Origin of the sequence: Paraburkholderia sp. GAS41 (genome assembly GCF_050436545.1) — a bacterium.
In the GTDB taxonomy this organism is placed as follows: Bacteria; Pseudomonadota; Gammaproteobacteria; order Burkholderiales; family Burkholderiaceae; genus Paraburkholderia.
Window position 1 is genome coordinate 1 of record NZ_JBNDMK010000021.1, and the last position, 114,067, is coordinate 114,067.

A 114,067-nucleotide genomic window follows, 5' to 3' on the forward strand; every position below is an offset into this window, starting at 1 on the left:
TCCGCTTCGGTGAGCGGACAGTTGCCGCCGCGCCGGCCTTCGTACTCAGGACCGCGACCCGCGGCGAGATCGATCAGCACGGAGCCCGGTTTCATCGCCTGCACGGTTTCGACGGAGATCAGCGTGGGCGCGGGACGTCCCGGAATCAGCGCGGTCGAGATGACGATATCGGCCTGTCTGGCGCGTTCGTGAACCAGCGCCGACTGGCGCGCAAGCCAGGAAGGCGGCATGGGCCGCGCGTAGCCGCCCACACCTTGCGCGGCTTCGCGCTCTTCATCGGTTTCGTAAGGCACGTCGAGAAACTTGGCGCCGAGCGATTCGATCTGCTCTTTCACGGCTGGCCGCACGTCCGACGCTTCGATCACCGCGCCGAGGCGCTTGGCGGTCGCAATCGCCTGCAAACCGGCCACGCCCGCGCCGAGAATCAGCACGCGGGCCGCCTTGACGGTGCCGGCTGCCGTCATCAGCATCGGCATGAAGCGGGGGTAGAGGTCGGCGGCGAGCAGCACGGCCTTGTAGCCGGCAATGTTGGCTTGGGAGGAGAGCACGTCGAGGCTCTGCGCGCGAGTCGTGCGCGGCGCCGCCTCCAAAGCGAAAGCGGTCACACCGGCAGAGGCGAGCTTTGCTGCGTTGTCGGCGTTGAAGGGATCGAGCATGCCGACCAGCACTGCGCCGCGCTTGAGTTGCGGCAGTTCGGCTTCGGTCGGGGACTGCACCTTGAGAACGAGATCGGCGCCGAATGCGGTGGCCGCATCGACGATTTCCGCGCCGACCGCGCTGAAAGCTTCGTCAGGAAAACTGGCGCCGGTTCCGGCACCGCTCTGGATCGTGACCCGGTGGCCCTGCGATACGTATTTCTTGACCGTCTCGGGGGTGGCGGCAACGCGTGATTCGTGCGCTCGCGTCTCGGCTGGCACTCCGATGTGCATCTTTGACTCCTCCTCGGCCTTCCTGTTATTACGACAGAGCTGCCGACGAGGCACGCCGGCTTGCAAGTGCAACGGCTACGACGCCACTTTAACCGAAACCGGGGGGCGCACCGAAATCAGGGACAATCCGGGGGGACCGCCGGCCCGATTGGGCCGAGGCAACGCCTGTGCAGCCCGCTTCCCGGCAGCTCGCCGCCATAGACGGTAAAATACCGCCCCATGAATCCCGAAACCTGGGCTGCGCACGTCACCGTGGCCGCCATCGTCGAGCGCGACGGACGCTTTCTTCTCGTCGAGGAACACACCGACGACGGGCTGCGTCTGAATCAGCCCGCCGGCCATCTGGAGGCGGGTGAGACGCTCGCCGAGGCGGTCGTGCGAGAAACGCTCGAAGAATCCGCGCACCGGTTCACACCCGAGGCGCTGGTGGGCGTCTACATGGCGCATTTCGAGCGGCCGGCCAGTGCAGGCGTCACCTATTTGCGCTTCACGTATTGCGGCACCGCCGGCGAGGCCGAGGCCCACCGCGCGCTCGATCCGGATATCGTCCGCACGCTGTGGATGAGCGCCGACGAGCTGCGCGCCTGCCCCGAACGGCACCGCACGCCGCTCGTGATGCGCTGTATCGACGACTACCTCGCAGGCCGGCGTTTCCCGCTCGACTTCGTGCATACGCATTCGGTCGGGCCCACCCGATCAAGCAAGTCAGGCAACCCATGAGCAAGAAGAAAGTCGTAGTAGGCATGTCGGGTGGCGTCGATTCGTCGGTCACCGCATGGCTGCTCAAAGAGCAAGGTTACGATGTCGTCGGCCTTTTCATGAAGAACTGGGAAGACGACGACGACGGCGAGTACTGTTCGACAAGGCAGGACTGGATCGACGTCGTTTCGGTGGCGGACCTGATCGGCATCGATGTCGAAGCGGTCAACTTCGCCGCCGAATACAAAGATCGTGTGTTCGCCGAATTCCTGCGCGAATACTCGGCCGGCCGCACGCCGAATCCGGACGTGCTCTGTAACGCCGAAATCAAGTTCAAGGCCTTCCTCGACCACGCCATGTCGCTCGGGGCAGAAACCATCGCGACCGGCCACTATGCGCGCGTACGCGAGGTTGAAGGCCGCTTCGAACTGCTGAAGGCGCTGGACCACACGAAGGACCAGTCGTACTTCCTGCACCGCCTCAATCAGGCGCAGTTGTCGAAGACCATGTTTCCGCTTGGCGAGATCCCCAAGACGAAGGTGCGCGAAATCGCCGAACAGATCGGCCTGCCGAACGCCAAAAAGAAGGATTCCACCGGCATCTGCTTCATCGGCGAACGGCCGTTCCGCGATTTTCTGAATCGCTATCTGCCGACCAAGCCGGGCCCGATGAAAACGACCGACGGCAAAGTGGTCGGCGAACATATCGGCCTCGCGTTCTATACCTTCGGCCAGCGCAAGGGTATTGGCCTCGGCGGCAGCCGCTCAGGCAGCGGCGAGCCGTGGTTCGTAGCCGGCAAGGATATTCCGTCGAACACGCTGTATGTCGCGCAGGGCCATGACCACGCCTGGCTGCTGAGCCACACGCTGAGCGCGGGCAATACGAGCTGGGTGGCCGGTCACCCGCCCACGGAAGACTTCGGGTGCGGGGCAAAAACGCGTTACCGGCAAGCCGACGCCGCTTGCACGTTCAGCACGGCGGGGCAAGCAGACGGCCACTTCGAGCTCAATTTCGACGACGCGCAATGGGCTGTCACACCGGGGCAATCGGCTGTGCTCTACGATGGCGAGATCTGTCTGGGTGGCGGCATTATCGAACACGCGGTGACCGCACAACCTGCTGTGCAGCAGCCGCAGACCGCTGCGCTCCTCAGCGCACGGTAAGCCGCGCAGCAGCAGGTCGCGCGGCAGGTCGCGCAACGAGCAATACGATGGGCAGCGCAGTAACATAACAATCAGCGGTTAACCGCTCTCTGCAACGGAGTCCCCATGTTTTCTCGACGTTATCTGGCCATGTGGTGTGCGGTTGCGCTGCTTGCCGCCTGTGCAGCGCTTGCCGCGACGCATCATCTGTCGTGGTTCTGGATCATCGTTCCCGTCCTGCTCGTCGGCCTCGGTCTGTTCGATCTGACCCAGGAACGCCATGCGATCCTGCGCAACTACCCGTTGTGGGGCCATCTCCGTTTCATGTTCGAATTCATCCGGCCGGAGATCCGCCAGTATTTCGTCGAGGACGATACGGACGAAAAGCCGTTCTCGCGTGCCCAGCGCAGCATCGTCTATCAGCGCGCGAAGAACGATGTGGACAGCCGGCCCTACGGCACCGAACTCGACGTCAAAGCCGTGGCGCACGAGTGGATCAGCCACTCGCTCGCGCCGACCAAGCTCGACGGTCACGACTTCCGTGTCGTGGTCGGCCCGGACCGGGCCCAGCCTTACTCGATGTCGATTTTCAACGTGTCGGCAATGAGCTTCGGCTCGCTCTCGGCCAACGCCATCATGGCCCTCAACCTCGGCGCGAAGAAAGGTAACTTCGCGCACGATACAGGCGAAGGGTCGATGTCGAAATACCACCGCGAGCATGGCGGCGACATCATCTGGGAAATTGCTTCGGGCTACTTCGGTTGCCGTAATGACGACGGTTCGTTCAACGCCGACAAGTTCGCCACGCAGGCGCGCGAACCGCAAGTGAAAATGATCGAGGTGAAGCTCTCGCAGGGAGCGAAGCCAGGTCACGGCGGCGTGCTGCCGGCCGCCAAGATCACCCCGGAAATCGCCGAGACACGCGGTGTCCCGATGGGCCGCGATTGCATCTCGCCCGCTACGCATTCCGAATTTTCGACTCCGCGTGGCCTGCTCGAATTCGTAGATCGGCTGCGCACGCTGTCCGGCGGCAAGCCCACGGGCTTCAAGCTGTGCATCGGTCATCCCTGGGAATTTTTCGGCATTGCCAAAGCGATGCTGGAGACCGGCATCCTGCCGGACTTTATCGTCGTGGACGGTGCGGAAGGCGGCACGGGCGCAGCGCCCCTCGAATTCACCGATCATGTCGGCGTTCCGCTGCAGGAAGGACTGCTGCTGGTGCACAACACGCTCGTCGGTATCGGCCTGCGGCAGCGGATTCGCATTGGCGCCAGCGGCAAAATGATCACCGCGTTCGATATCACCAAAACGTTGGCGATCGGCGCGGACTGGGTCAACGCGGCACGCGGCTTCATGTTCGCGGTGGGCTGCATCCAGGCGCAGACCTGCCATACGGGCCGCTGCCCGACCGGTGTCGCGACCCAGGATCCGATTCGTCAACGCGCGCTGGTCGTGCTGGACAAATCCGACCGGGTCTTCAACTTCCATCACAACACGCTGCATGCGCTAAAGGAAATCGTCCAGGCCGCGGGTCTCAAGCATCCGGCCGAATTGCGCGCGCATCACATCGTGCGGCGGGTCTCGTCGCATGAGGTCAGCCTGATGTCGGATCTGCTGAAATATCTGGAACCAAACGACCTGTTGAACGGCAACTATCGCTACAAGCTGTTCGAAAGATGGTGGCCGATCGCGAGCGCCGAGACGTTCGCACCCAAGGTGGAACTCGCGGCGACCTGATCTCAGCGCAACCTCGATACAACCTCACCACAACCTCACTGCGGGGATGCCGCTCACTGTCAGGCGGCGGCATCCGCCTGACACCCGTCTTAGCGTGCAGCACCTGTTGCACTAGAACATAAGACTCCTTAAGAATTCGTCTTATATACAGCGAACGCGCCAGATCGTACATTCCGGGGTTATCTTACCCACGCTCAACGATATGGTTACGTCGCCTCCCCCCGCTCTTTCTCTGGCTGACCACGCTCAGCTCGTCCAGACCCGCCATGGCTGGATGCTTGCCAATCCTAACGATTTCTATCTCGGCCGCGCGTTGCTGGAGTACGGCGAGTGCAGCGAACTGGAGTCCGCCGTGTTACGGCAGCTTCTGGTTCAACCGGGCGTGGTCGTCGAAGTCGGCGCGAACATCGGCGTGCATACCGTGGTGCTCGGGCGGGAGGCACAGCAGCGGCGCCAGGTGCTGGTCGCCTTCGAACCGCAACCGGTGATCTTCCAGAACCTGTGCGCCAACCTCGCGGCCAACGGTCTCACCAACGTGCTCGCCTGGCCGTACGCATGCGGCAGCGACGCCGGCACGCTCCATTTCAAGCGGCCGGATTACGCTGCATTCGGCAATTTCGGCGGGGTGGAAATGCAGCAAAAGCCGGTGCCGGGACGATTCCCGTACCGTGCGTGCGCATGGACGACGTGCTGCACACGCATAGCGTGAGTCTGATCAAGATCGACGTGGAAGGATTCGAACTGGCCGCGCTGCAAGGCGCGCAGGAAACGCTCGCACGCTGCCGTCCGACGCTCTACGTCGAGAACGACCGGCTAGAGCGTTCGCAGGCGCTGATCGAATGGCTGTGGTCGAAAGACTACCGGATGTGGTGGCATCTGCCGCCGCTCTTCAATCCAGGCAAATTTCTTCGGTCGTGCAGACAACATCTACGGCGGACTGTTGTCGTGCAACATGCTTGCGCTGCCCCGCGAGCTCGAGCTCGACATCAGCGGCTTCACCGAAGTGACCGATTCGACCACGCACGCGCTGATGAATCTGGTGAACTGAGCGGCCAGCCGCCGGACGCCAATCCGGCAGCAGGCGTGATGCTCGTGCGGCGCGTGGTCAGTCGGACGGAAAGCTGTCCACGAACGACTGCCGCTGCGACAGCTTCTGGAAGTGCTTGTCGAGATTCGGATACGGCTCGCGCCAGTTCAGCTCCGGCGTGCGGAAATCCAGGTATCCGAGCGCACAGCCCATGGCGATATCCGCCAGCGTGTAGCGGTTGCCCGCGCACCATGTCTTGCCGCCGAGCCCTTGCGACATCGCCACGAGGCTGTCGTCGATCTTGCGTTGCTGGCGCGCGAGCCACGCGTCCGAGCGCTGCTCGGCCGGCCGCAGCACGCCTTCGAGACGAATCAGCACCGCCGCGTCGAGGATGCCGTCGGCGAGCGCTTCCCAGCAACGCACCTCGACCCGCTCGCGACCCGACGGCGGAATCAGCTTGCCGACCGGCGACAGCGTATCGACGTATTCACAGATGACGCGCGAATCGAACACCGCCTCGCCGTCCTCCATCACGAGACACGGCACCTTGCCGATCGGATTGAAGGTATGGATGGCGCTGTCCGCCGCCCAGACGTTTTCAAGCACCAGCTTGTAGTCGATCTTCTTTTCGGCGAACACGATCCGCGCCTTGCGGACGAACGGACTGGCCAGCGAACCGATGAGTTTCAGCATCACAATTGCCTTTTCTGAATTTGGGCGGAAGTATACGTTGGATGACGGCCCTCCTGAACGCCGCACACTATCTTCCGGGGCAACGCCCGCCGGACCTGTGGACGGATTGCAACATTGCGGCTTCCGGCGCCGCCCGTCCACCTGGCCGGATGGCCAGGGTGCCGAAACCGGATGCCGATTGGGCGCTACAATCGCACCATGAACCAGCCGAACGAACCCACTCTCGCCATCGACGTTTACCGCAAGCGCCGCGAGCGCGTGCTAGCTGCGCTGCGCGCGGCAGGCGGTGGCGTCGCCATCGTCCCCACCGCACCGGAAGTGCTGCGTAACCGGGACGCCGATTACCCCTACCGGCACGACAGCTATTTCTATTACCTGACAGGCTTTACCGAGCCCGAAGGTTTGCTCGTGCTGGACGCTAGCGCGGGCGAGAACGCTCCGGCTTCGATCCTGTTCTGCCGCGCAAAGAACGCCGAACGTGAAATCTGGGAAGGCTTCCGCTTCGGTCCCGAGGCGGCCCGTGAAGCGTTCGGCTTCGACGCGGCATATGCGGTTGACGAAACCGAAAGCCAGCTGCCGCTGATCCTCGCGGACAAGCCCGCGTTGCACTACGCGCTCGGCAGTTCGGCCGGGCTCGACGAAAACGTGCGCCGCTGGCTCGACGCGGTGCGCGCCAAAGGCCGCAGTGGCGTCGCCGCGCCGGCTGCCGCGCACGACCTGCTGCCCATCCTCGACGAGATGCGTCTCTTCAAGGACAGTCACGAACTGGCCATCATGCGTCGCGCGGGTGAAATCTCGGCCCTCGCGCATCGCCGTGCCATGGGCGCGTCTCGCGCCGGTGTGCGCGAGTACGAACTGGAAGCGGAATTGTTGTACACGTTCCGCAAGCATGGCGCACAAGGGCCGGCGTATGGCTCGATCGTCGCCGCAGGCGCCAATGCCTGTGTGCTGCACTACGCGGCAGGCAACACCATTGCGCGGGACGGCGACCTGATCCTGATCGATGCGGCCTGTGAACTGGACGGTTACGCCTCCGACATCACGCGCACGTTCCCGGCCAACGGCCGCTTCACGCCGGCGCAGCGCGAGCTGTACGACATCGTGCTCGCCTCGCAGGAAGCCGCGATTGCGGCCACCCGCGCGGGCGCCAGTTTCGACGACCCGCATAACGCGGCCTTGCGCGTGCTGTCGCAGGGGCTGCTGGATACCGGCATCATCGAAGCGGGACTTTATTCTTCGGTCGACGACGTGATCGAGGAACGCGCGTATGCACCGTTCTACATGCACCGCACCAGTCACTGGATCGGCATGGACGTGCACGACTGCGGCGACTACCGCGAACGTGGCGCGCCGCGAGATGCGCAAGGCGCGCTGCCTTCCCGGATCCTGCAGCCGTCGATGGCGCTGACGATCGAACCGGGTCTTTACATTCGCCCGGCAGACAATGTCCCCGAAAAGTACTGGCATATCGGCATCCGCATCGAAGACGACGCTGTCGTCACGCCCGAGGGTTGCGAACTGCTTACGCGCGGCGTGCCGGTCAAGGCCGCTGAGATCGAAGCGCTGATGCAGGAAGCCCAAGCCGCTGCTGCGCGCGGCGCGTGACGCGTGAAGCTACGGAACTCATAGCCCATGAACGACGTCTCTGAACCGGCCGCTGCGCCGCAGCCAGGCTCGCCTGACAGGCCCGATGCGCCCGGCGCACCGTTCGACTTCGACGTGACGATCGTCGGCGCCGGGCCGGTCGGGCTGGCGCTGGCCGGCTGGCTCGCGCGGCGCAGCGCGACCCAGGCGCTGTCGATTGCGCTGATCGACGCCCGCAAGCCGGAAGACGCGCTCGGCGATCCGCGCGCGATTGCCGTTTCGCAAGGCAGCCGGATGATTCTCGAGCCGCTGCGCTGGCCCGCGGATGCCACCGCGATTCATCGCATTCATGTGTCGCAGCGCGGCCATTTCGGCCGCACGCTGATCGACCATACCGAACACGGCCTGCCCGCGCTCGGTTATGTGCTGCGCTATGGATCGATCGTGCAGGCGCTGGCCGAGGCCGTGCGGCCGACTTCCGTCAACTGGCTGCAGTCCACTGCCGCGCTAGCGCCGGTTCAGGAACACGACGGCGTAACGCTGCCGGTCGAAACCGCACAAGGCACGCGCCATCTGCGCACCCGGATTCTCGTGAATGCCGAAGGCGGTCTGTTCCATGAGCAGCAGAAAAGCGATGGCGCCGGCGGCACGCGCGACTATGGCCAAACGGCGCTGGTCGGTACGGTGAGCGTGTCGGCGCCGCGCCCGCATGTCGCCTGGGAGCGCTTCGCGGAACAAGGGCCGATTGCGCTCTTGCCCACGGGCGGCGCCCGGGACGGCGACTACGCGCTGGTCTGGTGCTGCTCACCGGAGGAAGCAGCCCGCCGGGCCCAGTTGCCAGACGACGCGTTCCTGCGCGAACTGGGCGAGGCGTTCGGCGACCGGATGGGACGCTTCACGCAGATCAAGGGCCGCGCCTCGTTCCCGCTCGGTCTGAACGCGCTCGATACGCTCGTCAAAGGACAGATCGCGGCGATCGGCAATGCGGCGCAGACGTTGCACCCGGTCGCGGGACAAGGGCTGAATCTGGGTCTGCGCGACGCGCATGCGCTCGCCGACGCACTCTCGCAGCACGGCGCGACGCCGCTCGCGCTGGCCGCGTTCGCGCAACGCCGTGCGCTCGACCGCCGTCTGACAATCCGCTCAACCGATACGCTCGCGCGCCTCTTCACAGTGGACTTCCCTGCCTTGGGCGCGCTGCGCGGACTCGCGCTGACCGCGCTCGAATTTGTGCCGCCGGTCAAAACGGCACTGGCCCGGCAGATGATGTTCGGGCAACGCCGCTAGGCATTCGCGCTTCGCGGCTCTATGAATCTGGCGACTTTCATAGAAGATTTAACGGGTTACGACAGCCTTGAGCCCGATGCCGACTAGCCGTTAACGCTAAAATAGCGGTTTTCCTTCGTATTTCGCGCCCGTCCCCATCACTCCGATGGCAGGCGGCTGCGTCCTTGCCATGCCCACTCTCGGCTCCCACAATCTGCGCAACAACCTGTTTGTCGCCCCCATGGCGGGTGTGACCGACCGGCCGTTCCGACAGCTCTGCAAGCGGTTGGGCGCGGGTTATGCCGTGTCGGAAATGGTCGCGTCGAACGCGCAGTTGTGGAAAAGCGAGAAGACCATGCGGCGCGCCAACCACGCGGGCGAGGTCGAGCCGATCGCCGTGCAGATCGCCGGCGCCGACCCGGCCATGATGGCCGAAGCCGCGCGCTACAACGTCGCCAACGGCGCGCAGATCATCGACATCAACATGGGCTGTCCCGCCAAAAAGGTGTGCAATGTGGCCGCCGGCTCCGCCCTGCTGCAGAACGAGCCGCTGGTGCAGCGTATTGTCGAGGCGGTGGTAGGCGCGGTGGGCGTGGGGCCGGATGCGGTGCCCGTCACGCTGAAAATCCGCACCGGCTGGAACCGCGACAACAAAAACGCTTTGAGCGTGGCCCACCTGGCTGAAGACGCCGGCATTTCGATGCTGACCGTGCATGGCCGCACCCGCGCCGACCTCTATCACGGCGACGCCGAATACGAGACCATCGCCGCGGTAAAGGCAGCGGTGCGCATTCCGGTGGTCGCCAATGGCGACATCACCTCGCCGCGCAAGGCGCGCGAGGTGCTCGCCGCCACCGGCGCCGACGCGATCATGATCGGCCGCGCGGCGCAGGGGCGCCCGTGGCTGTTCCGCGAGATCGAGCATTTCCTGCAAACGGGCGAGTTGCTGCCGCCGCCGCGGATCGACGAAATCCAGCAGGTCATGAACGAGCATCTGGAAGATCACTACGCGTTCTACGGCGAATTTACGGGCGTGCGCACTGCGCGCAAGCACATCGGCTGGTACACTCGCGGCCTTTCTGGCGCCAATGTGTTCCGGCACCGCATGAACACCCTGGACACGACGCGCGAACAACTTCTCGCCGTCAACGAGTTCTTCGACGCCCAAAAGGCGCTCTCCGACCGCCTCGTCTACGTGGAAGAGGATGTCGACCCGAACGGCGAGCCAGACCACTCCGACCGACTAGCAGCATGAGCAAGAACAATATCGAACAATCAGTCCGCGATAGCCTGGGCGTATATTTCCAGGATCTCGACGGCTCCAATCCGCACGACGTTTACGACATGGTTATTTCATGTGTCGAAAAGCCGTTGCTCGAAGTGGTGCTCGAGCAGGCCGGCGGCAATCAGTCGCTGGCTGCCGAGTATCTCGGCATCAACCGCAACACGCTGCGCAAGAAGCTGCAACAGCACGGTTTGCTGTAGCTCATTGTAGTTTCCTGGCGCCCCTGCCACGTTCCTTCGGCTTCTCATTCTTCATCATGATCAAGCAAGCGCTCATCTCCGTTTCCGACAAGTCCGGCATCGTCGATTTCGCCAAATCGCTGTCGGACCTCGGCGTCAAGATCCTGTCCACCGGCGGCACCGCGAAACTGCTCGCAGACGCGGGCCTCGCCGTCACGGAAGTCGCGGACTACACGGGCTTCCCGGAAATGCTCGACGGGCGCGTCAAAACGCTGCATCCGAAGGTACACGGCGGCATCCTCGCGCGCCGCGATCTGCCGGAACACATGGCAGCGCTTGCAAAGCACGACATTCCGACCATCGACCTGCTGGTCGTGAATCTGTATCCGTTCGTGCAGACCGTGGCGAAAGAAGAGTGCTCGCTGGAAGACGCGATCGAGAATATCGACATCGGCGGCCCGACCATGCTGCGCTCCGCGGCGAAGAATCATCGTGACGTGACGGTGGTGGTCGACCCGTCGGACTACGCGGTGGTGCTCGAAGAGATGCGCGCAAGCAGCAACGCCGTGTCGTACAAGACCAACTTCCGTCTGGCCACCAAAGTGTTCGCGCACACCGCGCAGTACGACGGCGCGATCACGAACTACCTGACCAGCCTGACCGAAGAACTGCAGCATTCGTCGCGCAACACGTACCCGGCCACCTTCAACCTCGCGTTCGACAAGGTGCAGGACCTGCGCTACGGCGAAAACCCGCATCAGAGCGCCGCGTTCTACCGCGACCTCGCGGTGCCGGCCGGCGCGCTGGCGAACTACGGGCAGTTGCAAGGCAAAGAACTGTCGTACAACAACATCGCCGATTCCGATGCGGCATGGGAATGCGTGAAGACGTTCGACGTGCCGGCCTGCGTGATCGTCAAGCACGCGAATCCGTGCGGCGTGGCGGTGGGCGCGGACGCGCACGAAGCCTACGCGAAGGCGTTGCAAACGGATCCGACCTCGGCATTCGGCGGCATCATCGCGTTTAACCGCGAAGTGGACGAAGCAGCGGCACACGCCGTGGCCAAGCAGTTCGTCGAAGTGCTGATTGCGCCTTCGTTCAGCGCGGCAGCGCGGCAGGTATTCGAAGCGAAGAAGAATGTGCGCCTGCTGGAAATCGCGCTGGGCGACGGTCATAACGCCTTCGACCTGAAGCGCGTGGGCGGCGGCCTGCTGGTGCAATCGCTCGATTCGCACAACGTGCAGTCGCATGAATTGCGCGTCGTCACCAAGCGTCATCCGACGCCCAAGGAAATGGACGATCTGCTGTTTGCGTGGCGCGTGGCGAAGTATGTGAAATCGAACGCCATCGTGTTCTGCGGCAACGGCATGACGCTGGGTGTCGGCGCGGGCCAGATGAGCCGTGTGGACTCGGCGCGGATTGCCAGCATCAAGGCGCAGAACGCGGGTCTGACGCTGAGCGGCTCGGCCGTGGCGTCGGATGCGTTCTTCCCGTTCCGCGACGGTCTCGACGTGGTAGTCGCAGCAGGCGCGACCTGCGTGATCCAGCCGGGCGGCTCGATGCGCGACGATGAAGTCGTGGCCGCGGCCGATGAACACAACATCGCCATGGTGCTGACGGGCGTGCGTCACTTCCGGCATTGATTCTTGACCGTCGGGCGGCGCTTCGCAGCTTCTGCTGAGCCGACGTCCCGACTGGCGGCCTGAACGAAATGGCCCGGCGGATTTTTCTGCCGGGCCATTTTGCTTTTGCCCGCAGCCTTTAGCGTGCGGCGTTCGGTTCCCCGCAGTTTTACAGGTTGCGGCCCCCGCTCAATCGTGGGGGTCTTTCCTGGCGTAACCGGCGCTCACCTCGGGATGAGTGCTGATGTATGTGCTCAAACCCTGCCCGCGCAGAGCCAAGCGGCTCAGCTCCGCGACCTGATCAGCGCCTGCACTCGCATCTGTGTACCAATAGGTCACACCCGAACTGAAGCGAACCGCCACGCAGCCGTCGCCAAGCGCGTACGCCTCGACGCCTGAGTCACCGCTTAGATTTCGATAGCGTTCCATGCATGCCTCCTCGGCTGCTTTAGGGGTGCTTTCCGGTTGCTCCAACTATTCCATGCGCTCGTTTCATCTGACCGCGGCAAACCCGCGAGCCTTTATTCGTGACTCGGTGGCTCGCACACGCCGCCGCGTGTTCCGTTCGTTGTAGTATCGCAGGCACTTGGTTCGTAGCGCATCTTATGAGAATTCTAGGCATTGACCCCGGCTTGCGTGTGACCGGCTTCGGCGTAATCGACCAGAACGGTCATCACCTCTCCTACGTGGCAAGCGGTGTGATCAAGACCGCCGACGCCGACTTGCCGTCGCGCCTCGGCACGATCTTCGAAGGCATTTCGACGCTGATCCGCCAGCACGCGCCCGATCAGTCCGCGATCGAAAAGGTGTTCGTCAACGTCAATCCGCAATCCACCCTTCTGCTTGGCCAGGCGCGCGGCGCGGCGATCTGCGGTCTGGTGGCCGGTGGCGTGCCGGTCGCCGAATACACCGCGCTGCAGTTGAAGCAGGCGGTAGTGGGTTATGGCCGCGCCACCAAGGAGCAGATGCAGCAGATGGTGGTGCGTCTGTTGAACCTCTCCGGTGTGCCCGGCACCGACGCCGCCGACGCGCTCGGCATGGCGATCTGTCATGCTCACGGCGGCAGCACGCTCAGCACGCTCAGCGGTATTGCGCCATCGCTCGCCAGGAAAGGTCTGCGGGTACGCCGCGGGCGCCTCGTCGGTTAGCTCGTGGCCCGGCCGCACACCAACGCGCTGCGCTACACTCGCCCTTTCTCTCACGATTGAATCCGCCATGATCGGTCGCATTGCCGGCGTCCTGCTGGAAAAGAATCCGCCCCACCTGCTCGTCGATTGCAACGGCGTGGGCTACGAAGTCGACGTGCCCATGAGCACGTTCTACAACCTGCCCTCGACCGGCGAACGGGTGGTTCTGCTCACCCAGATGATCGTGCGTGAAGACGCCCATCTGCTGTTCGGCTTCGGCACGCCCGAGGAACGCGCCACCTTCCGCGAATTGCTGAAGATCAGCGGCATTGGCGCACGCATGGCGCTCGGCGTGCTCTCCGGCATGAGCGTGCATGAACTGGCGCAAACCGTCACGATGCAGGATGCCGCGCGTTTGACACGCGTGCCGGGCATCGGCAAGAAGACGGCGGAGCGCCTGCTGCTCGAACTGAAGGGCAAGATTGGCGCCGACCTCGGCGCGATGGCGGGCACGGTCTCGGCGTCCAACCATGCCTCCGATATCCTGAACGCACTGCTCGCATTGGGTTACTCCGAAAAAGAAGCCTTGGCAGCCGTCAAGAACGTGCCGGCGGGCACGGGTGTGTCCGAAGGCATCAAGCTCGCACTGAAGGCGCTCTCCAAGGCTTGATGTGTTGGCCTCAGTGGGGCGGCGCTGCTCGACGCGGCGACGCACTGCCCCGTAGAGGCTGATTCGCGGCATCAAAACGCCCGGCGCGCGATGGGTTAAAGGATCCCACGCCGCGCTCTCAAGCGCACCCTGGCCGTTCGGCCAGCTTCGGCGGCGAGCACCACGCGGTACAATGCATCCATGATCGAAACCGACAAACTCGCCGCTGAGCGCATCATCGCCGCCACGCCCGTATCGCCGAACGAAGAGGCATTCGAGCGTGCGTTGCGACCGCGTCAGCTCGACGAATACGTCGGGCAGGAAAAGGTCCGCGGCCAGCTTGAAATCTTCATCGAGGCCGCCAAGCGTCGCTCCGAATCGCTCGACCACGTGCTGCTGTTCGGGCCGCCGGGTCTCGGCAAGACCACGCTCGCGCACATCATCGCGCGGGAAATGGGTGTCAATCTGCGGCAGACATCCGGGCCCGTGCTCGAACGCGCTGGCGATCTCGCCGCGCTGCTGACCAACCTCGAAAAGAACGACGTGCTGTTCATCGACGAAATCCACCGGCTCTCACCGGTCGTCGAAGAAATCCTGTACCCCGCGCTCGAGGACTATCAGATCGACATCATGATCGGCGAAGGCCCCGCAGCACGCAGCGTCAAGCTCGATCTGCAGCCGTTCACGCTGGTGGGTGCTACCACGCGCGCCGGCATGCTGACCAATCCGCTGCGCGATCGCTTCGGTATCGTCTCGCGGCTCGAGTTCTACAACGCGGAAGAACTGGCGCGCATTGTTACGCGCTCCGCGTCGCTGCTTCACGCACAGATTCATCCGGACGGCGCGTTCGAAATCGCCAAGCGCGCCCGCGGTACGCCGCGGATCGCCAACAGGCTGCTGCGTCGCGTGCGCGACTTCGCCGAGGTCAAGGCAGACGGCAACATCACCGCGCAAGTAGCCGACGCGGCGCTGAGGATGCTGGATGTGGACCCGGTCGGCTTCGACCTGATGGACCGCAAACTGCTCGAGGCGATCCTGCATAAGTTCGACGGCGGCCCGGTCGGCGTGGACAACCTCGCGGCGGCCATCGGCGAAGAGCGCGACACCATCGAAGACGTGCTCGAACCGTATCTGATCCAGCAGGGTTTTCTGCAACGCACGCCGCGCGGCCGCGTCGCGACGCTGCTGACCTATCGGCACTTCGGCCTCGCCGCACCAGACTCGTCCAGCCCGGTCCGCGACCTGTGGGAGTCGGGCGCACCCTGACTCGCCCTGATTTGCCATGAATCACGCCAGTAGCAACGAGAAAGCCTGCAAAGTCCAGAGAGCCCGCGATGTCCGACCAAGCCAGCTATCCAGATGAACGCGCCGGCATGGCGCAACGACTCGCGCAGCGCGTGCGCTCGAAGGTGGCAAGCGGCGTCACTCATCTGACGACCGGCAGCGGTCCGACGCTCGATTACTCCTCTCCTCCCGGCGACCCCGGCCTCTTCGGTCCGGAAGCAGTCTGCTGGAAAGTCCACGCGGATTTCACCGCCATGATGACCGGCGGCATCAGCGCCCTGCTGTTACAGGCACTGCATCCGCTGGCGCTGGCCGGCGTCTGGGACCACTCATCGTTCCGCACCGATATTCTCGGTCGCCTGCGCCGCACCGCCACCTTCATTGCCGGCACCACTTACGGCAACCGCCGCGACGCCCTGGCGCTCGTCGAGCGGGTCAAGCGGGTTCACCTTGGAGTAACGGGCACCGCGCCGGATGGACGCCCCTACCGGGCAAGCGATCCCACGTTGCTGACGTGGGTCCACGTCGCCGAGGTATCGAGCTTCCTGAGCGCCCATTTGCGCTATGTGAATCCCGCGTTACCGCTCGCCGAGCAGGATCAGTACTTCGCCGAAACCGCGCGCATTGCAGAGATGCTCGGCGCGGTCGATATCCCACGCTCACGGGCCGCGATCGATGCCTATCTGCTCGCCATGCAGCAGGAACTGGAGGTAAGCGCACGCACGCGCGAGGTGGTGAGCATCTTGATGAGTGCGCGGCCGCCACGTCCGTCGCTGCGGCCCGCTGGCGCGTTGATGCTCAATGCCGGCGTCGATCTGTTGCCGCCGTGGGCGCAGGACATGCTCGGCTTCGACGCCTTTGCCGGCGTACGTCAGAGGCTTGTGCGGCCTGGCGTGAAGCTGGTCGCGCCCGTCATCCGCTGGGGACTGACGAACGGCATAGCGAAGCGCGCGCGGCGCCGGGTGGCCGCGCAGAAGTCTTGAAAAGTCGCCGGAATCGACTGGCTCAACGGCCCCGTTCGGGCATCCGCCGTAACGTGTCGTCGTCGCTCGGCGCGTCCAGATGCGAAATGTCCGCCCACGACATGACCCGCGCTTTCCCGCCGTCAAAATCCACCACGTTGATGCTGGTATTGAGCAACGCGTAGTCGCGTGGCACCTCGAGCGTCAGGTCACGCGCAAACCGGTACACGCAGTCGAGCACGCCACCATGCGCAACGCACGCAATCCGTCCACCCGGATGCGCCGCCACGATTGGCGTGACGGTGTCCATGACACGGTGATAGAAAGCACGCATCGATTCGCCGTCCGGCGGCGCAAAGCCGCCGTCCCGCGTTTGCCAGTGCTCGAATTCGTCCGGATAGCGCTCGGCGATCTGATCGCGGTCATAGCCTTCGAACGCTCCGTATGACCGCTCACGCAAACCCTCGCGCAAGTGCAACGGCAAACCGAGCGCAGTAGCAATGGGCTGGGCCGTTTGCCGGGCGCGCTGGAGGTCGCTCGAGTAGATGGCATCGAGCCGCATGCCTTGCGCGGCTTCGTCAGCGACGCGCTGGGCGAGGCGCCGGGCTTGCTCGACACCGGTCGTCGCGAGAGGAATGTCAATGTGCCCCTGGATGCGCTTGATGCGGTTCCAGTCGGTCTCGCCGTGCCGGATAAAGAGGATCTGCGTGGACATAGATGTGAGGAGCAGTGTGGCGGGTTGACGTGACCCGTCAGGGTCGCAAAACGGCTTGGGACGTTACGGGTTCGTCTGCAACCAGAACGTCACCGGCCCGTCGTTCACGAGCGACACCTGCATGTCGGCGCCAAATTCGCCAGTCTCGACAACCGGATGCTTCGCGCGGGCCGCCGCGACGAAGTAATCGAACAGGCGCTTGCCCTCGTCAGGCGGTGCCGCCGGCGTGAAGCTCGGGCGCAGGCCGCTGTTCGTATCCGCGGCCAGCGTGAACTGCGAGACCAGCAGCAGGCCGCCAGCGCGCCCTGCTCCATCGAGGTTCTGCACCGGGAGGTTCATCTTGCCCGCGGCGTCGCTAAACACGCGGTAGCCGAGCACCTTGGCCAGCAGCCGGTCGGCGGCGGCTTCCGTATCGCCGCGTTCGGCGCACACCAGCGCGAGCAGGCCCGCTTCGATGGCGCCCGTGACGCGTTCACCGACGCGCACTTCCGCGCGCCGCACGCGCTGGATCAGCGCGATCACGCCGTCAGCGTCACGCGCGCAAACCGGCGCTTGCCGACCTGCACGACGTACTCGCCTGCTTCGACCTTCAGACCTTTGTCCGACACGGTCGCACCGTCGATCTTCACGCCACCCTGCTCGATGTTGCGCAGCGCCTCGCTAGTCGACGGCACCAGGTTCGCCTGCTTCAGCAATTGACCGATCGCGAGCGGTGCCCCCGCCAGCGTGACCGCGGCAATATCGTCTGGCACCCCGCCCTTGGCGCGGTGATTGAAGTCTTCGAGCGCGCGCTCGGCGTCAGCCGGCGAATGGAAACGCGCGACGATCTCCTGACCGAGCATCACCTTGAAGTCGCGCGGATTGCGACCGTCTTCGATGGCTTTCCTAAAGCCGGCGATCTCGTCCATCGGGCGGAACGAGAGCAGTTCGAAGTAACGCCACATCAGATCGTCGGAGATGCTCATCAGCTTGCCGAACATATCCGTCGGCTTTTCGCTGATACCGATGTAGTTGTTCTTCGACTTGGACATCTTCTCGACGCCGTCGAGCCCCTCGAGCAGCGGCATGGTCAGGATGCACTGCTGTTCCTGACCGTACTGCTTCTGCAGTTCGCGGCCCACCAGCAGGTTGAACTTCTGGTCGGTGCCGCCGAGTTCGAGATCGGCATTGAGCGCGACCGAGTCGTAGCCCTGCATCAGCGGGTACAGGAACTCGTGAATCGAGATTGGCAGACCGCCCTGATAGCGCTTGGTGAAATCTTCGCGCTCCAGAATCCGCGCCACCGTGTAGCGCGACGCCAGCTTGATCATGCCGTCGGCGCCGAGCGGCATCGACCATTCGCTGTTGTAGCGAATTTCGGTCTTCTCGCGATCGAGCACCAGCGCGGCCTGCTCGAAGTAGGTCTTGGCGTTCGATTCGATCTGTTCGCGCGTGAGCGGCGGGCGCGTCGCGTTACGGCCGGACGGGTCGCCGATCAGCGAGGTGAAGTCGCCAATCAGGAAAATCACCGTATGGCCGAGATCCTGCAACTGGCGCATCTTGTTCAGCACGACGGTATGGCCGATATGGATGTCGGGCGCCGTCGGATCGAGCCCGAGCTTGATGCGCAGCGGTACGCCGGTGGCTGCGCTTTTCGCGAGCTTTTGGGCAAACTCCTCTTCGATCAGCAGCTCGTCGACGCCACGTTTGGTAACGGCGAGCGCGTGACGGACTTCGTCGGTGATCGGAAAGGCGGGACTGGGCTTGGACGTGGACTCGGTGCTCATGCTGGAACGTGATGTCGCAAAAAGAGAGATTGTCCCATAGTTGCGCGCCCCCGCGTCCGCAGACGATGGCGACGGCCGTCTGATAATCTGCGAACATGGTTCACAACGATCAACTGACAGGAGCAGCAACGTGGCGCAAGACAGCACGGCAGAGGGTGTCTACCTTGGATTGATGTCGGGCACCAGCATGGACGGCGTGGATGGCGTCGCCGTTCAGTTCGCCAGGGGCCGCGCGCCCGTCGTACTCGCGGAGGCCTTTGTCGGCTTTGCCGAGGGCCTGCGCGAGGCCCTGTTCGCTCTGCAGCACCCCGGCGAGAACGAGATCGAGCGCGAGGCGCAGGCGGCCAATGCGCTCGCCACGCGCTATACCGTGTGTTGTCATGAACTGCTGCGGGCAGGCAATCTGTCCGCTGCCAACGTCCGGGCAATCGGCGTACACGGCCAGACCATCCGGCACCGTCCGGAGAAGTGCTATACGCGTCAGACCAACAACCCGGCGCTGCTGGCGGAAATGACCCACATCGACGTCATTGCGGACTTCCGCAGCCGCGATGTCGCAGCGGGCGGCCAGGGCGCGCCATTGGTGCCGGCCTTTCATGCGACCGTGTTCGGGAAGCCGGGTGAGACGCGCGTGGTCTGCAACCTGGGCGGAATCAGCAACATCACGATTCTGAACGCCACCGGCAGCGTGCGCGGCTTCGACTGCGGGCCGGCCAACGCACTGCTCGACGAGTGGGCGCACCGCCACCTCGGCAAGCCTTACGACCAGAACGGCCACTTTGCAGCGGCTGGCCAGGTGCATCGACCGTTACTGAACGCCTTGCTCGACGAGCCGTTTTTCACGCAGCAGCCCCCCAAAAGCACCGGCCGCGACCTGTTCAATCCGGCCTGGCTCGACGCCAAACTGCAGCCGTTTGCCGGCTTGGCGCCTGCCGACGTGCAGGCGACGCTGGTCGCGCTGACGGCGATTACAGTCGCACGGGAGATCGAGCGTCACGCGTCGGATGCACGCGCGGTCTACGTTTGCGGCGGTGGCGCGCGCAATCCGGTCCTGATGAAGGCGATCAAGGCCGCGCTCGAAGAAAGCGGCGTGAGCGGCGTGCCAGTGCTCACTACCGAAGCGCTCGGTGTGCCGCCCCAACAGGTCGAGCCGCTGGCGTTCGCGTGGCTGGCGATGCGCTGCGTGGCGCGTGAGCCGGGCAACCTCGCAGCCGTCACCGGCGCCGCGGGCGAGCGGGTGCTCGGCGCGATCTATCCGCGTTGAGCGTGTTGAGCGTATTGACGGGAAATCGGGCGCGCCAATGAAAAACGGGGCCATGGCCCCGTTTGCTTGTACTGCCGGTCCAGCGTTCGACCGCTGCGCCTGAACTTAAACCGAGAACGACGAGCCGCAACCACACGTGGTGGTGGCGTTCGGATTCTTGATCACAAACTGGGCGCCGTTGATATCGTCCTTGTAGTCGATCTCAGCGCCCACCAGGTATTGGTAGCTCATGGAATCGATCAGCAGCTGAACGCCGCTCTTGTTCATCACGGTATCGTCTTCGTTGACCGCTTCGTCGAAGGTAAAACCGTATTGAAAGCCCGAGCAGCCTCCGCCCTGCACGAATACGCGCAGTTTCAACTCCGGGTTGCCTTCTTCGTCGATCAGTTGCTTGACCTTGTCAGCCGCTGCCTCGGTAAAAACGAAGGGGCTAGGCATCTCGGTCACGGGGGTGTCGGTGACTGCGTTCATTCGAACTCTCCAAAAAAGCTTCTAACCGCTATTGTAGGGCTGATCTCAATATCGTGCCGAAGCCCACAAAATCAATGGGTTCTCTTTGGACACGAGCCTACGCACGGCAGCCCAATATGAAAAAAGCCGCCAACGCAGATACGCTGGCGGCTTTTGCAGTGGCCTGGCCCGAGAGCCAGAGCGCACCGAAGCGATTAACGCTTCGAGAATTGCTTCCTGCGACGTGCCTTGTGGAAGCCGACCTTCTTACGTTCGACTTCACGAGCATCACGCGTAACGAAGCCGGCCTTCGACAGTTCCGGCTTCAGCGTTGCGTCATAGTCCATCAGCGCGCGGGTGATGCCGTGGCGAACCGCACCGGCTTGACCCGTTTCACCGCCACCGTTCACGTTGACTTTGATGTCGAACGTGACGCCGTGGTTCGTGAGTTCCAGCGGCTGACGCACGATCATCAGCGACGTTTCGCGCGAGAAGTAATCGGCGATAGGCTTGCCGTTCACAATGATCTCGCCCTTGCCTGCCTTGATGAACACGCGTGCGACGGCGCTCTTGCGGCGGCCCGTGCCGTAATTCCAGTTACCGATCATGTGGGCTCCCCTTAGATCTCGAGCGCTTTCGGCTGTTGTGCCGAATGCGGATGCGTTGCTTCAGCGTAGACCTTCAGCTTCTTGATCATCGCGTAGCCGAGCGGGCCCTTCGGCAGCATGCCTTTGACCGCTTTCTCGAGCGCGCGGCCCGGGAAGCGTTCTTGCATCTTGCCAAACGTCGTCTCATAGATACCGCCCGGATAACCCGAGTGGCGATAGTACTTCTTGTCCGTGGACTTGTTGCCCGTCACACGGAGCTTGCCGGCGTTGATAACGATGATGAAATCACCGGTGTCGACGTGCGGAGTGAATTCAGGCTTGTGTTTGCCGCGAAGACGGTGTGCCACTTCGCTGGCGACACGCCCGAGAACCTTATCCGTCGCGTCAATCACGTACCATTCGCGCGTAACCTCATGGGCCTTTGCGGAAAATGTCTTCATGATCGATCCAAAAATAATTGCTGCGCCCTGTGTTTTTTCCTGCTTGTAATGTGCGCATCGAGGCGCGTGCAGGCTCTCCCTGTTCTTCCTCCGCGGGCACGAATGCGGAAAAGCTCTGAATTATAAAGGAAATTCCCGACACTCGTCAAAACTTGCGTCGCCCACCGATGCTGAGCGCTCGTGCAACGGACCGAAAGCAGGATTTTCAGCCGCCAGGCGGGGGCACGGCAGGCGAAAAAAAACCCGAACGAGCGGTTCGGGTTTAATCCACCAAAGGAGGAGGGTGGAGGAGACATGCGGAGGTTGCCGGACAGCGACAACCAATGAGGACGATTATATGAGGCGACCTTGTGCGACGCAAGAATATTTGCATTGCGAAATTCAATTTCATAATGTGACAATGCGTCATGAAAGTAATGGAAATCATAAATTCATTTAATATCAACCACATAAGTGCGATACGGGGCGATTTTCCCCTGCCAGATCTAGAGCAAAACCCCTAACCGCATCAGGGCAATCCCGCACATTCCAAATCATGCCGCACCGCAACACGCAAGACCCTAACGAGCATAATGTCGCGCCGGCGTGCCCTCGGACGAATACCCAGGCCTCGGGCTACAATGGCATTTCGAATACAAGTTATGCGAGCTGGGGTACAGGCATGGAATGCAAAGTTAGCTGGATGGGTCAGGACGGCATGGCGTTTGCCGCCGAAACAGGCAGTGGCCACCTCGTTACGATGGACGGCGCGCCGGAAGGCGGCGGCCGCAATCTGGCCCCGCGGCCCATGGAAATGGTTCTGCTCGGCACCGGTGGCTGCACCGCGTACGACGTCGTGATGATCTTGAAGAAAAGCCGTCAGGAGATTGCCGGCTGCTCGGTGACGCTGAAGGCCGAACGGGCCAGCGAAGATCCGAAAGTGTTCACGAAGATCCACTTCCATTTCACCGTGACCGGCAAGAATCTGAACCCGGCTACTGTCGAGCGCGCCATTAATCTGTCGCACGACAAGTACTGCTCGGCGTCAATCATGATCGCCAAGACCGCAGAACTGTCTCACTCGTTCGATATCGTCGCGGGCTGATCGCCATGGCGCGGCGCTCCAGCTAAGGCCCATCCGCGCACGGGCGGCACGCAAAGTCGAGCGGCACAAAAGGAAATGCCGGCATCCTCACGGATGCCGGCATTTTTCTATTCAGCGGCAAAGCAGGTCGATAAGCCGGATTCTGTGCACACGCCGCGCCGAAGCGCCGCGCGCGTGGCAGCCATTCCTCTAGGCGCGCCATTACTGACGCGCTCAAGCTTCCTACCCGCAGACGTGACGGGGGCCCCATCCTGCATCTCGAAGATGCTAGCCTGCCTACTTGGAATTGCTCCGGGTGGAGGTTACCGTGCCGGTCTGCCTCGCAGCAGCCGCGGTGCGCTCTTACCGCACCGTTTCACCCTTACCTGATCCCGGCTTGCGCCGGGCCATCGGCGGTTTGCTTTCTGTTGCCCTGTTCCGCGTGTTGCCACGGATGGCCGTTAGCCATCACCCTGCCCTGTGGAGTCCGGACTTTCCTCGCCCTCTTTGGCCGAAGCCGCAGAGGCCGCGACTGCCTGACCTGCTTTGCTGGCGGCGATTTTAACACCTGCGGGCCGGCGGAGGCCGCATGCACGGTCAAAACGCAATGTTGAAGACGCAGCCGGCTAACCGCGACCGCCCTTCGCCGCGTCCGCGCTCAGCGGGAGCGCAGGCGTCCCGCGCGAAATACCGCGGGGTCGTCGTAGAACGAGGTTGCCTGGTTGGCGGGCCACCAGCCTGGAATGCCGAGCACCGGAAGCGGCGCGAACATGCGGGTGGTCAACTCCTGCGCGCAGGACAGTTCACCGCTGACCGCTTTGTCGAGCCATGCATCGCGGCTTGCCTGCGGCCACGCGAAGTACTCGCCCGGCACGTCGACGATCCACGCATGTCCCGTGCACGCCTTAAACGGTGCGATCAGCTTTTCAAGCAGCGCGTGACCGAAGCAGCGCACCTCGCATCGTTCGCCCCACGCGGCGCGATTTGCGATGAACAACGTCATCCAGTCGAAAGCGCGTAGTGCGCGGCTGAGTTCAGGGTCGGCGCACGCGAACAGCAACGCATTCTCATCGAAGACGGTCAAGGCGTCCCGCGCGCCGCCGCGCGTCGGACCGACGCCCAGTTCGTCGATGGCCGCCGACTGACGTGCATTCAGCGCCGCCTTGACGCGCGGGAACGCAAACCAGACCGACGCGTTGAAGAAGTCATGCAGGTTGTGACGAGTGGGCACGCAACCGGTCGACGCGATGTGCGCCTCATAGGCGGCCCCTGCCGGCAAATCATCCTGCGCGATGAAGCCAAGGCGCTGGCCGCGGCCGGTGGTTTGCTGCGACGCCTGCGCGTCGGCGTTCATTTCGCTCAGCAGCGCCGCGTAACTGTCTTGCGCGGCCCGCTGCCAGCGGATGCCGCGCGCGCTGAACTGCGCGAACCAGGGCAGCGACCAGTCGATGTCCGCGAACCCCGAGCCCGAACCCATCGCGCCCTCTTGCCCCGCCACGCGCTGGCTCAGACCATCCGCCAGCCGATCGGCTCGCCACCGCGCAACGGCACGACCGGCGTATCGCCGACCGGCAGCTCGGCCGGCAGCGTCCACTGCTCGCGGCGCAGCGTGACCTGCTCGCTGCTGCGCGGCAAACCATAGAAGTCCGCGCCGAAGAAGCTCGCAAACCCTTCGAGCTTATCCAGTGCGCCAGCCTGATCGAAGGCTTCCGCATACAGTTCGAGCGCATGCAGTGCCGTATAGCAACCCGCGCAACCGCACGCATGCTCCTTCAACCCCTTCGGATGCGGCGCGCTGTCGGTGCCGAGGAAGAAGCGCGGATTGCCCGAAGTCGCCGCCTCGACCAGCGCCACGCGATGCGTTTCGCGCTTGAGCACCGGCAGACAGTAGTAATGCGGACGAATGCCGCCCTGGAAGATGGCGTTGCGGTTGTACAGCAGATGGTGCGCCGTGATGGTCGCGCCGAGCAGCCCCGGCGCCACACCGGCTTCGCGAATGTAGTCCACCGCGTCCTTGGTCGTGATGTGCTCGAACACCACCTTCAGCGCCGGAAACGCGCGGCGCAGCGGCGTCATCACGCGGTCGATGAACACCTTCTCGCGGTCGAACAGGTCGATGGACGAATCCGTCACTTCGCCGTGAATCAGCAGCGGCATGCCGGTTTCCTGCATGACCTCAAGCGTCTTCGCGCACTTCATGATGTCCGTCACGCCCGCGTCTGAATTGGTCGTGGCGCCCGCCGGATAGAGCTTCACACCATGCACGAAGCCACTTTCGCGCGCGCGGCGAATCTCGTCGGGCGGCGTGTTGTCGGTCAGGTACAGCGTCATCAGCGGCTCGAACTTCACGCCGGCCGGGATCGCCGCGACGATGCGTTCGCGGTACGCCTGCGCCATTGCCGTGGTCGTGACCGGCGGCTTCAGGTTCGGCATGATGATCGCGCGGCCGAACTGGCGCGCGGTGTCCGGCAGCACTGCCGCCAGCATGGCGCCGTCGCGCACGTGCAGATGCCAGTCGTCAGGGCGGGCAAATGTCAGGGAATCGATAGAAGCAGTGGAAGCAGTCATGGCGAGAATTTGACAAACCCGGTGCGCCGGCAATATTGACACGAGCAAACCGCGACGTTGCGGCATATACATAGGTCAATTTAGCTATTTGACGCGCCTGGCTCGGTGATATGCTTGGAAAATCATCATTGTAACGGGTCACCCTGTTAAGACGCTCCGCATCAGCAACATGTGCCAACTTCTCGGAATGAACTGCGCCGCGCCAACGGACGTCACGTTCTCGTTTACCGGCTTTGCGGCGCGCGGCGGCGTCACCGATCACCATGCAGACGGCTGGGGTATCGCCTTCTTCGAAGACAAGGCCTGCCGCCTCTTCATCGACCATCAGTCGTCCGCGACCTCGCCGATCGCCGAAATGGTCAAGCGCTACCCGATCAAGTCGAAGAACACGATCGCGCATATTCGCAAGGCCACGCAAGGGCATATCCAGCTGGAGAACTGCCATCCGTTCATGCGCGAACTGTGGGGCCGTCACTGGATTTTCGCGCACAACGGCGATCTTAAGGACTATTCACCGTTCCTGACCGGCGTCTACCAGCCGGTCGGCACCACGGATAGCGAACTCGCGTTCTGCGCCTTGCTGCAAGGTCTGCGTAAGGCCTTCCCCACCACGCAGCCGCCGCTCGAAGAACTGTTCGCTGTACTCGGCACGCTCACGCGCGAGATCACGCAGTTCGGCGTGTTCAACTTTTTGATGTCGAATGGCCAGGCGCTGTTCGCGCATTGCTCGACCAACCTGCACTACATCGTGCGCCGCTGGCCGTTTTCGACTGCGCATCTGGTCGACGCCGACGTGTCGATCGATTTCGCCAAGTACACCACGCCCGAAGACCGCGTCGCGGTCATCGCCACCCAGCCGTTGACCGACAACGAAGTGTGGACCGCGTTCCAGCCCGGCGACCTGCTGATGTTCCAGCACGGCGACGTAGCAGGCCGCGTGAACGTGCCGGTGCCGCCGTGCGTGCTCGCGAAACTCCGCAACCCGGCAACGGATGTGTCCGCGTCAGCTTCCACATCGCTGCCGCTCGCAAGCGTGGTCGCGGCCAGTCGCAATCCCACCGTGCAAGAATCCGACATGCTCGATGTCGAAGCAGCGGATGACGCAGCCGCGTTCGAATCCTGACGCAAACGGCCAGCACCGCCTAACGCTCGCTGCAAACGAAAACGCCGCTCTGAAGTTCATTGAGCGGCGTTTTGCGTTTTCAGGTCCAGGCGCCGTTCATCACGCACGGCACACCGCAGCGGCGACTGTCCTCAGTGCAGAATCTTCGCCAGGAAATCCTTCGCCCGATCCGACTTCGGATTGGCAAAGAAGTCTTCCTTGCGGTCGTCTTCGACGATCAGCCCCTTGTCCATGAAAATCACCCGGTGCGCGACCTTCTTCGCGAAGCCCATTTCGTGCGTGACGCACATCATGGTCATGCCTTCCTGCGCCAGTTCGACCATCACGTCGAGCACTTCGTTGATCATCTCCGGATCGAGCGCCGAGGTAGGTTCGTCGAACAGCATGGCGATCGGATCCATGGACAGCGCGCGGGCAATCGCCACACGCTGCTGCTGACCGCCCGATAGCTGGCCCGGAAACTTGTCCGCATGGGCACGCAGGCCGACGCGATCCAGCAGCTTCAATGCCTTCGCCGCCGCTTCGTCCTTCGAGCGGCTCAGCACCTTGATTTGCGCCAGCGTCAGATTTTCCGTGATCGAGAGATGCGGGAACAGTTCGAAGTGCTGGAACACCATGCCGACTTTCGCTCGCAACTTCGACAGGTTGGTCTTCTTGTCGCCCACCGATTGACCGTCAATGGTGATCTCGCCTTTCTGGAACGGTTCGAGACCGTTGACCGTCTTGATGAGCGTGGACTTGCCCGAACCCGACGGGCCGCACACCACCACGACTTCACCCTTTTTGACTTCCGTCGTGCAGTCGGTCAGCACCTGAAACTGACCGTACCACTTCGAAACGTTCTTGATAGAAATCATCTTGCGACCTTTTTCTGAAGACCTTTAACGAGGCTCGATGTGTTTGCCGGGACCACGAACCCATCCGTGCCCGCGAACAGTACCATTCCGGCGCTCCCGCCGTCACGATCGCCATTATTCGCCAGGGCGCCGCGCCCGGCTAGTCGATCGGTTTGTCGTTCGGGTTCTTGAACAGCGCCTTGATGGCGTCGCTTTCCGGAAAATTCAGGTTCAGGCCGTTAGGAGGAATCGGCGATTGAAACCATTTCTGATAGATCTGATCGGCTTCACCCGAGGTTTCTATCTTCGCGATGGCAACGTCGACCACTTTCTTGAACTCCGGGTCGTTCTTGCGCATCATGCAGCCGTACGCTTCTTCCGACTGCGGCGTCCCGACGATCACGAACTGACTGGGATTGCCCCATTTCGCGCGTTCGCCGGCGAGCAGCGCATCGTCCATCATGAAGGCCGCCGCGCGCCCTTCGGCGAGCGTCTCGAACGCCGCGCCGTGATCCTTCGCGCTGATGATGTTCATGCCCATGCCCTTCTCCTGGTTCATCCTGCGCAGGAGACGCTCCGAGGTGGTCCCGGCGGTCGTCACCACCGTCTTGCCCTTGAGATCCGGCCAGCTTCGGATGCCCGAATCCCTGCGCGTCATCAGCCGGGTGCCGATCACGAAGATCGTGTTGGAAAACGTGACCTGCTGCGCGCGCTCGGCGTTGTTCGTGGTGGAACCGCATTCGAGGTCGACGGTGCCGTTCTGCACCAGCGGAATACGGTTTTGCGGCGTGACGGGATTCAGCCGGATCTTCAGATCAGGCGTGTTGAGCTTCAGCTTGACTGCCTCGACGATCTTCACCATGAAGTCGTGCGAGTAACCGATGATGTTCTGCTGGTTGTCGTAATACGAAAACGGAATCGAGGACTCGCGATAGCCGAGGGAAATGACGCCCGTATCCTTGATCTTTTTTAGTGTACCGGCGTCCTGCGCCTGCGCGCTCGCGGCAAACAGCCCGAGCGTCGCGACTAAAAGCGCAGCTTTCCTAACCTTCATACGTGATCTCCTGTCGGCGCGAGTTGGCGCTTTAGCGCCTTACTCGAGCCCCATGCAAAGCGGTCGACCAGAGTTGGCGCTTTAGCGCCTTACTCTGGGCCCAGACCAAGCCTCGCAAAGCGCCCATTATCTTCCAGAGGCTGTAATTGAATTGAAAACCACTGCAACCGCTTAAGTGCTGACAGGTTACCTTGCCGGGACCCTTGCGCCCACCGGTCCGTGCACGAATCCAACGCGCGCATAAAAAAAAACGGACAACATCGTAGCGATGCCGTCCGTCGAGGAGACCCGCGGTCTGTTCGACCGCGATAACCACAAGGGAAACTGAAAGAAAACTAAACCTGGCCGATCACGGATACAGGCCGCGCAGTTCGCGCGCTTCGAGAATGCGCTTGCAGGCGACGATAAACGCGGCCGTACGCACCGATACCTTCTGTTCGCTCGACACTTGCCACACCGCGGCAAACGCTTCGCGCATCACGCGCTCGAGACGCTGGTTGATCTCGTCTTCAGTCCAGAAGAAGCTCGAGAAGTCCTGCACCCATTCGAAGTACGACACCGTCACGCCACCGGCATTCGCCACCACGTCGGGAATCACGAGGATGCCCTTGTCGTGCAGGATGTCGTCCGCCGCGGTCGTGGTCGGACCGTTCGCGCCTTCCACGACGATCTTCGTCTTGATCTTGCTGGCGTTCTTTTCGGTGATCTGATTTTCCAGTGCAGCCGGGATCAGGATGTCCGATTCGACGGTCCAGAAATCGTCCGCCGCGATGGCGTCCGCTTCCGGGAACCCGCCCACGCCGCCAGTCTTCGCCACGTGCGCCAGCAGCGCGACGGCGTCGATACCCGAGGACTTGTGAATCGTGCCCGTGTGGTCCTGTACTGCAACCAGCTTCGAGCCGGCTTCCTGGAACAGGCGTGCGGCGATGCCGCCCACGTTACCGAAACCTTGCACGGCGATGCGTGCGCCTTCGATGTCGACGCCAATGCGACGCGCGGCTTCCGCGGCCACCACGAACACGCCGCGACCGGTTGCTTCCTTACGACCCAGCGAACCGCCCAGCGTGATCGGCTTACCCGTCACTACGCCCGTCGCCGTTTGGCCCTGGTTCATGGAGTACGTGTCCATCATCCACGCCATGATCTGCTCGTTCGTGTTCACGTCCGGCGCGGGAATATCGGTGTTCGGTCCGATGATGATGCCGATTTCGCTGGTGTAGCGGCGCGTGACGCGCTCGAGCTCACCCCGCGAAAGCGTACGCGGATCGACGCGAATCCCACCCTTGGCACCGCCGTACGGCACGTTCACGGCCGCGTTCTTGACCGACATCCATGCTGACAGCGCCATCACTTCCGACAGCGTCACGTCCTGGTGATAACGCACACCGCCCTTGCCCGGACCGCGCGAAACGTTGTGCTGCACGCGATAGCCTTCGAAGTGCGCGACCGTGCCGTTATCGAGTTCGATAGGCACGTCGACGATGAGAATACGCTTCGGACGCTTGAGGGTTTCGAGCCAGCGCGACAGCGAGCCGAGATACGGCGCGACGCGGTCGACCTGACGCAGGTAGTTGCCCCAGGGGCCGAGGTTGTCGCTATTCAGATAGGACGGGACGGATTGCAACGACGATGCGGACTGCGGTTGGGATGACATGAACGCTCCAAGCGTTTTGACCGAATGACGTCATTGTCGAAAATCGCCCTTTTGAAATCCAATGCCGTTTGATCATCCCGTTATGTCTTTTGTGCATAACGTTGAAAATCCGCAAAAAGCCGTCGCATCGGGCATAACAATGCAGTCGTGCGGTGCTAGGCCGCGCACACGGTGCGTGATGTCAGCCAGCGCTTCCCGCGAGCTTACGCCGCGCTTTGGGCCAGCTCTCCGCTCACCGCGTCCCACAGTTGCCGTACCAGCACGTGGCGCGCATCCTCGCCTTGCGCCGCCAGCTTGTCGCGATACAGACGGATCTCCATGGTCAGCGTGAACTGCCCTTCCGGCGTCCCGCGCATCGCGCGGTCGAGGCGGATCAGCTTGCCTTCCGCAACCGCGTCTTCCACTGCGCTATGCGGCAGGAATGCAATGCCGTGACCGGCCAGCGCCATCGCTTTCAGACCCTCGGCCATGTCGGTCTCGTAGAGCTGATCGAGATACAGCCGGCCCGGCGCATTCGCAATGATGACCTCGGTCATGCGGCCCAGATACGCGTTCGGTGTGTACGACAGATACGGCGCCGGTTCGTCCGGCGTACCCGGCAGCGTGTAGCGCGCGCGGCCGGCGCGGGCCGGTGCGGAGAACGGACTGATCGGCTCAATGCCGAGCGTCAGCATGTCGTAGCGAGCCGGATCGAGCGCCACCGGATGACTGGGATGGTGATAACCCATCACCAGATCGCAGCCGCCTTCCACCAGCGAAAGCACCGCGTCATGGACGTTTAGTGCGCGCAAACGGGTATGCACCGGTCCGAGCTGCGCCTCGATGCGTTGCAGCCAGCGTGGAAAATACGTCAACGAAAGCGTGTGCGGCACCGCGAACTCGATGGTCGCCGCGGGCGTTGCCATGTGGCCGCGCAGTAACGTGCGCGCCTCGTGGAACTGCGAGAGCATGGCGAGCGCCTGCTCGTAGAAGATCTGCCCTGCCGCCGTGAGACGCGTCGGATAAACCGAACGGTCGATCAGTTCCGTGCCGAGCCACGCTTCCAGCGCCTGAATACGGCGCGAAAACGCCGGCTGGGTGACGTGCCGCAACTCCGCGGACCGGCTAAAACTGCGCGTTTCCGCGAGCGAAACGAAGTCTTCGAGCCATTTCAGTTCCATGCGGACCCTGCGACGAGCGGGAAAGAAGAAGTCAGCATTCTAGCCGGGCGAGTCGTCTGCGAAGCCAGCCGAATCAGGAGCGCGCCCCGTGCGGTGGTAAAATTCGCGGTTCCCTCCGTTTCCGATCTGCTCACCGAGCTGTCACGCCCCCATCATGTCCGACACCCGCCCCGATACCCTGTTCGCGCTCACCGCGCTCTCCCCTCTCGACGGCCGCTATGCGTCGAAAACCGAAGCCCTGCGCGACTGGCTCTCGGAAGCCGCATTCATGCGCCATCGCGTGACGGTTGAAATCCATTGGCTGATCGCGCTCTCGCAGGCCGGCTTCGCCGAAGTGCCACGCTTTTCCGAAGCGTCCGAACAATTCCTGCTGCAACTGGCCGAGCGCTTCACCGCGCACGACGCCGCACGCATCAAGGAAATCGAGCGCGTCACGAACCATGACGTGAAGGCGGTCGAATACTGGCTCAAGGAATCGGTGAAGGGTCAGCCGGAACTGGAACGCGCGAGCGAATTCATTCACTTCGCGTGCACCTCGGAAGACATCAACAATACTTCGCACGGTCTGATGCTGGCCGGCGCGCGTGAGCACGTCATCGTGCCGGCGCTGCGTTCGGTGCATGCACGGCTTGTCGCCCTCGCTCACGCACAAGCCGCGCAGCCGATGCTCTCGCGCACGCATGGTCAGCCGGCCAGCCCGACCACGCTCGGCAAGGAAATCGCCAACGTCGCGGCGCGTCTCGCGCGAGCGATCGAGCGGATCGAAAAGGTCGAACTGCTCGGCAAGATGAACGGCGCGGTGGGCAACTTCAACGCGCATCTGTCGGCGTATCCCGAGTTCGATTGGGAAGCGTTTTCGCGCGAAGTGGTCGAGAAGCGTCTGAAGCTCAAGTTCAACCCGTACACGATCCAGATCGAACCGCACGATTACATGGCCGAGCTGTTCGACGCCGTGTCGCGCGCCAATACCATCCTGCTCGATCTGGACCGCGACGTGTGGGGCTACATCTCGCTCGGCTACTTCAAGCAACGTCTGAAGGCCGGTGAGATCGGTTCGTCGACCATGCCGCACAAGGTCAATCCGATCGACTTCGAAAACTCGGAAGGCAACCTCGGCCTCGCCAATGCGACGCTGCGCCACCTCGCCGAGAAGCTGCCTGTCTCGCGCTGGCAGCGCGATCTGACCGACTCGACGGTGCTGCGCAATATCGGCGTCGCGTTGGGCTACTCGCTGCTTTCCTACGACGCGCTGATTCGCGGTCTCGACAAGCTCGAAGTGAACCCGGCACGTCTGAACGAAGATCTGGATAACTGCTGGGAAGTACTGGCCGAGCCGGTGCAGACCGTGATGCGCCGGTATGGCATCGAAAATCCGTATGAGCAACTGAAGGAACTCACGCGCGGCAAGGGCATTACCCGTGAGGCGCTGCAGACGTTCATTGGCGGCTTGAATATTCCCGCCGACGCAAAGGAGCGCCTGCTCGTCATGACGCCGGCATCGTATGTGGGCAAGGCCATCGAACTGGCGAAGCGGATTGCATAAGCAGCGCTAACACGCTACGCGCCAGCACGGCGGGCAGAGACAAAAATGGCGCTCCAAGGAGCGCCATTTTTTTAGCTTTTCAAAAGCCGCGTGACTGTGTGACTGCGTGACTCAGCGCGCCTTCATCTGCACCAACACCTCGTCCACGATCGCATCCGGCGATAGTTCGATACTCACCGTAATCGCCTCGTCCGTACCCGGCTCTTCGAGCGTATCCAGCTGACTCTGCAGCAGCGACGGATCGAAGAAGTGACCAGTACGCGTCCCCAGGCGCTCATGCAGCACTTCGTACGAGCCCTTCAGATAGACGAACACCACGTCCCTGTTGCCGCCGCGCAGGATGTCGCGATATGAACGCTTCAGCGACGAACACGTAAAAACCGCATCCTCCTGCGCACGCTGCTTTTCCTCAATCGCCGCCCGAATGGTCTTGAGCCACGGCCAGCGGTCCTCGTCGGTCAGTGGAATGCCTTTGTGCATCTTCTCCTTGTTGGCCGCGCTGTGAAACGCGTCACCATCCGTGAAGGCGCATTGCATGCGCTCCGCCAGCATTTCGCCAATCCGCGTCTTGCCGGCGCCCGAGACGCCCATTGCGATCAGAATCATTCGCTACTCCTTACAGAACCGTCGACAGTGCGAAGGTCAAACCCAAACCCATCAACGAAATGATCGTTTCGAGCAGCGACCACGTCTTGAACGTCTGCCCCACCGTCATTCCAAAATACTCCTTGATCAGCCAGAAGCCACCGTCGTTGACGTGTGAAAAAATCAGCGAGCCCGAGCCCGTTGCCAACACCAGCAACTCCGGACGCACCTGGACACCGCCTGCCGCGGCGATGGGTGCGACGATGCCGCAAGCGGTCGTCATGGCAACCGTCGCTGAGCCGGTCGCCAGACGAATCAGCGCAGCAACGGCCCATGCGAACAGCAGCGGCGACAGATGCGCGGCCGTAGCCGCGTTGACGATTTCCTTCGAAATGCCGCTGTCCATCAGCACGCGTCCGAAGCCGCCGCCTGCGCCCACGATGAGCGTAATGCCGGCAATCGGCGCCAGACATTCGCCGCAGAATTTCTGGATCTGCTCGCGGTTGAAGCCGCGCTTCGCACCGAAGGTCCAGAAGCTGACCAGCACTGCGATCAGCAACGCCACGTCCGAATTGCCCACGAAATGGAGCAGGTCGTTCGGCAAGGTGTTCGGTGTGAACACGAGGTCCGCCCAACTGCCGATCAACATCAGAATCACCGGCAGCAGAATCGTGAACAGCGTTACGCCAAAGCTCGGCAATTCACGCTTCGTCTGCTTCTCCTTGTCTTCCGAGGCCGAGCCGAGAAACTGCGCAGCAAGCGGATTGTTCTCGGGCAGCTTGATATAACGGCTGACCAGCAATGCAAACAGCGGCCCCGCGACGATCGCGCAAGGCACACCGACAATCAGGCCATACGCAATCGTCTTGCCGATATCCGCGTGATAGGCCTGCACCGCGAGCATGGCCGCAGGGTGCGGCGGAATCAGGCCGTGCACGACAGACAGACCGGCGATCATCGGCAGACCGATCAGCAGCAACGACTTGCCGGTGCGCTTGGCGACGTTGAATGCGATCGGAATCAGCAGCACGAAACCCACTTCGAAGAACACCGGCAAGCCGACGATGATCGCCACCACCATCATCGCCCAGTGAATATGCTTTTCGCCGAATTTGTCGATCAGGGTCGTGGCGACTCTTTCCGCTCCGCCGGACTCGGCCATCATCTTGCCGAGCATGGTGCCGAGGCCGACGACGATCGCAATGTGGCCGAGCGTGTTGCCATTGCCGGTTTCGAACGACTTGACGATGGTGCCCATCGGCATGCCGGCCACGAGTCCGAGCAGCAGCGAAACGATGATGAGGACGAGGAATGGATAAACCTTGTAGCGCGTGATCAGCAGGATCAGCGCGGCGATGGCGATCACCGCGTAAATCAGCAGCAAGCTGCCATGGCTAGCTCCCATGGAGCTCCTCCTTTTGAATTGTTGGTTATGAGCGCAGAGGTCTGGGGTGGCCTCTGTCGCGCTGCGTCTCTCGATGCCTCACGCGCAACCGCGGTATTCCGGGCAACCGCATGGACTTTTGATTCTACTGTCTGTTTGCGCAGGGAGCGCGCGAAAAGCCCCAGGCAGATAAAAAAGAGCCTCGCTGCTGCAGCCGGACAGGCTGCATCGGCGAGGCTCCCTGTGCTTTCGCACTGACCTTGACGTGGTTGATCGGGTTCATGAGCCCGTTACGCTGACGCCTGCCGCGTTACCGCAGGCGTCGCCAGACTCAGGTCAACCTTGACTCAATGCGCCGGCGCGGCCAATTGGCTCGCCGCACGCGCGAGACGCGTGACTTCATCCCAGTTCTGCGCCGTCACCGCAGACTTCGGCGTCAGCCAGGAACCGCCCACGCACACCACGTTCGGAAGTGCGAGGAAATTGGGAGCGGTTTCAGCGGTGATGCCACCGGTCGGGCAGAACTTCAGTGTCGGGAACGGGCCATGAAAAGCTTGCAGCATCGGCACGCCGCCGGCTTGCTGCGCCGGGAAGAACTTGACGATCTCGTAGCCGAGTTCGAGCGCGGTGATGATGTCGCTCGGTGTCATCACACCCGGCAGCAGCGGCAGACCGGCGTCCTGCGCGGCCTTGTGCATATCCTTGGTGAGACCCGGTGAGACGCCGAACCGGGCGCCCGCCTTCTTCGCCTGCGCACAATGCTCCGGCTTCGTAATCGTGCCCACGCCGACGACGATGTCTTCCGCCAGTTGGCTCGCGCGTTCGATCGCTTCGAGACCCGCTGCCGTGCGCAAGGTGATTTCCAGCACCTTCACGCCACCCGCATGCAGCGCACGCGACACGTTCTCGCCCTGCTCCGCCGAGTCGAATGCCAACACGGGAATCACCGGGCCGAGGCGCACGATGTCGCTTACTTTTATTGCCGTCATAGTCAGACTCCTTGTTTCTGCAGCGCGTGGCTTGCGTGAACTTCACCCACCATCGGGCCAAATACCGAGGCGCCCAGTTCCGCGGGCGCAGCCGCCGCACGGAAGACGCCAAACAGTTCCCGGCCGAAGCCGACCTCGTTTTCCGCCTGATGCTGCGGCACGGCTTCCGGCCGCGCCGCCCATTCGGCCGCGTCGATCTCGACGTCGAGCACGCCGGCTTCCGCATCGATCACCAGCATGTCGCCCGTGACCACCTTGCCGATCGGCCCTTGCAGCAACGCTTCCGGCGAAACGTGGATCACCGCAGGGACCTTGCCCGAGGCGCCCGACATGCGTCCGTCCGTGACGAGCGCAACGTGGAAACCTTGATCCTGCAACACGCCGAGCAACGGCGTCAAACGGTGCAGTTCAGGCATGCCGTTTGCGCGTGCGCCCTGGAAGCGCACCACCGCCACGAAATCGCGCTTCAGCTCGCCCTTGTCGAACGCTTCCTGCACGGCTTCCTGCGAATCGAACACAATGGCCGGCGCCTTCACCTTACGATGTTGCGCTGCAACCGCCGAAATCTTGATGACGCCGCGTCCCAGCTTGCCCTGCATCAGGCGCAAGCCGCCGTCCGGCTGGAACGGCTCCTTGATACTGCGCAGCACGGCGGTTTCATGGCTCTCGGTGGCACCCGCCACCCACGTCAGCTTGCCGTCGAGCAGCTTGGGCTCTTCGGTGTAGTGATGCAGACCTCGCCCTGCCACCGTGTTGACGTCCTCATGCAGCAAGCCGCCTTCCAGCAGATTGCGAACCAGGAAAGCGACCCCGCCCGCGGCGTGGAAGTGGTTCACATCGGCCTTGCCGTTCGGATAGATCTTCGCGAGCAGCGGCACGCTTTGCGACAAGTGGTCGAAGTCGTCCCAGTCGATCACGATGCCCGCAGCGCGCGCAATCGCCACCAGATGCAGCGTGTGATTGGTCGAACCGCCCGTCGCCAGCAGCGCGACGATGCCGTTGATGATGGCCTTCTCGTCGACCACATGGCCGATCGGCGTGTAGTTGCCGCGCTCCACCGTCAGGTCGAGCACGCGGCGCGCGGCTTGCGCGGTGAGCGCGTCGCGCAGCGGCGTGTGCGGATGCACGAAGGCCGAGCCCGGCAGATGCAGGCCCATCACTTCCATCAGCATCTGGTTGCTGTTGGCGGTGCCGTAGAAGGTGCAGGTGCCGTGGCTGTGATACGCGGCAGCTTCCGCTTCGAGCAGCGCGCCGCGGTCGCAATGGCCGGTGGCGAACTGCTGGCGGACTTTCGCCTTGTCGTCGTTGCCAAGACCGCTGGTCATTGGGCCGGCCGGCACAAAGATGGTCGGAATGTGGCCGAATTGCAGCGCGCCAATCAGAAGGCCCGGCACGATCTTGTCGCAGATACCGAGGCACAGGGCGGCGTCGAACATGTTGTGCGTGAGTGCGACCGCCGTGCTCATGGCGATGACTTCACGCGAAAACAGCGACAGTTCCATACCCGCATTGCCTTGCGTCACGCCGTCGCACATGGCCGGCACGCCGCCCGCGAACTGCGCCACGCCGCCGTTTTCACGGGCGGCCTGCTTGATGATGTCGGGATAATTCTTGAACGGCGCGTGCGCGGACAGCATCTCGTTGTACGAGGACACGATGCCGATATTCGGCTCGCGGATCTGTTTGATCACCAGCTTGTCGTTGCCTTCGAGGCCAGCAAAGCCGTGGGCGAGGTTCGCGCACGACAGCGCGCCGCGTACCGGAAACTTGCCTTGGGCCTTGTCGATGCGGGCCAGATAGGCGTCGCGAGTGGGCTTGCTGCGTTCGATCACGCGTTGCGTGACCTTGAGCAATTGCGAATGCGGGGAAACCATCGAAGCTCCTTCGTCGCTGGCGGTGGCGAACAGGCGCGCAGGGCCAGGTGGGGTCGCGGGGACGTCGGATCAAGCCGACCACCAGAGTTTAGTAGAAAAACTACACGATCGCAATGTCGATAATCCCAATCCTTGCATCGCCCCTCGTTCGCCGCAACGCACCATCTGGCGCCGCTTAAGCCTAAAGCGGACTGTACCTAGGGAATACACCTACTGCGCGAAATGTAGTTTTTGTACATCTTTGGCAATCAGCTATAGTCCACGCATTCTTCAGCATAGTGCGAGTTTTCCAATGATGCTGTCCCAGGTGGAAGAGATGCGAGACCAGTTGCGCCCCTCCGAGCGCAAGCTGGCCGACTACGTGATCGAGGCGCCGCGCGAGGTACTCGATCTGTCGATGAACGAGATGGCTGCGCGTGCCGGCGTGAGCCAGCCGACCATTGCGCGCTTTTGCCATGCGCTTGGCTTTTCCGGCTTTCGCGAGTTCAAGATCCGGCTGGCGCAGGGCATTGCTGCCGAGGTTCCGGCCGTCTATCGCGACGTGCGTCCCGACGAGCCAACGCCTGGCGTGGCCGCCAAGGTGCTCGACCGGACCATCGGGGCGCTGATCCAGGTACGCAACAATCTGTCGTCGGACAGTGTGGCCGCTGCTATTACGCTGCTCACGCATGCACGGCGGATCGAGTTCTACGGCGCGGGCGGTTCCGGCATTGCCGCGCTCGACGTGCAGCACAAGTTCTTTCGCCTCGGCATGCCGAGCGTTGCGTATTCGGACCCGCATACGTTTCTGATGTCGGCGACGCTGCTAGGTGAAGGCGACGTGGTGGTGGCGATATCGAACACGGGGCGCACGCGCGACATCATCGATGCGGTGAAGTCCGCGCTTGCTACGGGCGCCAAAGTGATCGCCATCACCCACGGCAATTCGCCGCTGGCGCGGCTCGCAACCGTGGGCCTGTTTGCCAACGTGGATGAGGATACGGATATCTTTTCGCCGATGACGTCGCGCGTCTCGCATCTGGCGATCGGCGATATTCTCGCGGTAGGCGTCGCGTTGAGCCGAGGACCGGAGCTGGTCGAAAAGCTGGCGCAGGCGAAAGAAGTGTTGAACCGGCGACGGATCGATCCGCGGGCGTAATACATCGTGTCTCGTACTACGCGTCGCGCAGCTCTGCCGCTACGAATTTGCGTCGAGTTGAGGCAACCGTTTGCTAGACGCGACCATAAAAAAGGCAGTTTACCGAACCGGCAAACTGCCCTTTTCAATTCGAAGTCTGCAACAACCTACACGCAGCCGAATATCCGAGAAGGTTTTAAAAAGGCTTGATCACCACCAACGCCACGGCCGCCAGCATCCCCAGCACAGGCAGTTCATTGAACATGCGATACCACTGATGCGAGCGACGGTTTTCGCCTCGCTCGAAGGTCGCGAGTAGCCGGCCACAATAAAAGTGATAGACGATCAGCAATGCCACGACGCCCAGCTTCGCATGCATCCAGCCCTGCCCGCGTCCAATACCGATCACGAGCCACAACCACAACCCACAGGCGAGCGCCGGGAAGGCGATAAACGTCATGAAGCGGTACAGCTTCCTCGCCATGACAAGCAGCCGTGCCGTAGCGGCAGGTTCCGTTTCCATTGCCAGATTGACGAAGATGCGCGGCAGATAGAACAGGCCGGCAAACCAGGAAGCAATCAGAATGATGTGAAACGTTTTTACCCAGAGCATCGGCAGTCCTGACACGGCGTGTTGATCTTGTGGTTGGCTGTCATATGAGACGCACGGACAAAGAGGCTTACTGCCGACCCTCGCCGTGCCCCAGCACGATGTACTTCAGCGATGTCAGACCGTCCAGCCCGACTGGCCCGCGCGCGTGCAGCTTGTCGTTCGAAATGCCGATTTCCGCGCCCAGGCCAAATTCGAAGCCATCGGCGAAACGGGTCGACGCATTGACCATCACGCTCGCTGAGTCTACTTCGCGCAAAAAGCGCATCGCCCGATCATGGTCTTCGGTGACGACCGCGTCCGTGTGCTTCGAGCTATAGGTGTTGATGTGATCAATAGCCGCATCGAGGTCGTCCACCACCTTGATGGCCAGCACCGGCGCGAGGTATTCGGTGCTCCAGTCCGCCTCGGTCGCGTCGACCAGCGGGCCGACGCCTGCGGCTTCGAGGACCGCGCGCGCAGCCGGATCGACCCGCAACTCGACTTCCTTGCCGCGATACAGTTTTCCTAGCGGCGGTAGCACCTGGTTGGCAATGCCGCGCGCCACCAGCAAGGTCTCCATCGTGTTGCAGGTGCCGTAGCGGTGTGTCTTGGCGTTGTCGCAGACGCTCAGCGCCTTCGCGAGATCCGCGCGATCGTCGACGTACACGTGGCAGATGCCGTCCAGATGCTTGATCATCGGCACGCGGGCCTCTTCCATCAGCCTTGCGATCAGGCTCTTGCCGCCGCGCGGCACGATCACGTCGACATATTCCGTCATCGTGATCAGCTTGCCGACCGCGGCGCGATCCGACGTGGCCACCACTTGCACGGCGTCCTGCGGCAAGCCGGCGGTTTCCAGACCTTCGCCGATCAGCTTCGCCAGCGCCGTGTTGCATTCGAGCGCCTCCGAACCGCCACGCAGGATCGTCGCATTGCCGGATTTGAGACACAGCGCGGCGGCGTCGATCGTCACGTTGGGACGCGATTCGTAGATGATCCCGATCACGCCAAGCGGCACGCGCATCTGCCCCACCTGGATACCGCTTGGACGGTACTTGAGATTGCTGATCTCGCCGATCGGATCCGCCAGCGCCGCTACCTGACGCAAGCCTTCGACCATCGTCCTCAGCGCCTTGTCCGACAGTGTCAGACGGTCGATGAACGCAGCGTCGTGGCCTTTATCGCGGGCGCGGGCGAGGTCACGGGCATTGGCTTCCTTCAACTGTGCCGCATCGCGTTCGATGGCGTGCGCCACCGCTTCGAGCGCGGCGTTTTTCGCCGCCGTCGACGCTCGCGCCATTGCACGCGATGCGTGGCGGGCGCGGCGGCCGAGGTCGGTCATGTACTGGTCGATATCCATGGTGATTCTCGTATTGCCGCGCACGTTCATATGCAGCGGACAGACAGAAGTGGCGAAACATCAAACGATTGTAAGGCGGGTGACGACGACCTGCTCGTGCCGCCGTCAACCGGCGGAGCCGGCTGAGCGGCTTGCGTTGCACAGTGAGACCGTGCCCGAGCGTGAGTCTCTAACGGCTCAACCTGGACGTCGCGCTGGCACCGGTCCGGACTTCGCCGGCGACGCCACCGTCATGGCGAGTTCGAACAAGCCGTCCCACGGATCGGGCGGCGGATCGTTGCGGTGGTTGCCACGCGTGCCGCCGGACAACCCCTTCACCTGACGATCGAGCTTCGCGGCAAGCGCGAGCCCCTTCTCCAGCGCAGCTTCCGTGACACGCGACAACGCCGGCCCGATCAGGCGTTCACGCGGCCCCCACACGCGGTTTTCGCGCGTGAGCATGGCCAACGGCTTGCCGGCCGCAACGCCGCGCTTGATCCGCAACAGCGTGCGCACTTCCTCGACGACGGCCCACAACACCAGCACCGCCGCCTCGCCTTCGCCGCGCAAACCATCGAGCATCCGCGCAAGACGGCCGACATCGCCCGCGAGCATGGCCTCGTTCAGCTTGAACACGTCATACCGTGCCACGTTGAGCACGGCATCCTGAACCTGCTCGAAGCTCAGCACGCCTGCTGGATACAGCAGCCCGAGCTTCTGGATTTCCTGATGCGCGGCGAGCAGGTTGCCTTCGACCCGCTCCGCGATGAACTGCAACGCGCGCCGGCCTTCTTCACCCGCAGCCACGCGTTGGCCCTGCTGCGAAAGCCTCTGACCCACCCAGTTAGGCAACTGCGCACGCTCAACCGGATCGATTTTCAACGCCACGCCAGCCTCGGACAACGCGGTAAACCAGCCGGACTTCTGCGTGGCGGCATCCAGACGCGGCAACGTGATCATCGTCAACACGTCCGGATTGACCGCGTCAGCCAACGATTTCAGCGCGTCCGCACCTTCCTTGCCCGGCTTGCCCGACGGAATGCGAAGCTCGACCAGCTGTTTGTCGCCGAACAGCGACATCGACTGGCTCGCGCCCAACAGCGAGCTCCAGTCGAAGCCACGCTCGACCGTAAATACCGAGCGGTCGGTGTAACCGGCCGCGCGCGCGGTGGCGCGGATGCGGTCACCCGCTTCCTGCGCGAGCAGATGCTCGTCGCCGTACACGACGTACAAGCCGGCGAGTCCCTTCGCGAGGTGTGTTTCGAGCGCGTCAAGTCGCAGTTGCATGGCTACGGATCAGCGAGAGTGACAAGGTATGACCAACCAGAACGACGCTCAAAGCGGCGGCGGCGGCAACGGAGCGCGCGGCGCCACAGGTGGCACCCCCTGGCCCGGAGCCGGATGCAGCGAGTGCACCACGCCGAGACGGCGCGTCAACTGATCCACTGCGTCGTTGCGCATATCGGCGTACAGCAGGTCCGCTTCCGAGCTCTTCGATTGCGAGAACTCATCGCTATAGGTCATCGCGCGATTCAACGAAATCACGCTGCCCGGAATCAACACCGTGCCATCGGCACCGATCAGCGTGTAGCTCAACGTGTAGTTCAGCTGGTACTCTTCGACGACGCCCAGCGAATTCATCGCCAGCACACTATTGCCGAGACCTTCGGACACGCGCAGGACAGCGTCGGCGTTGGCCGTCGAATTGACGATCACCGTGTCGCTACCGCCCTGCACCATGCGACTGAAACGGCCCGTGAATGCGGGCGGCGCGCCCACCAGAGCCAGACGTTTGAACGGATAGTCTTGCTGACCGCGCAGCTGAAAGCCACAGGCCGACAGCACCATCACCCCGCACGCAAGCGTCAAAAACGATCTGCGAGTCACATTGGCTCCTGGTTCGCAGTAAATCCTGTACCCCGTTCGTGTGCCGCTACAGCTCGCAGCGGCGCACTGCTCATGGCCGACTGCACCGTCACACAACAATGTTCACAAGACGGCCCGGCACGACGATGATCTTCTTCGGCGCGTTGCCTTCGGCGAACTTGGCAAACATCTCGTGGCCGAGGGCGGCTTGCTCGATGACATCGCGCGGGGCGTCCTTCGCGACCTTGACAGCGCCGCGCACCTTGCCGTTCACCTGCAGCACGAGTTCGATCTCGGCCTGCTCAAGCGCCTTTTCGTCGACCTTCGGCCACGCTGCGTCGAGCAGCGTGCCGAATTCGTCGGCATAGCCGAGTTCCTGCCACAACTGGAACGTAGCGTGCGGCACGACCGGGTACAGGACGCGCAACAGCACACCGTAGCACTCGCGCAGCACCGCCGCGTTTGCACCTTTGGCGCTGTCGAGCGCGTTGAGCATCTTCATCGCCGCCGACACCACCGTGTTGTACTGCAGACGCTGGTAGTCGAAATCGGCCTGCTTCAGCACGCTGTAGATCTCGCGACGCAGCACCTTGTCGGTTTCGGCGAGTTGTGCGGCGTCGAACGAACCGCGTTGACGCAAGCCGGCTTCATTGGCATGACCGAAGCCCCACACGCGACGCAGGAAGCGGCTCGCGCCTTCCACGCCGGCGCCCGACCATTCGAGCTGCTGCTCGGGCGGCGCCGCGAACATCACGAAGAGACGCGCGGTGTCGGCGCCATACTGGTCGATCAGCACCTGCGGGTCGACGCCGTTGTTCTTCGACTTCGACATCTTCTCGACGCCGCCCAGTACGACCGGCTCACCGTCCGCAATCGAGGTAGCGCCGAGCGGACGACCCTTGTCGTCGTGCGTGACCGTGACGTCGAGCGGGTTGTACCAGGTCTTCTTGCCTGCTTCGCTTTCGCGGTAATAGGTTTCGTTGAGCACCATGCCTTGCGTCAGCAGGTTCTTCGCCGGCTCGCCGAAGTTCACAATGCCCAGATCGCGCGAGACCTTCGCCCAGAAGCGCGAATACAGCAAGTGCAGGATCGCGTGCTCGATACCGCCGATGTACTGGTCCATCGGCATCCAGTAGTCGGTGCGGGCGTCGACCATTGTCTTCGCGTCCGGCGCCGCATAGCGGTAGAAGTACCACGATGAATCGACGAACGTGTCCATCGTGTCGGTTTCGCGCCTGGCAGGTGCGCCGCACTTCGGACAGGTGCAGTTCACGAATGCTTCGGACTTCGCGAGCGGATTACCCGTACCGTCCGGCACGAGGTCTTCCGGCAGCACCACCGGCAGGTCCTGCTCCGGCACCGGCACGTCGCCGCAAGTCTTGCAATGGATGATCGGAATCGGCGTGCCCCAGTAACGCTGGCGCGAGACACCCCAGTCACGCAGACGGTAGGTGACCTGCTTGTCGCCGAGGCCGAGTTCCTTCAGATCGCTCGCGATCGCATCCACGGCTTGCGTGTACGCGAGGCCGTCGTACTTACCGCTGTTGACCAGCGTGCCGTTCTTGTCGCCGTACCATTCTTGCCAGGCGTCGGTCGCGAACTCTTTCCCTTCGACCGTCACCACCTGCTTGACCGGCAGACCGTATTTTTTGACGAAGGCAAAATCACGCTCGTCATGCGCCGGCACGCCCATCACCGCGCCTTCGCCGTAGCTCATCAGCACGTAATTGCCAATCCACACTTCGACCTGCTCTTGCGTGAGCGGGTGCGTGACGTGGAAGCCCGTGCCCATGCCCTTCTTTTCCATCGTCGCAACGTCAGCTTCGGCGACACCGCCACGCTTGCATTCTTCGATAAAGGCCTGCAATTCCGGCTTGTCCTGCGCGAGCCGCGTGGCGAGCGGGTGCTCCGCCGCGACGGCGCAGAAGGTCACGCCCATGATCGTGTCGGCGCGCGTGGTGAACACGCGCAACACCTTCTGCTCGCCGTCGATCTCGTACGGAAAACCGAAGTTCACGCCGAAGCTCTTGCCGATCCAGTTCTGCTGCATGATCTTGACCCGCTCGGGCCAGCCGAGGCCTTCGAGGTCGTTCAGCAATTCGTCCGCGTACTGCGTGATGCGCATGTAGTACATCGGGATTTCGCGCTTTTCGACCAGCGCGCCCGAGCGCCAGCCACGCCCGTCGATCACCTGCTCGTTGGCGAGCACGGTCTGGTCGACCGGGTCCCAGTTCACGGTGCCGGTCTTCTTGTACGCGATGCCCTTTTCGAGCATTTTCAGGAACAGCCACTGGTTCCACTTGTAGTAGTCCGGGCTGCAGGTCGCGACTTCGCGCGACCAGTCGATCGCCAGCCCCATCGACTGCATCTGCTTCTTCATGTAAGCGATGTTGTCGTACGTCCACTTCGCCGGCGGCACGTTGTTGGCCATCGCGGCGTTTTCCGCCGGCATGCCGAATGCGTCCCAGCCCATCGGCATCAACACGTTATAGCCGTTCATCCGCAGATAGCGGTACATCACGTCGTTGATCGTGTAGTTGCGCACGTGACCCATATGCAGCTTGCCCGACGGATACGGCAGCATCGAGACGCAGTAGAACTTGGGCTTGTCGGTGGTTTCCGTTGTCTTGTAGGCGTCAACGGCGCGCCATTGCCCTTGCGCGGCGGATTCGACGTCGGAGGGAACGTATTTTTCGTGCATGGTGTGATGGGATCGCTGGGTTCGGTGCTTTCGCACCGGGCCTGGTGCTCTGCTTGATGAAATGGCGTCGTTTCCCCATTTGCAGGGGAAAACGTTGATTATACCGTCCACTCGGGACGACGCAGGCGCGACTCGGTATGGGCGGCGGGGCTTGCGGGATCAGGGCCCGCGAGAGCGTCTGCCGGCGCGCCAGCCCAGAAAACACGGGAATCTGGGGTCAGGGGGCGACCCGCGCGTCCCTAGTGACTGAGCACCGGCGGCGGTGGCTCCGTCACGAAGCCGATCCGCTCGAGTCCCGCCTGCTGCGCGGCACCCATCACCTGGGCGATGACTTCGTAGCGCGTCGAGCGCTCGGCGCGCAACTGGATGTCCGGCTGCTGCGCCGTTTTGCCGGCTTCCGCGAAACGCGCACGCATCTGGTCGAGCGTCAGGACGTCGCCGTTCCAGTAGAGCTTGCCCGCGGCGTCGATTGAAAGCGAAATGGTCTGCGGGGTCTGACGCGCCGGCGCGGCGGCGACTTTCGGCAGATCGAGGGGGATCGCGTGCGTGAACAAGGGCGCGGTAATGATGAAGATCACGAGCAGCACCAGCATCACGTCGATCAGCGGGGTCATGTTGATCTCCGCCATCGGCGCCGCGGTTTGCCGTTTTTCGAGTCCGCCGAATGCCATGTCGACCTCCTGCCTGACTTAAGCCGAGCTGGGCTGGGCTGATTTCACCTGGGGCGCGGCCGTGGCGGGCGCGCAGACGTAAGCGTGCAAATCGTGCGCGAAGCCGTCCAGTTCCTCGGACAACTGCCGCACCATGCGGCCGAGCACGTTATACGCGAGCACCGCGGGGATCGCGACCACGAGGCCGAAGGCCGTCATGATCAGCGCCTCGCCGACCGGTCCGGCGACGTTTTCGATCATCGCCTGCCCGCTGGCGGCAATGCTGCCGAGCGCGTGATAGATGCCCCACACGGTGCCGAGCAAGCCGACGAACGGCGCCGTGCTGCCCACCGACGCGAGCAGCACCTGGCCCGATTCGAGCCGCCGTTGCGAGGTGGTGAGCGCCTGCCGCAGTGCCCGCAGCACGCGCTCGCCGCGCTCGACGCGGGCAAGCAAGACACCGGGGATATCCACTTCCGCCGCATGCAGCGCGGCTTCAGCGAGCGGTGTGAAGACGCGCTCGCTGTCCGCGCGCCGCAAGGCCGCGACGCCTTCCGAGAGGGTCGGCGCCTGCCAGAATTGCGCAAGCGCGCGCGCCGCCTGACGCTTTGCCCGGCCCAGCATCCAGCCCTTGACGAGCAGGAAGCACCAGCTCGTCACCGACATGGCCAGCAGCAAGTAGGCTACGGCGTGCGTGATCGTGTCGCTGGACTGCAGGTAGTGAAGAATGCCAGTGCCTGCCATTGGACCTCACCGTCGGAAAATGTGCGCCGCCATGGACGTGGCGCACGGGACGCAGCCGGAACGGAGCGCTCAGCGCAGGCCGAGCACGTCCTGCATGTCGTAAAAGCCGTTTGCGCGGCCTTCGAGGAAGTGCACAGCGCGAAGCGCGCCCTGCGCATAGGACAGCCGGCTCGCCGATTTGTGCGTAATTTCGATCCGCTCGCCGATGCCCGCGAACAGCACGGTATGGTCGCCGACAATATCGCCGCCGCGAATCGCGGCAAAGCCGATGGTAGACGGATCGCGCCCGCCGGTGACGCCCTCGCGGCCATAGACTGCGCATTCGTCGAGATTGCGGCCGAGCGCGCCGGCGATGACTTCGCCCATGGCCAGCGCGGTGCCGGACGGCGCGTCCACCTTATGGCGGTGATGCGCCTCGATGATCTCGATGTCGTAACCCGTCGCAAAGTGGCGCGCGGCGTATTCGAGCAGCTTGAGCGTGACGTTGACGCCCACGCTCATGTTGGCCGCGAAGACGATGCCGGTCTTGTCACCCGCCGCGCGCAATTGCGCCTTCTGCTCGCCATCGAAACCCGTGGTGCCGATCACCAGCTTGACGTTGTGGCGCAGCGCCGCTTCGAGATGCACCAGCGTGCCGGCCGGACGCGTGAAGTCGATCAGATAGTCGGACTGGGCAAACACCTGCTCGATGTCGTCGGTCAGCGCGACGCCCATTTGCTTGCCGAGAAATGCCCCGGCGTCCTCGCCAATGTGCGAAGAACCGCTTCGCACCAGCGCGCCCGAAAGCTTGACAGCAGAATCGTTCAGGACGGCTTCGATCAGCATTCGGCCCATACGGCCCGATGCTCCGGCAATGGCAATGTTCATGGCAGTCACGTGCAAAAAGCGACACAAAGTGCGCCGCGGAAATCGCGAAATGGCGGAAGAAACACAAATGACGGGCTCGCGCTGCGCGCGCGGCCCGTCATTATCAGAGACAGCGTATTTAGCTACCCGTTCCCGAGGTCGTCGGCACGGACGACGTCAGCGGGGCGTTGTGGGTCGGACCGTTGTTGCTCTGCGAACCTGCCGGACCCACCGGGTTGTCCTGCGGCGCACCCGGCACCGTGGGCGGCGGCGGACGCGTGAACTGGAACTGCGGCTGGCCCGGCACCGTTGCATTCTGCGGCACGCCGCCGTTCGACTGCGGCGTATTGGCCCGCACCGACGGCGTGATCTTGCCGGTCGGCGCCTGCACCGCGTCAGTTGCGCGGTTGGCTGCCTGCGCGGCTTCAGCGTTTGGCGCCATCGACTGCTCAGCGGCCGCGGCCGCATCCGTCGGCGGCGTAACCGGCGCTGCGGCGGCGGCCGTGCCCGATGCGGCGGCCGGTGCGCTCGCGGCCGCAGCGGCTGCCGCTGCTGCAAACGCCTTCTTGCCGCGCTTGTCGCCGTCGATTTCGGCGAGCAGTTCGAGGTTGGACGGCAGATCCTCACCACCCGCCCAGCTGGCAACACGGTCACCCGCGAAAGTCACGACAAAGTCGCGCTGCTGCACCACGCTCGTATTGCCGCGCTTGAAATAGAACACGTAGTCCCAGCGGTCTGCGTGGAACATGTCGGCGAGAAGCGGTGTGCCCAGCAACAGGCGCACCTGGTCGCGCGACATGCCAACCTGCATCTGGGCAGCTGCCTCTGCTGAGACGAAGTTGCCCTGCACGACGGTAATCCGATATGGCGTTATGCTTTGGGCGATTCGCTGCGTCACGCTGTCGTAAGTCGAGCATCCGGCAAGGACCGCGACAGTCGCTGCAGCAATCAAGGTACCCCGCATGCGGCTCCCCCGGTAGATCAATAGAGATTTTGAAATCATTTCACTCACCGTGCGGGCCCTGCCTCATGGGCGAGCCGCGCGAGTTTCATTGCATCGAAGATGACCAGAACAGCGAAAACACATTACTATTAGAACCCTGCATTGTACTCTAGGGATCCCTTGCCATGACCAATCCAACCGATCTGAAAAATATCGGCCTCAAGGCGACCCTACCGCGCCTCAAGATTCTGGAGATTTTCCAGCACAGCCCGGTGCGTCACCTGACCGCTGAAGACGTCTACCGCAATCTTCTGCACGAAGAACTCGATATCGGACTGGCCACCGTATATCGCGTGCTTACGCAGTTCGAACAGGCAGGACTGCTTTCACGCAGCAACTTCGAATCCGGTAAGGCCGTGTTCGAGCTGAACGAAGGCACCCACCACGACCACCTCGTGTGTATCGATTGCGGGCTGGTCGAGGAGTTTTACGACCAGGAAATCGAAAGCCGCCAGCAGGCAATCGCAAAGGAGCGCGGTTTCAAGTTGCAGGAACATGCACTGGCGCTGTACGGTGCCTGCACGAAGGAAAATTGCCCGCATCGCAAACATTGACGCGCACGATGCCCGCGCGCGTGAAGGCAGGCAAGCGCGGCGGGTAATAAAAGGAAACCCGGTCGTCGAACGTCGACCGGGTTTTTTTGCGCCCTGAGATCTGGCGCGGCGCTGAACGAAGCGTGAGCGCGGTCAAAGCCCTCTGGCGGCAATCAGCATCCGTAACGATCGGTAACGCGTGCCGCTACCACACCAGGCGCCAAGGTTCATCCAGCGCGATCTCGTCGCAGTTCGGTTGCTCGCCACCCCGGTCCACCACCACGAAATCGCTGACGCGCTCAAGCGCAAGCAGCGGGTGGTGCCAGACCCCCTTTGCATAATTGACGCCCTGCCAACCCTCGGTCCAGAACGCGCGCATCTGCGTCGGATCGAACTTGCCCGCCGGCGCGACCACGATCAGATAGCTCGCCCCTGCCAGCGGAAGGAAAGCCTGGCTACCCAGCGGATGCCGCTCCAACATCGCAATCTCAACCGGCAGCGCACGCGGTTGCGCGCGAAACAGATTGATCAGCGGCCGGCCGCGCTGCTCGTCAATGTCGACCTTGGCCAGGTCGTGGTAACGCTCGGTCGTGCCGCCGTTGATCGGAAAGTGACGCGCGCCATCCAGTTCGATCACGTCGCCAAATGGCGCAAAGCCGCTACGCGTCAGACGTTCCATCTGCAGGGTCTTCATAGCCCGGTCTCCTCCACGAGGTTGCGTTACGCCAGTTCGCCCCACAGACGCAGGCGCGACACACCGCCGTCCGGATAGATATTGAAACGCACATGTGTGACCGGACCGAGCGAAGCCAACCCGGCCTCGAACGGATGCACGTGGTCCATCTGCAGTTTCTGCTCGCCCATCAGCACGGGCCAGAACATCGCTTGCGTGACGAGCGATTCGTCGGTGCCACCGCTCACGCTCGCGGCCTGCAACGAACAGCGATCCGGAAAATTGCCTTTGAAGTAAGCGGTGTCGACTTCCACCTTGCGAATCACGCCAGGCCGCGCCAACGCGACGATCGCCCAGTCGTTACCCGGCTCGCGGCGACGCCGCGTTTCCCAGCCGTCGCCCATGTTGACGCCGCGTCCGGGCATCAGCATCTGTGAGGCCGGCCCGAAATGCTGATTGTTCGCGGCGACGAGGTAAGCGCCGTTTTCGATCGCAGCCAGATCGATCAGGCTACCGCGCTCGACGCGCTCCCAATCCCGCTTCGGCTGGCCATACACGCGCAAGCGCGCAAGCCCGCCGTCCGGATACAGATTCACCCGCAGATGCGTGAAGGCACGGGCATCGTCGACGGCCACGTAATGGTGTTGATTGCCTTGCAGCGTCATGGCCGGCACGACGACGTGCCACTCGGCGTTGTCCGGTGGAGTTTCGTCATCGGCATAGCAGCCTTCGAGCGAAGCCGCCGGCGGAAAATTGCCGGTGAAATGGCTCGTGTCGAGATCCACGCCATGGATCACCCCTGGCCGCGCCAGCCGGACCACGCAGTAGTCGTGCCCCGTGGTGCGCTTGCGACGGGTTTCCCAACCGTCCATCCATTTACCGTGATCGTCGTACTTGCCGGGAATGAACACCGCCGGCTGCGGATCGAGCATGCGATCTTTCGGCGCGAAGAATTCGTCGCTGGCGAAGAGCGCCTTCGCACCGAGGCGCGGGTCGGCCAGATTCATGTAGCGGCGCGTAAAGGCAGGGGCGTTGGGGTCGAGGATCGGAGTAGCCATGGGTCTCGGTCAATCGTAGGAAGGAGAAAACCGGCGGGTGCTGGTGTTCGCTTGTGGGCTCGACGCCCGCCGGATGAGGTGTTTGCTATTGACGCTCTGCCGTCGTATCAGACCGCGTGCGCGGCATCGGCGGAAACCGGTGCGGCGTCCGCTTCTTCTTCGCCTGCGGGAACGTAAAGATAGGCGGCTTCGCGGTTCAGCACGCGGCGGGCGCGCGCCTTGTCGATATCGTTTTCCCACACGGCCACAATGACCGTGGCGACACAATTGCCAATCAGATTGGTGAGCGCGCGGGCAATCCCGACGAACCAGTCCACCGGCAGGATCAGCACCAGGCCGAGCACCGGGATCGCAGGAATCGCGGAGAGCGTCGCGGCGAGAATCACGATCGCCGAACCCGGAATACCGTGCGCACCCTTCGAGGTCACCAGCGACACCAGCACCACCACGATCAGATCGTGCAGCGACAGCGGCGTGTTGGTGGCCTGCGCGATGAAGATCACCGCGAGCGTCAGGTAGATGGAAAAGCCATCCAGATTGAACGAGTAGCCAGTGGGAATCACGAGGCCAACCGTCGAATCCTTCACGCCCATAAATTCGAGCTTGCGCATGATTTGCGGCAACACGGCGTCGGACGATGCCGTACCGAGCACGATCGACATTTCCTCACGCAGATAGCGGATCAGCTTGAAGACGTTGAAGCCGGCGAGACGCATCACGATCCCGAGCACGATCGCGACGAACACGATGCAGCTCGCGTAGAACACGACAACCAGCATGCCCAGTTGTTCGAGCGAGGCGACGCCGTACGTGCCGGTGGTGAACGCGATTGCACCGAGCACGCCAAGCGGCGCCAGCTTGATGATGAAGCTCATTACGCGGAAAAAGACCTGCCCCAGTTCGTCGATCAGGCCGCTCACCTTCTGGGCCTTGCCGCCAAGCAGCGACAGCGCCGAGCCGAACAGCACCGAGAACACGAGGATCTGCAGGATGTCACCCGTGGCAAACGCGTTGATGGCGGTGTCCGGGATGATCTTCAGCAGAAATCCTGCGGTGTCCTTCAGATCTTTGGTGTGCTCGGTATAGGTCGTGAGCGAAGCGGCATCGAGCGAATGCAGATTGATATTCATGCCTACGCCGGGCTTCGTCAGATACGCGAGCACCGCGCCGATCACGAGCGCGATGGTCGTCATGAATTCGAAATAGACCACCGCCTTCAGACCGACCCGCCCCACTTTCTTCAGGTCGCCCGCGTGCGCCATACCGCTCACCACCACACAGAACACGATCGGACCGATCACCATCTTGATCAGCTTCAGGAAACCATCCCCGAGCGGCCGCAACGATTGGGCGAAATGCGGAAACAGCGCACCGATCACGATGCCCGCTACCAGAGCGATCACCACCCGGCCAAACAGCGAATTGAAAAACTTCAACACGGCCTTCTCCCGGTTTAAGGATTCATCTGTTCATACTGGTCCGACCAGTACTGTTATGGTGAATAGTAGGAAGCCGATATAGTCGCGTCAAGGCAGAAAATAATGGTGTTTACCCGCCTGAATCAACGGCCGGTTGCGCGTTTTTCGTCTGAGGATTAATTACGCGGTGCGGCCGGGAAAGCCGCGGATTACAATGCCGGTCAGACCACACGATTCCATCGAGGATCATGAAGAACGTCCCGCACACCGTCACCGATTCCGCCATTGCCACGATCCGCGAACGGATCGAGGGCGGCGTGTATCCGGTCGGCAGCCTGTTGCCCGCACAACGTCAGCTCTCCGAAGAGCTGGCCATTAGCCGCGCTTCGCTGCGCGAGGCTCTATCAACGCTGGAGGCGCTTGGCCTGCTGATGATCCGCCCCGGCAAGGGCGTGTATGTGGAGAGCGCACAGGCATCCGCTACGCACCCATGGCGTTTCGCTGAGCAGTCGTCGCTGCCGGATACGTATCAGATGCGCTTTGCGCTAGAAGGCTTCGTTGCGCGGATGGCGGCGCTCGCAATCAGCGATGCGGATATTGCCTGGTTCGAGGAGAACATCGACGCCATGCACGGTGCGCTGGCCTGCAACGAGCTCGATGAAGCCGCGCGACTCGATTTCGACTTTCACATGCGCATGGTGAGCATTGCCGGCAATGCGGCGATCGAATCGATCCTGCGCAGCAGTGCCGACATCATGAAGGAAAGCCAGCGCATGCCCTTCTTCAGGCGCGAGCTGGTGCTATCGACCTATCACGAGCATCGCGCGATTCTCGACGCACTGAAAACCCGTGATTCCGCCGCAGCCGGCAAGGCAATCGAGACGCATATTACGAACGCCGCGCAGCGCGCCGGTGTGTATTTTCCGGTGCCGAAGGGGTAAAAGCGTCCACGCGTAAAGGTGGAAAGTCCTGTTCTGAAATCAGAACGCAGAAGCAGAACGCAGGCGTAAAAATGCCGCTCCGAGGAGCGGCATTTTTTTGTGCCGACAGCGCCTGAAGCGCCGCAGTCCAGCTTACTTCGCGTTCGCGAGCGCCACAGCCGTATCCAGCATGCGGTTCGAGAAGCCCCACTCGTTGTCGTACCAGCTCGACACCTTCACCAGACGGCCCGACACCTTGGTCAGCGTGGCGTCGAAAGTGGACGAAGCCGGGTTGTGGTTGAAGTCGATCGACACCAGCGGCGCCTTGTTGTAGCCGAGGATGCCCTTCAGCTCGCCTTCCGATGCTTCCTTCATGATCGCGTTGACTTCATCGACCGTCGTGTCGCGCTTGGCGATGAACGACAGGTCGACGATCGACACGTTGATGGTCGGGACGCGAATGGCGTAGCCGTCCAGCTTGCCGTTCAGTTCCGGCAGCACGAGGCCGACAGCCGATGCAGCACCCGTCTTGGTCGGGATCTGGCTGTGCGTGGCCGAGCGCGCGCGGCGCAGGTCTTCGTGATACACGTCCGTCAGAACCTGGTCGTTCGTGTAAGCGTGAATCGTCGTCATCAGGCCGTTTTCCAGACCGATCTTGTCGTTCAGCGGCTTGACGAGCGGTGCCAGGCAGTTGGTCGTGCACGATGCGTTCGAGATGACCGTGTCCGATGCCTTCAGGACGGTGTGGTTCACGCCGTAGACGATCGTTGCGTCGACATCTTTACCGCCCGGTGCCGAGATGATGACCTTCTTCGCGCCACCCTTGATGTGCGCGCTGGCCTTTTCCTTGGTCGTGAAAAAGCCCGTGCATTCCAGCACGACGTCGACGTTCAGTTCGCCCCACGGCAGTTCAGCCGGGTTACGGATTGCCAGCACGCGGATGCGGTCGCCGTTGACAACCAGGTAATCGCCGTCCACCGACACTTCGCCCGGGAACTTGCCGTGGGCGGTGTCGTATTGCGTCAGGTGAGCGTTAGTGTTGGCATCGCCCAGGTCGTTGATGGCGACGATCTGGATGTCGTGTTTCTTGCCGTTTTCATAGAAGGCGCGCAGCGTGTTGCGGCCGATCCGGCCGTAGCCGTTGATTGCGACGCGAATCGTCATGGTTTATCTCCTGATGGCTGAAAAAATACGTCCATGTATGGCTCTGCTGGCTCGGGTTCCGCCGCGCGTGAGCCACACGCGGCGGAACCCGACACCCAATCAGCCGAGTGCGGTCTTCGCCGTCGCTACCACGTTCTCGACGGTGAAACCGAAATGCTTGAACAACACGCCAGCCGGGGCGGATTCGCCGAACGTGTCGATCCCGACCACGCCGCCTTCCAGACCCACGTACTTGCGCCAGAAATCCGACACACCCGCTTCGATCGCCACGCGGCGCACGCCCTTGGGCAGTACGCGTTCGCGGTATTCGGCATCCTGCTGGTCGAATACCGTGGTAGCCGGCATCGACACCACACGTGCGGCAATCCCTTCGCGCGCGAGCGGTTCGACCGCCTTCAGCGCCAGTTCGACTTCCGAGCCGGTTGCGATCAGGATGATCTTGCGTGCCACGATCTCGTCGTTCCAGTCGCGCAAGACATAACCGCCCTTGGCGACGTTGGCGATCTGCGCATCCGTGCGTTCCGAGAACAGCAGGTTCTGACGGCTGAAGATCAACACCGACGGGCCGTGATGTTCGACAGCCTGAGTCCAGGCCACTGCAGTTTCGACCGTGTCGGCCGGCCGCCAGACCTGCAGGTGCGGGATCAGACGCAGGCTAGCCACATGTTCGATGGACTGGTGGGTCGGGCCGTCTTCGCCGAGACCGATCGAGTCGTGCGTGAATACGAAGATCGACGGCGCCTTCATCAGCGCGGCGACACGCAATGCATTGCGGCTGTAGTCGGAGAACGTCAGGAACGTGCCGCCGAACGCCTTGAAACCGCCATGCACCGCGATGCCGTTGATCGCGGCGCTCATGCCGAATTCGCGCACGCCGTAGTTGACGTAGTTGCCGGCGGCCTTGCCTTCCGCGTTCACGCGCACCGGCTTGGCGGCCTTCCAGTTGGTGAGGTTCGAACCGGTCAGGTCGGCCGAGCCGCCAAGCAGCTCAGGCAAGACCGTCGACAGGCCTTCGATAGCCTGTTGCGACGCCTTACGCGTCGCGATGGTTTCCGCGCGCTCGTTGGCGCCGGCGATGATGGCCTGCGCCTTTTCCGCCCAGTCGGCCGGCAGTTGCTTGCTCATGCGGCGGGTGAATTCAGCGGCTTCCTGCGGATACTTGGCCTCGTAGGTGGCGAAAGCCTTGTTCCACTCGGCTTCGTTCTGCGCGCCGGCGTCTTTCGCGTCCCACGCTGCGTAGACCTCCTGCGGGATCACGAACGGCTCCCACTTCCAGCCGATCTTTTCACGCGTGGCCGCGATTTCCTTCTCCCCAAGCGGCGCGCCGTGCGAGTCGTGGCTGCCGGCCTTGGTCGGCGCGCCTTCACCGATCACGGTCTTGCAGCAGATCAGCGTAGGCTTGTCCGACAGCTTGGCTTGTTTGATCGCCGCATCCACCGCCTCGACGTCATGACCCACCACGTGCGGAATCACGTTCCAGCCGTACGCTTCGAAGCGCTTCGGCGTGTCGTCATGGAACCAGTGCACCACTTCGCCGTCGATCGAGATGCCGTTGTCGTCGTAGAACGCGATCAGCTTGTTCAGCTTCAACACGCCCGCCAGCGAGCAGGCTTCGTGCGAGATGCCTTCCATCAGGCAGCCGTCGCCCACGAACACGTATGTGTGGTGGTCGACGATCTTCGCGTCCGCCTTGTTGAATTCCGTGGCCAGCAGCGACTCGGCGAGCGCCATGCCGACTGCATTGGCCAGACCCTGGCCGAGCGGGCCGGTGGTCGTTTCGACACCCGCCGTCATGCCGTATTCCGGGTGGCCCGGCGTCTTCGAATGCATTTGACGGAAGTTCTTCAGCTCTTCCATCGGCAGGTCGTAGCCGGTCAGATGCAGCAGCGAATACAGCAGCATCGAACCGTGGCCGTTCGAGAGCACGAAGCGGTCGCGGTCGGCCCATTGCGGGTTCTTCGGGTTGTGGCGCAGATGGCGCGACCACAGCGCAACGCCGATCTCAGCCATGCCCATGGGCATGCCGGGGTGGCCGGAATTCGCTTGTTGAACAGCATCCATAGCCAGCGCGCGGATCGCGTTGGCCATCAGGGAGGTGGGGGCGGGAGACGGGGTCGTCATGTCGAGTCCGGAGAACGAGTCCAAAAAGCGGGGCGCGGGCGGTGGTCCGGAAGCTCGGCGGCCAGTCTGCTACGGCGCACGGTGCGGCGCCGGGAGACGCGATACGGGCAGAGCAAACGGACAAGGCTGCAAAGCGTGACATTCTAACAGATGGTTGTGGCCTTTCCCGGCCGGAAACCGCACGGCGCGGCGCAGTGGCTTCGACTCTATAATCCCGGCATCGCCAACCGATCGCGCCCGCCCGCGCGCCGCCCACCTTGAGCGCTCCGCTGCTTTTCCAGCCAACTCCCTACGTCCTGTATGGTTTCCCAAACGCGCGGCGCCTTGCGAATGTCGTCTCGCCCCATCAGCAGATCGAAGTCTGGGATACCCCGCAACTCGGGCGGCTCTTCACGCTCGACGGCCGCCCGATGACCTCCGTCGGCGACGAATTCATCTATCACGAATGCATGGTGCATCCGAATGCGCTGGCCCACCCCGCGCCGCGCAGCGCGCTCGTGCTGGGTGGCGGCGACGGCGGCGCGGCGCGGCAACTGCTGCGCCATCCCGACATCACCCGCATCGTGGTGGCCGAGCTGGATGCCGAGGTCGTGCGCCTGACCCGCGAGTATCTGCCGCAGGTGCACGGGGGCGCCTTCGACGATCCGCGCGTCGAACTGGTGATTGGCGATGCCGTCGATTTCGTGGCGATCGCGCAGGAGCAATTCGACCTGATCGTGTTCGACCTGACACCGCCCGACTCGCCCGCGGCCAGCCTCTACACGCCGCAGTTCTACGCCCAGCTCAAGCGCGTGATGAACCCCTCAGCGGCCTTGTCGATGCACCTGGGCGCGCCGTACTTTCACGGTGCAACCGCGGCCAGACTGCTCGACGGCCTACGCGCGTCCTTTGCGGTCGTCCGCACGATGAGCGCGTTCGTACCGCTGTACGGCTCGCTATGGACGATGGCCACGGCAAGCGACACACTCGATCCCGCCGCACTCGCCCCAGCCGAGCTCACGGAGCGACTCGCGGCCCGGAAAATCACCGGTCTCGCGTGGTACGACGCCGATGCGCACACCGGACTCTTCTCCGCATCCCGCGCAGTGCGCGATAAACTAAGTCAATTCTTAAAGCCATCACGGTAAGGCGGCGGCAGAATGTGCGGCTGGTCGGCGCGGAGGTCGTGCGCCGCCCCTGGCCGCGCTGCACTCGCCCCCGCTGACCCTGGAACCGGAGAACTCCATGACCGCCTCTCGCCCAGCCGGTGTGCCCTGGTTGACCCCTTATCTCACGGTTCGCGACGCACGTGCCGCGATCGCGTTCTTCGAGGCGGCATTTGGCTTCCAGGTGCGTGACAGCGTCCAGGACGACGGTGTCGTCATGCATGTCGAAATGGTCTATCAGGCCCAGTTGATTGTGATGTTCGCGCCGGAAGGCGCGTTCGGTTCGGCAGCGAAGACACCCAAAAGCGCGGGCGCAATTGCACCGCAATCGTTCTATGTTTATGTCGACGATGTCGACGCGGTTTATGCGCGGGCGCTGGCAGCCGGCGCGAAATCGCTGAGCGAGCCACAGGATCAATTCTGGGGTGACCGTTTTGCGCAGGTCGAAGACCTGGACGGCTACCGCTGGGCGCTCGCTCGCCACCTTTCGTGAACCAATGAGTATTTTTCTGATGCCTCGCTTCTTCGTCGGAACCGCCCTCAAGCCCGACGACATCGTTCAGCTTCCCGATGACGTCACGCGGCACATCCTGGTCCTGCGCCTGCAACCTGGCGACTCAATCGTCCTGTTCAACGGCGAAGGCGGCGAATACAGCGCCGAACTCGTCGAAGTAGAACGGCGCTCGGCGAGCGTCCAGGTCCGCGAATTCCGCGATATCGAGGTAGAGCCGCCATATCATCTGACGCTCGCGCAAGGCATCGCCGGCGGCGACAAGATGGACTGGCTGATCGAAAAGGCCGTCGAACTGGGCGCCTCCAGTTTCGTGCCGCTCACCACGACGCGCAGCGTCGTGCGTCTGTCTGGCGAACGGGCACAACGGCGACACGCGCATTGGCAAGGTATCGTCCGCTCGTCATGTGAACAGTGCGGGCGCAATCGGCTGCCCGATGTCGCGCCAGTAAGAGAAATCGCCACCTGGCTGGGCGCCTTGCCCCGCAAACCTGAGGAAGGCGAGCTGCGGCTGCTGTTGTCGCCACGCGCAAGCATCAGCTTTACGGCGCTCCCGCCCACGCCGCCCCACGGGCGGGTCACCTTGCTGATCGGGCCGGAAGGCGGTTTCTCCGCCGCCGAAGAAGCCGCTGCGACCGATCACAGTTTCACCGCGGTTGGCCTCGGACCGCGCGTGCTGCGCACCGAAACCGCGGGAATCGCCGTGCTGGCCGCGTTGGCGGCGCGCTGGGGTGGTTGGTGAGCGTATCGAAATGATGCCACGGGGCGCTAGCCCGCGTGTGGTGCCGCGTAGCGCCGCACGCTCAATGTGATGGCCACCAGCGCGACTGCCACCACGAGAATCGCAATGCCCAAAAACAAAGGCCCGCCAGATTGGCGGGCCTTTGTTTTGTTCAACTATGCGTATTGAGTCTGCGAATGGTGTCTGATCAAAGCAATTCATACCGCACTCTGACCCGCCACCTCACATATTCAGGCAAACGAATAAAACACGCGGAATGCCACCTTGCGTTCGGCCCAGAATTCCGCCGCTTCGCGGAACACGTCGAGCAGCGTCTCGCGGCCTTCCTTGTCAAATTTCTGCGCGACCGGCAACGCCTCCAGCACAATCACAAAGCCGGGTTGCGTGCCGGCCTTTGCGACCAGGTCGGTCAGGCAATCGTAGAGCGCATCGTAATTCTTGCCGAAATGTTTCGGAAACAGAAATGAAGTCGCAATCGTTTCGAGGACTTCCTGCTTCGATTGCGCATTCGCACAATGCGCATACAGAAAGTGCTGGCCAAGCTGATTGGCTTCGTCAGCGAGATCCTGCACGCGAAACGCGCGGATCGACTGTACGATGTTCGGTCGTACGGTCTTGAAAAGACTCATAGGCCCCTCGTTCGATGAAAGCACAGTGCTGGCTTCGCTCTGGTTGTCCCGTCCGTCACCGGCGGAGCGCATCTGCATGACACGCTGAAACAGATTGCCGTCGCCAGCCGCGAAAAGATCCGTCGCGACTCCGGAGTCGTGCGCGTAGACGTTGTCGCTCATGCCGTTCATCCCGATGTCATTCAACAATACGATTAAAACTCGTGTAGTGGTCGCCCGAGTAGTAGCAGTTATCGGTCCGCTGTAGCGGACCCCCACAGACAATGCGACGCGCGCCGCGATTGTGGGCACGCGGCGTAGGAACGGTGTATTCGTGATAATAGCCGCGCCGGTGCGGCGGCAGCAGCCCTTCGCGGTTGCCGAATACGATGCCGTCCTTCTCATACGGGTAAGGCCCGCCTGTGGCAATCAAGTTCAACGTATTGACTGCTTCACGCGGCAATTGCGCCACCGCGATGGTGCCCTGCACCTGATTGTCACTGTTGCCGGGACTCGAATAGTCCCGCGCAAACGCACCGGTGACCACGCTCCCGCACAAACTGCCGACCGCCAGGGCGCCGATGAGCACGCCGCTGCGGAGCCACTTGCGTGCCATGAATCAGGGTTCCCGCTGTTAGATCACGAGTTTGACGACCATGAAAGACGTAAGGGTATCGCTAATGGCCCCTGGAATCAACGTTAGTCCGGCGTCCGAAAGGTTCCAATGTTGCGGAAAATGGCTGGAAACGCAGTCTTGACGACTCTTGACAGATTATTTTATCTCAATCGAGTTAAAATTAGCCTGACGGTGTTGTCCGGAATGAATGTCTTCAGTTCGCTCTATTCCGGACACCTCGGAGGTGGATATACCGTCTTTCAGCCTTTTTGGGTGGCAATCCCCTGTTCACCCATCGGCGTGCCCATTGCGGGCACGCCATTTTTTGTTGTGGCGAATCTCTCAGCGCCGGGTGAGCTGCGGCTTACCGTGCGGCGATCACGTCCGCCACCAGCAGCGCCGTCATGTTGACGACCCGGCGCACGGTGGCCGAAGCGGTCAGCACATGCACCGGCTTCGCGGCGCCCAGCAGGATCGGGCCAATTGCAATGTTGTTGCCCGCTGCCGTCTTGAGCAGGTTGTAGGAGATATTGGCGGAATCGATGTTCGGCATCACGAGCAGGTTCGCATCGCCCTCGAGCGTCGATTCAGGCAGTATTTCGCGGCGCAGATTGTGATCCAGCGCCACGTCGCCGTGCATTTCGCCGTCCACTTGCAGATCAGGAGCACGCTCGCGCAGGATCTCGAGCGTGTCGCGCATCTTCTGCGCGGTCGGCGCATTGCTCGTGCCGAAGTTGGAATGCGACACCAGCGCGATTTTCGGCTCGATGCCGAAGCGGCGCACTTCTTCGGCCGCCATGATCGTGATCTCGGCCAGTTGCGCAGGGGTCGGATCGACGTTCACGTGGGTGTCGACGAGGAAAATCTGCCGGCCCGGCAGCACCAGCCCGTTCATCGCCGCGTAGACGGTACGGCCTTCCTTCTTGCCGATCACCTGGTCGATGAAGTGCAGATGCCGGTGCGTCGTGCTGACCGTACCGCAGATCATGCCGTCCGCTTCGCCCTGGTTCACCAGCATCGCGCCGATCAGCGTGGTACGGCGGCGCATTTCGAGCTTGGCCATCTGCTCGCTGATGCCCTTGCGCGCCATCAGCTTGTGATACGCCTTCCAGAAGTCGCGATAGCGCTCGTCGTGGTCGGTGTTGACCACCGTGTAGTCCTGACCGTTGACCAGACGCAGGCCATAGCGCGCAATGCGCTGCTCGATCACGGCGGGCCGGCCGATCAGGATCGGCTTCGCCAGCTTTTCGTCGACGATGATCTGCAGGGCCCGCAACACGCGCTCTTCTTCGCCTTCCGCGAACACAATGCGCTTTTTCTCCGGCTCGACGCCGCGCGCCAACTGGAAGATCGGCTTCATCGTCGTGCCGCTGTGATACACGAACTGCTGCAGATGCTGCTCGTAGGCCTCCATGTCTTCAATGGGACGCTCGGCGACGCCCGAATCCATCGCGGCCTTCGCCACGGCCGGGGCAACCTTGACGATCAGGCGCGGATCGAACGGCTTAGGAATGAGGTATTCCGGCCCGAACGACAGGTCCTGAATGCCGTAAGCGGTAGCCACGATGTCGCTCTGCTCCTGGCGCGCCAGTTCCGCAATGGCGTTGACGGCGGCGATTTCCATTTCCCGCGTCACGGTCGTGGCGCCCGCATCCAGCGCGCCGCGGAACAGAAACGGGAACACGAGGACGTTGTTCACCTGATTCGGGTAATCGGTACGGCCGGTGCACAGCACCGCGTCTGGACGGACTTCCAGCGCCAGTTCCGGCAGGATTTCCGGGTTCGGATTGGCCAGCGCCAGAATCAGCGGCTTGTCCGCCATCTGCTTGACCATGTCCTGCTTGAGCACGCCGCCGGCCGACAGGCCAAGGAAAATATCGGCGCCGCCAATGGCTTCAGCCAGCGTGCGGGCCTCGGTTTCGCGGGCAAAGCGTTCCTTGTCCGGATCCATCAGTTCCACGCGGCCCTTGTAGACCACGCCGGCCAGATCGGTCACGGTGATGTTTTCGAGCGGCAGGCCGATGTCGACCAGCAGATCCAGACACGCCAGCGCCGCAGCGCCCGCGCCGGAGGAGACCAGCTTGACCTTCTTGATGTCCTTGCCCACCACCTTCAGACCGTTGGTGATCGCTGCCGCGACGACGATCGCCGTGCCGTGCTGGTCGTCGTGGAACACCGGAATCTTCATGCGCTTGCGGCATTCACGCTCGACGATGAAGCAGTCCGGCGCCTTGATGTCTTCCAGGTTGATGCCGCCGAAGGTCGGTTCGAGCGCAGCGATCACATCGACCAGCTTGTGCGGGTCGGACTCGTTCAGCTCGATGTCGAACACGTCGATACCGGCGAACTTCTTGAACAGTACGGCCTTGCCTTCCATGACCGGCTTGGAGGCCAGAGGACCGATGTTGCCGAGGCCCAGCACCGCCGTGCCGTTCGTCACGACGCCGACCAGGTTGCTGCGCGCGGTGAAGCGGGCCGCATTGAGCGGATTTTCGACAATTTCCTCGCACGCAAACGCGACGCCAGGCGAATACGCCAGCGCGAGGTCGCGCTGGTTGATCATCTGCTTGGTCGGCGCGATCGCGATCTTCCCCGGAGTCGGGAACTCGTGATAGTCGAGAGCGGCTTCGCGAAGTTTGGTATTGACGGGATTCGACATAAGGCGGGCTTGGAGGGCAGATTAGAATAGGTACTCGACGGCATTGTAGCGCCAATCCCTGACGCGATTCCTGCAATCAGGGCACAGGTGCCGCGACTGAAACAGGGCCAACGGCGCCGACCCCGCCCGCCCAGAGAACTTGCGGCGACGCAGCATTATCACCGTACAATGCGCGCCGTTAGCCGCTTTTCCGTGCACGGAACCCCATCATGCTCTCCGAGTTCTCGCTGATCGACCGTTTTTTTGCGCGCCGTGCCGAAGCCATGCGTAGTCAACGCGACGACGGCTCCCTTGGCATTGGCGACGACTGCGCGTTGCTTGCGCCGCGTCCCGGCGAAATGCTGGCAATTTCGACGGACATGCTGGTGGAAGGCCGCCATTTCTTCCCCGATATCGATCCGCATGCACTCGGCCATAAGGCCCTCGCCGTGAACCTGTCGGATCTGGCCGCAATGGGCGCCGAACCGCGGGGATTCACGCTGGCATTCGCGCTGCCGCAGACGCGTGAGGACTGGCTCGCAGCGTTCAGCGACGGGCTTTTTGAAGTCGCAGAACGCTACGGCTGCGAGCTGATCGGCGGCGATACGACGGCCGGTCCGCTGAATCTGTGCCTCACCGTTTTCGGCAGCGTTCCGCCGCGATTGGCGCTGCGCCGCGACGCGGCGCAAGCGGGCGACGACATCTGGATCTCCGGCACGCTCGGCGACGCACGTGCTGGCCTCGGGGTGTTGCGCGGCGAATGGTCCGCCGACGCGGCCGACGCTGCGACATTTCGCCGCGCCCTCGAACGCCCCGAGCCGCGCATCGCGCTCGGCCTTGCATTGCGTGGCATCGCACGGGCGGCACTCGACCTGTCGGACGGCCTGGCCGGCGATCTGCTGCATATCCTCGAGCGCTCGCATCTGCAAGCGCAGGTGGAAATCGACGCGGTACCGCGCTCGGCCGCACTCCGGCGCCTGCCGGATGACGTCCAGCGCCGTTGCACGCTAGCCGGCGGCGACGATTACGAGCTGTGCTTCACGGCGCCCGTGACGGCGCGTGCTGCGGTTGAAGCGGCTGGCCGCGAGGTGCAGATTCCGGTCACCCGGATCGGTACAATAAGCTCTCCCAGATCGGCGGCGGACAGCCCGGCAATCCGTTGGCTCGACGCAGCCGGCCGCCCGCTCACCTTGACCTTGCAAGGCTTCGACCACTTCCATGCAGACTGAACCCGCGCTCGGCCCCGCAGACGACTTTCGGGGCAGCCGTCCGGCCAACGGCCCGTCGCATGGCGGCCCATCGGGAGAGACGCCCGGCGGCCCCGAGCCGCGTCCGTCGCCGCCGCGGCGCGCCACCGCCCGCTTCATGCTGTCGCATCCACTGCATCTGATTTCGCTTGGCTTCGGCAGCGGCCTGTCGCCGGTCATGCCGGGCACGGTCGGCACGCTGTTCGGCTGGGCGTCGTTTGCGGTGCTCAACCGCTATCTGACCGTGCTCGACTGGGGCCTGCTGATCGTGGTGGGCTTTTTTGCCGGCATTTCGATCAGCGGCTTCACGGCGAAAAAGCTGGGCATTGAGGATCCCTCGCCGGTCGTGTGGGATGAAATCGTCGCGTTCTGGCTGGTGCTGCTGATGGTGACGCCGGTGTCCGTCACCGGACAGGTGTGGGCCTTCATCGTGTTCCGTTTCTTCGACATGGTGAAACCGCCTCCGATCCGTTACTTCGACCGCAGACTGAAAGGTGGCTTTGGCATCATGTTTGATGACCTGGTCGCGGCGTTTTTCACCTTGCTGGTGATCGCGCTGTGGCGCATGTCGGTCTAACCGTTTCACGTTTTTCGGAAATACGCATGGCTACCGATTCCGTCGTTCACCAACTCGCTATCCGCGTGAGCAACCGGTTGCGCGACGAACGCCTGATGCTCGTGACCGCCGAGTCCTGCACGGGCGGCATGGTCGCAACCGCGATCACCGACATCTCCGGCAGCAGCGGCTGGTTCGAACGGGGCTTCGTCACCTATTCGAATCAGGCCAAGAGCGAGATGATCGGCGTGCCGGCCGATCTGATCGAAAAGCACGGCGCGGTCAGCGAACCGGTCGCCCGCGCAATGGCCGAAGGCGCGCTGCGCAATAGCCGGGCGCAGGTGTCGTTGTCGGTGACGGGAGTGGCGGGTCCCAGCGGTGGCAGCGAGACGAAGCCGGTCGGAACGGTGTCGTTCGGATGGAGCAACCGCCTGCATACGTCCGTGGAAACGATGGTGTTCAAGGGCGATCGCGAAAAGATCCGCACTCAGGCAGCCGCTCATGCGCTACGCGGGATGCTGGCGCTGCTCGACGAACGCGAACGGTAAGACCTCCGCACGCCAGCATCCTTTCTTCTCGCCGCTCTCAGCGCGGCTGCGGCTTTTCATGATCGGCAGCGCTGGCGCTGCCTTGCCTGCCTGTATTGCTTATGTCGACTCTCAAGCTTGCGAAAGACGAACTGATCCGCCGCTTCGATCTGCAGCCGCATCCCGAAGGCGGCTTTTTCCGCGAAACGTATCGTTCCACGGCCACGATGACACGTGAGGGGTCCGAAGCAACGCGCGCTGTGTCGACAGCGATCTATTACCTGTTATGCGACGGCGCGCATTCCGCCTGGCATCGGATCAAGTCCGACGAAGTCTGGCATTTCTACGCCGGCGAGCCGCTGCTGGTTCACGTCCTCGATGCGGCGGGAAAGCACGTCACTCATCGGCTCGGTAATCCGTTGACCCATCCGGGCACGGTGTTTCAGGCGGTGGTAGCGGCCGGGCTGTGGTTTGCCGCCGAATGCGAGGACCCGGCAACGTTCGCGCTGGTGGGTTGCACGGTCGCGCCGGGTTTCGAGTTCAGCGAATTTGAGTTGGCGGACATCGATGCGCTACAAAGCGCCTATCCGGCGCAAGCGGAATTCATTGGGCGGCTTGGCCCCGCCGATCGTCCCGTATAGCGCAGAAGAAAGCGGCTACCGCGCTCCACGGAAGCCGCGCCCCATCACCGATACGCGTTGATCCGATCGCGCGTCTCTTGTGCGGCCTTCGCCGCGGCTTGACCGAAGTCCTCGCCCTTGCCGGCATAAATAATCGCGCGCGACGAGTTGATCAGCATGCCGGTGCCCGCTGCCGTGCGGCCCGCGTTCACCGTGGCTTCGACATCCCCGCCCTGCGCGCCGATGCCCGGAATCAGCAGCGGCATCTCGCCGACGATCCCCCGCACCACCTCGATCTCCTTCGGGAACGTCGCGCCCACTACCAGCCCAAGCTGGCCGCTAGCATTCCACTTTTCGGCGGCCAGTTGCGCGACCACCTGATACAGCGGACGCCCCGCGGTCTCGAGAAACTGCAGATCGGAGCCGCCCGGATTCGAAGTCCGGCACAACACGATCACGCCCTTGCCCGGATGCGCCAGATACGGCTCGATCGAATCGAAGCCCATATACGGATTCACGGTCACGGCATCCGCCTGATAGCGCTCGAACGCTTCGCGGGCGTACTGCTCAGCGGTACTGCCGATGTCGCCGCGCTTCGCGTCGAGAATCACCGGCAAGCCCGGGTGATTCCGATGAATATGCGCAATCAGCTGCTCGAGCTGGTCTTCCGCGCGATGCGCAGCGAAGTAGGCGATTTGCGGCTTGAACGAGGACGCATACGGCGCGGTCGCGTCGACAATCGTGCGGCAGAACTCGAAGATCGCATCGGCGCGGCCAGCGAGTGCGGCCGGGAATTTCGCGGGCTCGGGGTCGAGACCGACGCACAGCAGCGACTGGGTGCGCTGCCAGGCGTCGTTGAGGGTCTGGATAAAAGTGGGCATGGTGAGTCTCGGGGCGGCCAGATTAGAGAATTGGCGCGTATTTTACCCGTCCTCGCATCAGGCGCATGCGGAGCACGCCGCGCGCCGCGCGCCGCCGAGCCGCCGGGCTCCGGGCCGCCTTGCTCACCCACTTACCCGCTCACCTGTTCACCCACCCGCCCACTCACCCGCTCACCTACCTACCCAGTCATCCACTCACCCGCTCACTGCTTGCGCGAACCGCGCCCGCCGGCTGCCGCGCGCAGGCCGGTGCGCTCGACCGTAAACCGAAACGTGCGGGAAAGGCGCTCACCGCGCGCGAGCATCGTCATACCGTGCGAGGCCGCCCCGCCCGGCAGGTTCACGGCATTAATCGGATGATCGACCGGTTCGAAGCAGAAGAAGTCTTCGCCGGGCGGCGTGTAGAGCACGTAGTAATCCGCGTCCGACGCGATGGTCAGCGACAGCCGCCGCTTCGGCCACACCACCGCCGCCTGTCCGCTCCAGCCGGTAAAGGCGTGGTTGACGATCGTCTCAGGCAACGGATAGGCGACCCCGAACTGCCAGGCCGGCGGCGCCGGCACGTGGCGCACCGGCAGCCAGTCGTCGCCCTGCAGCCATAGCCCCGCCGCCGCCGCCGACAACTCGGTCTGTGCATCGCGCACCAGAAACGGATGGATGCCGAGCCCGAACGGTAGCGCATCGCGTCCCGTGTTTTCAATCTCGAGCGTGATCACGAGCGTCGGTCCTTCCAGCGCATAGGTCTGAGTCGCGCGATAGGCGTACGGCTTGCCGTCGCTGCGGTCCAGCGTCAGACGCACCCTGTCGTGATCGGCCTCGGCTACCTGCCAGTGAGCCAGCCAGCCGTCGCCGTGAATCGGCAGCGGTTCGGCGACCCGATTGCGCGGCACGTCGACGCGCCGCCCGCCCACGCCAAAATGCCCCCCGCCGATCCGGTTCGAATACGGCAGCAGCGGATAGCAGGCCAACTGGTTCGGATCGGTATCGGCGGCGATATGCCGGCAGCGGCGAAAGATCGGCACCAGCGCGCCGTCGCTGCGCCAGTCGAAACGTGTGATGCCACCGCCCAGCGACGGCGCCACATCGAGCCGCAACTGTGGATTGGCCAGCGTCACGCACGCGAACTCGCCCGCACTGCCCTCGCCGACGGCCACGGCCGACGTGCTGGGGCCTGCAAGCACCGGATTGGCGGCGGCAGCGAGCCGGGCGCGGCGTGTCTGTGAAGTGGGTGTTGTGGACGAACTGGAAACGAGATTCGCGACAGTCATATCAGCTCCATCGAGAGGCGTGGGACGTCGCCGGCATTGCTGCCGGATGCTTATATGGGCGCCTTGGCTGGCCGCCTCTTTGTGTCCTGGAAGGCTGGAATCGCTCGGTCCTTGCGTGGTGCAGCATGCTACGCAATGGGTGCGTTGCCAAGCCCCGTTGCGACCCAACCTGTTTGAAACGCTGCGGCACGCGCTCGCGTGCCGTGAAAAAGTTAGCTCAACTCACGCGTTTTGCGAAGGGCGGGTACACCCTGGAAGAGCGGCTCAGGCAAGCCCCGCGCCCCAGGCACAGCCACGAACACGCCGCCCGCACGCGAATCGCCGGCGAGCGCCTCGGCGTCCAGATCGGTCCGCGCGCTGGTGATATACAGCGTGCCTAGCTGGTCGCCGCCGAGTGCCACGCAACTCGGCTGCACGGTCGGCACTGTCACCCGCGTTGTTTCAACGCCATCCGCACCGTACCGCACGACCCGCGCGCCACCCCACTGCGCATTCCACAACCCACCGTCGCGGTCGACGGTCGAGCCATCTGGCTCGCCGGTTGCGTCCGCGAGCTTCGTGAACAGACGGTCGTTCGCGATCGTGCCGTCGGCGCGGTAATCACAGGTGCGGATCTCCAGGGTCGGTGAATCGCAGTAGTACATCGTCGCGCCGTCGGGACTGAACGCGATGCTGTTCGAAATCGCGGGCGCCGGCAAGGGCAAGCGCTCGAGCGACAGATCGTGATTCAGGCGATAAAACCCTCCCACTGCGCGTAAGGGCGAACCCTCATCCTTCGTACCGAATACGAAACGCCCCTGACGATCGCAGCGACCGTCGTTGACGCGCGTATTCAAACCCGGCTCGACCTCGACGATAGGCTGAATCTCGCCCGTTGCAAGGTCGAAGAACGCCAGATGGCTGGCAAGTCCGAGTAACAGGTAGTGCGGATCGGCGCACAGCGCGAAGGTTGCGAGGCGCTCCGGCATGCGCCAGAACGTGCTGCGTCCGTCGCGCGGGTCATAGCGCCACAGTTTCGCGCTCTGGATATCGGTCCAGTAAAAGCGGCCACTGCGCGAGCACCAGGTCGCGCCTTCACCGAGTATGCATTTAGCGTCGATCAGCAGCGACGCGCGGCTAGGTTCGCTCATGCCCAGCCTCCATCGACGATGATGTCCTGCGCGGTAATCATCGCGCTGTCGTCGGCAGCAAGGAACAGCGCCATGCGGGCCAGATCGTCCGGCAGCAACTCCGCATCGATACACTGCCCTTCCTTGATCGCGCGGCGTCCGGCGTCGTCGAGCCACAGGCGCTTTTGCTTCTCGGTCATGACCCAGCCAGGCACGAGCGTATTGACGCGAATATTGAAGTGGCCGAGATCGCGCGCAAGGCTGCGCGTGAGTCCCTGCGCGGCCGCTTTCGACAACGTGTAGACCGCATAACCGCCGTTCTTCAGCATCCAGCTGATCGAACCGAGATTGATGATCGAGCCGCGCCCGGCCGCTTTCATATCGCCCATCACGGCCTGCGCCGCGAACAGCTGATGGCGGATGTTGACAGCAATCCCCGCGTCGAACGACTCGGGGGTCACCTCTTCGATCTTGTGACGCTTGTCGTTGGCTGCGTTATTGACGAGCACCTCGATCGGGCCAAGTGCGCCCTTAACGTCGGCAATCGCTTTGCGCAGCGCATCGATATCGGTCAGATCGCACGGCAGAAACAGCGGCTTGTGACGCGAATCGCCGAGTTCATCGGCGAGCGCCTCGCCGGCGCTCGCGTCGAGATCGAAGAACGCGACACGTGAACCCTGTGCGGCAAAGTGCTCGACGAACGACGCGCCGATCCCGGTCGCGCCGCCCGTGATCAGCACGGTCCGGTCTTCGAGGCTCGGATAGCGCGCATAGACGCTGTCCGCCTGACGGGCATTCGCATTGGCGGGAGACGACATCGTTCGATTCCTATTTTTCTATTGAGCAACCACGCAACTTGCCGAGGCAGTGCACGTTCAATCGCGCGCGCCGCGGTTCTTCAACTGGTCGAGCAGCACAGCGGCGAGCAGAATCGCACCGCGCACCAGATACTGATAGAACGCGTCGATATTCAGCAGGTTCATCACGTTCTCGACCGTGCCCATGATCAGCACGCCGATCACCACGCCCGAAATTGTCGCGCGGCCGCCCAGCAGCGACACGCCGCCCAGCACGCACGCGGAGATCACGTTCAGCTCGAAGCCTTCTGCGGCGTTCGGCTGACCCGAAGTGATACGCGAGGCCAGAATCACGCCCGCCAGCGCGGTCACCGCACCTTGCACGAGGAAGATGTAAACACGGGTGCGCTCGACGTTGATACCGGCCAGACGCGACGCTTCCGGATTGCCGCCGATCGCCAGCGTATTGCGGCCATACACGGTCTGGTTGAGCATCACGCCGAAGACGATGAAGCACAACAGCGTCACCCAGATCGGCAGCGACACGCCGAACATCGACAGACCGCCCAGCGCGATAAACGAATCCGACGACACGCCGACGGCCTGGCCGTGCGACACGATGAAGCCGAAACCGCGCACGATTTCCATCGTTGCCAGCGTCGTGATCAGCGCATTGATGCGCAGGTACGCGATCACGGCGCCGTTCACGAAGCCGATCGCCGCACCGGCCGCCACTGCCGCGATAATCGCGATGGTCGTGCTGCCCGTCGCATTGAGCACCATCGCGCAGAGCACGCCGGCGAACGCGACGATGGAACCCACGGACAGGTCGAAGTCGCGCGAGGCGAGACAGAACATCATCGTGCACGCGACCATGCCGATCTGCGAGATCGACAGCGCGAGACCGAGCATGTTTTCGATCGAGAAGAAGTGATCGACCGTCACGGACATGGTGATGAACATGATCGCGAAGATCACGATCAGGCTGTAATCGGTGACCTGTTGCCACCATTTCTGCTTGTCGCTGCTCTGCGGAATCAGCGCTTCGGCGGCGGCTTTGCCGGCCTGTTGCGCGAGGTTTTCTCTGGCTTGCATTTGATAACTCCTCCCGTTTGCGTCACGGGCTGACGGGTTGTTAAAGACTTGCGTCCGTTGGGTTTCAGGCCGCCTGCGGCGCGGCGTCTTGCGGTGCGGTCGAGCTTTCCGGCAATGCGAGACCCAGCACCGCCGCTTCGTTCGCCTGGCTGCGCGGCAGTTCGCCGGAAATGCGGCCCTGCCGCATCACCACGATCCGGTCCGACACGCCGAGCACTTCCGGCAGTTCAGACGAAATCATCACGATCGCGCAGCCGCGTTCCGCCAGCTGATAAATCACGTTATAGATCTCATGCTTCGCGCCGACGTCGATCCCGCGCGTCGGTTCATCGAGAATCACCACGCGCAGATCGGGCTCCGCGAGCCAGCGCGACAGAATCGCTTTCTGCTGGTTGCCGCCGGAGAGGAAACGGATCTTCTGGCGGCGGTTCGGCGTCTTGATCTTCAGCCGCTTGATAAAGCGGTCCGCCGTTTCCGCTTCTTTCTTGCGGTTCAGGAAGAACCCGCCGCGCAAATAATGGCGGCGGCAGCTGATGTTGATGTTCTCGGACACGCTCGCCATGGCGACGATGCCCTCTTCCTTGCGATCTTCCGGGCACAGCACGATGCCGTGACGAATCGCTTCGCCGGCGCTGCGCACCTTGATCGCCTTGCCATCCAGCATGATCTCGCCGGCTTTCTTGCTGTCGGCGCCGTACACGAGGTGCATCAGTTCGCTGCGGCCCGCGCCCACCAGACCGAAGAAGCCGACAATCTCGCCGCGCCGAACCTCGAAGGTGGCCGGCCCCTTGAGCGGATGACCTTCGATCGCCTTGGCGGCGAAACGCACTTCACCGAGTTCGCGCGGCTTGTAACTGTAGATGTCCGAAATTTCCCGGCCGACCATTTCCGCGACGATCGTCTCGCGCTTGACGTCGGCGAGCGACGGGTGCGATGCCACCTTGCGGCCGTCACGGAAGATCGTGCAGGCGTCGCACAACTCGTAAATCTCGTCCATCCGGTGCGAGATGTAGATCAGCGCCCGGTTGTCGGCGCGCAGATCGCGCACCAGCTTGAACAGCACTTCGGTCTCACTGTGCGACAGCGAGCTGGTGGGCTCGTCGAGCGCGATCACGCGCGCGTTACGCATCAGCGCCTTGCAGATTTCCACCATCTGCCGCTGAGCGATCGAGAGCTTGCCGAGCTTCGCATTCGGATCGAGCGAAACGCCCATCGCTTCCAGCCGCTCGCGCACGAACCGCTTGGCTTCGCGTTTGTTCACCCAGCCGAGCGAGTTCGGCAACTGGCCGAGCAGCAGATTTTCCGTGACCGTCAGATCGGGCACGTATTGCAGTTCCTGGTGAATTACCGCGATCCCGGCAGCGATCGACGCGGCCGCGCTACCGAAGCGCACCTCGTTGCCATCGACCATCAGGCGGCCGGAATTCGGCTGATATTCACCACCGAGAATCTTGAGCAGGGTCGATTTACCCGCGCCGTTTTCGCCCATCAGGCCATGCACCTGCCCGACGTTTACGTCGAAGGAGACGCCGTCGAGCGCACGTACGCCTGGAAAGACCTTACCAATATTGTCAAAACGCAGCGTCGCTGACACTTCGCCTCCTGTTGCATCCTGTGAACCGTGCGCTCCGGTGCGGCTGACTGCCATGCCGGTACGACGGTTGGTCCCAACTGCTGTTGCGCCTGCCAGCGCGTGCATTTCATCCACGTCCTGCACGCGCTGCCCTGCGGGGCAGGACGACCGGCATCACGCCCCGGGATCCTGCCCTCTACACTTCGATGGCTAACCGCTTACTTCGATGCCAGACCCATCTTTTCACGCACGTCCGCGACGTTGTCACGCGTGGCCAGCATGCCGGTCGTCAGCGTGAGTGCCGGCGGTTCCTTGCCTGCCGTGATCCAGTCGTACATCAGCGTCGAGGTTTCTTCGCCATGGCGCTTCGGGCTGATGATGACCGTGCCGTAGAAGCCCGTCGGGGTCGGCTTCTTGAACTCGTTCAGAGCCGAGTCCGAACCGCCAATGCCGATACCGATCATGTTGTCAGCCTTGAAGCCACGGCCTTCCGCTGCACGCACCGCACCCAGCACCGCTTCGTCGTTCAGACCGTAAGCGATCCAGTGCTTGAACTGCGGGTTCTTGGTCAGCGCAATGTTGGCGGCGTTGAAAGCGTTTTCCGTATCGGTCTTCGCTTGCGGCGCTTCAATGATGTTGGCCTTCGGGAAACCTGCAGCCACCAGCGCTTCCGTCGCGCCGCCCGTGCGGTCAACCGCGGTCGGCAGCTGGTTGTAGGTCACGTCGATCGCGCCCACGTCCTTCATGTCCCAGCCGCGCTTCTTGATTTCCGCAGCCAGGCCTTCGCCAACCTGCTTGCCGATGTTGAACGCCGAAATGCCCATGTGCGGCACGCTGGCGATAGGCTTGCCTGCGCCGTCGACGAGGCGGTCATCGACCGTCATCATCTTCAGGCCGTCAGCCTTTGCCTTCGCCACGATGCCCGGTCCGAGCTTGACGTCCGGCGTGCAGATAATGAAACCTTGCGCCTTTTGGGCTGCCAGGTTGTCGATTGCGCTCATTACCTTCTCGCCCGAGGGTGCGCCGATTTTCACCAGCGTGAAGCCCTTTTCCTTGGCCGCGATTTCGGCAAATTTCCATTCATCCTGGAACCACGGCTCTTCCGGCTGCTTCACCAGAAAGCCGATCTTGACCGAATCAGCGGCCTGGACGACGGGCGCGTTGAACAGCACCCCTGCTGCTGCGGCTGCCAGTGTGAGGAAAATTCTACGTTTCATGTTGCAGTCTCCTGACTAATTAGTAGATAACGAGAAGGTATTGGCCGCGTCTTCTTATCCGGTCCTGACACACGCGGCCAGCGCGTCAACCGGCTAAAACTGTTCGTTGCGCTCTGTGGCGCTTCGCTTCTTTTATTTCGCGGCGGCGCGCGTTCCACGGCGCGTTGCCCCGGTTTCTCCAGACGATGGCTCAGTCGTGATACAGCGCTGAGCGCCCTCCATCTACCGTGATGCAACTCGCGTTGATGAACGGCGCCTCGTCCGACGCGAGGAACACCGCCGTCATCGCCACTTCTTCGGGGCGGCCGATCCGCTTCATGGGCTGCAGATCGAGCGTCGCCTGCTGCGCCGCGACCGGGTCGGGTTGCCCGTTCCACCAGTCGTGCGTCAATTGGGTTTCAACGTAGCCCGGTGCAATAGCGTTGACGCGCACATTGCGCGGCGCGTATTCGATACCGAGCGCGCGCGTCAGGCCAATCACGCCATGCTTGGCAACCGGGTAAGGGAAACAGCCCGGAATGATCTTGAAGGCATGGGTCGAGGCAATGTTGATGATGCTGCCCGCGCCACGTTCGACCATTCCCGGTAAGACCGCCCGGCAACCGTTCCAGACGCCGTCCAGATCGACCGCGAAGCAGCGCCGCCAGTCGTCGTCGCTCATCGTCAGCGGGTCGCAAAAGACGTTGATGCCGGCGTTGTTCACCAGCACGTCGACGGGGCCGAACGCTTGCCCGGCTTCCCGTACGGCTTGCTGGACCGAAACGGATTGCGTTACGTCGGTCTGCACCGCAAGCACTTTCGCGCCACTGGCTGCGGCAGAACCGCTGGCTGCGTTCGCACTGCCCGCACCGCCGGCCTTGCACGCCGCTTCGATGTCGCGCGCGGTTTGCTGCGCCGTTTCAATATCCAGTTCTGCCAGCACGACCGCCGCACCTTCGCGCGCAAACGCCAGCGCAATGGCTGCACCGATGCCGCGACCGGCGCCGGTGATCAACGCGACCTTGTTGGCGAGCCGGTTCATTTCTTCGCGCCGGCGCGTGCAATGCGCAAACCGTTGATATAAGCGCGGGCGTGCGACGCCGTCGCCGCGGCATTCTGACCCGGCTTGTACAGCGCCGAGCCGAGCCCGAAACCGTTCGCGCCAGCGCTGAGAAACGGACCCATGTTGTCCGGCGTGATGCCGCCCACCGGCACCAGCGGCACTTCGCCCGCGATCACGGCGCGCCATGCCTTGACGACCTGGCAGCCGAGTTGTTCGGCGGGGAACATCTTCAGCACGTCGGCGCCGTTTTTCAGCGCGAGGAAGGCTTCGTTCGGCGTGGCGACGCCCGGCGCGCACGCGAGTCCCTGCGCCTTCGCCGTCGTCACGACGTCCGTGTCGCTATGCGGCATGACGATCAGTTCGCCCCCCGCCGACTTCACGTCGTGGACGAAGCTCGGGTGCAGCACCGTGCCTGCGCCGACAATCGCGTCCGCCGGCAGCGCCTTGCGGATCGCCGTGATGCTGTCGAACGGCTGCGGCGAGTTGAGCGGCACTTCGACGATCCGGAAACCCGCTTCGTACAGCGCTTGCCCGTGATCGGCAGCATCGGCCGGCGTGACGCCGCGCAGAATGGCGATCAGCGGACACGCTTCGAAGGCCGCCATCAGACCCGCGTGCGGCGAATAAGGAGCGGGCAGATTGATGTGAGGTTGCATATCGATTCCTTGTCAGTTTCGTGCGGCGCGGCGTCTTAACCGACGCGCGAGGCACGCGCAGCGCCGGGGGCCGGCGTCGTCGCAGGGATTACCAGGCCGGCTTTCGTCGCGATGCTCCATAGGCCGCGTTCAGTGGCCTGCTTGACCAGTTCGGCATCGGTACAGCCGAACTGGCTCAACGCGAGCTGATAACGCGCGCACAACGCTTCATTACCGATCAGGCGCAGCGCGTGCCCCGCGAGGCCGGTTTGCTGCTGGGCCAGCACGGCGTCGAGACCGACCAGTTCGTGACCGATCAGCAGGCCCGACAGGTAGTCCGGCTGCTGCTGACCGCCAAGCTGTCCGGTGAGGCCGAGCGTGCGTGTGCTGAACACCGTGGCGAGCGGACCCGCCTCGCCTTTCTGACGCGCGATATTCACGCCGCGCAGAAAGGCCTCGGTCTCCAGACGATCCGGCGCCACCATCGTGCGGCCGAGAATGGTGTGCTCGCGCAGCGCCGCAAAGATCTCGCCGGTCATGAAAGTGTGAAAGCGCTCGATCTGGCCGCCGCGTACCACCACCCACTTCGCATGCGTGCCGGGCAGGCCGATGAGTTCGTACTTGCTATCGTCCGTGGCGGCAGGAGCCGCGCCGAGCGCGCCGAAAATCTGCGTTTCTTCGCCACGCATGACGTTCGGCAGTTCGCCGCGCTGTAGCACGCCGGGAACGATGTGCAGCGTCACGCCACGCGCGGTCTGTACGCGCACGATGCCGGCGACCAGGGCCTCGGCGCTCGCGGGCGCATCGACGTACGGCGCTTCGAGCCAGCCTTGCGCGCTACCGACCATCCCCGCCGCGATCACCGGCACGCTGGGCGCACGTTCCAGCCAGGCGCCGCAAACGGCATCGAAGGCGGCATCGAAGCCGCCTTCATTCGCGGCGCGCGGCAGATTCATGATGCCCGCGGTCGATTCGCGCGTGTCCAGCACGTGACCGGCTGCGTCGAACAGATACGCGCGCAACGCCGTCGTGCCCCAGTCGAGCGCAATCAGCGCGGCCCGGTCGAGGCTAACCGCATTCGCTTCAGGTGCGATGCTCGTGACGTCCGTATTTTGAGCGACTGCCATGGGGGAACCCGCTTGCGTCATCGTTTGATCCTGCGCGTCGTCGGCTGCGGCACACGCCAGCCGAGTTCCTCCGAGATGGCGCGCGCTTCGCGCTGCACGACCGGGATCAGTTCATCCATGCGTTCGAGCGACATGTACGGGATCGTGCTCGCCACCGACAGCGCCGCGACGATGGCACCCGATGCGTCGCGCACCGGCGCGGCGACACAGCGAATCGAGGCTTCGTTTTCTTCGAGGTCGAACGTATAGCCGCCCGCCGAATAGGTCGTCATGCGCTGCATGAAGGTCGGCATGTCGGGCCGGTTATCGGGCTTGAAGCTGACGCCGGCCAGCGCGCGGCGCGATGCGTCGAACAGCGATTGCCAGGAATCCGGCTTGAGGTCGAGCATCATGGCTTTGCCGATGCCCGTCGACGCGAGCGGCATCCGATGGCCGACGCGCGAACGCATTTCGAGGCCGCGCGTACCGGGGATCTTGTCGATGTAGAGCACGTCGTCGCCGTCACGCACGCCGAGGTGGATCGTGTCGAGCGTCTGTTCGGCGAGCGACTCGAGATGCTGCCGCGCCACGGCGGTCAACGGCATCTGTTCGAGCGCGATGGTGCCCAGTTCGATGAGCTTCGGGCCGAGCAGATAGCCGCCTTGCACCTGGCGCAGATAGCGCGCCTGGACGAGACTGCTGACGAGGCGGTGCGTCGTGCTGCGGGTCGTGCCGAGCGCGGCGCCGAAGGTGCGCAGATCGCGCACGCCGGCGGCAGCGGCTTCGAGAATCGCGAGGCCGCGCAGCAAGGTCTGCGTGCCGGCTTGCTGGGGCGTGATGTCGAGCAGCGTGCTCGGCAGCGCGATTTCGTCGCTGGGCTTGAGTGAGCCCGCGGCGCCGTTCAGCGTGCGGGTGCGCGGTTGCGACACGGCTTCGGAGCCTGCATCGGGGCCGGCGGCGGCGTGAGTGGACATCGCTTTGTTCATGGCGATTGGGCGAATGATAGGGGGATTACCGCGCGGGGCCGGCCATGCGGCCAGAGAAGGGGGACAGTACACGGCAAGTGCGTGCTTCCTGCCTGAGGGTGATGGGCATGGCTGAGTGTCTCCGATCGTATGGTCCGCGCCGACCGCACGGTGTTCATGCGGAGGGGGATGGCCTTTTTTCGCCTCGCTGGCGGCTTGGCTCGCGGTTTTGCGTGCCTTGCTGTGGCGCCTTGCGGGCTTGGTGATCCGGATTGTAGGGCGGTTTTTTTGAAATTTCCAATATGTGAGTGTTGGATTCATATTTTGGGATTTAGCCCGTTCGGCGATAGGGGTTTTGCCTGCGGCGCTTCGGTGGGGTTCTTGCGGTGTTGGGCTTTTCTTGGGTTGTTATCGGTCTGGTTTGCCTGCGGCGCTTTGGTTGTGTTTTTAAGCCGTTGGCCTACCCTTGTTTTGTTATCGGTCTATTAGCTTCGCCCCTGTGCGGGGCGGCACTTACTTTCTTTGCCGCCGCAAAGAAAGTAAGCAAAGAAAGCGGGCTCACACCGCCAGCCAGTAGTGAGCCGTCTAGGTCTGCCCGCGGAAACGGCCCAAGACGAGACGTGTCTTCGCATTTCTTCGGCCCGTGACAAAGCGATCATCCACCCCACTCCGCACTGCGTGCGTCGCGGATGGGTTTGCTCGGGAAAGCCGGTTGGCAGCCTGTCGGAGCCAACGACACGGAGAAGGTCAGCAGGTCTGCGCAAGACACCGCGTCAGCCCCAAAACGTTAGTTTTCCTACGGAACTCGCCAAACGTGTTGAACGTGCTGAGCGTGTTATGCCCGACGGCGGGGCGCGCAGCGCAACGCTGGAACGGATGAGTGCTGTGCCACTGAGATTTGTAGTGCGAGAGACGGTCTCGTGTTGGGCCGTTTCCCGTTCGAAACAGAGATGACTCGCTAAAAGCTGGCGGTGTGAGCCCGCTTTCTTTGCTTACTTTCTTTGCGGCGGCAAAGAAAGTGAGTGCTGCCCCGCACAGGGGCGAACCTAATAGACCGATAACAAAACAAGGAAAGGCCAACGCCCAAAAAAACACAGCCAAAGCGTCGCAGACAAACCAGCCCCAAAACAAAACAAAACAAAAAGAGCCCAACACCGCAAAACCACAACCAACCACCGCAGGCAAACCCAAACCCAAAACCCTCACTGCGGCAACTCAGCCGCCCCCATCCGATGCGCAATCACCCCAGCGCGTTGCGCCAGATACCCCGAGCTACGATGCTCATCGAAATATTTAGGCCGCGGCAGCATCACAGCAAGCCGCGCCGACTGCCCCGCAGTCAGCTTCGCCGCCGATGTCTTGTAGTAATAGTTTGCCGCCGCCTGGGCACCATAAACCCCATTCCCCCACTCGACCGAGTTGAGATAAATCTCGTAGATCCGCTCCTTGTCCATCAAGGTATCGAGCATCCACGTAATAATCACCTCCTGCCCCTTGCGGATATAACTCTTCTCCCTCGATAAAAACAGATTGCGCGCGAGTTGCTGCGTAATCGTCGAACCGCCGAAGGCAAGCTTGCCCCGTGCCTTGTTCTTCTCCCACGCCTGCAGGATCGCCTCGGTCTCGAAACCGTTGTTGTTGACGAAGTTCGCGTCTTCAGAGGCGATGATCGCGCGCTTGAGATTGCGCGAGATCTGCTCGTACGGCACCCACGTATGCTGGATCGACAGATCAGGCCGAGCCTGGGAGAGCGTCCACGCGTCCGAGCGCATGAACGCCGTCGATTGCGGATTCACGTAGTTCCAGATGCCGATCTGCACGAAGTAGAACAACTGCGTCGCGATCCACGCAATCGCGACCACCGCGCCCACATAAACCGCCCAGCCGGTCAGTCCCGACCGGCCCGCTCGCCTCGTTCGCGCCATCGTCATCTCGCTCCTCGGTTCGATACGGTCAGAAACGTCCGGTGCGAGCGCATCCGCAGACCGAGACAACACGCGGGATTCCATCGCTTCGGTGGGCCTTCGCTTCCTTCTCAGGTCGCGCTCGGCGCAGCCAGTATCCGACGCAGTTCCTCCAGCACCGGTGCGCCGTTGGGCCGCACGCCACGCCACACGTAAAACGATTCGGCCGCCTGCTCGACCAGCATCCCAAGACCGTCCGCCGCCCGCGCCCCAAGCGTTTGCGCGTGCTGCATGAAAACGGTCGGCTGCGCGCCGTACATCATGTCGTAGGCGAGCGTACTGTTGCCGAAGGCACTGTCTTCGACCTCGGGCAACGCCGCATCGAGACTCCCGGCAGTCGCATTGATGATGACGTCGTAAGTGCCCGGCTCGATGGCCGCCGCGCCGCCGCCCGTCAGCCGGCAGCCGGCTTCGCGGGCGGCTTCGCCGAACTGATCGACCAGTTCGCTCGCCTTCTCCGCGGTCCGGTTGACGATGGTCAGCGTGTGCGGCGCACGCCCGAGCATCGGCAACACGACGCCGCGCGCGGCACCGCCCGCGCCCAGCAACAGAATGCGGGCGCCCTTGAACGGCGTGGCCAGATTCACCTCGATGTCACGCACGAGCCCGAAGCCATCCGTATTGTCGCCATAAATCTCACCGGCCTCGAAGCGCAACGTGTTCACCGCGCCCGCCGCCGCCGCGCGCGGCGACAGCTTCGTAGCCAGCGCGTGCGCCTCCAGCTTGAACGGCACGGTGACGTTCAGTCCGCGTCCGCCGGATTCCATGAATGCGCGAACGTGCGGCACAAAGGCGTCGAGGGGCGCGAGCAGATGCGTGTATTCGATCGCCTCGCCGGTTTGCTCGGCAAAGCGCGCGTGAATCAGCGGCGACTTGCTGTGCGCAATAGGATTGCCGATCACCGCATACCGGTCACGCGGACCGGCGCCCACGACGGATTCGCCTGTCGCCTGCGCAGCAGCCTGCCCGGCGGGCTGGGTCGTCTGGCTCATTGTCCCGGCTCCGCAACCTGCTGACCGGCGGCGGCGCTTTCACCGTCGCCGCCGTTACCGTTCTCTTCTGCACCAGCCTCAGTGCCGGCTTCGGCTTCGCTCTCAGCGGAATCGTCCGCGGCATCGAGCAGTTCTGCTTCGCTCTCGTCGGCTTCTTCAACCTCTTCCGCTTCGGTGCCGCTCGTCACGGTCGGCGCGTCGAGCACGTGCAGCATGCGCACGGATGCCTCCACGGTCAGTTCGTCGATCGACATCACTTCCATCAGCAGACGCGTGCCGCGTGCATGCACGCCAAGCGCCGGCACATGCAGCAGCAACGGAATCTCTTCCAGCCGAACGAGGTCGTCCTTCACCACGGTCGCCACCACCTGCTTCTTGTTCTCCTGCTTCAACCAGCGCAGGCACCAGAAGTACTCCATGCGGCGCTGATGATCGGCGTAAGCCGAGTAGGTATCGTCGAAGCCTTGCACGACGGCGAACAGATCGGCGTCTTTCGGCTTGAACGGCGCCGCCAGCTTCGCGGTCACGCCATGCTGCACGCAAGCGAGCAATTGCCATTGATTCACGAGGTCGACGTAGCGGCGCAACGGTGAAGTGCTCCAGGCATACTGCGCCACGCCCAAGCCTTCATGCGGTGCGGCGTTAGTCTGCATGCGCGTGCGCTTGGGCCCCGTCGGCGCACCGAACGCCCGCTGCGAGCGATAGATGCCCGGCACGCCGTGGTCGTGCAGGAACGCGCCCCATGACGAATTGGCGAGAATCGCCAGTTCGGCGACGATCGTGTCGAGCGGCGAACCGCGGCGGCGCGGCGTGATCGTGATGTGCTCGCCGTCGACATAAAAATTGAAGTCGGTATTGCGCTGCACTTCGCGGCGCAGACCGTATCCTGCGCGCGCCTGCTGACGCTTTTCGAACAAGGCGAGCGCGAACGGCCACAACACCGCGATATCGTCCTTGTGCGCGTATTCGCCGCTGCCGGCGGCGAGCGCCTCTTCGGTGACCAGTTCGTCCAGCGTGTTATGCCGCAAGTTGTTCTTCACGAACACCCGCTCGGCACGCGTCTCGCTGGCGACGATTTCCTGGGTTTCACGATTGATGATCACATACAGCGACAGAGCCGGGCGCAAGCCGCCTTCGGCGAGCGTGAACGCTTCGACCACGCTGTCCGGCAACATGGTGATCTTGTCACCAGGCATATAGACCGTCGACAAACGCGTGCGCGCGATGGCATCGATCTCGTCGCCGGGCGTAATCCCCAGCGCTGGTGCCGCAATGTGCACGCCGATCCGCACGCGGCCATCGGCGAGATGCTCGACCGAGAACGCATCGTCGATTTCGGTGGTGGTGACGTCGTCAATTGAGAACGCCTCGACGTCAGCTTCCGGCAAATCGTCCGGCAACGCACCTACAGTCACCGCCGCAAAGCCGGTGCCGTGCGGGAAGAATTCCGACAGGAAACGCGCTTCATGCAGTGCGCGCGCTGACGCAACGCCGCCACATTCGAGCATCAGACGGGCCTGCGAAATACCGCGCGCAGCCGCCGCCGCTTCGAGCGCCTTGTATTCGATGGTGTTCTTGTCAGGCTTGGTCAGAAGACCCAGCGCCTTGCCGGCCAAGGCTTCCGGCAGCCGGCCCGCTTTCAGCTCTTCTTCGTATTGCGCCTGCACGAGCCCCTGCTGGCGTTTGCGTTCAAGCCCGGCGAGCGCCATCTGCAGTTGCTCTTGCGGCGCCCGCTGGTACTGACCGCGCCCCTTGCGCCGAAAGTACACCGGCGCGCTGTGCATGCGCAGCACCAGCGCGGCGCGCTCTACCGGCCCGAACGAAGCGCCGAAATAGTCGGCACCCAGCGTCGCAAACGGGAATTCGTCGTCGGGCGCACATTCCCACAGGAAGTCCAGATCGATTTCCTGCGCGGCGGCATCCGCCTGCTGGATCAGTTCGCCGGCGCTGGGCTTCTCGAATTCAATCAGCACGTCCTTGGCGCGCACCTTCGCGCGCCGTCCGCCCGGCAGCTCGACCTGAAACGCATCGCCCTGGCGCGACAGCACGCTGCCCGCCTTGAAACTGCCCGATTCCTCAAAGAAAACGTTCACTCAATACTCTCGTTCTGACTTGCATCTGCCGCGGCGCCTGGCGGTTAAATCGGCCCGCGCGTCGGCAACGTGTTCGTGGTGGTGGGTCCGCCGTGCTCGTGCTGGACACCGGCGGCATGAATCATGAATCAATGAATCAGACCGCCGCGCGTGGCGCCGGCGGTTGCAGATTGTCTGCGTCGCAAAAGGCCAGCACGTCCTCGACGTACTGCTCGAATTCGCTGATCGCGTGATCGCTGCCTTCGATCAGCGTAGTTCGGGCGCCCGGGTAGTGGGCCAACATTTCGCGGTAATCGAGCACTTCGTCGCCGGTTGCCGCCATCAAATAATAGCGTTCGGGCCGCGTAATCGATGCAACTCCAAGCGCGCGCAATTCATCCAGATGATGCGGCTCGACGACGATGCTGCCGCCGCCGTGCCACAACGGCTGTTCACCGAGATACTGGCTGAGATCGCGCTGCGGCACGACCGCTGGATTCAGCAACGCAGCCGCCCAGCCGTGCTTTTCGGCCAGATGGGTGGCGAAATAACCGCCGAGCGAGCTGCCGACCACGGTCACGCGCTGCGGTGCGGCCGCGGCGACCAGAGACTCGGCCAGCGCGATCGTCTCCAGCGGCGACACCGGCAGCATGGGGCAGCACCATTCCGCGGAGCGGCCCAACGCGGCCAGGCGCGCCGCCATCACGCGCGCCTTGAACGAATTCGGCGAAGAGCGAAATCCGTGCAGATACAGGATCACGCCGCGCCCCGCGCGGATGTATGCGCATGCGCGTCGCCCACCGGCCGCGCCGATAGCGCATCGAGCAGCTTCTGGTGGACGCCGCCAAAGCCGCCGTTGCTCATCACCAGCACCTGGTCGCCAGGCTGCGCCGCTGCCACGACCGCTTTGACGAGCGCATCGAGATTGTCGAAGGCGTGTGCCTTGTCGCCCAGCGGCGCCAGCGACTCGCCGAGATTCCAGCCGAGCGCGTCACGTCCCGCCGGTGCGCCATAGCCGAACACCAGATCCGCGTCGGCAAGGCTAGCCGGCAGTTGCGCCTTCATCACGCCCAGCTTCATCGTGTTGGAGCGCGGCTCCAGCACGGCAAGAATCCGCGTGCGCTCGCGGCCGACGCGCGTGCGCAGACCGGCGATCGTGGTTTCGATGGCGGTGGGATGGTGTGCGAAGTCGTCGAACACGGTCACACCGTCGACACTGCCGCGCACTTCCATGCGGCGCTTCACGTTACGGAAGCTCGCGAGCGATTGCGCGGCCTGCGCGGGCGGCACGCCGACATGGCGCGCCGCGGCAATCGCCGCGATCGCGTTCATCCGGTTGTGCTCGCCCTGCACCTGCCATTCCACGACGCCTGCGCGCACACCGTTGTGATAGACGGCAAAGCGTTCGTCGACGGGCACGCCGTCTTCCGCCGGCAACCCCTGCCAGCCGCCCTGCACGCCGAAGCGCTCCACCTCGCTCCAGCAGCCGCGCGTGAGCACGCGGTCGAGCGCATCTTCACGGCCGTTCGAGACGATCCGCCCAATGCCTGGCACCGTTCGCACCAGATGGTGAAATTGGGTTTCGATGGCGGCGAGATCCGGGAAAATATCGGCGTGATCGAATTCCAGGTTATTCAGGATCGCCGTACGCGGCCGGTAATGAACGAACTTCGAACGCTTGTCAAAGAACGCTGTGTCGTATTCGTCCGCTTCGATCACGAAGAAGCTCGAATCGGTCAGCCGCGCCGAGACGCCAAAATTCAGCGGCACCCCGCCAATCAGAAAGCCCGGATTCAGGCCCGCGTCTTCGAGCAGCCAGGTGAGCATCGAACTCGTGGTGGTCTTGCCGTGCGTGCCCGCGACCGCAAGAACCCACTTGCCGTTCAGCACGTGCTCGCCGAGCCATTGCGGGCCGGATACATACGGCAGCCCGCGGTCGAGGATCGCTTCCATCAGAGGATTGCCGCGCGACACCACGTTGCCGATCACGAACAGATCCGGCTGCAGATCGAGCTGCTCCGCGCCGTAACCCTCTATAAGAAGAATGCCTTGCGCCTCGAGCTGCGTGCTCATGGGCGGATAGACGCCGGCGTCGCAGCCGGTGACCGTGTGCCCGGCGCCGCGCGCGAGTACCGCGAGACCGCCCATGAACGTGCCGCAGATGCCGAGGATGTGAATATGCATGAGCCTGTCGTGCCGCGCGGGCCTGTTTTTTGCGTGGGAAAAGGTGCGCAGGAGGGGCCGAAAAGGTCCGTCTGCAAAGGACGCTATTGTAACCGACGCCCTTCGATCGCCCTACGCCTGACGCCCTGTGCTCCCGCGCGTTTCAAGCGCGGAACACCCGCCCTGCGCGGATGCCGGAGGCCCTGAAGCCCGCGCGCCCGGTGCGTGGACGGCCAGCCGCCAACCCCAGCCCTCAAAAAGGGTCGCCTTCATTCTCTAGTATGATTGTGAGATGGTTCGCAAATCACATTTCGATCCGCAGCGGGTGCGCGAGGAAATCGCCATCGCCGCTGCGCGGATGATCGCCGAGGGCGGTCTGGACTACTCGACGGCCAAGCGCAAGGCTGCGCGGCAAGTCGTCGGGGAGACGCGCGTGGCGGGCGAATGGCTGCCGGATAACGACCAGATCGAAGAAGAAATCCGCGAATACCAGTCGCTCTTCCAGGGCGACAGCCAGCCGGCCGTGCTGCGCCGTCTGCGCGGAATTGCGCTCGACTGGATGCAGCGGCTCGCCCCGTTCAATCCGTACCTGACCGGCGCAGTGCTGAACGGCACGGCGGGCGACCACTCGGATGTGTATCTGCAGGCTTTCTGCGACAACCCGAAAGACGTGGCAATCTATTTTCTCAATGCCAACGTCCAATATGACGTATCGGAGACGCGTCACTTTGCCGGCCGCGGCTACGTCGAGACGCTGAGTTTCCTGTGGCGCCCGGAGCGCAAGACGCAGGGCGCCGAGCCGGTCGGCATCCATGTGGCGCTGTACGAGACCGATGATTTACGTGGCGCCGTGCGCGCCGACGCCCGTGGCCGCCATGCCCGGGCCAGCGCGCAGGCTGTGCAGGCGCTGCTCGACGAGAGCAGCGTGCCCACCCCCAACAATTAAACGGACAACAATGAAGAGCACGCGGATCGTGGCAAGTGCGTTTGTAGCAATCATCGCGGCAGGCGTGGGCGTATTCGCCGGGCACAGCCTGCTGAATGCAAACGGTGCGGATGTCGCGCAAGCCGCGCAGCCAGAAGCGCAAAATCCCGTCGCGCAACTGTGGGCAGCCCCTGTCACCAATGCCGACGGCAAGCCGCAGTCGCTCGCCCTGCTCAAGGGGCATCCGGTGGTGATCAATTTCTGGGCGTCGTGGTGCGGCCCGTGCGTCGAGGAAATGCCGGCGCTCGCCCAGTTGCATCGCGAATACGCGGAGAAAGGCATCGAATTCGTCGGACTTGGCGTCGATTCGGACAAGAACGTCAAGGCCTTCCTGCAGAAGGTGCCGGTCGACTATCCGGTCTACGTGATCGGTTTTGGCGGCGCGGACCTCGCCCGCGCGTTCGGCAATAATGCGGGCGGACTGCCGTTTACTGTCGTCATCGACGCAAAAGGCAACGTTCGGTCGACAAAATTGGGACAAATCCAGCCGAAAGAGCTGAAACAGACGCTCGACGCCCTCTAGGCTTCACAATCGCTTAACCATTAATTGTGGTCGGAACAGGCCGGATTGCACGCAAATTGCATAAAATTGCGAGAAGATGTGCGTCCGGCGAACCCGCCGGATGCCGCCGGAATCCATCCTGCTGCGCGCGAAACTAGACAAGTTTCTCTAATTAGCGCTAAAGTGCGGCCAATTCCACGGAAATAGAAGCGGCCATGACGCGACTGCTGGTACTGCACGGACCCAACCTCAACCTTCTCGGCACCCGGGAACCTGAGGTCTACGGGCGTGTGACGTTGCCGCAGATCGATCAGGCGCTGGCAGACCGTGCAACGGACGCGGGTGTCGAACTCGCCTCCTTCCAGAGCAACCATGAGGGAGCGCTGGTCGACCGCATCCAGTCCGCGCGGCTCGAAAAAACCGATTTCATCCTGATCAATCCCGCAGCGTACACGCACACCAGCGTGGCGATTCGGGACGCACTGGCGGGGGTCGGCATCCCGTTCGTCGAGATTCATCTGTCGAACGTGCATCGTCGCGAACCGTTCCGGCATCATTCGTATTTCTCCGACCAGGCGGAGGGCGTGATCTGCGGCCTTGGCTGGAAGGGATATCTTTACGCATTCGAATTCGCGCTCGACCGGCTGGCAGCCGGCTCACAGCACGGCTGATTCCAACAAACCTATTTTGAGCCGGCAGGCAGCGCCGCCGGCACTTCACGCATTGAAAGGGGATGCCCAATGGATCTACGTAAACTGAAGACTCTGATCGACCTCGTCTCGGAGTCCGGTATTTCGGAACTGGAAGTCACCGAAGGCGAAGGCAAGGTCCGCATCGTCAAGAATGCGCCGCCGGTTTACGTTCAGCCGTCCGCCTCCTACGCGCCGCAGTACGCCGGACCGGCACCGGTTGCGGGCGCGCCCGCGGAAGCAGCGGCGGCCGCAGCGCCTGCCGCGCCGGCAGCCGTTGCGCCGCAAGGCCACGTGGTGAAATCGCCGATGGTCGGCACGTTCTATCGTGCACCGTCGCCGGGCGCCGAGCCGTTCGTTCAGGTGGGCGACACGGTCAAGGAAGGCCAGACGATCTGCATCATCGAAGCGATGAAGCTGCTCAACGAAATCGAGTCGGACAAGTCGGGCGTGGTCAAGGAAATCCTCGTCGACAACGGGCAAGCCGTCGAGTACGGCCAGCCGTTGTTTGTGGTCGGCTAACGCGGCACGCTTTGCGTTTGCCGTCCGCGTGCCCGCCTGACCGGGGCGCGCCACCGATGCGCTGAGGTTGCCGTGTTGTGATCGACCGGCGCCCATTGATGAGTCGAAAACCCGCTATGTTTGAAAAAATTCTCATTGCCAATCGCGGCGAGATCGCGCTCCGTATCCAGCGCGCGTGCCGTGAGCTTGGCGTCAAGACGGTCGTCGTCTATTCCGAAGCCGACAAGGAAGCCAAGTATGTGAAGCTCGCCGACGAGGCCGTCTGTATCGGTCCGGCGCCTTCTAACCTGAGCTACCTGAACATGCCGGCGCTGATCAGCGCGGCAGAAGTCACCGATGCCGAAGCGATCCACCCCGGCTACGGTTTCCTCTCCGAGAACGCCGACTTCGCCGAACGCGTCGAGCAGTCCGGCTTCACCTTCATCGGCCCGCGTCCGGAAACGATCCGGATGATGGGCGACAAGGTGACTGCCAAGCAGACCATGATCAAAACCGGCGTGCCGTGCGTGCCGGGTTCTGAAGGCGCGTTGCCCGACGATCCGAAAGAGATCGTGAAAATTGCCCGCCAGGTCGGCTATCCGGTGATCATCAAGGCTGCCGGCGGCGGTGGTGGCCGCGGCATGCGCGTGGTCCATACGGAAGCGGCGCTCGTCAACGCGGTCAACATGACGCGTGAAGAAGCCGGCCGTGCCTTCGGCAATCCGCAGGTCTACATGGAGAAATTCCTGGAGAACCCGCGGCACATCGAAATCCAGATCCTGGCCGATTCGTTCCGCAACGCAATCTGGCTGGGCGAGCGCGACTGCTCGATGCAGCGTCGTCACCAGAAGGTGATCGAAGAGGCGCCTGCGCCGGGTATCGCGCGTCGTCTGATCGACCGCATTGGCGATCGTTGCGCGGACGCCTGCAAGAAGATGGGCTATCTTGGCGCGGGTACATTCGAGTTCTTGTATGAAAACGGCGAGTTCTACTTCATCGAGATGAACACGCGCGTGCAGGTCGAGCATCCGGTGACCGAACTGATTACCGGCGTCGACATCGTGCAGGAACAGATCCGCATCGCAGCCGGCGAAAAGCTCGCCTTCCGCCAGCGCGACATCGTGTTCAAGGGTCACGCCATCGAATGCCGGATCAACGCTGAAGATCCGTTCAAGTTCACCCCGTCGCCGGGACGCCTGACGTCGTGGCACATGCCGGGCGGCCCCGGGATCCGCGTCGATTCGCACGCGTACAACGGCTATTTCGTCCCGCCGAACTACGATTCGATGATCGGCAAGCTGATCGCTTACGGCGCAACCCGTGAGCAGGCCATCAAGCGGATGCGTATTGCGCTGTCGGAGATGGTGGTGGAAGGCATTCAGACCAACATCCCGCTGCACCGCGAGCTGATGCTCGACGCGAAGTTCGTCGAAGGCGGCACCAGCATTCACTACCTCGAAAACCGGCTGGCCGCAAAGCAGCAGGCCGCACCGGAAGAAGCGTAAGTCATGAGTTACCGGGAACTGATCGTCGAGCTGGCTCGCGAGCACGCGGAAGAGTTGTCCGACGCGCTGCTCGAGCTGGGCGCATTGTCCGTGTCGGTGGAAGATGCGGACGCCGACACGCCCGACGAGCAACCACTCTTCGGCGAACCCGGTCTCACGCCTGATCGCACGGCCTGGCAACACTCGCGCGTGATCGCGCTGCTGGCGACCGAACACGACCCCGCGGTGCTGCTGGCGGCTGCCGCGAACGAACTGGGTTTGAGTACCACGCCCGCCTTCAGCGTGCGCGAAGTCGAGGAACAGGATTGGGTGCGGCTCACGCAATCGCAGTTCGATCCGATTCCGATCGGCGAACGCATCTGGGTGGTGCCGTCATGGCACGACGCGCCGGATCCTCACGCGCTCGTGCTCGAACTCGATCCGGGTCTCGCGTTCGGCACCGGCAGTCATCCGACCACGCGCCTGTGCATGGAGTGGCTCGAACAATCGGTCAAGGCAGATCAGTCGGTACTCGACTACGGCTGCGGCTCCGGCATTCTCGCGATCCTCGCCAGAAAGTGCGGGGCGAATCCCGTCTACGGTATCGACATCGATCCGCAAGCCGTCGAATCCGCGCGCCACAACAGCGAGCGCAACCGGGCCGACGTCACGTATGGATTACCGGAAGACTGTCCGGCTGGCGAGTTCGATATCGTCGTCGCCAACATTCTGTCCAATCCGCTCAAGCTGATGGCGTCGATGCTGTCGTCGAAAGTGAAACCGGGCGGCCGGCTGGCGCTGTCGGGCATCCTCGCGCGCCAGGCAGAAGAAGTGGCGCGGGTTTATCAACAGTGGATCGACATCGGCGTGTGGCGTGAACACGAAGGTTGGGTATGCCTGACGGGAACGCGTCGGGAAAGCCATTAGAATAAGACGTATTGTCCAACTAACGGCCCTACGGCCAACCGGCTCAATATGCTCCTGGCGACGCGCTGTCCTTTCTGCGAAACGGTCTTCCGGCTCGATCCGGCGCAGCTTGCTTTGCGCCGTGGCCTTGTGCGTTGCGGGCATTGCCAGGAAGTGTTCGACGCATCCAGCAGTCTCTACGATGCCGCCGAGGGCACCGACTTCACCACCGCCACGCCGATTTCCCCGGCCGAACTCGCCGCGCTGACCGCGGACCGCAAACCGAAGGTGCCGAATTTCAGCGCCGAGGCGTGGAATCCGTGGGCGCCGCAAGCCGACGCCGCGATCGACAACCGGCTGCTGCACAACGCCAACAATCTTCCGCTCGCACCGGTCGCCGCCAGTGTCGCAGTCACGCCGCGGCACGCCGATGAACCCGCAATGCCGAGCGCCCACGAGGCAGACAACGCCCTGCATCGGGAGCCCGCGTTCGCATCGGAGGTGGACCCAGAGCCGGTCAGCGCCGAAGAGCGCATCGCGCACGAGACGGTAGCCGACGACGCCACCGTGGTCGCGTTCGCCCACGACGCCGCCCCCAGCTGGCGCCAACCCCAGCATCCCGTGGAGCCCCTCGAAGACGAGCCCGGCCTGCAGGACGCCCGCGCTGCGGCGGCCACGTTGCGCAGCGCCCCCGACAGCGAGCCGCATTTTGGCGGCGCAGCAGCCACCGCCTTCGCGGCCAACCCGCCCGCTGCCGACGACCCGTTCGCGGTGGTGCGCGAAACCCGTGCCCCTGCGCCGCGCCAGGTCGGCTGGCGCGTCGTCGGTACGGTGGTTACCGTCATCCTGGCCGTTGGTCTGCTCGCGCAGCTTGCGTGGTGGCAGCGCGAGACCATCATGGTGGACTGGCCCGATTCGCAAGCGCTCTATTCGCAGGCCTGTGCGCCGCTCGGCTGCAGCGTGACGCCGCCGCACGACATCGACGGTCTGCAGGTCGAACCGTCCGATCTGCGGCAGATCGACGGCCCGCACAAGCTCGAACTGAAGATGCCGCTGCGCAACCGCTACAACGTTGCACTGGCTTACCCGGCCATCGAACTCACGCTGCTCGACGACCAGAACAATGTCGCCATGCGCCGCGTGCTGTGGCCGCAAGACTACGTCAAACCCGGCACGCCGATCACCGCCGGCCTGCAGGCACGTACAACGGAAACCATGGTCGTGCACCTGGACACCGGCAACGCCGTCGCCTCGAACTTCCGCGTCCAGATTTTCTATCCCTGAACCTAATCTGCAGCTTCTTGCGCGCCTGCGGCACGTCGGGCGCGTTCAACGTCAATCCCTGACAAATCTTCGGAGCACATCATGAGTCAAGTCACGCTGGGTGGTAACCCGATTGAAGTAGCCGGTCCGTTCCCGGCCGTGGGCCAGAAGGCGCCCGCGTTCTCGCTGATCGGTAAGGATCTGAAGCCGGTCACACTCGCCGATTTCGCCGGCAAGCGCAAAGTGCTGAACATCGTACCGAGCCTCGACACCCCGACCTGCGCCACCTCGACCCGCAAGTTCAACGAGGCCGCCGCCAAGCTGGCGAACACCGCGGTGATCGTGATTTCCGGCGACCTGCCGTTCGCGGCCACGCGCTTTTGCACGACCGAAGGTATCGAGAACGTCCTGACCGCCTCCACCTTCCGCGGTCATGAGTTTGCGCAAGCCTACGGCGTCGACGTGACGAGCGGGCCGCTGACTGGCCTGACGGCACGCGCGGTGGTCGTCATCGACGAAAACGACAACGTGGTTCACGCTGAACTCGTCGGCGAGATCAAGGACGAGCCGAACTACGACGCAGCGCTCGGCGCACTGAAGTAAGCGTCTCAAGCCCGGACCGGCGCCGCGCCTTGTGCGCGGCGCTTTCACATCATCGAGCGATTCATCTTTGCTCAGCTTTTTCCTGACAGATTTCTAGAGGACCACTCACCTTGGCTACGCTGATTTGCGGCTCGCTCGCCTACGACAACATCATGACCTTTGAGGGCCGCTTTCGGGAGCACATCCTGCCCGAGCAGGTCCATATCCTCAACGTGAGCTTCCTCGTGCCGACCATGCGCAGCGAGTTCGGCGGCTGCGCGGGCAACATGGGTTACTCGCTGCATCTGCTCGGCGGCGATGCGCGCATCATGGGCGCGCTCGGCGCGGTCGATGCGCAGCGCTATCTAGACCGCTTCGACCAGCTCGGCATTTCGCGCGAACACGTCCTCGTGCTGGCGGACACGTACTGCGCGCAAGCCATGATCACCACCGATCTGGAAAACAATCAGATCACCGCCTTCCACCCGGGCGCGATGATGCAGGCGCATCTGAACCACGCGGACGAAGCGAAAGACATCACACTCGCGATCGTCGGACCGGACGGCTATGACGCAATGACACAGCACTCCGAACGACTGGCCGCCGCCGGTGTGCCGTTCGTCTTCGATCCTGGCCAGGGCTTGCCGCTGTTCGACGGCGCGACCTTGCGCCGCATGATTGAACTTGCTACTTACGTGGCGGTCAACGATTACGAAGCCAAACTGGTGAGCGACAAGACCGGCTGGTCCATGGAAGAGATCGCGAGTCGCGTCGACGCACTGATCGTGACACTTGGCGAGCAAGGGGCGCGCATCTATCACGCAGGCGGCAAGGAAGAGATTCCCGCCGTCACCGCGAAGCAGGTACTCGACCCGACCGGTTGTGGCGACGCCTTCCGCGGCGGCCTGCTCTACGGCATCGAAAAGCAGCTGGGCTGGGCCACCACCGGCCGCCTCGCCAGCCTGATGGGCGCACTCAAGATCGAACATCAGGGCCCGCAAAACTACGCGCCCAGCCGCGCAGAAATCAACGAACGGTTCAAGCAGGCGTTTGGATACGACCTGCCGTAATGCCGAAGTGCTTTTTTGGAGTTAGGGAATGAAAAGAACAAGTCGCCTGGTCATCGCTGCCGCGATTGCAGGTTCGCTGCTGATGTCGGGATGTGCGTATAACAGCAGTTCGGCCGATGTCTACACGGCGTCCCAGGCGCAGCGCGAAGAAACGGTCCGCATGGGCACGGTCGACAGCGTGCGCGCCGTGAAGATCAGTACGAACAACGGTCAGCCGAGCGGCCTCGGTGCGATCGGCGGCGGCGCATTGGGCGCAGTGGCCGGCAGCAGGATCGGCGGCGGAACGGGTTCGATCATCACCGGCATCATCGGTGGCATCGCGGGCGCAGTGGCCGGTAATGCAGTCGAGAACGGCGTCGCCATGCGCGACGGTCTTGAGATCACAGTGCGCCTCGATAACGGCGACATCCGCGCCATCACGCAAAGTGCGACCGGCGAGATCTTCCAGGCGGGCGATCGTGTCCGGCTGCTGTCGAGCGGCGGTGTGACTCGCGTCACCCACTAGCTGTTGTGCCCTTCGCCGCTGTGCGCCGTATCCGGCGCGCGGCGCGGCGTCACGCTTAAACGCATGCCCTTCACTGCGCATGCGTTTTTTTCCGCCTTGAGCAAACACAGCAGGCAAAAAAAATCCCGCCGCCGGAAACCCAGCGACGGGACGGTGATTGAGCAGCGGGAACCGACTGGCTACTCAATCATCGGACACATCGAGATGTGCCTAACGACTCGTCAGCGAATTACGGACGGCTGCCAGTCGGGAACGGCCATGCTGCAGCCGGGTTCAACGCCGTCTTCACCGTTGCTGCCGGTGCTGCGCTCGTTGCAACGGTAGCAGCAGGTGCCGGTGCAGCCTTCTTCGCCACAGCCTTCTTCGGAGCAGCAGCCTTCTTCGCAGGCGCAGCGGGGACCTTAGCGGCCTTCTTCGCAGCAGGAGCCTTGGCAGCCTTCTTTGCAGCAGGAGCCTTGGCAGCCTTCTTCGCAGCAGGAGCCTTGGCAGCCTTCTTCGCAGGCGCCTTCTTGGCAGCGGCCTTCTTCGCCGGTGCTGCCTTCTTGGCAACCTTCTTCGCTGCAACCTTCTTCACTGCAACTTTCTTCGCAGCAGCCTTCTTGGCCGGCGCAGCCTTCTTCGCTGCAACCTTCTTCACGGCGACTTTCTTGGCTGCAACCTTCTTGGCTGCGACCTTCTTGGCCGGTGCAGCCTTCTTCGCTGCAACCTTCTTCACCGCGACTTTCTTGGCTGCAACCTTCTTCACTGCCACTTTCTTGGCAGCGACTTTCTTCGCCGGAGCGGCCTTCTTCGCTGCAACCTTCTTCACAGCGACTTTCTTAGCGGCGGCTTTTTTTGCAGTTGCCATCATTTTCTCCTTCAGGTTTTCAGATGAGAGTCAGTTCAAACTACACCCTTCGTCAAAACCCGCTTCCCGCGGACGCTTCTCAGGGCGCGCGCTACGAAGCGGGCTATTCATCGGCGTACGCAGGTGCTGCGCGCTTACGCTAATGAATACGGTAAGGCGCGCCGTGCCATCGGGCACCGCGCGCCAAGTCCAGTCAGCGTCGGATCTCGACGCTGCTAATCGTTTGATCGGGCCGCCGGCCATCGGGCCAGCGGCTTTTTCCGGGGGGAAGTTTGCCCATCCCACTGAAGGGTTCGCAAAGTGCCTGTCATGTTTGTGGGCCGCTAAGGCACCGGGCACGCTTTGCATCAGGCGGTTCTGCTCCTAACCATAACTGCCGCGGCCCTTGCCAGCGGCATCCCCATCAAAGAGTTCGCCTTACCACTGCGTTCAACCGCAGCACGCCCGGGATTACTCCCAGCTCAGCGCACCGCCGGTCTGATATTCAATGACTCGCGTCTCGAAGAAGTTGCGTTCCTTCTTCAGGTCGATCATCTCGCTCATCCACGGGAACGGGTTTTCCTCGTTCGGGTACAGCGGATCGAGACCGATCTGCTGGCAACGGCGGTTGCAGATGAAGCGCAGATAGCTCTTGAACATCGACGCGTTGAGGCCGAGCACCCCGCGCGGCATCGTATCTTCTGCGTAACGATATTCGAGGTCGACTGCCTGCTTGAAGATTTCGCGGATTTCCGCGCGGAACTCAGCCGTCCACAAGTGCGGGTTTTCGAGTTTGATCTGGTTGATCAGGTCGATGCCGAAATTGCAGTGCATCGACTCGTCGCGCAGGATGTATTGGTACTGTTCCGCCGCGCCGGTCATCTTGTTCTGACGGCCGAGCGCCAGGATCTGGGTAAAGCCGACGTAGAAGAACAGCCCTTCCATCACACAGGCGAACACGATCAGCGAACGCAGCAGCGTCTGGTCTGCCTCGGTGGTGCCGGTCTTGAAGGCCGGGTCCGTGAGCGGATGGATGAACGGAATCAGGAATTCGTCTTTCGCGCGGATCGAGGAAACCTCGTGATACGCGTTGAAGATTTCGCCTTCGTCGAGACCGAGGGACTCGACGATGTACTGGTAAGCGTGCGTGTGGATCGCCTCTTCAAACGCCTGGCGCAGCAGATACTGGCGGCATTCGGGCGCCGTGATGTGGCGGTAGGTGCCCAGCACGATGTTATTGGCGGCGAGCGAGTCGGCCGTCACGAAGAAGCCGAGGTTGCGCTTGACGATGCGGCGCTCGTCTTCGGTCAGCCCGTTCGGGTCTTTCCACAGGGCGATGTCGCGGGACATGTTGATTTCCTGCGGCATCCAGTGGTTCGCACAACCGGACAGATACTTCTCCCACGCCCACTTGTACTTGAACGGCACCAGCTGATTGACGTCAGTCTGGCCGTTGATGATGCGCTTGTCGGCGACATTCACGCGCGCTTCGGAGACAGCGGCGCCAGCGGCAGCAGTTCCTTGAGCGGCAGATTGGGGAGCGGCACGGACAGCAACGGGAGCGACAGCGATGTCGTTCGCGAAGATTTCCTGAGCCGAGGGAGCGTGAGGAGCGGGACGCGTTCCGACTTGCGTACCGACAGCCGTTTCCTGAGCGTTGCGCAACACATTCAGTTGCGTCGCGCTCGCGGGAGTTACGGCAGTGATCTCGTCATCCCAGTTGAGCATAAATGTCACCATCAATTTAGAACGGTTTGTACCATCTTTTCACGAGCGTTAAAAGACTTCGCTGATGAAAAATCCTGTTTTCGATTCGCGTTGCGACCTTCATACAACACTTTGGTCAACAGACTGTCTCTGATGCCACAAGTGAGGTGACCAAAACATGTGTTGTCGAAGTGCTTCGCGGTGTCGAGAGTGCATCGAGTCGTCGTGATTTCGATGCACTGCAAACTGTGTTGCCTGGCTTCTGTGCGTTGCCTTGGCGAGTGCTGTTTCGTCAGCGTGAACCAGGCAAAGTTCAACCCGAAGTTCGACCTCAGGTTCAACGATTCGTGAGACGGAGCGAGCGGCGTAGCTCACTTGCTGAGCGCTCATGGCGAGCGCTTCGTCATGGATGTCACTGCGTTGCTGCGTTGCCGTCTTGCTGCTTTTGCTGAGAGGCTGCTTTGCTTCGTCGCCTCGCGCTTTGCTTCTCTTCGAACCTGTCCAGCACGTATCACACGAAAGCCTGGCAGATGCCCGACGAGCGCCGGGCATCTGCGAGCGTGACTATTACTGGCAAGCCTCACACTCGTCGAAGCCCGCGTCGCCCGGACGCATCATGCACACCGGACCGTCAGCTTCCGGAGCCGCTTCGACGGCGACCGCCGCTGCTGCTGCCGCTTGCAGACCGCCCGACGAAGCGCCGCCAGCGATACCGAAGCCGCCTGCCGCACCGCCGCCAACACCACCCGCACCACCCGAGCCTTCACCGCCGCCCGAGCTCACCGCGTTTAGCGCGCCGTGTGCCACGGTCGACTTCTCGACGTGCGTCGCCGCCATCGTGCGGAGGTAGTACGTGGTCTTCAGGCCACGCAGCCAGGCGAGCTTGTAGACCTCGTCGAGCTTCTTGCCCGACGCGCCGCCCATGTAGATGTTCAGCGACTGCGCCTGGTCGATCCACTTCTGGCGACGCGACGCCGCCTCGACCAGCCACGTTGCGTCGACTTCGAACGCCGTGGCGTAGATCGCGCGCAGGTCGGCCGGGATACGGTCGATGCGCGAGAGCGTGCCGTCGAAGTACTTCAGGTCGGCGACCATCACTTCGTCCCACAGGCCGCGAGCCTTCAGGTCACGCACCAGGTAGTCGTTGACCACCGTGAACTCGCCCGACAGGTTTGACTTCACATACAGGTTCTGGAAGGTCGGTTCGATGCAAGCCGACACGCCGATGATGTTGGAGATCGTCGCCGTCGGCGCGATCGCCACGCAGTTCGAGTTGCGCATGCCGTACGTTGCAATGCGGGAACGCAGCTCGGTCCAGTCCATCGACTCGCTCGAATCCACTTCCACGTAGCCGCCGCGTGCTTCGGCCAGCAGCTTCAGCGTGTCTTGCGGGAGGATGCCGCGATCCCACAGCGAGCCGCGGTAGCTCGAATAACGGCCGCGTTCTGCAGCCAGCTCGGTCGACGCGTAGTAGGCGTAATAGCAGACCGCTTCCATCGACGTATCAGCAAACTTGACCGCTTCTTCCGACGCGTACGGCGTACGCAGCAGGTGCAGGCAGTCCTGGAAGCCCATGATGCCCATGCCGACCGGACGGTGCTTCAGGTTCGAGTTACGTGCCTTGGCGACTGCGTAATAGTTGATGTCGATCACGTTGTCGAGCATGCGCATCGCCACGCTGATGGTGCGCTTGAGCTTGTCGTGGTCGAGCACCAGTGTGCCGTCGGCCTGTTCCTTCAGGTGGGCGACGAGGTTCACCGAACCCAGGTTGCAGACGGCGATTTCGGCGTCGCTCGTGTTCAGCGTGATTTCCGTGCACAGGTTCGACGAGTGGACGACGCCCACGTGTTGCTGCGGCGAACGGATGTTGCACGGATCCTTGAACGTGATCCACGGATGGCCGGTTTCGAACAGCATGCCGAGCATCTTGCGCCACAGTTGCGCCGCCGGGATCTTCTTGAACAGCTTGATCTCGCCGCGCGCGACCTTGTCTTCGTAAGCTGTGTAAGCTGTTTCGAACTCGGCGCCGAACTTGTCGTGCAGGTCCGGGCAGGTGGACGGCGAGAACAGCGTCCACTCGCCGCCTTCGTGCACGCGCTTCATGAACAGGTCGGGAATCCAGTTCGCCGTGTTCATGTCGTGGGTGCGGCGACGGTCGTCACCGGTGTTCTTGCGCAGCTCGAGGAATTCTTCAATGTCGAGGTGCCACGATTCCAGATACGCGCACACCGCGCCCTTGCGCTTGCCGCCCTGGTTCACGGCCACTGCCGTGTCGTTGACCACCTTCAGGAACGGCACGACGCCTTGCGACTTGCCGTTGGTGCCCTTGATGTGCGAACCCAGAGCACGCACACGCGTCCAGTCGTTGCCCAGACCGCCGGCGAACTTCGACAGCAGCGCGTTTTCCTTCAGCGCTTCGTAGATGCCGTCGAGGTCGTCGTCGACCGTCGTCAGGTAGCACGACGACAGTTGCGAGCGACGCGTGCCCGAGTTGAACAAAGTGGGCGTGGACGACATGAAGTCGAAGCTCGACAGCACGTTGTAGAACTCGATGGCGCGCGCTTCGCGGTCGATCTCGTTCAGCGCCAGGCCCATTGCCACACGCATAAAGAATGCCTGGGGCATTTCGATGCGCACGCCGTCGCTGTGCAGGAAGTAGCGGTCATACAGCGTTTGCAGTCCGAGATAACCGAACTGCAGGTCGCGGTCGGCGTCGAGTGCGGCGCCGAGGCGCTTCAGGTCGTACTGCTGCAGCTTCTCGTCGAGCAGTTCGGCTTGCACGCCGCGCTTGATGAAGGTCGGGAAGTACTCGGCATAACGCGCGTTCATTTCGCCTTGCGTGACTTCCTCTTCGAGGATCTCGCGGCGGATCGTGTGCAGCAGGATGCGGGCGGTGACCTGGCTATACGCCGGATCCTTTTCGATCATTGTGCGCGCAGCGAGGATGGCCGAGTCGTAGACCTGGCTCATCGGCACGCCGTCGTACAGGTTCTTGACCGTTTCCGCGACGATCGGCTCGGCGCTCACCGCATCGCCCAGGTTGGCGCAGGCCGAATCGATGATGCCGCGCAGCGCCACCATGTCCAGCGGACGCGTCACGCCGCCGTCGGTGACGGTGAGGCCGAGCGAGCCGTTCGGCGCTTCGGGCGCGTCATGACCGCGCTCCTGAGTGCGCTTCTCGCGATACAGCACGTAGGCACGAGCGACGTTGTGCTCACCGCCGCGCATCAGCGCGAGTTCGACCTGATCCTGGATGTCTTCAATATGGAAGGTGCCACCATTCGGGCGGCTGCGCAGCAGCGCGCGTACGACGTTTTGCGTGAGTTGCTCGACCAGTTCGCGCACGCGTGCCGATGCCGCGCCTTGACCACCGTTGACGGCCAGAAAAGCCTTCGTCACGGCAATGGCGATCTTCGACGGTTCGAACGACACCACGCCGCCGTTACGACGGATCACCTTGTAGTCGGCATAGGTCGTTTGCGGCGCAAGCGCTTGCGCGCCTGTTGTCTGGCCGAAGGCCTGGCCAGTGGGTGCGCCCTCGTACCGGGTCGTCGCGTTATCGGTGGTTTGCATATGCAAAGCTCCTGGTCCTGGAAGTGTGCGAAGAGAATTCGCGGATTAGTACGAACGCTGCGCCGCCGCGAGCGTAAGCGATGGGGTGCAGGAAAAAGTCCGGCTGAGCCGGGTGGCGGGATGCGACAACGACGAAGCCAGCTTCAATGTCTTGATGGTCTTCATCGTCCGTGTTGCGATCACTTGCCAAACCCCTTTTTCCTGAATGCTTCTGGATACTGCGGTTCGCTTGACTGTCTGCGCCGCAGGAATATTTTTAACGCCTCGAATGCTTGCGGCGCCTTGCTTCGGGAGCGGGGCGCCGCTGACTTATACACTCGGTTATTCACATGGTTATGCACAGCACACCACAAGATATAGTGCAAAACCGTGTTTGTGGCACCAAGTATAGTGGACTTTCAAGACACGTCAAATCGATTTATTTGAGATTACAGCCTTGACTTTTGGCATCGCGCCGCGCGATGGCGCTGCCCGGAGAACAAGGCTGTGCCTGGTTCTCCGCATTTCTCGCAGCGTCACGAAAGGGGGCGTTACAGCGTTTTGGAAAACTTGAGATAGGGGAAGTACCGATCCGCGAGCGCGGTGTTGCGCTGCAGGCGAGGCCATTCGAAATGGGGTCCCGGATCGGTCTTGCGACCCGGCGCGATGTCCGAGTGTCCCGCTAGCGCGTCGATCGGATAGCGCGCGGTGAGCGCCTTCACGAGCGCGCCAAGGGTCTCGTATTGCGCGGTTTCGAATGCGGTGGTGTCGGAGCCTTCCAGCTCGATGCCGATCGAGAAGTCGTTACAGCGTTCACGTCCCAGGAAATTCGACGCACCCGCATGCCACGCGCGCTGATCGCACGAGACGTATTGCTCGAGCTCGCCGTCGCGGTGGATCACGAAATGCGCCGACACCCGCACGCCACGCAGATGGGCGTCGTAGTACGGATGCGCGTCGCAATCGAGACAGTTGAGGAACAATTCGCCAATCGCCGTGCCGCCGAATTCGCCCGGCGGCAGACTGATGTTGTGGACCACGATCAGGCTCGGCACGGCACCTTCGGGGCGCGCTTCGAAATTCGGCGACGGCAGCTTGCGCGCCGCCGTGACCCAACCGTGCTCGTCGACGATGAAGCCCCGGCTCATCGAGCGTCGCGGCCCGTCGGTCGCGCCGCGCGACGTTGCGCGTGAGCGGCGCAGCAGAACGGCTCGCCTGCGACGACCACCGAGTCGCTTGCGGGCGCGTGCACGCCGCACTCGACGCAGCGGATCATCGGCTCAGGCAGCCGCGGCGCGTTGGACGCGCCAGCTTGCGCACCGTTGCCTTTGCCGTTGCCCGCGGCACGCCCACCCGCAGGACCGCCCGCAGCGCCGCTGCGTTGGGAGTGATGCGCGTCAGCACGACGCAGCGCCTTGACCAGCCATTGGCCGACGACGAACAGGAGGATCAGCAGAAAAATTTGTCGCATGGAACGTTCACACCACAGGGCGGTGCAGCAGCACCTCGAAAACAAAACGGCTGCCGACATAGGCGAGCAGCAGCGCCACGAACGACGCCAGCACCCAGCGCAATGCCGCGCGGCCGCGCCAGCCCGACACCTTGCGGGCCGTCAGGAGCGCACCGAACATGAGCCACGAAAGAATCGCGAACACCGTCTTGTGATCGAGCCGCAGCGGGCGGTCGATCAGTTGTTCGCTGAACAGGATCCCCGAGAGCAAGGTCAGTGTGAGCAGTACGAAGCCGGCGCTGATCAGGCGGAACAGCAGCTTCTCCAGCGTGAGCAGCGGCGGCAGCGTGTCCAGCCAGCTCGACAGCCAGCCGTTGCCGGCGGCCGCGCTCTGGCGCTGCAGCACACCGCCGCGCATGGCATGCAGACGCCGCTCGACCAGCAGCATCAGCACCGCGTGCAGCGCCGCGATCGCAAAGAGGCCGTAGGCGATGTTGGCGATCAGGAAGTGCAGTTCGAACATCGGGTCGGCCGCGTACGACAGCACGCGCGCCCCGCCGAAGCCGAGCGGCAGCAACGAGGCGACGCAGGCAAGCGGCAGCACCAGCAGTTGCAGACCATCGAGCGGGAAGAAAAAACTTTCGATCCAGTAGATGCCGGCTCCAAGCCAGAACATCGCCGAGAGCGCGAACGCAAAGCCGAATATCATCGCGTTCTGCGGAAAGATGGTGGTATGCAGCAGCACGCCATGCGCAAGCAGCGCGACGAACAGCAGCAGCCGGCCCGGCGCGCCAAATGCCGAAGCCGCCGGCGCACGGACCGACGCGGGCATAGCCGGTGCGCTCTCGAGCATGGGGCGCAACGCGGTCTGCCGGTGCGAGCGCCAGCCTGCGACGGCGAGACCGCCGTAGAGGAGCGCAGTGAGGGCATACAGTACAATATCCATATTCGAAGTTTACACTAGGCCCCAGTTCCGCGACGTGTCCCGCTTCGCGCCGTACTCCGGCCGCACTGTTCATCGCTCCCCATGCTCGACAATCTGACTCAACGGATGGCGCGCGTCGTCAAGACGCTGCGCGGCGAAGCCCGGCTCACCGAGGCGAACACCCAGGAAATGCTGCGCGAAGTGCGCCTCGCACTCCTCGAGGCCGACGTGGCGCTGCCCGTCGTGCGCGAATTCATCGCCAAGGTGAAGGAAAAGGCCCTCGGCGAGGAAGTCATCAGCAGTCTGTCGCCGGGTCAGGCGCTCGTCGGCGTGGTACAGCGCGAGCTGACCGCGATCATCGGTGGCGACTACGAAGGCAAGGCCGTCGAGCTGAATCTCGCCGTCACGCCGCCTGCCGTCATCCTGATGGCCGGTCTGCAAGGCGCCGGCAAGACCACCACGGTCGGCAAGCTCGCCAAGATGTTGCGCGAGAAGTACAAGAAGAAGGTCCTGACCGTTTCCTGCGACGTCTACCGCCCCGCTGCTATCGCGCAGTTGAAGATGGTGACCGAGCAGGTCGGCGCAGACTTCTTCCCGTCCGAGCCGGACCAGAAGCCGGTGGATATCGCGCGCGCCGCGGTGGACTGGGCCAGGCGCCACTATCACGACGTGCTGCTGGTCGACACGGCCGGCCGTCTCGGTATCGACGAAGCGATGATGCAGGAGATCGCAGCGCTGCACAGCACGCTCAACCCCGCCGAAACGCTGTTCGTGGTCGACGCGATGCTCGGCCAGGACGCGGTCAACACGGCCAAGGCGTTCAGCGACGCGCTGCCGCTCACGGGCGTGGTGCTCACCAAGCTCGACGGCGATTCACGCGGCGGCGCGGCGCTGTCCGTGCGTCACGTCACCGGCAAGCCGATCAAATTCGTCGGCGTCGCCGAAAAACTCGACGGTCTCGAGATTTTCTATCCGGACCGGATGGCGAACCGGATTCTCGGCATGGGCGACATTCTCGCCCTCGTCGAAGAGGCGCAGCGCGGTGTCGACGTGCAGGCTGCGCAGAAGCTCGCCGACAAGGTCAAGAAAGGCGGCGACTTCGACCTCAACGATTTCCGCGCGCAACTCACGCAGATGAAGAGCATGGGCGGCCTGTCGTCGCTGATGGACAAGCTGCCGGCGCAGTTCCAGCAGGCCGCGGCCGGTGCCAACATGGGCATGGCCGAGTCGCAGATGCGCCGCATGGAAGGCATCATCAATTCCATGACGCCCACCGAACGTGCCAAGCCGGAACTGATCAAGGCCACCCGCAAGCGCCGCATTGCGGCGGGCGCCGGCGTGCAGGTGCAGGAGGTCAACCGTATGCTGAACCAGTACGAGCAGATGCGCACGATGATGAAGAAGCTGAAGGGCGGCAACCTGCAGAAGATGATGCGCGGCATGAAGGGCATGCTGCCGGGCATGCGCTAGGCATTCCGGCGGGATGGTCCGGAACCTGCCGGATCATCTCTACGACCAGGCCGCGCGTTTAGGGATGCGCGGGTATATGCTGTAGCGCGCGCCGTCGTTGTTTCCCACACTAATGTATACAGTCACCGCCCGCCAGACGTCATGAATCGCGAAGAAGCTCTCCACATATTCCGCCACTCCGAAGAAATCGTTTCGGCCCACGACGTCAACGCGTCGATCAGTGGAATGGCTGCGGCCATCGCTGCCGAAATGAGCGAGGCGTTTCCGCTCGTGCTGTCGGTGATGGGCGGCGCGGCGGTATTCACCGGCATGCTGTTGCCGCACCTCGATTTTCCGCTCGAATTCGACTACATCCATCTCACCCGCTACCGCAATACCACCAAGGGCGGCAGCGAGATGCAGTGGCGCGTGGCGCCGGCGGAGTCGGTGAAGGATCGCGTCGTGCTGGTGCTCGACGACATTCTCGACGAAGGCGAGACGATGGCCGCGATCCGCGACCGCATCCTCGCGATGGGCGCGAAGCGCTTCATGAGCGCCGTGCTGTGCGAGAAGATTATTCCGAAGGCCAAGCCGCTGCACCCGGATTTCTGCGGCTTCGAAGTGCCGGACCGCTATGTGTTCGGTTGCGGCATGGACGCGAAGGGATACTGGCGCAACCTGCCCACGATTCGCGCCTTGACCGACGCGGCGTAAGCGGACTTCAACCATGGTGTGGCTGGCACGACCAGCGCATAGAAAAAAAGCGGCCCATGGCCGCTTTTTGTTTGTCGCAGCGCGCGAGCTTAGAAATGCGAGTGGTTGCGGGTCGTATTGCGTGTCGTGTTACCTGAGTGGTTGTCCGCAGTTTAAAACCCGCTGCGACCGCCACTCACAGTTGATGCACGAAAGACCGGATGCCGCCGAGCATCATCTCGACCGAGATCGCCACCAGCACCAATCCCATCAGCCGCTCGAACGCCATCATCGCGCGCTCGCCGAGCCAACCCTGAATCCGCTCCGCCAGCATCAGCACAATGGCGCAGACAATCATTGTGACCGATAGCGCGCCGACCCACTCGAGCATCTTGCCAGGCGCCTGCGAGGTCAGCAGCATGACTGTCGCTAATGCCGAGGGGCCCGCCAGCGCGGGAATCGCGAGCGGCACGATCAACGGCTCGCCGCCGCGCGAGTCGCCGCCCAACGGACCGTCCGGGTGCGGAAACACCATTCTGAGCGCGATGAGAAACAGGACGATCCCCCCGCCAATCCGTAACGACTGATCGGTCAGGTTCATCATGCGTAAGAAGCGGTCGCCGCTCACCATGAACGCCAGCAGGATCACGAAGGCAATCCCCACCTCGCGGAGAATGACCACCGCGCGCCGGTTAGGCGCCACCCCGCGCAGGCAACTGACAAACAGTGGAATGTTGCCTAGCGGGTCGGTAATCAGAATCAGCAGGACGGTAGCCGAGACGAAGGTGTACTCCACCGTCCACTCCGCTTAATGAGCCAGCGCTGCGCGAACTTTCTCCGTGACCGTCTGTGCGGCGCCTTCGACCGGCAGCAGCGTCGCTTCAGTATCGCGGCGGCCCTGATACTCAATCTTGCCGTCCTTCAGGCCGCGCTCGCCGATCACCAGACGGTGCGGCACACCGATCAGCTCCCAGTCGGCGAACATCACGCCCGGGCGCTCGCCACGGTCGTCGAGAATCACGTCCACGCCAGCGGCCACCAGATCCGCGTAGAGCTTGTCGGCCTGCTCGCGCACGGCGTCGCTGCGGTCGTAACCCATCGGGCACAGCACGACTTCAAACGGAGCAATTGATTCCGGCCAGATGATGCCCTTGTCGTCGAAGTTCTGTTCGATCGCCGCGCCGAGAATCCGCGTGACGCCAATGCCGTAGCAGCCCATTTCCATGTGCTGCGGCTTGCCCGTCTCACCCAGAACGGTGGCGTTCATGGCTTCAGAGTACTTCTTGCCGAGCTGGAACACGTGGCCCACTTCGATGCCGCGGCAGATGTCGATCACGCCCTTGCCGTCCGGCGACGGATCGCCCTTCCTGACGTTGCGGATGTCTGCGACCACCGGCTCCGGCAGATCGCGGCCCCAGTTCACGCCGGTAATGTGGTAATCCACCTCGTTCGCGCCGACCACGAAGTCGCTCATGTTCGCGACGGTGCGGTCCGCGATGACCTTGACCGGCTTCTTCGTATTGATCGGGCCAAGATAGCCCGGCGGCGTGCCGAAGGTCGCGACGATTTCCGCTTCAGTGGCCATGCGGAAGTCGCCGAGACCCGGCTGCTTGCTCGCCTTGATTTCGTTGAGATCGTGATCGCCGCGCAACATCAGCAGCCAGATCGTCGGCTCGGCGCCTTCGTTTTCCGTGGCCAGCACGATTGACTTGATGGTGCGTTCGAGCGGGATGTTCAGCAGTTCCGCGACGGCCTCGCACTTCGCCTTACCCGGCGTGGCGGTCTTCTTCATGTCTTCGGCAGGCGCCGCGCGGCTGGCGATCAACGGCAGGGCTTCGGCCGCTTCGACGTTGGCCGCAAAGTCCGAGGTCGGGCAATACGCAATGGCGTCTTCACCGGTATCGGCGATCACGTGAAACTCATGCGAGCCGCTGCCGCCGATCGAACCGTTGTCCGCCGCCACCGCGCGAAAATCGAGACCGAGGCGCGTGAAAATGCGCACGTAGGCGTCGTACATCTTGCGGTACGACTCTTTCAGACCATCGACATCCTTGTCGAACGAGTACGCGTCTTTCATGATGAATTCGCGGCCGCGCATCACGCCGAAACGCGGACGGATCTCGTCGCGGAACTTCGTCTGGATCTGATAGAAATTCACCGGCAGTTGCCGGTAGCTCTTGATCTGGTTGCGGGCGATGTCCGTCACCACTTCTTCGTGAGTCGGTCCGATCACGAAGTCTGTCTGCTTGCGGTCCTTGAAGCGCAGCAGTTCCGGCCCGTATTTTTCCCAGCGGCCCGACTCCTGCCACAACTCAGCAGGCTGCACCGCCGGCATCAGGAGTTCAATGCCCCCGGCCCGGTTCATTTCTTCGCGCACGATGCCTTCCACCTTGCGGATCGAGCGCAGGCCGATAGGCAGGTAGTTATAGATACCGCCAGCCACGCGGCGGATCATGCCGGCGCGCACCATCAGCTTGTGACTGACGATTTCGGCGTCGGCGGGGGCTTCCTTCAGGGTGCCGATAAAGAAACGGGAGGCTTTCATTCAGAATTTTCCAAAAGCGGCGGCGCCGGAGCGACCGCCCGAAAGGTGAAAACGGTGGGGAATTCGACAAAGGCGCGACAAAGGGTCACGAACGCGCGGCAAACCTGCGGAAAACCCTTAAGCCGGCGTAGTCGCAAACTCTGCCACGGCATTGCCGCTGCGCCGGATGGCCCAAAGGCTACCGCAAATGCGCCCCTTTTGCGGCGAATCGTCCCAATCCAGGGCGATTCGGTGCGTCAGGTCCGTTATCTGTTTATAATCAAAGCAATTTTAAAGGATTCGAAGGTGGTTGTATGCTGGATCGTGAAGGCTTTCGCCCGAACGTCGGCATCATCCTCTTGAACGCGCACAACGAGGTGTTTTGGGGCAAACGGCTCCGTGAACATTCCTGGCAGTTTCCGCAAGGGGGCATCAAATATGGTGAGACCCCCGTGCAAGCGATGTATCGGGAGTTACACGAAGAAACCGGCTTGCTTCCGGAGCACGTCAAGATCATCGGTCGCACGCGCGACTGGTTGCGCTATGAGGTGCCGGACAAGTTCATCAAGCGTGAAGTACGCGGTCACTACCGCGGCCAGAAACAGATCTGGTTCCTGCTTCGGATGGTAGGGCGCGACTGCGACATTTGCTTGCGCGCCTGCGACCATCCAGAGTTCGATGCGTGGCGCTGGAACGAGTACTGGGTGCCGCTCGACTGTGTGATCGAGTTCAAGCGGGATGTGTATCAGTTGGCGTTAACGGAACTATCCCGTTTTCTACGCCGTGCTGCGCCGCGTTCGGAAAAACCTGGCGGCTATCACGGGCCTCGCTATCCACGGATAGCGCCGACCGCGAGTGAGCTTCAGGAGATGTCAGTAACGACCGTCACGGTCGAGACTACGATTCGCACGACGATCGAGTCCGACTGCGGGTCTGCCGACACCACTCTGACCCAGCCAGGTCTGCGCGATTAAACCCGGTGCGGCTTTCTGCGCTGCATCTGCCGGTGCGGCTCATGAAGTGCCGCGCCGGCGTTTCAAGGAAATCATATTGAAAGCACTTGCTCTCGTCGTGGCGTGCGCCGCCACCGGCGCCCTGCTGGCTGGTTGTTCGAGCACTCCGAAATCCAGCAACAAGGATGACAGCGCGTTTACGTATCTGCTTGACCGCAAGCCCAACTGGACGGAAAACAAGGTGGACGCCTTGCCGGCGCTGCCGGTGGCGTCCAATCTGATCCCCTTTGACGTGTCGGGCAACACGCCGCTGACTTTCGCGGTCGACGCGAAGTCGCTCTCCGTCGGCGATGACGGTGTGGTGCGCTACACGGCGGTCGTGACGAGTCCGAGCGGCGCACACAACGTGAACTACGAAGGGATCCGTTGCGATACGTACGAGTGGCGCCAGTACGCCGTTCTCAATGCGGATCACGACGGCTGGGACACGGTCGCCACGCCGTTTGCACGGATTGAAGACAGTACGCTCAACGGCTATCAGGCGACGCTATACCAGGACTACTTCTGCGCAAACAGAACGCCGGCAGCCTCTGCCAAGCAGATCATCGACAACATGCGCCAGCGGCGCACCGCCGCCTCGCAGATTCACTGAGCGGACAAGCGAAGTGCGCGCTGCCTTTCAGGGCGGCGTGAAGCAAAAGAAAAAGCCGTTCCAGGTTGACTGGAACGGCTTTTTTGCGTCTGTTCGCGATTGCTTCCAGGCTGGCCGTTTAGACCATCTACCAGCAGCGGACGCCTCGATCAAACCAGCACGAGGTTGTCACGGTGAATCAGCTCAGGTTCCAGCATGTAGCCGAGTACGGCCTCGATATCGCCGCTCGGACGCCGCTGAATCAGCTTGGCCTCGGCGCTGCTGTAGTTCGTGAGTCCGCGCGCGACTTCGCGTCCAGCCGCGCTCAGACAGGCAATCACCTCGCCGCGCGCGAACGCGCCCTGCACGCCCACCACGCCGATCGGCAACAGGCTCTTGCCACCGGCCGTCAACTTCTCGACGGCGCCGTCGTCAATCACCACGTGCCCGCGCACTTGCAGGTGATCGGCCATCCATTGCTTGCGTGCCGCCATCCGCGCGGTGCGGGCAATCAGCTGGGTGCCGATTGCCTCGCCCGTGGCCAGACGCGCCAGCACCTCTGGCTCCCGGCCGCTTGCGATCACCGTATTGGCGCCGCTATGCGCCGCCCGCTTGGCGGCGAGAATCTTGGTCAGCATGCCGCCACGCCCCAGACTCGAACCTGCGCCGCCGGCCATCGCCTCGAGCTCCGGAGCGCCGGCGTCGGCCTGCTGGACCAGCGTGGCTAAAGGATCCTTACGCGGATCGGCGGTGAACAAACCCTGCTGATCGGTGAGGATGATCAGCGCGTCGCCTTCGATCAGGTTTGCCACCAATGCGCCCAGCGTGTCGTTGTCCCCGAACTTGATTTCGTCGGTAACGACGGTGTCGTTCTCGTTGATGATCGGCACGACGCCAAGGCGCAACAGCGTGAGCAAGGTGGAGCGCGCGTTCAGGTAACGTTCGCGGTCGGCCAGATCGGCATGGGTCAGGAGAATCTGCGCGGTACGGATCGAATGTTCGGCAAAGCGGCTTTCATACACCTGCGCGAGTCCCATCTGCCCAACCGCGGCGGCGGCCTGCAGTTCGTCGATTTCGCGCGGACGTTTGGTCCAGCCAAGTCGCTGCATGCCTTCGGCAATCGCGCCGGAACTCACCAGTGCGACCTCTTTACCCTGCGCCCGCAACGCGGCAATCTGCGCCGCCCAGCGGCCGATCGCTGCATGATCGAGGCCACGCCCGTCATTCGTGACGAGGCTCGACCCGACTTTCACTACCAATCGCCTGGAGTCTGCGATGACGGAACGCATTGTGCGCGGTCTCCCATGATAATCCGTGATGCCGGCCGGCGACTCATGACGAGCGCGCCGGCGCCCAAGCTATGCGCTTTATTCCAGCGGCTCGGCCGGCTCGCCCGACGCAGCCCCTTCCGCCTTTGCACGGAAACGGACGTCGGCGGCCAGATCTTCCGCTTCGGCCTGGCGCTGGGCGTCCGAGTGGGCCGCGATGTGGTCATACACCGCGTAGCACAGCGCTTCGCAACCCTGACCGGTCAGTGCCGAAATTTCGAAAACCGGGCCGTCCCAGCCGAAACCTTTGGTGAATGCCGACACGCGCGCTTCGCGCTCGTCTTCGGGCACCATGTCGATCTTGTTCAGCACCAGCCAGCGGGTTTTCTCGAACAGCAATTCGTCGTACTTGCGCAGTTCGTTGACGATTGCCTTGGCTTCGGCGACGGGGTCGACCGCCTCGTCAAACGGCGCGATATCGACAATGTGCAACAGCAAGCCGGTACGCTGCAAATGGCGCAGGAACTGGTGCCCCAAACCGGCGCCTTCTGCCGCGCCTTCGATCAGACCAGGAATGTCGGCAATCACGAAACTGCGGCTCGGACCGACGCGCACCACACCCAGATTCGGCGCGAGCGTCGTAAACGGGTAATCGGCGATCTTCGGCTTCGCATTCGACACCGACGAGATGAAGGTGGACTTGCCGGCATTCGGCATGCCGAGCAGACCGACATCGGCCAACACCTTCAACTCAAGGCGCACCATCCGGCGTTCACCGGCCTTGCCATCCGTCTTCTGACGCGGTGCACGGTTCGTACTGGACTTGAAATGCAGGTTGCCGAGACCGCCCGCGCCGCCTTCGGCGATCAGGATGCTCTGGTTGTGTTCTGTCAGGTCGGCGATCAGTTCGCCCGTTTCCATGTCCGAGATGATCGTGCCAACCGGCATGCGCAACGTGATGTCGTCGCCGCCCTTGCCGTAGCAGTCCGCGCCACGGCCGTTTTCACCGTTACGCGCCAGATGCTTTTTTGCGTAGCGGTAATCGATCAGCGTGTTGATGTTGCGGTCTGCCACTGCGTAGACGCTGCCGCCGCGGCCGCCATCGCCACCATCCGGACCGCCGAACGGGACGAACTTTTCGCGGCGCATCGACGCGCTGCCATCCCCTCCGTCGCCGGCGATGACTTCAATCCTCGCTTCGTCAATGAACTTCATGCGTAACTCCGTCCCGTGTGTAACGCTATTTTGCCGTGCCCGCAGTGCGTTGGACAATCGACCGATTGGCCATCCGCGCGGGCTCACGACAACAGATACAGCTATGAACCTGCAATGAAAAAGGCCCCGCTAACTTCGCGGGGCCTTTTTTCGGTCCTGAAGCCCGTGCCTGAGTAAACTCAGACTGCTGCCGGGACTACGTTGACCATGTGCTTCTTCGCTGCGCCCTTCGTCGAGAAATTGACGTGGCCGTCCGTCAGCGCGAACAAGGTGTGATCCTTGCCGATACCGACGTTTTCGCCCGGGTGCATACGCGTGCCACGTTGACGTACGATGATGCCGCCAGCGTTGATGGCTTGACCGCCGTAAACCTTCACGCCGAGACGCTTCGACTCGGAGTCGCGGCCGTTACGTGACGATCCGCCTGCCTTTTTGTGTGCCATTTGTTAGCTCCTTAACCGGTGCGCTTACGCGTTGATCGCGTCGATGCGCAGTTCGGTGTAGTTCTGGCGGTGGCCGCCATGCTTCTGGTAGTGCTTCCGGCGACGCATCTTGAAGATGGTCACTTTTGCGTGACGACCTTGCGACACGACGGTAGCCTTGACGGAAGCCCCACTGACCAGCGGCGTACCGAACTTAATCGATTCGCCTTCGCCCACTGCGAGAACCTGGTCGAGCGTGATTTCAGCGTCAATGTCTGCCGGTATCTGTTCTACTTTAAGTTTTTCGCCGACGGCAACTTTATACTGCTTGCCACCGGTTTTTATGACCGCGTACATTGAGAACCTCACTCTGTGTTCATTTTTCCCGCGCACCACGCGCGGAAACCCGTGATTATACATAGAGTTAGCTGCTCGGTCAAAACTCGTTGACAGGCGCCGCCACGCAACGTAATGCCCGGCCAGCCGGGCGGCCGTGCGCCGATCACGCAGGCTGCGGCCCGGAACTGTCGCGATTCGCCTTATAATTCGCGGCACTACCCAATTCAGCCATCATGTCGTCGACTGCCACTCCCTCCCCCAACGCCGCCAACCTGCTCGCCCCGATTGCCGAAGACATGGAGCAGGTGAATCGCGTCATCCGGCACCGCCTGGCGTCCGAGGTGATGCTGATCAATCAGATTTCCGAGTACATCATCAGTGCCGGCGGCAAACGTCTGCGGCCCGCGTTGCTGTTGCTGGTGGCCGGCGCGCTGGGCGAAACCACGGGGTACCGGCACGAACTGGCCGCGGTGGTCGAGTTCATCCATACGGCCACCCTGCTGCATGACGACGTGGTCGACGAATCCGATCTGCGGCGCGGCCGGCAAACCGCCAACGCCCTGTTCGGCAACGCAGCAAGCGTCCTGGTGGGCGATTTTCTGTACTCGCGCTCGTTCCAGATGATGGTTGGAGTCGGCAAGATGCGCGTCATGGAAATCCTGTCGGAGGCCACCAACATCATCTCCGAAGGTGAAGTCCTGCAGTTGCTGAACATGCATGACGCCGACGTGGACGAGGCGCGCTACATGCAGGTGATTCGCTACAAGACGGCCAAGCTGTTCGAAGCGGCCGCCCAGCTCGGCGCGGTGCTGGCCGGCGTCGACGCGACCACGGAAGCCGCCGCGGCGGAATTCGGCCGGCGCATCGGCACGGCCTTTCAGATCATGGACGACTGGCTCGACTACACGGGCACGGCGGAATCCATGGGCAAGAATGCCGGCGACGACCTGCGCGAAGGCAAGCCCACGCTGCCGCTCATCTATCTGATCGAACGCGGCACGCCGGAACAGTCCGCGCTTGCACGTGAGGCGATCGAACAAGGTGGCACGGACCGCTTTGAAACGATCTTCGAGGCCATCACCCGCTCAGGCGCACTGGATCACACGCTGGAATGCGCCAAGCAGGAAGCCCAAGCGGCGGCAGCAGCAATTTCTTCGTTTCCCGATTCCATTTTCAAAGATAGCCTGCTAGAATTATGTTCTTACTCGACGGCGAGACAGTCTTGAACGAGACTGAAGCGCCAAGTTAGTCCAGTTGAGTACAGAGCAGTACAAATCGGGGTGTAGCTTAGCCTGGTAGAGCGCTACGTTCGGGACGTAGAGGCCGGAGGTTCGAATCCTCTCACCCCGACCAGATTTTGAAAAAACCGCACAGCTTCGTGCGGTTTTTTTTCGCCTGCCTTTTGCCTTGCTGTTTTTCACCCCCTGTTCGCGGCTGCTTAGCCAGTCCGCAAAAGCCTGCCCGGCACGAGCTGTCCTATGTCTTTTGGCCAGGCGGGCGGGCGCGGTGCCCTCTGCTATATTCTTCCCATCCTGCCCCTTTCCAGTTCGCGACACGTGGAACAACTACCCTTATGGGCGCAGATAAGCGCAGTCTTCCTGCTGCTTGTCTGCTCCAGTTTCTTTTCGATCTCCGAAACGGCGATGATGGCACTCAACCGTCACCGCCTGAAGCATCTCTCCAATCAGGGCGCGCTCGGCGCAAAGACGACGCAAGGTCTGCTCGCGCGCACGGACGAACTACTGAGCGTCATCCTGATCGGCAACAATCTGTTCAACACGATCATCCCGGTCCTCACCACCTCGGTCGCACTGCATACGTTTGGCCGCAATAATCTGGTGCTGTCGATCGCGACCGGAATCGTCGCATTCCTTATCATCGTGTTCGCGGAAATCACACCAAAGATCGTGGGCGCGACCTTCCCGGAAAAAATCGCGTTGCCGGCAAGCTTGCTGATTGCCCCGCTCATGCGGGCGACAAGGCCGCTCGTCTGGTTCGTCAACCTGTTCGCCAATGGGATCCTGCGCATCCTGCATATCAATACGAAGGGCGCACACGAGCAGCGGCTGTCAACCGAAGAGCTGCGCACCATCGTCCTCGAGTCCGGCAGTTTCATGCCGACCAAGCACCGCAGCATCCTGCTCAACCTGTTCGACCTGGAGAACATCTCCGTCGACGACGTGATGATTCCACGCCGCCGGATCGAAGCGCTCGATTTCGACGCACCGTTCGAGCAGATCCTGCATCAGCTCGAGACCTGCTATCACAACAAGCTGATCGTCTATCAGGGCGACATCGATCGTGTGCTTGGTGTATTGCATGTGCGCAAGACGCTCTCGGCGCTGCACAACCAGGAACTCGAGCGCGAGACCTTGCGTGAACTGCTCGCGGAACCTTATTTCGTGCCGAGCGGCACGCCCGTGTTCCAGCAGTTGCAGTACTTTCAGGAGAGCCGTCATCGCACGGCGCTGGTCGTCAACGAATATGGTGAACTGCAGGGGCTGGTCACGCCGGAAGACATCATTGAGGAATTGATTGGCGAGTTCACTACGTCGATCCCGCGTAGCGCGAATTCGCGCGGCGGCTGGAACGAGAACGGCGAGTGCATCGTCGCCGGCAGCATGCCGCTGCGTGAACTGAACCGTTGGCTGCAACTGACCCTTCCGACCGACGGCCCGAAGACGCTAAATGGTCTGATTCTGGAAATTCTCGAAGAGATTCCCGACGGCGATGTATGCGTGCAGATCGGCGGGATCAAACTCGAAGTAATGCGCAGCGACGACCAGGCGATCCGCACCGTCAAGATTTTCAAACCGGGCGCGCGCTCGGGTACGAAGGGCAGTAAAAAGCAACGGGGTTGATGTAGCGGTTGCGGGACGTGCCTCATATAACCCAACGGGTTCGACGCGGCGGTCGCGGCACCTGCCTCATACAACCTCTGCGTGCCTCGGGTAGTTCAGGTCGTGTGGTGCTTTGCGTAACACCTGGCCATCCGGCCGAATGGCGGACACACGCAGCCTGCCGGATGATGGAGTCGTCATGTTCTACAGGCGGCTCCTGGCCGGTTTCAGATGTCATCCTCACCCCGCTCCACACCGGCTAGCTCTCCTCAACATTCTGGCAATCCACTTACGACGGTGCCGCCCTATCGCGCCGTCGCTCCCGATCCAGAGTCACTCACTGCACCCACAACGCCGGCTCCATCTGTCCCGCATGCGGCCCGCCCGTTCGCTGGCGCCATGCGCGAAGAATCACAGCGCCGCGATCGCGAGCGCGATATGGCAGCCAACCTTGCCGAGGCCGACAACACCCCTGCTGTCCGCCTGCTAAGCGACACGCTGCGGGAGGCCACGCGCCGCAATGCGTCGGACCTCCATATCGAACCCGCCGAACATGGCTGGCGCATGCGTTTGCGCATCGACGGCGTGCTGCATGCCATCGCACAACCGCCGGCGCATCTGCGCGACGCTTTCATCACTCGCGTAAAAGTGCTCGCACGCATGGACATCGCCGAGCGGCGGGTGCCGCAGG

109 protein-coding genes, 1 tRNA gene, 1 other RNA gene and 2 pseudogenes (1 of these 113 cut by a window edge) are annotated in these 114,067 nt (G+C 62.8%); 46 read left to right on the top strand and 67 right to left on the bottom strand.

Annotation, left to right across the window (positions count from 1 at the left end; translation table 11 throughout):
* Positions 1–929, bottom strand: a 929-nt coding sequence (locus tag P3T43_RS25035; protein WP_429283701.1) for an NAD(P) transhydrogenase subunit alpha, incomplete at its 3' end; no start/stop codon positions are given.
* Positions 930–1,148: 219 nt separating this feature from the next.
* Between P3T43_RS25035 and P3T43_RS25040 the strand changes: the two genes are divergently transcribed.
* The 5 genes and pseudogenes from P3T43_RS25040 to P3T43_RS25060 form a co-directional block, all read left to right on the top strand.
* Complete coding sequence (locus P3T43_RS25040) at positions 1,149–1,649, top strand: NUDIX hydrolase (RefSeq protein ID WP_429283702.1); 501 nt, start codon at positions 1,149–1,151, stop codon at positions 1,647–1,649.
* Positions 1,646–2,791, top strand: a complete 1,146-nt coding sequence (gene mnmA, locus P3T43_RS25045) for a tRNA 2-thiouridine(34) synthase MnmA (RefSeq protein ID WP_429283703.1) — start codon at positions 1,646–1,648, stop codon at positions 2,789–2,791. The genes P3T43_RS25040 and mnmA overlap by 4 nt, the downstream gene beginning before the upstream one ends.
* 105 nt (positions 2,792–2,896) lie before the next feature.
* Entirely contained in the window at positions 2,897–4,507 is a 1,611-nt protein-coding gene (locus P3T43_RS25050; protein WP_429283704.1) for an FMN-binding glutamate synthase family protein, read from the top strand.
* A gap of 274 nt (positions 4,508–4,781) precedes the next feature.
* Complete coding sequence (locus tag P3T43_RS25055; RefSeq protein WP_429283705.1) at positions 4,782–5,216, top strand: FkbM family methyltransferase; 435 nt, start codon at positions 4,782–4,784, stop codon at positions 5,214–5,216.
* Positions 5,186–5,314: pseudogene (locus P3T43_RS25060) on the top strand (FkbM family methyltransferase); the annotation flags it as partial. The gene P3T43_RS25055 and the pseudogene P3T43_RS25060, both read left to right, overlap by 31 nt.
* Positions 5,315–5,612: 298 nt before the next feature.
* Here P3T43_RS25060 and P3T43_RS25065 read toward each other — a convergent pair.
* Complete coding sequence (locus P3T43_RS25065) at positions 5,613–6,227, bottom strand: glutathione S-transferase C-terminal domain-containing protein (protein ID WP_429283706.1); 615 nt, start codon at positions 6,225–6,227, stop codon at positions 5,613–5,615.
* Between the two features lie 198 nt (positions 6,228–6,425).
* Here P3T43_RS25065 and P3T43_RS25070 point away from each other — a divergent pair, with 198 nt between their 5' ends.
* The 5 genes from P3T43_RS25070 to purH all read left to right on the top strand — a co-directional run bounded on the left by P3T43_RS25070 (position 6,426) and on the right by purH (position 12,184).
* Positions 6,426–7,832, top strand: a complete 1,407-nt coding sequence (locus P3T43_RS25070; RefSeq protein WP_429283707.1) for an aminopeptidase P N-terminal domain-containing protein — start codon at positions 6,426–6,428, stop codon at positions 7,830–7,832.
* Between the two features lie 27 nt (positions 7,833–7,859).
* Positions 7,860–9,098, top strand: coding sequence for a UbiH/UbiF/VisC/COQ6 family ubiquinone biosynthesis hydroxylase (locus tag P3T43_RS25075; protein ID WP_429283708.1), 1,239 nt, complete (start codon positions 7,860–7,862; stop codon positions 9,096–9,098).
* 169 nt (positions 9,099–9,267) lie between these two features.
* Positions 9,268–10,332: a tRNA dihydrouridine synthase DusB gene (gene dusB / locus P3T43_RS25080; protein ID WP_429283709.1), complete on the top strand. Its 1,065-nt coding sequence runs from the start codon at positions 9,268–9,270 to the stop codon at positions 10,330–10,332.
* Positions 10,329–10,562, top strand: a complete 234-nt coding sequence (locus tag P3T43_RS25085) for a Fis family transcriptional regulator (protein WP_020069294.1) — start codon at positions 10,329–10,331, stop codon at positions 10,560–10,562. The genes dusB and P3T43_RS25085 overlap by 4 nt, the downstream gene beginning before the upstream one ends.
* Positions 10,563–10,618: 56 nt before the next feature.
* On the top strand, positions 10,619–12,184 hold the full coding sequence (gene purH, locus P3T43_RS25090; protein ID WP_429283710.1) for a bifunctional phosphoribosylaminoimidazolecarboxamide formyltransferase/IMP cyclohydrolase: 1,566 nt from the start codon (positions 10,619–10,621) through the stop codon (positions 12,182–12,184).
* A gap of 168 nt (positions 12,185–12,352) precedes the next feature.
* On the opposite strand, the gene P3T43_RS25095 is transcribed toward purH, so the two are convergent.
* Entirely contained in the window at positions 12,353–12,592 is a 240-nt protein-coding gene (locus P3T43_RS25095; protein WP_429283711.1) for a hypothetical protein, read from the bottom strand.
* Between the two features lie 176 nt (positions 12,593–12,768).
* Here P3T43_RS25095 and ruvC point away from each other — a divergent pair, with 176 nt between their 5' ends.
* The 4 genes from ruvC to P3T43_RS25115 all read left to right on the top strand — a co-directional run bounded on the left by ruvC (position 12,769) and on the right by P3T43_RS25115 (position 16,206).
* Positions 12,769–13,311: a crossover junction endodeoxyribonuclease RuvC gene (ruvC, locus tag P3T43_RS25100; RefSeq protein ID WP_429283712.1), complete on the top strand. Its 543-nt coding sequence runs from the start codon at positions 12,769–12,771 to the stop codon at positions 13,309–13,311.
* A 67-nt stretch (positions 13,312–13,378) separates the two neighbouring features.
* Positions 13,379–13,960 (top strand): Holliday junction branch migration protein RuvA, encoded by a 582-nt coding sequence (gene ruvA, locus P3T43_RS25105; protein WP_429283713.1) that lies wholly within the window; start codon positions 13,379–13,381, stop codon positions 13,958–13,960.
* A 180-nt stretch (positions 13,961–14,140) separates the two neighbouring features.
* A complete protein-coding gene (gene ruvB, locus P3T43_RS25110) occupies positions 14,141–15,205 on the top strand; it encodes a Holliday junction branch migration DNA helicase RuvB (RefSeq protein ID WP_429283714.1) in 1,065 nt (354 codons plus the stop codon).
* 68 nt (positions 15,206–15,273) lie between these two features.
* On the top strand, positions 15,274–16,206 hold the full coding sequence (locus P3T43_RS25115) for an oxygenase MpaB family protein (RefSeq protein WP_429283715.1): 933 nt from the start codon (positions 15,274–15,276) through the stop codon (positions 16,204–16,206).
* 22 nt (positions 16,207–16,228) lie between these two features.
* Here the strand turns inward: P3T43_RS25115 and P3T43_RS25120 are convergent, their stop codons facing one another.
* From P3T43_RS25120 to tyrS, 3 genes are all read right to left on the bottom strand, one after another.
* A complete protein-coding gene (locus P3T43_RS25120; protein ID WP_429283716.1) occupies positions 16,229–16,900 on the bottom strand; it encodes a histidine phosphatase family protein in 672 nt (223 codons plus the stop codon).
* A 63-nt stretch (positions 16,901–16,963) separates the two neighbouring features.
* Positions 16,964–17,422: a D-aminoacyl-tRNA deacylase gene (gene dtd, locus P3T43_RS25125; protein WP_429283717.1), complete on the bottom strand. Its 459-nt coding sequence runs from the start codon at positions 17,420–17,422 to the stop codon at positions 16,964–16,966.
* Complete coding sequence (tyrS, locus tag P3T43_RS25130; protein ID WP_429283718.1) at positions 17,419–18,666, bottom strand: tyrosine--tRNA ligase; 1,248 nt, start codon at positions 18,664–18,666, stop codon at positions 17,419–17,421. The genes dtd and tyrS overlap by 4 nt, the downstream gene beginning before the upstream one ends.
* Before the next feature lie 130 nt (positions 18,667–18,796).
* Between tyrS and P3T43_RS25135 the strand changes: the two genes are divergently transcribed.
* Positions 18,797–19,930: an anhydro-N-acetylmuramic acid kinase gene (locus tag P3T43_RS25135; RefSeq protein ID WP_429283719.1), complete on the top strand. Its 1,134-nt coding sequence runs from the start codon at positions 18,797–18,799 to the stop codon at positions 19,928–19,930.
* A gap of 105 nt (positions 19,931–20,035) precedes the next feature.
* Here the strand turns inward: P3T43_RS25135 and erpA are convergent, their stop codons facing one another.
* From erpA to rplM, 3 genes are all read right to left on the bottom strand, one after another.
* Positions 20,036–20,401, bottom strand: a complete 366-nt coding sequence (gene erpA, locus P3T43_RS25140) for an iron-sulfur cluster insertion protein ErpA (protein ID WP_331596940.1) — start codon at positions 20,399–20,401, stop codon at positions 20,036–20,038.
* 194 nt (positions 20,402–20,595) lie between these two features.
* Complete coding sequence (rpsI, locus tag P3T43_RS25145) at positions 20,596–20,988, bottom strand: 30S ribosomal protein S9 (protein WP_007180423.1); 393 nt, start codon at positions 20,986–20,988, stop codon at positions 20,596–20,598.
* 11 nt (positions 20,989–20,999) lie between these two features.
* On the bottom strand, positions 21,000–21,428 hold the full coding sequence (gene rplM / locus P3T43_RS25150; RefSeq protein WP_074262452.1) for a 50S ribosomal protein L13: 429 nt from the start codon (positions 21,426–21,428) through the stop codon (positions 21,000–21,002).
* Positions 21,429–22,089: 661 nt separating this feature from the next.
* Here rplM and P3T43_RS25155 point away from each other — a divergent pair.
* On the top strand, positions 22,090–22,512 hold the full coding sequence (locus P3T43_RS25155; RefSeq protein ID WP_429283720.1) for an OsmC family protein: 423 nt from the start codon (positions 22,090–22,092) through the stop codon (positions 22,510–22,512).
* A 115-nt stretch (positions 22,513–22,627) separates the two neighbouring features.
* Here the strand turns inward: P3T43_RS25155 and rnpB are convergent.
* The 3 genes from rnpB to pyrC all read right to left on the bottom strand — a co-directional run bounded on the left by rnpB (position 22,628) and on the right by pyrC (position 25,059).
* Positions 22,628–23,039, bottom strand: an RNA gene (rnpB, locus tag P3T43_RS25160) — RNase P RNA component class A.
* Between the two features lie 110 nt (positions 23,040–23,149).
* On the bottom strand, positions 23,150–23,968 hold the full coding sequence (locus P3T43_RS25165) for a DUF3025 domain-containing protein (RefSeq protein WP_429283828.1): 819 nt from the start codon (positions 23,966–23,968) through the stop codon (positions 23,150–23,152).
* Between the two features lie 29 nt (positions 23,969–23,997).
* A complete protein-coding gene (gene pyrC / locus P3T43_RS25170; protein WP_429283721.1) occupies positions 23,998–25,059 on the bottom strand; it encodes a dihydroorotase in 1,062 nt (353 codons plus the stop codon).
* Between the two features lie 169 nt (positions 25,060–25,228).
* Between pyrC and P3T43_RS25175 the strand changes: the two genes are divergently transcribed.
* Positions 25,229–26,182, top strand: coding sequence for a class II glutamine amidotransferase (locus tag P3T43_RS25175; protein ID WP_429283722.1), 954 nt, complete (start codon positions 25,229–25,231; stop codon positions 26,180–26,182).
* Between the two features lie 131 nt (positions 26,183–26,313).
* Here P3T43_RS25175 and P3T43_RS25180 read toward each other — a convergent pair whose 3' ends face one another.
* The 5 genes and pseudogenes from P3T43_RS25180 to P3T43_RS25200 form a co-directional block, all read right to left on the bottom strand.
* Positions 26,314–27,039 (bottom strand): amino acid ABC transporter ATP-binding protein, encoded by a 726-nt coding sequence (locus P3T43_RS25180; RefSeq protein WP_429283723.1) that lies wholly within the window; start codon positions 27,037–27,039, stop codon positions 26,314–26,316.
* A pseudogene (locus P3T43_RS25185) lies at positions 27,036–27,161 on the bottom strand (amino acid ABC transporter permease); the annotation flags it as partial. The pseudogene P3T43_RS25185 and the gene P3T43_RS25180, both read right to left, overlap by 4 nt.
* Positions 27,162–27,178: 17 nt before the next feature.
* The gene (locus P3T43_RS25190) at positions 27,179–28,072 is read right to left on the bottom strand and encodes a glutamate/aspartate ABC transporter substrate-binding protein (protein WP_429283724.1); all 894 of its coding nucleotides are present in this window, start codon (positions 28,070–28,072) and stop codon (positions 27,179–27,181) included.
* Between the two features lie 349 nt (positions 28,073–28,421).
* Positions 28,422–29,726, bottom strand: coding sequence for a Glu/Leu/Phe/Val family dehydrogenase (locus P3T43_RS25195; protein WP_429283725.1), 1,305 nt, complete (start codon positions 29,724–29,726; stop codon positions 28,422–28,424).
* 203 nt (positions 29,727–29,929) lie between these two features.
* Positions 29,930–30,886: a LysR family transcriptional regulator gene (locus P3T43_RS25200; RefSeq protein ID WP_429283726.1), complete on the bottom strand. Its 957-nt coding sequence runs from the start codon at positions 30,884–30,886 to the stop codon at positions 29,930–29,932.
* 154 nt (positions 30,887–31,040) lie between these two features.
* Here P3T43_RS25200 and purB point away from each other — a divergent pair, with 154 nt between their 5' ends.
* Entirely contained in the window at positions 31,041–32,429 is a 1,389-nt protein-coding gene (purB, locus tag P3T43_RS25205) for an adenylosuccinate lyase (protein WP_429283727.1), read from the top strand.
* 111 nt (positions 32,430–32,540) lie between these two features.
* Here the strand turns inward: purB and P3T43_RS25210 are convergent, their stop codons facing one another.
* The 4 genes from P3T43_RS25210 to edd form a co-directional block, all read right to left on the bottom strand.
* Positions 32,541–33,035 (bottom strand): gluconokinase, encoded by a 495-nt coding sequence (locus P3T43_RS25210; protein ID WP_429283728.1) that lies wholly within the window; start codon positions 33,033–33,035, stop codon positions 32,541–32,543.
* 10 nt (positions 33,036–33,045) lie between these two features.
* Complete coding sequence (locus P3T43_RS25215; RefSeq protein WP_429283729.1) at positions 33,046–34,419, bottom strand: GntP family permease; 1,374 nt, start codon at positions 34,417–34,419, stop codon at positions 33,046–33,048.
* Between the two features lie 326 nt (positions 34,420–34,745).
* Positions 34,746–35,387, bottom strand: a complete 642-nt coding sequence (gene eda / locus P3T43_RS25220) for a bifunctional 4-hydroxy-2-oxoglutarate aldolase/2-dehydro-3-deoxy-phosphogluconate aldolase (protein ID WP_429283730.1) — start codon at positions 35,385–35,387, stop codon at positions 34,746–34,748.
* 2 nt (positions 35,388–35,389) lie between these two features.
* Entirely contained in the window at positions 35,390–37,261 is a 1,872-nt protein-coding gene (gene edd / locus P3T43_RS25225; RefSeq protein WP_429283731.1) for a phosphogluconate dehydratase, read from the bottom strand.
* A 292-nt stretch (positions 37,262–37,553) separates the two neighbouring features.
* On the opposite strand from edd, the gene P3T43_RS25230 reads away from it, so the two are divergent.
* The gene (locus P3T43_RS25230; RefSeq protein WP_429283732.1) at positions 37,554–38,399 is read left to right on the top strand and encodes a MurR/RpiR family transcriptional regulator; all 846 of its coding nucleotides are present in this window, start codon (positions 37,554–37,556) and stop codon (positions 38,397–38,399) included.
* Positions 38,400–38,574: 175 nt separating this feature from the next.
* Here P3T43_RS25230 and P3T43_RS25235 read toward each other — a convergent pair whose 3' ends face one another.
* The 9 genes from P3T43_RS25235 to P3T43_RS25275 all read right to left on the bottom strand — a co-directional run bounded on the left by P3T43_RS25235 (position 38,575) and on the right by P3T43_RS25275 (position 48,080).
* Positions 38,575–38,991 (bottom strand): CopD family protein, encoded by a 417-nt coding sequence (locus P3T43_RS25235; protein ID WP_429283733.1) that lies wholly within the window; start codon positions 38,989–38,991, stop codon positions 38,575–38,577.
* Between the two features lie 67 nt (positions 38,992–39,058).
* Positions 39,059–40,330, bottom strand: a complete 1,272-nt coding sequence (locus P3T43_RS25240) for a glutamate-5-semialdehyde dehydrogenase (RefSeq protein ID WP_429283734.1) — start codon at positions 40,328–40,330, stop codon at positions 39,059–39,061.
* 177 nt (positions 40,331–40,507) lie between these two features.
* Positions 40,508–41,596 (bottom strand): DNA polymerase III subunit delta, encoded by a 1,089-nt coding sequence (gene holA, locus P3T43_RS25245; protein ID WP_429283735.1) that lies wholly within the window; start codon positions 41,594–41,596, stop codon positions 40,508–40,510.
* A gap of 48 nt (positions 41,597–41,644) precedes the next feature.
* Positions 41,645–42,196 carry an LPS assembly lipoprotein LptE gene (lptE, locus tag P3T43_RS25250; protein ID WP_429283736.1) on the bottom strand — a complete coding sequence of 184 codons (552 nt, stop codon included), beginning with the start codon at positions 42,194–42,196 and terminating at the stop codon, positions 41,645–41,647.
* Positions 42,197–42,284: 88 nt separating this feature from the next.
* Positions 42,285–44,876: a leucine--tRNA ligase gene (gene leuS, locus P3T43_RS25255; RefSeq protein WP_429283737.1), complete on the bottom strand. Its 2,592-nt coding sequence runs from the start codon at positions 44,874–44,876 to the stop codon at positions 42,285–42,287.
* Between the two features lie 239 nt (positions 44,877–45,115).
* A complete protein-coding gene (locus P3T43_RS25260) occupies positions 45,116–45,547 on the bottom strand; it encodes an ExbD/TolR family protein (RefSeq protein ID WP_429283738.1) in 432 nt (143 codons plus the stop codon).
* A gap of 18 nt (positions 45,548–45,565) precedes the next feature.
* Positions 45,566–46,270, bottom strand: coding sequence for a MotA/TolQ/ExbB proton channel family protein (locus tag P3T43_RS25265; protein WP_429283739.1), 705 nt, complete (start codon positions 46,268–46,270; stop codon positions 45,566–45,568).
* A gap of 69 nt (positions 46,271–46,339) precedes the next feature.
* The gene (gene dapB / locus P3T43_RS25270; protein ID WP_429283740.1) at positions 46,340–47,137 is read right to left on the bottom strand and encodes a 4-hydroxy-tetrahydrodipicolinate reductase; all 798 of its coding nucleotides are present in this window, start codon (positions 47,135–47,137) and stop codon (positions 46,340–46,342) included.
* A 118-nt stretch (positions 47,138–47,255) separates the two neighbouring features.
* A complete protein-coding gene (locus tag P3T43_RS25275; protein WP_429283741.1) occupies positions 47,256–48,080 on the bottom strand; it encodes an outer membrane protein assembly factor BamE in 825 nt (274 codons plus the stop codon).
* A gap of 164 nt (positions 48,081–48,244) precedes the next feature.
* On the opposite strand from P3T43_RS25275, the gene fur reads away from it, so the two are divergent.
* Positions 48,245–48,673, top strand: a complete 429-nt coding sequence (gene fur, locus P3T43_RS25280) for a ferric iron uptake transcriptional regulator (protein WP_429283742.1) — start codon at positions 48,245–48,247, stop codon at positions 48,671–48,673.
* A gap of 184 nt (positions 48,674–48,857) precedes the next feature.
* On the opposite strand, the gene P3T43_RS25285 is transcribed toward fur, so the two are convergent.
* From P3T43_RS25285 to P3T43_RS25295, 3 genes are all read right to left on the bottom strand, one after another.
* Positions 48,858–49,346 (bottom strand): ureidoglycolate lyase, encoded by a 489-nt coding sequence (locus P3T43_RS25285; protein ID WP_429283743.1) that lies wholly within the window; start codon positions 49,344–49,346, stop codon positions 48,858–48,860.
* Between the two features lie 26 nt (positions 49,347–49,372).
* Positions 49,373–50,383, bottom strand: coding sequence for an allantoicase (gene alc / locus P3T43_RS25290; protein WP_429283744.1), 1,011 nt, complete (start codon positions 50,381–50,383; stop codon positions 49,373–49,375).
* A gap of 107 nt (positions 50,384–50,490) precedes the next feature.
* Positions 50,491–51,822, bottom strand: coding sequence for a C4-dicarboxylate transporter DctA (locus P3T43_RS25295; protein WP_429283745.1), 1,332 nt, complete (start codon positions 51,820–51,822; stop codon positions 50,491–50,493).
* Positions 51,823–52,049: 227 nt separating this feature from the next.
* On the opposite strand from P3T43_RS25295, the gene P3T43_RS25300 reads away from it, so the two are divergent.
* Positions 52,050–52,742, top strand: coding sequence for a FadR/GntR family transcriptional regulator (locus P3T43_RS25300; protein ID WP_429283746.1), 693 nt, complete (start codon positions 52,050–52,052; stop codon positions 52,740–52,742).
* Positions 52,743–52,874: 132 nt separating this feature from the next.
* Here the strand turns inward: P3T43_RS25300 and gap are convergent, their stop codons facing one another.
* Together gap and tkt are read right to left on the bottom strand one after the other, a co-directional pair.
* Positions 52,875–53,885 (bottom strand): type I glyceraldehyde-3-phosphate dehydrogenase, encoded by a 1,011-nt coding sequence (gap, locus tag P3T43_RS25305; protein ID WP_429283747.1) that lies wholly within the window; start codon positions 53,883–53,885, stop codon positions 52,875–52,877.
* 99 nt (positions 53,886–53,984) lie between these two features.
* Positions 53,985–56,006, bottom strand: coding sequence for a transketolase (gene tkt / locus P3T43_RS25310; protein ID WP_429283748.1), 2,022 nt, complete (start codon positions 56,004–56,006; stop codon positions 53,985–53,987).
* A 257-nt stretch (positions 56,007–56,263) separates the two neighbouring features.
* On the opposite strand from tkt, the gene speE reads away from it, so the two are divergent.
* From speE to P3T43_RS25325, 3 genes are all read left to right on the top strand, one after another.
* A complete protein-coding gene (gene speE, locus P3T43_RS25315) occupies positions 56,264–57,133 on the top strand; it encodes a polyamine aminopropyltransferase (protein WP_429283749.1) in 870 nt (289 codons plus the stop codon).
* Positions 57,134–57,230: 97 nt separating this feature from the next.
* A complete protein-coding gene (locus P3T43_RS25320; protein WP_429283750.1) occupies positions 57,231–57,644 on the top strand; it encodes a VOC family protein in 414 nt (137 codons plus the stop codon).
* A gap of 19 nt (positions 57,645–57,663) precedes the next feature.
* The gene (locus P3T43_RS25325) at positions 57,664–58,404 is read left to right on the top strand and encodes a 16S rRNA (uracil(1498)-N(3))-methyltransferase (RefSeq protein WP_429283751.1); all 741 of its coding nucleotides are present in this window, start codon (positions 57,664–57,666) and stop codon (positions 58,402–58,404) included.
* A gap of 230 nt (positions 58,405–58,634) precedes the next feature.
* Here the strand turns inward: P3T43_RS25325 and P3T43_RS25330 are convergent, their stop codons facing one another.
* The 3 genes from P3T43_RS25330 to P3T43_RS25340 all read right to left on the bottom strand — a co-directional run bounded on the left by P3T43_RS25330 (position 58,635) and on the right by P3T43_RS25340 (position 62,287).
* Complete coding sequence (locus P3T43_RS25330) at positions 58,635–59,195, bottom strand: barstar family protein (RefSeq protein ID WP_429283752.1); 561 nt, start codon at positions 59,193–59,195, stop codon at positions 58,635–58,637.
* A 16-nt stretch (positions 59,196–59,211) separates the two neighbouring features.
* On the bottom strand, positions 59,212–59,628 hold the full coding sequence (locus P3T43_RS25335; RefSeq protein WP_429283753.1) for a ribonuclease: 417 nt from the start codon (positions 59,626–59,628) through the stop codon (positions 59,212–59,214).
* Between the two features lie 364 nt (positions 59,629–59,992).
* Entirely contained in the window at positions 59,993–62,287 is a 2,295-nt protein-coding gene (locus P3T43_RS25340; protein ID WP_429283754.1) for an NADP-dependent malic enzyme, read from the bottom strand.
* Positions 62,288–62,496: 209 nt separating this feature from the next.
* On the opposite strand from P3T43_RS25340, the gene thiL reads away from it, so the two are divergent.
* The 4 genes from thiL (at position 62,497) to P3T43_RS25360 (ending at position 65,237) form a co-directional block, all read left to right on the top strand.
* Positions 62,497–63,495: a thiamine-phosphate kinase gene (gene thiL, locus P3T43_RS25345; protein ID WP_429283755.1), complete on the top strand. Its 999-nt coding sequence runs from the start codon at positions 62,497–62,499 to the stop codon at positions 63,493–63,495.
* Positions 63,485–64,090 carry a phosphatidylglycerophosphatase A family protein gene (locus P3T43_RS25350; protein WP_429283756.1) on the top strand — a complete coding sequence of 202 codons (606 nt, stop codon included), beginning with the start codon at positions 63,485–63,487 and terminating at the stop codon, positions 64,088–64,090. The genes thiL and P3T43_RS25350 overlap by 11 nt, the downstream gene beginning before the upstream one ends.
* A 26-nt stretch (positions 64,091–64,116) precedes the next feature.
* Positions 64,117–64,617 carry a CinA family protein gene (locus P3T43_RS25355; RefSeq protein WP_429283757.1) on the top strand — a complete coding sequence of 167 codons (501 nt, stop codon included), beginning with the start codon at positions 64,117–64,119 and terminating at the stop codon, positions 64,615–64,617.
* Positions 64,618–64,718: 101 nt separating this feature from the next.
* On the top strand, positions 64,719–65,237 hold the full coding sequence (locus P3T43_RS25360) for a cupin domain-containing protein (RefSeq protein WP_429283758.1): 519 nt from the start codon (positions 64,719–64,721) through the stop codon (positions 65,235–65,237).
* A 44-nt stretch (positions 65,238–65,281) separates the two neighbouring features.
* On the opposite strand, the gene pyrF is transcribed toward P3T43_RS25360, so the two are convergent.
* From pyrF to mpl, 16 genes are all read right to left on the bottom strand, one after another.
* Positions 65,282–66,097 (bottom strand): orotidine-5'-phosphate decarboxylase, encoded by an 816-nt coding sequence (pyrF, locus tag P3T43_RS25365; protein ID WP_429283759.1) that lies wholly within the window; start codon positions 66,095–66,097, stop codon positions 65,282–65,284.
* Between the two features lie 203 nt (positions 66,098–66,300).
* Complete coding sequence (locus P3T43_RS25370; protein ID WP_429283760.1) at positions 66,301–67,365, bottom strand: aldose 1-epimerase; 1,065 nt, start codon at positions 67,363–67,365, stop codon at positions 66,301–66,303.
* 212 nt (positions 67,366–67,577) lie between these two features.
* Entirely contained in the window at positions 67,578–68,495 is a 918-nt protein-coding gene (locus P3T43_RS25375) for an SMP-30/gluconolactonase/LRE family protein (protein ID WP_429283761.1), read from the bottom strand.
* Positions 68,492–69,292 carry an SDR family NAD(P)-dependent oxidoreductase gene (locus P3T43_RS25380; RefSeq protein ID WP_429283762.1) on the bottom strand — a complete coding sequence of 267 codons (801 nt, stop codon included), beginning with the start codon at positions 69,290–69,292 and terminating at the stop codon, positions 68,492–68,494. Before P3T43_RS25380 ends, P3T43_RS25375 begins: the two co-directional genes overlap by 4 nt.
* A gap of 57 nt (positions 69,293–69,349) precedes the next feature.
* Entirely contained in the window at positions 69,350–70,366 is a 1,017-nt protein-coding gene (araH, locus tag P3T43_RS25385) for an L-arabinose ABC transporter permease AraH (protein ID WP_429283763.1), read from the bottom strand.
* Positions 70,367–70,430: 64 nt separating this feature from the next.
* Positions 70,431–71,960, bottom strand: a complete 1,530-nt coding sequence (araG, locus tag P3T43_RS25390) for an L-arabinose ABC transporter ATP-binding protein AraG (RefSeq protein ID WP_429283764.1) — start codon at positions 71,958–71,960, stop codon at positions 70,431–70,433.
* A gap of 197 nt (positions 71,961–72,157) precedes the next feature.
* Positions 72,158–73,156 (bottom strand): arabinose ABC transporter substrate-binding protein, encoded by a 999-nt coding sequence (locus P3T43_RS25395; protein ID WP_429283765.1) that lies wholly within the window; start codon positions 73,154–73,156, stop codon positions 72,158–72,160.
* Between the two features lie 190 nt (positions 73,157–73,346).
* Entirely contained in the window at positions 73,347–74,177 is an 831-nt protein-coding gene (locus tag P3T43_RS25400; protein ID WP_429283766.1) for an SDR family oxidoreductase, read from the bottom strand.
* The gene (locus tag P3T43_RS25405) at positions 74,174–74,854 is read right to left on the bottom strand and encodes a 2-dehydro-3-deoxy-6-phosphogalactonate aldolase (protein ID WP_429283767.1); all 681 of its coding nucleotides are present in this window, start codon (positions 74,852–74,854) and stop codon (positions 74,174–74,176) included. The genes P3T43_RS25400 and P3T43_RS25405 overlap by 4 nt, the downstream gene beginning before the upstream one ends.
* Positions 74,855–74,889: 35 nt before the next feature.
* Positions 74,890–75,981 (bottom strand): 2-dehydro-3-deoxygalactonokinase, encoded by a 1,092-nt coding sequence (locus P3T43_RS25410; RefSeq protein WP_429283768.1) that lies wholly within the window; start codon positions 75,979–75,981, stop codon positions 74,890–74,892.
* A complete protein-coding gene (locus tag P3T43_RS25415) occupies positions 75,978–76,925 on the bottom strand; it encodes an IclR family transcriptional regulator (RefSeq protein ID WP_429283769.1) in 948 nt (315 codons plus the stop codon). The genes P3T43_RS25410 and P3T43_RS25415 overlap by 4 nt, the downstream gene beginning before the upstream one ends.
* 1,181 nt (positions 76,926–78,106) lie before the next feature.
* The gene (gene mtgA / locus P3T43_RS25420) at positions 78,107–78,829 is read right to left on the bottom strand and encodes a monofunctional biosynthetic peptidoglycan transglycosylase (RefSeq protein ID WP_429283829.1); all 723 of its coding nucleotides are present in this window, start codon (positions 78,827–78,829) and stop codon (positions 78,107–78,109) included.
* 110 nt (positions 78,830–78,939) lie between these two features.
* Positions 78,940–79,860, bottom strand: coding sequence for a shikimate dehydrogenase (aroE, locus tag P3T43_RS25425; RefSeq protein ID WP_429283770.1), 921 nt, complete (start codon positions 79,858–79,860; stop codon positions 78,940–78,942).
* Positions 79,857–81,953 (bottom strand): ribonuclease catalytic domain-containing protein, encoded by a 2,097-nt coding sequence (locus P3T43_RS25430; protein ID WP_429283771.1) that lies wholly within the window; start codon positions 81,951–81,953, stop codon positions 79,857–79,859. Before P3T43_RS25430 ends, aroE begins: the two co-directional genes overlap by 4 nt.
* A 136-nt stretch (positions 81,954–82,089) precedes the next feature.
* Positions 82,090–82,692: a YqiA/YcfP family alpha/beta fold hydrolase gene (locus tag P3T43_RS25435; RefSeq protein ID WP_429283772.1), complete on the bottom strand. Its 603-nt coding sequence runs from the start codon at positions 82,690–82,692 to the stop codon at positions 82,090–82,092.
* Positions 82,689–84,116 carry a UDP-N-acetylmuramate:L-alanyl-gamma-D-glutamyl-meso-diaminopimelate ligase gene (gene mpl, locus P3T43_RS25440; protein WP_429283773.1) on the bottom strand — a complete coding sequence of 476 codons (1,428 nt, stop codon included), beginning with the start codon at positions 84,114–84,116 and terminating at the stop codon, positions 82,689–82,691. Before mpl ends, P3T43_RS25435 begins: the two co-directional genes overlap by 4 nt.
* 271 nt (positions 84,117–84,387) lie before the next feature.
* Here mpl and P3T43_RS25445 point away from each other — a divergent pair, with 271 nt between their 5' ends.
* The 10 genes from P3T43_RS25445 (at position 84,388) to P3T43_RS25490 (ending at position 92,582) form a co-directional block, all read left to right on the top strand.
* On the top strand, positions 84,388–85,041 hold the full coding sequence (locus P3T43_RS25445) for a UDP-N-acetylmuramate--alanine ligase (protein ID WP_429283774.1): 654 nt from the start codon (positions 84,388–84,390) through the stop codon (positions 85,039–85,041).
* A 10-nt stretch (positions 85,042–85,051) separates the two neighbouring features.
* Entirely contained in the window at positions 85,052–85,603 is a 552-nt protein-coding gene (locus tag P3T43_RS25450; protein WP_429283775.1) for a TlpA family protein disulfide reductase, read from the top strand.
* Between the two features lie 194 nt (positions 85,604–85,797).
* Positions 85,798–86,253, top strand: a complete 456-nt coding sequence (gene aroQ, locus P3T43_RS25455) for a type II 3-dehydroquinate dehydratase (protein ID WP_429283776.1) — start codon at positions 85,798–85,800, stop codon at positions 86,251–86,253.
* Positions 86,254–86,322: 69 nt separating this feature from the next.
* On the top strand, positions 86,323–86,793 hold the full coding sequence (gene accB, locus P3T43_RS25460; protein WP_429283777.1) for an acetyl-CoA carboxylase biotin carboxyl carrier protein: 471 nt from the start codon (positions 86,323–86,325) through the stop codon (positions 86,791–86,793).
* Positions 86,794–86,909: 116 nt separating this feature from the next.
* Positions 86,910–88,277, top strand: a complete 1,368-nt coding sequence (gene accC / locus P3T43_RS25465; protein WP_074302562.1) for an acetyl-CoA carboxylase biotin carboxylase subunit — start codon at positions 86,910–86,912, stop codon at positions 88,275–88,277.
* A 3-nt stretch (positions 88,278–88,280) separates the two neighbouring features.
* On the top strand, positions 88,281–89,183 hold the full coding sequence (gene prmA, locus P3T43_RS25470) for a 50S ribosomal protein L11 methyltransferase (RefSeq protein WP_429283778.1): 903 nt from the start codon (positions 88,281–88,283) through the stop codon (positions 89,181–89,183).
* 48 nt (positions 89,184–89,231) lie between these two features.
* On the top strand, positions 89,232–90,446 hold the full coding sequence (locus P3T43_RS25475) for a DUF3426 domain-containing protein (protein ID WP_429283779.1): 1,215 nt from the start codon (positions 89,232–89,234) through the stop codon (positions 90,444–90,446).
* Positions 90,447–90,527: 81 nt separating this feature from the next.
* On the top strand, positions 90,528–91,028 hold the full coding sequence (gene tpx / locus P3T43_RS25480; RefSeq protein ID WP_429283780.1) for a thiol peroxidase: 501 nt from the start codon (positions 90,528–90,530) through the stop codon (positions 91,026–91,028).
* 110 nt (positions 91,029–91,138) lie between these two features.
* Entirely contained in the window at positions 91,139–92,077 is a 939-nt protein-coding gene (locus tag P3T43_RS25485; protein ID WP_429283781.1) for a carbohydrate kinase family protein, read from the top strand.
* A gap of 28 nt (positions 92,078–92,105) precedes the next feature.
* A complete protein-coding gene (locus P3T43_RS25490; protein ID WP_429283782.1) occupies positions 92,106–92,582 on the top strand; it encodes a glycine zipper 2TM domain-containing protein in 477 nt (158 codons plus the stop codon).
* Between the two features lie 229 nt (positions 92,583–92,811).
* Here P3T43_RS25490 and P3T43_RS25495 read toward each other — a convergent pair whose 3' ends face one another.
* The 7 genes from P3T43_RS25495 to P3T43_RS25525 all read right to left on the bottom strand — a co-directional run bounded on the left by P3T43_RS25495 (position 92,812) and on the right by P3T43_RS25525 (position 101,063).
* On the bottom strand, positions 92,812–93,429 hold the full coding sequence (locus P3T43_RS25495) for a histone H1-like repetitive region-containing protein (RefSeq protein WP_429283830.1): 618 nt from the start codon (positions 93,427–93,429) through the stop codon (positions 92,812–92,814).
* A 30-nt stretch (positions 93,430–93,459) separates the two neighbouring features.
* A complete protein-coding gene (locus tag P3T43_RS25500) occupies positions 93,460–93,777 on the bottom strand; it encodes a hypothetical protein (protein WP_429283783.1) in 318 nt (105 codons plus the stop codon).
* A gap of 102 nt (positions 93,778–93,879) precedes the next feature.
* On the bottom strand, positions 93,880–95,136 hold the full coding sequence (locus P3T43_RS25505) for a ribonucleotide-diphosphate reductase subunit beta (RefSeq protein WP_429283784.1): 1,257 nt from the start codon (positions 95,134–95,136) through the stop codon (positions 93,880–93,882).
* Between the two features lie 546 nt (positions 95,137–95,682).
* Complete coding sequence (locus P3T43_RS25510; protein ID WP_429283785.1) at positions 95,683–98,688, bottom strand: ribonucleoside-diphosphate reductase subunit alpha; 3,006 nt, start codon at positions 98,686–98,688, stop codon at positions 95,683–95,685.
* A gap of 530 nt (positions 98,689–99,218) precedes the next feature.
* The gene (gene ampD / locus P3T43_RS25515) at positions 99,219–99,815 is read right to left on the bottom strand and encodes a 1,6-anhydro-N-acetylmuramyl-L-alanine amidase AmpD (protein WP_429283786.1); all 597 of its coding nucleotides are present in this window, start codon (positions 99,813–99,815) and stop codon (positions 99,219–99,221) included.
* Positions 99,812–100,138, bottom strand: a complete 327-nt coding sequence (locus P3T43_RS25520; RefSeq protein ID WP_429283787.1) for a PP0621 family protein — start codon at positions 100,136–100,138, stop codon at positions 99,812–99,814. Before P3T43_RS25520 ends, ampD begins: the two co-directional genes overlap by 4 nt.
* A 7-nt stretch (positions 100,139–100,145) precedes the next feature.
* On the bottom strand, positions 100,146–101,063 hold the full coding sequence (locus P3T43_RS25525) for a cytochrome C assembly family protein (protein WP_429283788.1): 918 nt from the start codon (positions 101,061–101,063) through the stop codon (positions 100,146–100,148).
* An 81-nt stretch (positions 101,064–101,144) separates the two neighbouring features.
* On the opposite strand from P3T43_RS25525, the gene ffh reads away from it, so the two are divergent.
* Positions 101,145–102,512: a signal recognition particle protein gene (gene ffh / locus P3T43_RS25530; protein ID WP_429283789.1), complete on the top strand. Its 1,368-nt coding sequence runs from the start codon at positions 101,145–101,147 to the stop codon at positions 102,510–102,512.
* 141 nt (positions 102,513–102,653) lie between these two features.
* On the top strand, positions 102,654–103,205 hold the full coding sequence (locus P3T43_RS25535; RefSeq protein WP_429283790.1) for a hypoxanthine-guanine phosphoribosyltransferase: 552 nt from the start codon (positions 102,654–102,656) through the stop codon (positions 103,203–103,205).
* 175 nt (positions 103,206–103,380) lie between these two features.
* Here P3T43_RS25535 and P3T43_RS25540 read toward each other — a convergent pair whose 3' ends face one another.
* Together P3T43_RS25540 and P3T43_RS25545 are read right to left on the bottom strand one after the other, a co-directional pair.
* Positions 103,381–103,980 carry a MarC family protein gene (locus tag P3T43_RS25540; RefSeq protein WP_429283791.1) on the bottom strand — a complete coding sequence of 200 codons (600 nt, stop codon included), beginning with the start codon at positions 103,978–103,980 and terminating at the stop codon, positions 103,381–103,383.
* A gap of 12 nt (positions 103,981–103,992) precedes the next feature.
* Positions 103,993–105,729, bottom strand: coding sequence for a proline--tRNA ligase (locus P3T43_RS25545; RefSeq protein ID WP_429283792.1), 1,737 nt, complete (start codon positions 105,727–105,729; stop codon positions 103,993–103,995).
* Positions 105,730–106,022: 293 nt separating this feature from the next.
* Here P3T43_RS25545 and P3T43_RS25550 point away from each other — a divergent pair, with 293 nt between their 5' ends.
* Together P3T43_RS25550 and P3T43_RS25555 are read left to right on the top strand one after the other, a co-directional pair.
* The gene (locus P3T43_RS25550; protein WP_429283793.1) at positions 106,023–106,682 is read left to right on the top strand and encodes an RNA pyrophosphohydrolase; all 660 of its coding nucleotides are present in this window, start codon (positions 106,023–106,025) and stop codon (positions 106,680–106,682) included.
* A gap of 76 nt (positions 106,683–106,758) precedes the next feature.
* Positions 106,759–107,313 carry a CNP1-like family protein gene (locus P3T43_RS25555; protein ID WP_429283794.1) on the top strand — a complete coding sequence of 185 codons (555 nt, stop codon included), beginning with the start codon at positions 106,759–106,761 and terminating at the stop codon, positions 107,311–107,313.
* A gap of 149 nt (positions 107,314–107,462) precedes the next feature.
* Here P3T43_RS25555 and proB read toward each other — a convergent pair whose 3' ends face one another.
* From proB to rplU, 4 genes are all read right to left on the bottom strand, one after another.
* Complete coding sequence (gene proB / locus P3T43_RS25560; RefSeq protein ID WP_429283795.1) at positions 107,463–108,581, bottom strand: glutamate 5-kinase; 1,119 nt, start codon at positions 108,579–108,581, stop codon at positions 107,463–107,465.
* A 78-nt stretch (positions 108,582–108,659) separates the two neighbouring features.
* Positions 108,660–109,775: an Obg family GTPase CgtA gene (gene cgtA / locus P3T43_RS25565; RefSeq protein ID WP_429283796.1), complete on the bottom strand. Its 1,116-nt coding sequence runs from the start codon at positions 109,773–109,775 to the stop codon at positions 108,660–108,662.
* Between the two features lie 179 nt (positions 109,776–109,954).
* The gene (rpmA, locus tag P3T43_RS25570) at positions 109,955–110,218 is read right to left on the bottom strand and encodes a 50S ribosomal protein L27 (RefSeq protein ID WP_007180330.1); all 264 of its coding nucleotides are present in this window, start codon (positions 110,216–110,218) and stop codon (positions 109,955–109,957) included.
* 24 nt (positions 110,219–110,242) lie between these two features.
* Positions 110,243–110,554, bottom strand: coding sequence for a 50S ribosomal protein L21 (rplU, locus tag P3T43_RS25575; protein WP_007180329.1), 312 nt, complete (start codon positions 110,552–110,554; stop codon positions 110,243–110,245).
* A gap of 215 nt (positions 110,555–110,769) precedes the next feature.
* Between rplU and P3T43_RS25580 the strand changes: the two genes are divergently transcribed.
* The 4 genes from P3T43_RS25580 to P3T43_RS25595 form a co-directional block, all read left to right on the top strand.
* Positions 110,770–111,762, top strand: coding sequence for a polyprenyl synthetase family protein (locus P3T43_RS25580; RefSeq protein WP_429283797.1), 993 nt, complete (start codon positions 110,770–110,772; stop codon positions 111,760–111,762).
* Positions 111,763–111,812: 50 nt separating this feature from the next.
* A tRNA-Pro gene (locus P3T43_RS25585) sits at positions 111,813–111,889 on the top strand.
* A 203-nt stretch (positions 111,890–112,092) separates the two neighbouring features.
* The gene (locus P3T43_RS25590) at positions 112,093–113,397 is read left to right on the top strand and encodes an HlyC/CorC family transporter (protein WP_429283831.1); all 1,305 of its coding nucleotides are present in this window, start codon (positions 112,093–112,095) and stop codon (positions 113,395–113,397) included.
* Positions 113,398–113,775: 378 nt separating this feature from the next.
* On the top strand, positions 113,776–114,067 hold the 5' end (the start) of the coding sequence (locus P3T43_RS25595; RefSeq protein WP_429283798.1) for a GspE/PulE family protein. 941 nt of this gene lie beyond the right edge of the window; the window shows 292 of its 1,233 coding nt (coding positions 1–292); the start codon lies at positions 113,776–113,778; its stop codon lies off the right edge, out of view.

Coding starts and splice junctions, on each gene's coding strand:
- alc (WP_429283744.1), bottom strand. CDS start 50,383: ATGGCTACTCCGATCCTCGACCCCAACGCCCCTGCCTTTACGCGCCGC.
- P3T43_RS25405 (WP_429283767.1), bottom strand. CDS start 74,854: ATGCAACCTCACATCAATCTGCCCGCTCCTTATTCGCCGCACGCGGGT.
- prmA (WP_429283778.1), top strand. CDS start 88,281: ATGAGTTACCGGGAACTGATCGTCGAGCTGGCTCGCGAGCACGCGGAA.
- proB (WP_429283795.1), bottom strand. CDS start 108,581: ATGCGTTCCGTCATCGCAGACTCCAGGCGATTGGTAGTGAAAGTCGGG.
- rplM (WP_074262452.1), bottom strand. CDS start 21,428: ATGAAGACATTTTCCGCAAAGGCCCATGAGGTTACGCGCGAATGGTAC.
- tkt (WP_429283748.1), bottom strand. CDS start 56,006: ATGACGACCCCGTCTCCCGCCCCCACCTCCCTGATGGCCAACGCGATC.
- P3T43_RS25340 (WP_429283754.1), bottom strand. CDS start 62,287: ATGTCGAATCCCGTCAATACCAAACTTCGCGAAGCCGCTCTCGACTAT.
- P3T43_RS25240 (WP_429283734.1), bottom strand. CDS start 40,330: ATGGATATCGACCAGTACATGACCGACCTCGGCCGCCGCGCCCGCCAC.
- mtgA (WP_429283829.1), bottom strand. CDS start 78,829: ATGGCGCGAACGAGGCGAGCGGGCCGGTCGGGACTGACCGGCTGGGCG.
- P3T43_RS25330 (WP_429283752.1), bottom strand. CDS start 59,195: ATGAGCGACAACGTCTACGCGCACGACTCCGGAGTCGCGACGGATCTT.
- P3T43_RS25175 (WP_429283722.1), top strand. CDS start 25,229: ATGTGCCAACTTCTCGGAATGAACTGCGCCGCGCCAACGGACGTCACG.
- rpmA (WP_007180330.1), bottom strand. CDS start 110,218: ATGGCACACAAAAAGGCAGGCGGATCGTCACGTAACGGCCGCGACTCC.
- P3T43_RS25500 (WP_429283783.1), bottom strand. CDS start 93,777: ATGCAAAGCGTGCCCGGTGCCTTAGCGGCCCACAAACATGACAGGCAC.
- P3T43_RS25065 (WP_429283706.1), bottom strand. CDS start 6,227: ATGCTGAAACTCATCGGTTCGCTGGCCAGTCCGTTCGTCCGCAAGGCG.
- accB (WP_429283777.1), top strand. CDS start 86,323: ATGGATCTACGTAAACTGAAGACTCTGATCGACCTCGTCTCGGAGTCC.
- erpA (WP_331596940.1), bottom strand. CDS start 20,401: ATGAACGCAGTCACCGACACCCCCGTGACCGAGATGCCTAGCCCCTTC.
- rpsI (WP_007180423.1), bottom strand. CDS start 20,988: ATGATCGGTAACTGGAATTACGGCACGGGCCGCCGCAAGAGCGCCGTC.
- ruvB (WP_429283714.1), top strand. CDS start 14,141: ATGATCGAAACCGACAAACTCGCCGCTGAGCGCATCATCGCCGCCACG.
- P3T43_RS25195 (WP_429283725.1), bottom strand. CDS start 29,726: ATGTCATCCCAACCGCAGTCCGCATCGTCGTTGCAATCCGTCCCGTCC.
- P3T43_RS25445 (WP_429283774.1), top strand. CDS start 84,388: ATGGTTCGCAAATCACATTTCGATCCGCAGCGGGTGCGCGAGGAAATC.
- pyrF (WP_429283759.1), bottom strand. CDS start 66,097: ATGCCCACTTTTATCCAGACCCTCAACGACGCCTGGCAGCGCACCCAG.
- P3T43_RS25300 (WP_429283746.1), top strand. CDS start 52,050: ATGAAGAACGTCCCGCACACCGTCACCGATTCCGCCATTGCCACGATC.
- P3T43_RS25055 (WP_429283705.1), top strand. CDS start 4,782: ATGCTTGCCAATCCTAACGATTTCTATCTCGGCCGCGCGTTGCTGGAG.
- eda (WP_429283730.1), bottom strand. CDS start 35,387: ATGACGGCAATAAAAGTAAGCGACATCGTGCGCCTCGGCCCGGTGATT.
- ampD (WP_429283786.1), bottom strand. CDS start 99,815: ATGAGCCGGGGCTTCATCGTCGACGAGCACGGTTGGGTCACGGCGGCG.
- edd (WP_429283731.1), bottom strand. CDS start 37,261: ATGGTTTCCCCGCATTCGCAATTGCTCAAGGTCACGCAACGCGTGATC.
- P3T43_RS25335 (WP_429283753.1), bottom strand. CDS start 59,628: ATGGCACGCAAGTGGCTCCGCAGCGGCGTGCTCATCGGCGCCCTGGCG.
- dapB (WP_429283740.1), bottom strand. CDS start 47,137: ATGAACATTGCCATTGCCGGAGCATCGGGCCGTATGGGCCGAATGCTG.
- P3T43_RS25370 (WP_429283760.1), bottom strand. CDS start 67,365: ATGACTGTCGCGAATCTCGTTTCCAGTTCGTCCACAACACCCACTTCA.
- pyrC (WP_429283721.1), bottom strand. CDS start 25,059: ATGACTGCTTCCACTGCTTCTATCGATTCCCTGACATTTGCCCGCCCT.
- P3T43_RS25190 (WP_429283724.1), bottom strand. CDS start 28,072: ATGAAGGTTAGGAAAGCTGCGCTTTTAGTCGCGACGCTCGGGCTGTTT.
- P3T43_RS25545 (WP_429283792.1), bottom strand. CDS start 105,729: ATGAAAGCCTCCCGTTTCTTTATCGGCACCCTGAAGGAAGCCCCCGCC.
- P3T43_RS25040 (WP_429283702.1), top strand. CDS start 1,149: ATGAATCCCGAAACCTGGGCTGCGCACGTCACCGTGGCCGCCATCGTC.
- mpl (WP_429283773.1), bottom strand. CDS start 84,116: ATGCATATTCACATCCTCGGCATCTGCGGCACGTTCATGGGCGGTCTC.
- P3T43_RS25525 (WP_429283788.1), bottom strand. CDS start 101,063: ATGGATATTGTACTGTATGCCCTCACTGCGCTCCTCTACGGCGGTCTC.
- thiL (WP_429283755.1), top strand. CDS start 62,497: ATGCTCTCCGAGTTCTCGCTGATCGACCGTTTTTTTGCGCGCCGTGCC.
- P3T43_RS25085 (WP_020069294.1), top strand. CDS start 10,329: ATGAGCAAGAACAATATCGAACAATCAGTCCGCGATAGCCTGGGCGTA.
- P3T43_RS25320 (WP_429283750.1), top strand. CDS start 57,231: ATGACCGCCTCTCGCCCAGCCGGTGTGCCCTGGTTGACCCCTTATCTC.
- P3T43_RS25070 (WP_429283707.1), top strand. CDS start 6,426: ATGAACCAGCCGAACGAACCCACTCTCGCCATCGACGTTTACCGCAAG.
- P3T43_RS25075 (WP_429283708.1), top strand. CDS start 7,860: ATGAACGACGTCTCTGAACCGGCCGCTGCGCCGCAGCCAGGCTCGCCT.
- tyrS (WP_429283718.1), bottom strand. CDS start 18,666: ATGAGCACCGAGTCCACGTCCAAGCCCAGTCCCGCCTTTCCGATCACC.
- gap (WP_429283747.1), bottom strand. CDS start 53,885: ATGACGATTCGCGTCGCAATCAACGGCTACGGCCGGATCGGCCGCAAC.
- P3T43_RS25505 (WP_429283784.1), bottom strand. CDS start 95,136: ATGCTCAACTGGGATGACGAGATCACTGCCGTAACTCCCGCGAGCGCG.
- P3T43_RS25120 (WP_429283716.1), bottom strand. CDS start 16,900: ATGTCCACGCAGATCCTCTTTATCCGGCACGGCGAGACCGACTGGAAC.
- P3T43_RS25520 (WP_429283787.1), bottom strand. CDS start 100,138: ATGCGACAAATTTTTCTGCTGATCCTCCTGTTCGTCGTCGGCCAATGG.
- P3T43_RS25375 (WP_429283761.1), bottom strand. CDS start 68,495: ATGAGCGAACCTAGCCGCGCGTCGCTGCTGATCGACGCTAAATGCATA.
- purB (WP_429283727.1), top strand. CDS start 31,041: ATGTCCGACACCCGCCCCGATACCCTGTTCGCGCTCACCGCGCTCTCC.
- P3T43_RS25095 (WP_429283711.1), bottom strand. CDS start 12,592: ATGGAACGCTATCGAAATCTAAGCGGTGACTCAGGCGTCGAGGCGTAC.
- dusB (WP_429283709.1), top strand. CDS start 9,268: ATGCCCACTCTCGGCTCCCACAATCTGCGCAACAACCTGTTTGTCGCC.
- P3T43_RS25285 (WP_429283743.1), bottom strand. CDS start 49,346: ATGAAGACCCTGCAGATGGAACGTCTGACGCGTAGCGGCTTTGCGCCA.
- P3T43_RS25355 (WP_429283757.1), top strand. CDS start 64,117: ATGGCTACCGATTCCGTCGTTCACCAACTCGCTATCCGCGTGAGCAAC.
- P3T43_RS25210 (WP_429283728.1), bottom strand. CDS start 33,035: ATGATTCTGATCGCAATGGGCGTCTCGGGCGCCGGCAAGACGCGGATT.
- P3T43_RS25400 (WP_429283766.1), bottom strand. CDS start 74,177: ATGAACCGGCTCGCCAACAAGGTCGCGTTGATCACCGGCGCCGGTCGC.
- ruvC (WP_429283712.1), top strand. CDS start 12,769: ATGAGAATTCTAGGCATTGACCCCGGCTTGCGTGTGACCGGCTTCGGC.
- P3T43_RS25165 (WP_429283828.1), bottom strand. CDS start 23,968: ATGGGTTCGGGCTCGGGGTTCGCGGACATCGACTGGTCGCTGCCCTGG.
- araH (WP_429283763.1), bottom strand. CDS start 70,366: ATGCAAGCCAGAGAAAACCTCGCGCAACAGGCCGGCAAAGCCGCCGCC.
- tpx (WP_429283780.1), top strand. CDS start 90,528: ATGAGTCAAGTCACGCTGGGTGGTAACCCGATTGAAGTAGCCGGTCCG.
- leuS (WP_429283737.1), bottom strand. CDS start 44,876: ATGCACGAAAAATACGTTCCCTCCGACGTCGAATCCGCCGCGCAAGGG.
- P3T43_RS25050 (WP_429283704.1), top strand. CDS start 2,897: ATGTTTTCTCGACGTTATCTGGCCATGTGGTGTGCGGTTGCGCTGCTT.
- ruvA (WP_429283713.1), top strand. CDS start 13,379: ATGATCGGTCGCATTGCCGGCGTCCTGCTGGAAAAGAATCCGCCCCAC.
- P3T43_RS25115 (WP_429283715.1), top strand. CDS start 15,274: ATGTCCGACCAAGCCAGCTATCCAGATGAACGCGCCGGCATGGCGCAA.
- P3T43_RS25180 (WP_429283723.1), bottom strand. CDS start 27,039: ATGATTTCTATCAAGAACGTTTCGAAGTGGTACGGTCAGTTTCAGGTG.
- P3T43_RS25325 (WP_429283751.1), top strand. CDS start 57,664: ATGCCTCGCTTCTTCGTCGGAACCGCCCTCAAGCCCGACGACATCGTT.
- P3T43_RS25395 (WP_429283765.1), bottom strand. CDS start 73,156: ATGAAACGTAGAATTTTCCTCACACTGGCAGCCGCAGCAGCAGGGGTG.
- mnmA (WP_429283703.1), top strand. CDS start 1,646: ATGAGCAAGAAGAAAGTCGTAGTAGGCATGTCGGGTGGCGTCGATTCG.
- cgtA (WP_429283796.1), bottom strand. CDS start 109,775: ATGAAGTTCATTGACGAAGCGAGGATTGAAGTCATCGCCGGCGACGGA.
- P3T43_RS25410 (WP_429283768.1), bottom strand. CDS start 75,981: ATGACGCAAGCGGGTTCCCCCATGGCAGTCGCTCAAAATACGGACGTC.
- P3T43_RS25580 (WP_429283797.1), top strand. CDS start 110,770: ATGTCGTCGACTGCCACTCCCTCCCCCAACGCCGCCAACCTGCTCGCC.
- P3T43_RS25360 (WP_429283758.1), top strand. CDS start 64,719: ATGTCGACTCTCAAGCTTGCGAAAGACGAACTGATCCGCCGCTTCGAT.
- P3T43_RS25490 (WP_429283782.1), top strand. CDS start 92,106: ATGAAAAGAACAAGTCGCCTGGTCATCGCTGCCGCGATTGCAGGTTCG.
- purH (WP_429283710.1), top strand. CDS start 10,619: ATGATCAAGCAAGCGCTCATCTCCGTTTCCGACAAGTCCGGCATCGTC.
- P3T43_RS25265 (WP_429283739.1), bottom strand. CDS start 46,270: ATGGCAGGCACTGGCATTCTTCACTACCTGCAGTCCAGCGACACGATC.
- rplU (WP_007180329.1), bottom strand. CDS start 110,554: ATGTACGCGGTCATAAAAACCGGTGGCAAGCAGTATAAAGTTGCCGTC.
- P3T43_RS25380 (WP_429283762.1), bottom strand. CDS start 69,292: ATGTCGTCTCCCGCCAATGCGAATGCCCGTCAGGCGGACAGCGTCTAT.
- P3T43_RS25350 (WP_429283756.1), top strand. CDS start 63,485: ATGCAGACTGAACCCGCGCTCGGCCCCGCAGACGACTTTCGGGGCAGC.
- P3T43_RS25415 (WP_429283769.1), bottom strand. CDS start 76,925: ATGAACAAAGCGATGTCCACTCACGCCGCCGCCGGCCCCGATGCAGGC.
- ffh (WP_429283789.1), top strand. CDS start 101,145: ATGCTCGACAATCTGACTCAACGGATGGCGCGCGTCGTCAAGACGCTG.
- P3T43_RS25510 (WP_429283785.1), bottom strand. CDS start 98,688: ATGCAAACCACCGATAACGCGACGACCCGGTACGAGGGCGCACCCACT.
- P3T43_RS25260 (WP_429283738.1), bottom strand. CDS start 45,547: ATGGCATTCGGCGGACTCGAAAAACGGCAAACCGCGGCGCCGATGGCG.
- aroE (WP_429283770.1), bottom strand. CDS start 79,860: ATGAGCCAGACGACCCAGCCCGCCGGGCAGGCTGCTGCGCAGGCGACA.
- P3T43_RS25475 (WP_429283779.1), top strand. CDS start 89,232: ATGCTCCTGGCGACGCGCTGTCCTTTCTGCGAAACGGTCTTCCGGCTC.
- P3T43_RS25450 (WP_429283775.1), top strand. CDS start 85,052: ATGAAGAGCACGCGGATCGTGGCAAGTGCGTTTGTAGCAATCATCGCG.
- P3T43_RS25275 (WP_429283741.1), bottom strand. CDS start 48,080: ATGCGGGGTACCTTGATTGCTGCAGCGACTGTCGCGGTCCTTGCCGGA.
- P3T43_RS25230 (WP_429283732.1), top strand. CDS start 37,554: ATGATGCTGTCCCAGGTGGAAGAGATGCGAGACCAGTTGCGCCCCTCC.
- aroQ (WP_429283776.1), top strand. CDS start 85,798: ATGACGCGACTGCTGGTACTGCACGGACCCAACCTCAACCTTCTCGGC.
- P3T43_RS25155 (WP_429283720.1), top strand. CDS start 22,090: ATGGAATGCAAAGTTAGCTGGATGGGTCAGGACGGCATGGCGTTTGCC.
- P3T43_RS25535 (WP_429283790.1), top strand. CDS start 102,654: ATGAATCGCGAAGAAGCTCTCCACATATTCCGCCACTCCGAAGAAATC.
- P3T43_RS25550 (WP_429283793.1), top strand. CDS start 106,023: ATGCTGGATCGTGAAGGCTTTCGCCCGAACGTCGGCATCATCCTCTTG.
- holA (WP_429283735.1), bottom strand. CDS start 41,596: ATGCAACTGCGACTTGACGCGCTCGAAACACACCTCGCGAAGGGACTC.
- P3T43_RS25200 (WP_429283726.1), bottom strand. CDS start 30,886: ATGGAACTGAAATGGCTCGAAGACTTCGTTTCGCTCGCGGAAACGCGC.
- P3T43_RS25235 (WP_429283733.1), bottom strand. CDS start 38,991: ATGCTCTGGGTAAAAACGTTTCACATCATTCTGATTGCTTCCTGGTTT.
- P3T43_RS25215 (WP_429283729.1), bottom strand. CDS start 34,419: ATGGGAGCTAGCCATGGCAGCTTGCTGCTGATTTACGCGGTGATCGCC.
- P3T43_RS25495 (WP_429283830.1), bottom strand. CDS start 93,429: ATGGCAACTGCAAAAAAAGCCGCCGCTAAGAAAGTCGCTGTGAAGAAG.
- fur (WP_429283742.1), top strand. CDS start 48,245: ATGACCAATCCAACCGATCTGAAAAATATCGGCCTCAAGGCGACCCTA.
- accC (WP_074302562.1), top strand. CDS start 86,910: ATGTTTGAAAAAATTCTCATTGCCAATCGCGGCGAGATCGCGCTCCGT.